The following is a 115,343-nucleotide window of genomic DNA, read 5'->3' as shown; positions in this document are numbered from 1 at the left end:
TGCTTGATAAAGTTTTTACTACAGAATTATTCGTATAACTAGCAGAGCTTAGTAAACTGCCACCATAAAGGATATCAGCAAGCTCAGCATTACTCTGGTTTACATGAACACCATTATTTAAGGTTAAGTCTTGTTCAGTGCGAACATAGCCGTTCACCGTCATATCTTTAAGTTGGATGTTTCCATTGGCAAAAATATTACCATTGATTTTTGTATTCCATGCACTTGTTCCTGACGGGAAGCGAATATCTTTATTTGCCCATAAATCCCCTTCAACAGATTGTGAAGAACTTACAACAATAGAACCTGTAGAGGCTACGCTTCCTTTAATTGTTCCTGTACCACTTAATGTTACATCTGCATTGTGAACTGTAGTTCTCACATCAGCATCATTACCAACATACGTTGCATCAGTAGAGTCATAGCTAGTTATTTTCCCCGATCCCCCCAATGACACACCGCGACAACCAATGATTGCATCTGAGTAAGGAGTCAGACTATTTCCTGGCGTAAATCCAAACCGTGCGACTAAATTACTTTGTGCATCACCACCATAACGCTCACCCAAGCTGATGATTTCTAGCTCTCCAGCAGCATTTTTACTAATACTGGCATTATAAGTTGCATCTTCGCCAATCAAACCGCGCCCTGATGCTGTGCCTGTCGCTGCGATCAAGCCATCGATATCTAAGCTTTTATCATCTGAAAAAGCTTGCTGTAATAACTTAGCTTCTTCGAAAATACCTTTTTCAGCGAGTAACCGGCTATTTATTTTCTTTTGAAAATTGCCACTCATACGCTCTTGAATAATATTTTCACGCAATGAATTAAGTACCACAATACTCGCCATACTGGTGAGGATAAGTACTGTTACAAGCGTAAAACCACTTTGTTTTTTAGCCATTACACACCACCAAAAGCATTGTTTAAAATAACATTAGAGACCGCAATATCAATGGCAATAGTGTCTCCAAATTGCGCAGGTAAATTCTCTGGGCCAACATGAATAGTGACAATGTTATTATCAATTGCAAAACTCAACTGGGCGACTCCCGTCAATAACCGCTCTGCTGGAGCTGCTCCTAATGTACACATTAAATTATTGCCTACTAGGCTATAAACTTCATTTATATCAGCTGTTGATACACTGCCATTACAGGTGATAACCCCAGCTGGCTGAGTAACAGTAATTACCGAGCCATCTGCTGCAACCAAAGGTGCGCTTGGTGTTTGTTTAATGCTACGCGTAAAAACCTTACTTGTGTAACGTATTACTTCTTGCGCATTTTCAAGCTCTTTACTAACTGAAATCGTGCCTTTAATAGCTGAGTATGAAAGGCTAACTCCAGCTAGTAGGAATGAACCAGCGGCTAGAGCCACCATCAGTTCTACAAGGGTATAACCTCGCTGACGATAAATTGCCATCATCAAATACACCCAACTGGTAGCTCAGGGTAACTAGCATTTAAGGTAATTTGATTTTCTAATTGAGCAGGATCTTGTTGCTTGATCCGCTCATCAGCCCATGAAACTGCAATTTGCATATCATGCGCATACGCCGCAGGCAAGCTCAGCTGATAATCATCGATTTGCGGGGCTAAAGAGGCACGAAAGTTAGCATCCGTGAATAAAGCCGGATTCGTCGTTTGTAACTCACACAAGCGAGGCCAAATACGCTCTAAAGTATTTTGCCCTTGCACCAGCGATGCTGTGTAATTAAAACTGTTGGTAGCATATTGTAGCGATTTGAGCTGAGCTGCTGCCAACCCAAGTAAAGCAATACCGGCGATAACAACCGACAGCATCACTTCTAATAATGAAAAGCCACTTTGTTTAATCATTATGCACATGCTACTGATTTTTCAGCTAACCAATTTTGGCCACTTTTTAAAATGCACAAGTAATAATCTACCGTTTTATCATTGTCATCTTTAATTAAAATCTCGCTCGCCGCAGAGATTTCGCCACTTGACCACACGGTACGATCAACTAAACCAACCGTTACACCATGATGTTGGATGACGAATTCTTTTAATACTGTATCAACACCATCAACAGCTGCTGTTACCTGCCATTTATCGCCACTTACCACTAGCTTAATCTCACGATCACGTTTTACCGCCTCACTGCGCGCATATTTATACACACTATTGAGCTGATTTGCGGTGGTAATAACCCGATCTTGCATGATTTGCTGGCTAAAAGAAGGAAACGCTAATACCGCCATAATCGCAACGATCCCAACCACAATCATCAACTCCACTAATGTAAAACCGGCTGTTCTAGTCATTGTTACTCCCAGCAACTATTAGCATCAGCTGATTGTGTGCCATCATGCTTAATCACTAATGCACCACAGCGATCTCCTGCTTGGGCAGAACCGATTTTTGGGGTTGCAGTTAATGTAAATGCACGACTTTTAAAATTAGCATCCGCTGCAGCACCACTAACACGGTTTAGCGCTTTATAAGTAAAAGTATAAAAATCTGTATTTGTTGCCGTATCAAAAGCGTTTGGATAACCACCATTACGTGAATAAATACGCTCTAATACTGCACCATGTTGCAACATAACTTGTTGAATATCGGCACGGCGACTACGCTCCATATGCTCAATATATGAAGGCATAGCTACACTGTATAAAATACCTAGAATAGCTACGACTATTAATAACTCGATTAATGTGAAACCAGAAAAAAGCTTCGTACTTCTCATCATCTGCTCTTTCAATTTTTACATCCTTAACACTATGCCCAGTGCACAAACAATATACAGTGACAGCGCTGTCACTGTCAACAATCTGTAATCTAATTACAATGTCGCTACATTTTAATAGGTATAAATAATTAGTTTTTATTTTAGATCAAACAATACCAGATAAAAACCTAAAAAAGGGACTTAAATCAATATTTATGTGGAAAATGATATGCTAGCTAGTGATATGGATGATAATAATAAACAAAAAAGCCGTACTTTTCAGCACGGCTTTTTTCGCTTAATTAAAAATTAAGCTTCAGCGATTACGATTACTTTGATAGTAGCCGTTACTTCTGAATGAACTGCGATTGATACGTCAAATTCGCCAGTCTCACGGATAGTACCTAGAGGTAAACGAACTTCTGACTTAGCAACTTCAACACCAACAGCTGAGATAGCGTCAGCGATGTCGCGAGTACCGATAGAACCGAATAACTTACCTTCGTCACCGGCTTTAGATACTAATGTAACTTCAGCTAATGCTTCAAGCTTATCAGCGCGTGCTTGTGCAGCAACAAGCTGGTCAGCGATTTTCGCTTCAAGCTCAGCACGACGTGCGTCAAAAGTTTCAACGTTAGCTTTAGTTGCAGGAACTGCCTTACCTTGTGGGAAAAGGAAGTTACGTGCGAAGCCAGATTTAACTACAACCTGGTCACCTAGGCCACCTAGGTTAGCGATCTTATCTAGTAGAATAACTTGCATGTTTCTACACCTTTTAAAAACGTGTTAATCCGCTGCTTACTTATGTAAGTCAGTGTATGGAAGAAGGGCTAAGTAGCGAGCACGCTTGATAGCAGTTGCTAGCTGGCGCTGGTATTTAGCGCTAGTACCTGTAATACGGCTAGGTACGATTTTGCCACTTTCTGTAACATAGTTTCTAAGAGTAGCTAGATCTTTATAATCGATTTGTTGTACGCCTTCCGCTTTAAAGCGGCAGAACTTACGACGTCTGAAATAACGTGCCATGAGATAAATTCCTCAAATAATTCTTTCTATATGCTGAGCATGCAAAACCAATTGGCTAAGGCCGTTACGACCTTCGTGACGATTTAAAAAACCGCTCACTTGCAATGCCTGCCCAACGTGCAAATGTTGAGTCTGTTGTTGCATTTGCTTACCACTAGCAACCACTTGAAGCCGAACATAACTATTACGGTTAAGGTCTGCTTCAACTTGCATTGATTTGTGTTCTACAACAAAAATACAATGCGGGATACCAGCAGGGCTTTGGCTAAACTTAGGTGTTTTACAAACAACCCCAGAAATAACCAGCTGATTCATAAAAGGACTGACCATATGGTTTACCTTAAAATTCTCGCTGATCAAGCGCCATGCTTGGACTCAAAACAATTAAGCAGCTGGTGCTTCTTTCTTCTCTTCTCTTACAAGAGGAGATGCTTCAGTTACAGCGTCTTTAGTACGCATAACTAAGTTACGAAGCACTGCATCGTTGTAGCGGAAAGTAGTTTCTAGCTCGCTGATTACTTCAGTAGGTGCTTCAACGTTCATAAGAACATAATGAGCTTTATGAAGCTTGTTGATTGGGTATGCCAGTTGACGGCGGCCCCAGTCTTCAAGACGGTGGATAACACCACCAGCTTCAGTGATAGAACCAGTATAACGTTCGATCATACCAGAAACTTGCTCACTCTGATCTGGGTGAACCATGAATACGATTTCGTAATGACGCATGGATATTCCTTACGGTTAATAGAGCCTTCTACCGTTTCAGCCGGTCGGTTTAAGGCAAGGAATTAATATTAAATAGGCCGAAATGAGCGCGCATTTTACGCTTAGTCGGAAAATTAAGCAAGTAGGTTTTTAGCTTTAAGTGGTAAGTTGAAAAATCAGCTATCAGCTCAAAAAGAAAAACCATGCTTATTAAGTCAAGCATGGTTTCAAATTTTATCTCTAAACTGACGGCTACAAGCTTAAAGCTTTTCTTTTATGGCTGTGTCGTATTTCTCTGACGCAGTACTTCAAATAAACAAATACCTGTTGCTACAGATACGTTTAAGCTTGAAACAGTGCCCGCCATTGGGATTTTAACTAACACATCACAATGTTCGCGCGTTAAGCGGCGCATACCTTCACCTTCAGCGCCCATAACAATCGCCATAGGCCCGGTCAGATTGGCATCAAATACATGCACATCGGTTTCGCCAGCAGTACCAACAACCCAAACACCGGCATCTTTAATTTCACGTAAAGTACGGGCAAGATTGGTGACTTGGATCAGCGGTACTGTCTCAGCTGCACCACAGGCAACTTTACGCGCTGTGCCATTTAGTTTTGCTGATTTATCTTTTGGCACAATAATGGCGTGAACACCGGCAGCGTCTGCACTACGTAAGCAAGCACCTAAATTATGCGGATCTGTTATGCCATCGAGAACCAGTAAAAATGGCGTTTCTTCACGCGCAATGATTGCATCCAAATCTTTTTCGTTAAAAGTCGGAGCTGCGATAACATTAGCAATAATGCCTTGATGCTGCTCACCCTTTGATTTGTTATCAAGGGCTTTGCGCTGCATAAACTGCACTGATATACCAAATTTACGCGCTTCTTCAATAATTGGAGATAAGCGTTTATCATCACGTCCTTTTAGGGCATAAATTTCAATAAAACGCTCAGGCTCACTTGCGAAAATTGCTTCAACAGAGTGAAAGCCAAAAATTAATTCATTACTCACGTATCACTTGCTCCTGAACTCTTACTTTTACGGGCATTTTTGCCGGGTCTTTTCGGCTTTTTCACGGCCTTTCTCTTTGGTTTTTTTGCAGTCGTTGTAGTGCCAGCATCCGCTGATTTTCCTGTAGGCTTCTTTTTACCTCGACTGGCACTGTTTTTTTTTGGCTTTGGTTTTCCCTGATCAGAACGACCGCTAAGTTCACCAGGCTCTTTCGCGTCAGCTTTTTTACCTGGTATTTTGCCACGTTTTAGCTGCGAACGAACACTTGCCGGCTGATGCCCTTTTGCATCACCACGACGACGCGCGTATCTGTCTTGTGCAACATCGCCACTGAGCGTTAAATTGATGCGACGCTCATCTAAGCTTACCGATGCCACCTGAACCGTGACTTTATCGCCTAAACGATGAACTTTACGAGAATGCTCACCAATCAAGCAATGTTTAGCGCCATCATATTGAAAATACTCATCGCCTAAATTAGTGACATGGATAAGGCCATCAATTTGTAAATCAGCTAAGCGAATAAACAAACCAAAGTTAGTAACCGATGAGATCACTCCTTCAAATTCGTCGCCCACATGATCTTGCATGTATTCACATTTCAGCCAATCAGCTACTTCACGGGTTGCGTCATCTGCACGACGCTCCGTATTCGAACACTGCTCGCCCAATTGCGCGACTTCTTCGTCACTATAAACATACGCACCCGACGTAACCATACCTTGGGCTTTCAAAATGCCTTTAATCGCACGATGTACGACTAAATCTGGGTAACGACGAATTGGCGAGGTGAAATGTGCATATTCACCTAATGACAAACCAAAGTGACCGATGTTTTCAGCTTGATATACTGCCTGCTTCATCGAACGCAGTAGCATAGTTTGGATAAGTTCAGCATCAGGGCGGTCGCCAAGCTTGGCTAACACATGGGTAATTTCTTTTGGTGTTGGCTCATCACTGAGTGTTGATTCAATACCCAACTCTGATAAAAACTGTCTAAAGTTAGCCAGTTTTTCTCCATCTGGTTCAGCATGAACACGATAAAGCGCGCTGGCTTCGTGTTTTTCAAGCATTTTAGCCGCAGACACATTGGCTAAAATCATACATTCTTCAATCAGCTTGTGGGCGTCATTACGCAGCACCGGCACTATAGATTCAATCTTACGCTGAGCGTTAAATACAAAACGTGTTTCAAGGGTTTCAAACTCAATCGCTCCGCGCTCTTGGCGGGCGGCTTTTAATGCCATATACATTTGCTGTAAATCAGTTAAATGTGGCACGACCGGTGCGTATTCAGTACGTAACTTCTCATCACCTTGTAAAATAGCGTTTACTTTGGTGTAGGTTAAGCGCGCATGCGAATTCATCACCGCTTCGTAAAAGCGATAGCCTGATAATTTACCTTCAGCCGATACCAGCATTTCTGCGACCATACATAAACGGTCAACTTTTGGATTTAATGAACACAAGCCATTGGACAATACTTTTGGCAGCATAGGAATAACTTGTTCAGGGAAATACACTGAGTTACCACGTTCGATTGCCTCGGCATTAAGTGGGGTATTCATTGCGACATAATGGGATACATCAGCAATCGCTACCCATAACCGCCAACCACCCGATTCAACAGGCTCACAATACACCGCATCATCAAAATCGCGAGCATCTTCACCATCAATCGTAACCAATGGTAAATCACGTAAATCAACTCGATTTTGCTTGTCACCTTCTTCGACAAACTCACCTAAGTGTTCAACCTGCTTTTCAACCGCTTCTGGCCATACATGCGGGATATCGTGATTACGCAGTGCCACTTCAATTTCCATACCAGGGGCTAAATGCTCACCCAGTACATCAATGATTTTCCCTACCGCATTCATATTACGGTTAGGGTTTTGGGTAATTTGCACTTGCACCATTTGGTTGTGACGTGCGCCGTTTTCACTGCCCGGCAAAATAATAATATCTTGGGTGATACGTGGATCTTCCGCCACCACCACTGCTATGCCGTGCTCAACAAAATAGCGACCTACAATTGGTGCTCGCTCGCCAGTCAGCACTTTAATAATACGCGCATCGCACTTGCCGCCGGAGCCTCGTTTGGTGCCTTTAGCCAGTACTATGTCGCCATGCAGCACCGAACTCATTTGATGCTTGGCAATAAACCAGTCTTTACTTTCGCCTTCGACTTCTAAAAAGCCAAACCCGTCACGGTGACCGATTACTTTGCCTTTAACAAGCCCAGCTTCATCAATTAAGGCGTAGCATTTAAATTTATTAAAGAACAGTTGACCATCACGCTCCATGGCACGTAAACGACGCTTAAAAGCAATTTGACGCTCATCATCGTTTACCGCTAACTCCTCACATAATTGATGAAAATTAGCAGGCTTGGCACGGTCTTTTATATGAGTAAGTATAAACTCACGACTTGGGACAGGGTTTTCGTACTTTTCTTGTTCTCGACTGAGATTAGGATCTTGGTTTGACATTCACTATCTTGTTAATTGGTTATGATGTTATTTTAACCCATAACCGATCAATGAGACAGGCAAAAGCTATGAAACTTTTAAGAAAGCGCTTTTACTTGCTTTAAACAGCTTATTACGGCGTTATAACCAACCTTTTTGTTTGGCTATACGCGCTGCATCTACTCGGTTTATGGCATTTAATTTAGCAATAGCGTCTGATAAGTAATTACGTACCGTGCCCTCGCTTAAGTATAACCTTGCGGCAATATCGGCTGTTTTCAACCCTTCACTTGAGAGTTGTAATGCTTTTCGTTCTTTATCTGTCAGCGGATCAGTATCATCTAATGCGTTAATAGCAAGCTCAGGATCAATAACCTTTTGCCCGTGCATTACTTTTTTAAGCGCGCTAATTAATTCATCGCTCGGGGCTTCTTTTAAAATAAAGCCCTTAACGCCAGCACTTAAAGAACGCCTAATATAACCCGCTCGCGAAAAGGTGGTCATAATAACTATTTTTATAGCAGGGTATTTTGATGCAATTTGCTCACTGAGTTCGATGCCGTTCATGCTAGGCATTTCGATATCGGTTAAAATAATATCAGGAAGAGAGTTACTGTCTAGCACGTTTATGGCTGTTAATGCATCTTGCCCATTACTTGCTTGACCAATTACCTCAATATTAAAATCTAGACTTAATAATGCTGCGATTGCGTCGCGCACAAGCCCCTGATCTTCTACTAAATACACCTTGATCATTAGAACCCCTTCGCTGTTAAAGGCAGCATTACATTTAAACTAAAGTTATCCTCACAGGTAAATGTAGCCTTACCATCTAGCTGCTCTGCTCGTTCTTTAATGCCATTTAAGCCATTTCCAGGTTTTATTGAGCTAAATGGTGCATGATCAATCACATTGATTATTAACTGCTGCTGATTTTGCGCTATGCTAACGATGCATTTCTTGGTGCTGCTATGGCGTAGTAAGTTAGTAACAGCTTCCTTAATAATAAGACTTGCGATACCTTCTACTTTTGCAGGTAACACATTTAACTTGACGTTAAAATCCGCCTCAAAACCTTGTTCGGTTAGCCTTTGTTTCAATTGGGAAATTTGACTCGCAAGATTGAGCTGTTTTAAATCACTGACAGCACTTCTCACATCACTCAATAGCTGCCTTGCAAGCTCTGCAACTTGGGCAATTTCAGTATTTGCTTGTGTGTAACGCTCACCTTGATTTAATTTATTAGCAAGCTCTGCTTTTAAAGCAATTGATGAAAGAGAATGACCTAAAATATCATGTAAATCGCGAGCAATACGCTCGCGTTCAGCAATTGCTGCTAATTGCTCTAATTGCGTGGCGTTTTCTTGCTCGCGGATTTTATATTGCTGCTCTCTTTTTGCAGCTATACCGTAGCTAAATAAGGCCGCACATAAAATTAAAGATATAGCGAGAAAGTATTCTACTTTTGCAATATCGCCAATATATGCACTTAATAGAACAGTTAAAATGACCACTAACGCTGAAAAAATTCGTTGCAGTTTACTATATGCATAACCGACAATATAGGCAACGAAACCAAATAATGTCGGTGTGCCTGAGGTATAAAAAGTAGCACTAAAACAAACTAACAACATAGCAATAACTAACTTAGTAGTATCGGTATCTTGGCAATTTATTGCTTTTACATAGAGCATAATAAAAGCAATATATAAAGCTAAGGACATAAAAATGTTGTTTGCGGTTAAATTTGCAAAGTTAATCATAATTGGCAACAAATAAAAGCCAGTAAAAATTAAATGTCCATACTTCCAAAACCCTTTATCGATTTGCTCAGCAACCGTGTCAAGTGAACTCATACTAATACCCCAAGTGTATCGTTTTATTTATAATTATGTTTTTACTAAATAACACAAAAACACATAACAGCATAAAGTAACCGGCGTAAGTAATACTAAAACTATATATTTCAAAAAAATCGCTGATATATAAACTGATTAAAATTAAAGCATTCATAATTACCTCCAGTTGAATGTGATAACTATGCCAGCCGCTAAAAAAAATAAGAGTGTAAAATGTCATCAACTTTGCTGACATTTGTCATGTTTTAAAAATTTCACCTTATTATGAGCAGTGATAAGATAGTAAAAAATAGCAGAGCGAATTTACATGCAACCCCAACAACAAAGTTTAATTTATTTACATATTGCGGTATTACTTTTTGGTGGCACAGCACTATTTGCCAAATTAATAAATCTCAACGCATTAGATATCACCGTGTACCGCGCAGCCATCGCGGGTCTGGCTATTATGATATTGCTGTTATGGCAAAAAAAAGCAATTAAACTCAGCGGTGCTAAAGATTACTTAATTGCTTTGTTGTTAGGGGCTGCTGTAGGTATACATTGGGTCACCTACTTTGCTGGTATGCAAATGGCTGGGATTGCGGTTGGCATGATTGCATTTTTTACTTACCCTGTGATCACCGTATTTATTGAACCATTCTTTAATGGTAGTAAGCCCAAAGTAAACGATTTGCTCAGCGCAAGTGTAGTAATAACAGGGATCTATTTACTGACACCAAATGCAGATATGGGTAATGATGTCACCTTAGGCGTGGTAACCGGTGTTATTTCAGCATTTTTTTTCGCGTTTAGAAATATTGTTCATAAGCGATACTTTAGCCACTACGGTGGGCCACAAACTATGTTTTATCAAACATTAGTGGCTAGCTTGTTATTATGTGCTTTTATTGAAGTACCAGTGATTAATATATCGAACCAAGATCTAGGGTTATTGCTCGTCGCTGGCGTAATTTTTACTGCAACTCCGCACTCTTTATTTGCGGCAAGTTTACAGTATTTATCAGCATCAACAGCGGGACTTATTTCTTGTTTACAGCCTTTATATGGCACATTTTTAGCTTTTTTGCTGTTGCATGAACAACCTTCACTACAGACCCTGCTTGGCGGTGCTTTAGTGATTAGTGCAGCATTTTACGAAACATGGTCAGTTACTCGGAAACACACATTATGATAAAAGTTTTTGCTCATCGGGGCGCCAGTGGCACTTATCCAGAAAATACCCAGAGTGCGATAACCGCAGCAGTCGAAATTGAAGTCGATGGTATTGAAGTCGATGTACAAAGCTGTTTGGATGATTACATGATCATCCATGATACTTGGCTAGATCGCACCACCAGCGGCCGCGGCAAAATAAATAAACTTACCCGAGAGCAAATTCAATGTTTTGATGCCGGCAATGGCGAATTTGTCCCAACCCTACAGCAAACTATTGATTGGACAGCCAATAAAGTGCTCTTAAACCTTGAGTTAAAACACACTTTCTCGTTGGATAAATTTGTTGAGCTGATTGAGTTAAATATCGTTAATAACAAACTATCTCAGGATATGCTGTTAGTCTCTTCATTTGATCATCATCAATTAATGTGGCTTAAACAGAAACTACCTTGGCTAAAAATTGGCGCGTTAACGGGCTCCATTCCTATCAACTATGCCGAATTTGCCCAGCGCTTACAGGCGTTTAGTATTCATGTTGATAAAAACTTTATTAACCATGAGTTTGTCGCGGATGCCAAACAACGCGGCTTACAAGTTTATGCATATACGGTTGATAAACAAGAAGATATTGAGTTAATGCTTAGTTTTGGTGTCGACGGAATTTTTACTAATTACCCATGCAACACGAAAATGATTTTAAACTCACTGTAGTTATCAAAAATGGCTACCGTTCATCCTATATTCTTGAATTAAAGTGAATTTGAACGATACTGAGTAAAACAATACAACAGCCGAGCGGGCAATTGATGAGTGGGTATATGCGTATTTATAACTTTATAGAACAAAGCTTCTTTTTTACTTTAACCCGAAAGATTGTTGGCAATCTTAGCTTTGTATTTATTTTCCAAGCTATTACTTTGATTTGGTTATATAAAAGTCTAACTACGCAAGACGCAGACACCAGCCTATTTTGGTTACTCACGGTGATTATTATTGCCGGCTTTGCCTTTACACTCTTTTACATGCGCTTTCTGATCGTGCGCCCAGTTACAGCAATGCGTGATACTTTAATAAAAATTAACCGCCAAGATGCAAACTTAGCAGCTAAACTCCCCCACTTTACCTATGATGAATTTCGTGAAATCAGCCAACAGTACAATACCTTTACTGATCATCTAAGCCAATTACTCGCTACCACTTACCAAAGTTCGCAGGCCAGCGCACAAAGTAATAATCAAGTGACTGAGTCAATGCAACATACGGCGCAGCTAAGCGAACAACAAATTGATTTTAGCCAAACAATAACCGCAGCCAGTAATCAAATAACTGATAGTCTGCAAAGTATCGTTACCAATACCGATGATGTTCATCAAGTAAACGCAGAGCATTTAAACTTTGTTACACACTCTGCACAAGAACTCACAAAACTAGTCACTCAAGTTAAATCGATTAGTCATGTATTGAGCAGTTTTTCAGAAACGATTTCTGGCTTAAAACAAAACAGCGAGAATATTCGTAGCATCCTGAAAATGGTTGAAGAATTTTCAGATCAAACTAATTTGTTGGCGCTCAATGCTGCAATAGAAGCCGCTCGTGCGGGTGAAGCTGGTCGTGGTTTTGCGGTTGTAGCAGATGAAGTAAGAACTTTATCGGTTAAAGTAAGTGATGCAACTCGCCAGATCAGCGATTTCATCAACCAAATGGATTCTTTAGTAAATCAAACAAATAAGGAATCTGAGCAACTTGTCAGTTATTCGCATAATGCAGAAACAACTATTAGTAATACATCCCATGGATTTACCGATCGGCTTGTTGAATTTGAACACAATCAACAACAATTACAGCAAATTGTAAGCGCTGTGCACTTACTCGAACAGACACAAAATCAAACTCATCAATCAGTTGAACAAATCGTTGCGTTAGGCAGCCAAGCAAAAGCACAAATTGATGTAGCGCTAGGTGATTGTCAATTATCACAACAACTAAGTGAGCAAACTCTGCAGCAGTTAAAGCGTTTTGTCTAAGCGCAAGCGTTTTAACTGTGCTGTAAATGTGTTAAATTGCGCCGTTATTTTTTCTTAATGATGTACCCATGTGAGTAGCTCAATATCCGATCACACGCAGTTAGCCCTTGATATAAAACAGTGGGGTAAAGAACTTGGCTTTGCTGAAGTTGGCATCACTGACATTGATCTAAGCAAACACGAAGCACAATTACAGCGCTGGCTTGATTTAGGCTATCACGGCGATATGGAATATATGGCCGCTCATGGTATGAAACGCGCTCGCCCTGCGGAGCTAGTCCCAGGTACTGTGCGGGTTATATCTGTAAAAATGAATTACCTGCCCCCCGATGCAAGCTTTGCTAAAACCCTCAAAAATACCGATAAAGCGTATATTAGTCGTTATGCGTTAGGGCGTGATTATCATAAACTGATGCGTAATCGATTAAAGAAATTAGGTCAAAAAATTGAGCTGCAAATAGGTCAATTAGGTTATCGGCCATTTGTTGATTCAGCACCAGTATTAGAACGTCAACTTGCTGAAAAAGCAGGTTTAGGCTGGCGTGGAAAACACAGCTTGCTAATCAATAAAGAAGCCGGTTCTTGGTTCTTTTTGGGTGAGTTATTTGTTGATATCCCTTTACCAATTGATAAGCCCAATGAGTTTGAGGGATGTGGAAAGTGCGTTGCCTGCATTACTTTATGCCCAACCGGCGCAATTGTAGAGCCTTACGTGGTGGATGCACGCAAGTGTATTTCTTATCTTACTATTGAGCTGCAAGGACCAATCCCTGAGCAATATCGCTCACTATTAGGTAATCGCGTTTACGGCTGTGATGATTGCCAATTAGTTTGCCCATGGAACCGCTACGGGCAAATTACCGATGAAGCCGACTTTCACCCACGAACACAACTAAAAGATAAAGATTTACTTGATTTATTTAGTTGGGATGAAGCCACCTTTTTAAAAAATACCGAAGGCAGTCCGATCCGTCGAATTGGTCATCAGCGCTGGCTACGAAATATTGCTGTAGGTTTAGGTAATGCGCAATTTAGCCAATCGATCGTTGACGCACTCAGTGCCAGCTATGATCAATCAACCGAGTTGGTAAAAGAACATATAGAGTGGGCGCTTAAGCAACAACACTCAAAACAAGATAAGTTGCTAAGAAAAACCGCCCGTTTGATACGTATCGTAGAAAAGGGCTTACCAAGAGATGCGTAGCTTCACACCCCTTGATTATTTACTGTTACTTTTTCAATAAGATAGACAGGTCTTGCTCAATTTCATGAAAAGCTGCTTTCACCCCCTGTACAGACTCTTCACGGGCAACTGATTTTTGAATTGCTTGATCTACCTTCTGATAAATAAACACTTCTTGATCTTCGTCTAGCCCCATTGATGGGATGCGCTGTTCTAACTCTTCTTGTAAACGCTTGAACACCGCTTCATTACTCTGACGGTTTTCATTTAACAGCTCAATTAAGCCATGAAACTTGCTATTAACCATAGTAATTGCATCATTTAGCTTTGTTTGCTGCGACTGTAAAGCTTCACGGGTCATGATTGCGCGTAGCTGTTGCTCCGTGACACTGACAATAAAGCACACATGATCTCGGATCCGGCCATGCTTATCAGGATCGTGATCTGGCATATTTAAAATCAATAAACTAATTAATTCATAATTAACTAAGATACGATGGGAAAATTCATGTAGCCGCCCCTTATTTTTGAGCATATCAAACAATTCAATTACAATCGGCGAACACGTTCCATTTAGGGCAAAGTGGTCAGGAGCATCAATATTAGCTCTAAACTCAACATTACTTTGTAAATCAAACGATCTTAAACAATGAACTAAGGCTTCACCCAGCGCTTTAGTATTGTTAATCATACCAATGCTCTCAATATAATTAACTATTTGCCCCATTTCACTACTGTTAGCCATGGCATTAAATGCAGTGGATGTGGCTTCTTCAACTTGCTGTTCTAACGATTCTTTTTCAATCAGTACTTGGTTAAGAATTTTCAGTTTCGATTTAAGTTCGTCCTGTCCAAATGGCTTAACAATATAATCTTCTGCACCGACTGCATACCCTTCCATCCGCTCTTCGACAGTGCCTCTGGCTGATACGAACATCACTATAATATTTGCAGTTCTGGGATTGGCCTTTAGTTTTCTACATACTTCATAACCATTCATTTGTGGCATACTCACGTCGAGTAAGATTACTTGCGGCGCAAACTCTTCCACTATGCTGAGGCACTCAGGACCACTGCTAACCATCTTTAATTCAAAATCAAGATCCAACAATATCTCTTCTATAATTTCTAAATTAAAAGGCTCGTCATCAACAGCTAATATTCTCGTTAAAGGCATAATTATCATCCATTTCATAATTCATATTAATAGTTTAGTCATAAAAAAAACTCTTACCAGTCAAGCTAAGTAATTTCTTCTTGAGTAGCAGAAATTTTTATTTCTAATGGCAGAGTTATACGAATCGTCGTGCCTCCTGAGCTGTTGTTATGAGCAGAAATAACACCTTTATGTAATGATACAAATTCACGACACAGAGCTAAGCCAAGCCCCGTTCCGCCAGCACCATTATTGGTTTTACTACTTTGTACAAATTTTGAGAACACATGTTCAAGCTCATCATCGGGGATCCCTATACCACTATCAATCACTTCAATAATTGCCTGCTCTTGCTGCTTAATTAAAACGACTTCAATACAGCTATGCGGATCACTAAACTTCAACGCATTGCCGAGGATATTGCGTAATAATTGATTTACTTGCTCTTCATCACAGTCAATTATAAGAGGCGGTTTTTGTGGTAAGTACTTCACTTCAATATCTTTTTCCATAGCAGTACCTGACACATCATCAATACTGGTTTTAATAATATTATTAAGATTGTGTGGGCGAGGATTAAAAGGGAATTTACCAACATCGAGTTTAGATAAGTCGAGTAAATTATTAAGTAATGAGAGCAGCCGCTCGCCACTACACTCAATACGAGATAAATATTTCTGTAGCTTTTCAACTGAAATATCACCTCTGCCGAGTTTATCTAAACCAAAGCGGGCAAAACTTAATATTGAATGCATTGGAGTGCGTAATTCATGGGACATGTTAGCAAGAAACTCTGATTTACTGTGATTTGCTGCCTCAGCGATATTTTTAGCGTCTTCAAGTTGTGATGTTCGGGCACGTACTTGCTCTTCAAGCATATCTTTTGCTTCGAGTAATAGCTCCTCTTTGAGCTTAAGGTGAGTAACGTTTTTAAAAATAACCGCAAGTGCAATATCACCATGATGATCTATCTCATTGAATGAACCAACTAATGGAATGGCATCTTCGCCTTCCATTGGCAGATACACGTCACAACTAAATTGACGATTTTTATTTAACGTCGCTATTTTTTCTTTGATTTGCTCAACAGACGTTGCATCCAATAAAGTAAATACTGAGCTGCTTTTCAGTGCTTTTGCCGATAATCGAAATAGTTTAGAGCAAGCATCGTTTGCTTCAATCACTTCACCATTGCGCTCAAATAACATAATCGCATCAGGTGTGTGCTTATAAATGACACGTAACAAGCTATCTTTTTCAATAAGTGCATCAACGGTATCTTGTAGGCGTTCAACTAATTCAGTGTTATGACGTTTTAATAACTCCGTTTGCCAAAGTTTATGCACCGATTGCAGTAACATATTTTCATTAATTGGTTTAACTAGTACGTCTTCCACCCCTTGGCGAATAGCTTCAATCATCGACACTTGATTTGGTTTTGAGGTAAATAGTAAACAACGACATTGCGGATATAATACTTTGAGGGCGGCAAATACTTCTAAACCAGATCCATCAGGCAAGCTAAAATCGCTCAATAGCAGATCAATTTCATGTCCTTGTGTTTGGCTAATCGCAGAGCTAATACTATTAGCTGTAATCGTTTTAATATGAGCACCTAATAGACTATTTGCTATTTTTTCAAGCCGCTGCGGAATATGGTCAACCAACAATACCGTTGGTAATACTAAAACACTATCGGAGCCAAGCTCTAACACACTCTCTAATAAGGTGCTGATCTCTTTATTCGCGAAGAAGGGATAAATCACCAGAGCATTTGGCGCCAGTCGATTAAGCTCACTAAATAAAGATAGTTGTTCGCTGTTTTCAACTTTAGGTGCAAGCAGTAAAAAGCGCTCTTGACTGACCTGTGTTACTAAAAAACTTGCGGTAGCCACTGGAACACCATGTGCAATAGTCACTAAATCATAAGAACTAAACGCAGTACATTCCTGTAGCATTGAAAAGTGGATCAATTCAACTTCACAGCCAATCAATTCAAGCAATACTTTTATCCGCATCGCTAAAATACTATTGCTATCAACGATCAATATTTTCCGCACAGCTTTGACTCCGCTTTTCATCAACTTAACATGATAAAAGCGTAGTCTAAGTTTTCTGCATTAACACCATCTAAAGGATTATTTTTAGTCGTATATCTACCCTAAATGCTTACCTAAGATAGTTAAGCTGTAGTGATTGTCGTCCATAATAGCCACATTAGGTAACTTTCCCCATTGTTGATAACCAAAGCGCTCGAACAATTTAATACTCGGTATATTATGACTAAATATAAATGCTAGTAGCACTTTAATATTTAATGGCTTAGCTTGCTCTTGGGCAAAAGTAAGTAAGCGTTTGCCAAGCCCTTGGCCTTGTGCAAATGCGGTAATATAGATACTGATTTCTACCGTTCCATCATAGGCTGGACGACCATAAAAAGATTTATAACTAAGCCAAGCTATCACCTTAGAGTCTTGCTCATAAACGTAAATAGGCCGCTGCTCGGTATGGCTATTAAACCAACTTTGCTTGTCTGCTATGCTTACTTGTTCGGTGTCGGCTGTAACCATTCTACTTGCTATTGTTTCATTATAAATTGCAACTATGGCGGCTAAATCATTACTATTTGCTAATCGTATTGTCATTTTGTTTTTAGCGGTTGTTGATCACTTCATTGCATAGTAACGTATGAGTTAAAGTCACACTACTGCAAAATAAACGGTAGACTGCCATCCAGGGTGATCAGCCACAACAAGTTAAGGAATCGGTATGTTTAAAAAATTATTATTATGCTGCGCAATACTCAGTTGTAGTGTTTATGCACAGCCAGAGCAAACAAGCCAACAGCAGGTTGAGGATACGTCATGTGATGATTTCACTAATGTTACTATGCGCAAACTTCGCTCTAAAGAGAGCATTAATTTATGTCAATTCAAGAATAAACCCTTATTAATAGTCAATACGGCAAGCAACTGCGGTTTTACGCCACAATTTGAAGGTCTAGAAGCGCTATATCAAAAATACCAAGATCAAGGTTTAGTGATACTGGGATTTCCTTCTGATGATTTTTTCCAAGAAGAAGATGACGAAAAAGACACCGCTAAAGTTTGCTTTGTAAATTACGGCGTAACTTTCCCGATGTTTGCCACCAGCGAAGTCAGAGGCAGTGATGCTAATGCTATATTTAAACATTTAAATGCCCAAACGAGTTCGCCAAATTGGAACTTTTATAAATATCTTGTATCTGCAGATCGCAAACAGGTTGAACGTTTTAATAGCAAAACCAAGCCTGATTCAGACAAGTTAGTTAAAGCAATAGAACAAGCAATTTCAGATATTTAATTTTATACTGGTACAAGTAGTTATTATTGAACTAGAATAACGTAAGATTTGATTAAAAAAACACCACCTTGAAACGGGAGATTTTATGACAGTGGCAAGTGCAAGACACATATTAGTAGACAGCGAAGCGCAGTGCTTAGATTTAAAAACCAAGATTGAACAAGGCGAAGATTTTGCTGAGTTAGCTAAGGTACATTCAAACTGCCCTTCAGGTCAGGATGGCGGTGCATTAGGTGAGTTTGGTCCTGGTATGATGGTTCCTGAATTTGATAAAGTGGTATTTTCAGCACCGATTAATCAAGTACAAGGTCCTGTGCAAACTCAGTTTGGCTACCACTTACTTGAAGTGACTAGTCGTACAGAATAACGTTGGTTTTATTACTAACCTAAAAGAAAGCCGCCTCTGCGGCTTTCTTTTTATCCTAAGGAAAGCACATGCAACTATTAGGCTCAACAACCTCGCCATTTGTACGCCGCATTCGTATTTGGGCACTGTTAAATCAATGTAGTCTTGAGTTTATCAACTTAGATATTTTTTCAGACACTGATCGTCAGCTGATGATACAAAATAATCCAGCCCGAAAAATTCCAGTGCTAATCACTAAGCAGCAAACTTTAGCTGATTCAAATAACATCATCCGCTTTTTGCTCGAACAACAAAGTCAAACTCGTCTGAATTGGCAACAAGAGCACCTACTAACAATCATTAATGCATGCAATGATTCGCTGGTTGAGCTATTACTTTGTCAGCGTTCAGGATTCGATACACAGGATGATAAATTATTTTTTAATCTACAAAATGAACGCATTGCTGAAACATTAAGCTATTTAAATAACCATTTTGCAGATGCAGAATTTAAAAGCTGTGAATACCTGTGCATCAGTTTATACTGCTTACTTGATTGGATTTGCTTCCGCGAGTTAACGGATCTAACGGCACATACCGAGTTAATGAATTTCTATTATTCATTTGCTCAGCAACAGGCAGTGCAGCAAACCGATCCACGTAATTAACATTTAAGGGTAAACACATGAGTGATATCGAAATTGAATCAGAACTAGTTAGTTTTGTTGAAAAAGTACGTCAAAGTGAACAAATCTGGGCGCTAGGTGCTGAAGATGGCGGTTTTGTGGTTTGTGACTCTAACCAATTTGAAAACACCGATGTACTACTATTGTGGGAAAGTGAAGCAACAGCAAAAGCCCAGTGTAAAGAAGAATGGGCCGATTACAGCCCACTGCAAATCACCTTGGATGAGTTTTTAGATGACTGGGTTGAAGATCTAAAAGAAGATGACGCACTGGTTGGCCTAAACTGGAATGACGACCAAGTATGTGTTGAAATCGAGCCGGTTGGATTAGCACGCGCACTAAGCGAATAAGCATTATTTAACATTGCTTTACTGCGCTGGTTTATTTGCTATAAACTAGCGCAAATCTTTACTTTCAGGGTATTACGTTGAAGTCCCATCTTGGTCGCCGCCCTTTTTCCGCTATGGAATTACATACGCTTTACCATGGCTATATATATGGTGATCAACGCTTACCTCGCGAACAGCCGAAACACTGGCATTTTTGGCTCCCTTTAATCGCTTATTACAGCGGAGCTTACAGTGATGAAATTGGCCATTTACAACTGTGCGATATTGTTGAACATCAACAGATCCTTTGTTTTCATTTCCATACCCACGGTAAAATAAAAGCCCGTATTGTGCCTATCCATCAAGCACTTTTTGATGCTGGCTTAAACGAGTATATCGCAGCAGTTAAACAACAAGGACACAATCGCCTATTGTTTGACTTACCATCTAAGTCAGGTCGCTATAGCGAGAAAGTTCGCATTTGGTTCTCTGGTGAAGGAGAGCGTGCCGGCTACTTACAAAAGTGTGATATTCCCAATATCGATCAACTTGGTATGAAAACCGCTGTCAGCAGTCTCAGGCTCAATTTTGAGCAGCAAATCCGCATTTATGCAATTCAAGCAGGCAATAAAGATGCTTTTAATTATCTGCTGGGTTTTAATGAATATGAATTGACTGAATTTAGCGATGTAATCACCCTTAATCAGATCTGCCAACAAATACGCGTGATCAACCAGCACATTGATTGGCACCGCTTTAATCAGCGCCACACCATTTGACAAACTTTGTTACCAACTAGCTCATTACTCACTGCTTAAAAACTGTTACGATAACTGAGCACAAAACTCTAACAAGAAAATATCAGGGATATCTATGTTTATTAAAAGCCTACTCACACTCAGTGTGGCCGTTGCAGTAAGTTCAGCTCATGCTAATGAGTTTGTCCTAGAAAAGCTCGCAAAACCAAGTTCTCAACACGTATCTCTAACGCTTGATCCAGCTCAAGAAACCTTTAGCGGTATGACCGAAATCGCCCTTGAAGTACTTAAGCCAACTAACTATATCGAGCTAAATGGTGTTGCTTACGCAACGCAAATGGCAAAACTGCTTGGGGCAGAAAACTGTGACTTAAGTGCTGAAATGCTAAAAACAGGTAAAGTAAAATTTAGCTGCGATGAGCAAATTCAACCAGGTAAATACACGCTTAAAGTCGACTTCACTGCCCCCTATAATCGCCAAAGTGTTGGCCTGTATAAAACCTTAGATCAGGGTGTGCCGTATTTATTTACCCAATTTGAAATGAGCGATGCCCGCCGCGCATTCCCTGTATTTGATGAACCAAGTTATAAAATTCCATTCCAATTAACGATTACAGCACCTAGCTCTCAAAAAGTGTATGCCAATACACCTGAGTTAAAAACGACCGTTAATGGCGATATGACCACTCACTTTTTTGATAAAACACCGCCAATTCCTTCATACTTAGTGGCCATGGCTGTCGGTCCATTTGAGGAGCGTGAAGTCAAAGGCATGCCAATTCCAGGTCGTGTGATCACGCCACAAGGTAAAATTCACTTAGGTGAATATGCCGAGCAAGCAATGCCAAAAGTATTGGCCGCGCTTGAAGGCTACTTTGGTATTCCTTACGTTTATAAAAAACTAGATTCAGTCGCTGTTCCAGAGTTTCCATTCGGTGCCATGGAAAACGCAGGCTTAGTTACCTACCGTGAAGATATTTTGCTGCTTGATTTGGCTACAGCGACTCGCAATAAAAAACAACGCAATGTATCTATCATCGCTCATGAACTTGCTCACCAGTGGTACGGTAACTTAGTAACCATGAAATGGTGGAATGACTTATGGCTAAATGAAGCGTTTGCAAGCTGGATGGCTGCTAAAATCACAGCCCAGCTTAACCCTGAATTTGAATCACATTTAGACCTGCCGCAAAATAACGTTATGGCGTTAGATGCTCGTTTAAGTACTAAGCCAATTCGTAAACCAATCAAAACCGAAGCCGATATTATGGATGGCCTAGGCTTAGCTTATAGCAAAGGCAGCTCGGTATTAGCTATGGTTGAAAACTGGATTGGCGAAGAGGCTTTCCAGCAGGGTATTCGCGCTTATTTAAAAGAGTTCTCGTATAAAAACGCCGAAGCAGCGGACTTATGGCAAGCACTTGGTAAAGCATCAAATAAAGATGTGGCAGCGGTTTTAAAATCGTTTATCGAACAATCTTCATTCCCACTGATCAAAGTAACTCAGCAAGGTAAAACGATTACCATTAATCAAAGCCGCTTTACTAACGCGGGCGTTGATGCTCCTGCACAGCTTTGGAATGTGCCAGTTGCAATAAAATACGGTGCTGGCGATAAAGTTAAAACTGCCAATATATTACTAACTAAAGCCAATCAAACTGTTGAACTTGAATTTGAACCTGAGTGGATTTATCCTGATCAAGGCGCTTTAGGTTATTACCGCTGGGTGATGGATGACAAACAATTTGCTGCATTGATTGATAACGCCGCACAGTCATTGACAGTACGAGAACGTTTAGCGTTATTGTCTGCCGCTGATGCATTACTAGATGCTGGTGTTATTTCTGCTGCACATTTAATGCAAACACTAGAAGTTTTTGTAAGCGACAAACACCCACGCGTTGCTAATACCGCTTTGGGTTATTTAGCCGCACAAAAGCGTACCTTTGAAGATGAAAGCAACCAAGACCTGTGGCCTGAATTTATTCGTAAAAGCATCATGCCTGCAGCTAAACAGTATGGTTTAACTGCAAAAGTAAATGAAGATGCTGCAATCTCGCAATTACGTACTCAAGTAGTTGCACGTTTAGGTTTTGATGGTGAAGATCAAAGTGTGATCAATACCGCCAAGGCACAAGCCCGTGTTTACTTAAATAACCCAGAAAAAGTTGATCCGTACCTTGCGTCAATCTACTTAAACTTAGCCGCATTCCATGGTGATAAAAACCTACTCGATGCGTATATAAATACCTTTAAAACTACCAAAGATCCGCAAGTGCGTACAAAAATGCTAGCGGCTATGAGTTACTTTGGCACGCCAGAGCTACAAACTAAGGTATTAAATTACAGCTTAACTGACGATGTCACTGCATCTGACATGCGTACGATTATGTCAGGACAGGCTTACACGAAAGCCCGTGAAGCTTTGTTTATTGAATGGATATACGCGAATTACGATAAGGTAGTTGCAAACTTGCCACCTTTCTTCGTACCTAACCTGCCTAACTTTACCACCTCAGGTTGTAGCGCCAGCAGCTTAGCAAAAACACAAAGCTTCTTTATGAGTAAAATTGCTGACGAACCAGGTTATGCCCGTACATTAAGCAAACTTGAAGAAAGCGTGAATAACTGTATTTCACTTAAAGAGCGTGAATTAGCGTCTGTAAATAGTTTCTTAAAACGTTAATTTGTACGGCAAGCCATTGGCTTGCCGTTTTTTATCAACAGCGTTATTTATCCATTGATAATTTTTACTAGCTGAGAAATAAACTCTTTTGCTCCTTCAACGCTGGTCATTTTAAAACCAATTCCATAATGGATTGGATTCGTGCTTTTAAAAATACGCGTTGGAAACCGTGTCATTTCACTACTATGAAAAAAACCGCTAATGCGGTTAACGCCTGCTATTTTATTAAAATCATCACTAAAGACTTCCAGTGCAGGACGAAGCACAAGCTTAGCTTGGCCACCTTCTATATGCAGATAAATTGCTTCTTTGGACTTAGGTAACATATATTCAGTGATATTCTTAATTCTAAAATTACTACGGCACTCTAATGCAATAAGTTGCTCGTTGATTTGCTCTGGACTAGCTGACATGGATATCCTTGATTTTCATTAAGCTCTTAGCTGTAAACTACAGCACAGCCAAGAACCTGCAAAGTTTTATATTATAGTTATTTAACGCATACAAAAGCGAGTTGATCATTTAAGTAGCTCATACGGGTAATATTGGTGTCACAGAAAGGCGTTAAATCAAGCCATAGCGAGACCTGTTCAGGGCTATTTAGCTGGCGCTGGTAAACACGATTATCGACCGCATAAATGACCGTATTAGCGTCTTTAAATGCGTAATCTTGTACCGTCTGCGGTAAACGAAAGAGGTCAGTGACGGTATTTTCTTGCGGATCATAACTTGCTAACCAGTGCTGCTGCGCTTTGCTATAACTAAATGTATAGGCAGCTAATGCATGATTAAATGTCAACGTACGGCCAATATGCTCAGCAACCACTTTTGGCTTCGCTGCAGCAACCTGAGTATATTGTAAAGTATGTGGTTCGCCTAAAATAAACATCACCATATCATTTTTGGCGCCCCAGGCATGATAACCAACTGGCTCTATCCACTCAAAAATACGACTTGGTTTAACATTATCGTCAAACGGATATTGCCATAACTTTTGCTTACCATCCGCCTCGACTACGATAGCTGACAGTGCCTTACCATTAGGTGTTAAAGTCGGCGAGTATTCACTCACAGCAGTATTTGTTAAATTAGTTACTTGCTTATTGGTAAAATCATAAAAAGCTAGATCTGTTTGACTTTGCCCTTCACTTTGCACTTCTTGGGTAAAATAAATACCACCTTTGGTAAGTAAAGGCTGATTATTATAAACATCATTATTAGTGATACGGCTTACTTGTAACCCATATTCTGTGTTAAGTTTAGCAAGTAAAATTTCGCTTTTTGGCATCGCAGCTAAAACGCTATTAGGGGTAACTGCAAGGGTGGCAACAAAACTTAGCCAAGGTAAAGTCAATTTCATATCATTCTCTAATTATTTTTATCGCCCTTATAATAGCGCTATTTTATAGTTATTCCCAAGTCTGTTATTGATATGTCACTTGACCTACCCCCTTACTACGCCTTATAACTACAGAGCTACTTAAAACGAGAAAAATTATGTCAGCTAAACATCCTATTATTGCGATCACTGGTTCATCTGGTGCGGGTACTACCACCACGACAAGTGCTATTAAGCATATATTTCGTAGTCTTAATATTGAGGCCGCATTTATAGAGGGCGACAGTTTTCATCGCTATACTCGTCCTGAGATGGATAAAAAAGTTCGCGAAGCGCAGCAAGAAGGTAAACACATTAGTTACTTTGGTCGTGAAGCTAATGACTTTGCAGCCCTAGAAGGTTTGTTCAGCACCTATGGCGATACTGGAGCAGGTAAATTACGTCGTTATTTGCATACCTTTGACGAAGCCGTGCCATACAATCAACTACCAGGTACCTTTACTCCGTGGCAAGAACTGGAAAGTAGCACCGATATTTTATTCTACGAAGGACTGCATGGCGGTGTTGTCGATGAAGATCATGATGTAGCTAAGCATGTTGATTTACTAATTGGTATGGTGCCTATCATTAACCTTGAGTGGATCCAAAAGTTAATCCGCGACACCTCTGAACGTGGTCACTCTCGCGAAGCTGTTATGGGCTCAATTGTCCGCAGTATGGATGATTACATTAATCACATTACGCCACAGTTCTCACGTACTCACATAAACTTTCAGCGCGTGCCAACCGTTGACACCTCAAACCCATTTAGCGCAAAAGATATTCCGTCCCTTGATGAAAGCTTTGTAGTTATTCGTTTTCGTGGCATAGATGACGTCGATTTTCCGTATTACCTACGTATGATAGAAGGCAGCTTTATGTCGAGGATCAACACCTTAGTGGTCCCTGGTGGAAAAATGGGACTCGCTATGGAGTTAGTATTAACCCCACTTATCAAAGATATTATCCTTAAAAAGCGTGCGCTTGCCGAATTAGCCCCCGTTGATTTGCCTATTTAAGAAATACGCTTGCTGAAATATATAGCTTATGTAAACTGCTGACTTCATCATAAAAGGAGATATCAGCATGACAGAGCCATTACGCATTCTCGTCGGTTCCAAAAATCCGGTAAAAATAAATGCTGCCCGCAGTATTTTCTCTCTCTATTACCCTAATATGACGATTGATTGTCAAGGAGTTGATGCACCTTCACAAGTACCTGATCAGCCAATAGGTGAAGATGAAACACGAATAGGCGCACAAAATCGTGTCTTGTATTGCCAACAGCATTACCAAGCTGATTTTTATGTTGCAATGGAAGGTGGTGCTGAGCAATTTAGCTACGGCCCCGCTACCTTTGCATTTGTAGTCGTTGCTGATAACCAACAACGTGCTATCGGTCGTAGTAGTAACCTTCCTTTACCCCCAAGCCTGTATAATGCGTTATTGCAAGGCAAAGAACTTGGCGATGTAATGGATAACGCATTTAATACTACCAATATCAAACAGCAAGGCGGTGCTATTGGTTTATTAACTAATCATCATGCCACCCGAGAAAGTACCTATACGCAAGCGCTGACACTCGCTATGGCGCCTTTTCTTCATCCCGCGCTTTACTCTAAGGAAGTTTAATGAAGTACACCCATGTTTTATTTGATGCCGACGAAACCTTATTTAGCTTTAATGCCTATGCAGGCTTAAAAAGAATGTTTGCAGTTTATGGCGTAGATTTTAATGACGCTGATTACAGTCATTATCAAGCAACAAATAAACCGTTGTGGCTTGAGTATCAAAACAATACTATTTCCGCTACTCACCTACAAGTCACTCGATTTAGTGAGTGGGCTAATAAGCTCAATGTTCCAGCTCAACAGCTTAATGATGATTTTTTAACTGCCATGGCTGAGATCTGCGAACCATTACCTGGTGCTATTGAACTGCTAAATAAACTAAAACCGCATGCTAAATTAGGCATTATCACTAATGGTTTTACCCAGCTACAAGCACGCCGCTTAGAGCATACCGGATTAAAAGAGATGTTTGATTGTTTAGTTATCTCTGAGCAAGTGGGAATTGCAAAACCAGCCGCAGAAATTTTTTATCACACTTTTGAACTGTTAGGTAATCCACCAAAAGAACAGATCTTAATGGTCGGTGATACCGCAAGCAGTGATATCTTAGGTGGCCAAAATGCCGGGATTGATACCTGCTGGCTACAGCACCCCAACACAGTTCTGCCAGAAGGCATTGAACCAACATACCAAGTGACTGAGCTGGTACAGTTACAACAGTTGTTAGGATTGTAAAAAGGTTTAATACCAATCGACTTAAATATTTAACCATTCTAGCGAGCTAAATAAAGCGCTAACTGCGTTATAATTTTTAAGTAGAACAACTACATGTCAAAATTTACGCCTTGTTATCACTCCATTTATCTGTCGCTATAAATGGTCAGTAACTTAACACGATTGGTATAACATTAAAAAACTAAACCGCAATATTTAAACAAAAAAAATGACGCTAGATAGCGTCATTTTTTATAACTGTTTTAAGTGTTTGCGATTAAGCTGTGGCTACTTCTAAACCTGGTGCTGGCATGTATACTGGGGTATCAAATGTTGCCCATTCCCATGCTGACTCAGTCGCCATAATTTTACGAAGTAACTTATTGTTCAGGTCATGGCCTGATTTATAAGCTGTAATTTTTCCTAAAATGTTGTGGCCTGTCATAAACATGTCACCAACACAGTCTAGAATCTTATGCTTAACAAACTCATCGCTATAACGCAGACCGTTAGGATTAAGTACTTTAAACTCATCCAATACCACGGCGTTATCCATACTGCCACCTAAAGCTAGGTTATTAGCATGCATATATTCAATGTCTTTCATAAAGCCAAAAGTACGTGCACGGCTGATTTCTTCTGTAAAGCTTTGCGTAGTAATATCTAAACCGATACGTTGGCGGCTTTCATTGATTGCCGGATGATCGAAAGCAATTTCAAAGTCGATATGAAAACCATCATATGGTTCAATCTCGGCCCATTTATCACCTTCTTCAATACGTACTTTTTCTTTAATACGAATAAAGCGCTTAGCCGCATTCTGCTCTGCAATGCCGCCTTTTTGTAACAAATAAATGAATGGTAATGCACTACCATCCATTATTGGTACTTCTGAGCTATCTAATTCAACGATCAAATTATCGATACCCATTGCCGCTACCGCAGCAATAAGGTGCTCAGTCGTAGATAAGCGAACGCCATCTTTGTTAGTTAAACAGGTACATAATTGCGTATCGCCAACGGCTTCAGGTGTTGTTTCAAAATCAACAACCGGATCAAGGTCGACACGACGAAATACTATCCCAGTATTTGCGCTCGCAGGTCGGAGAGTAATAGTGACCTTCTCACCTTTGTGAAGTCCAATTCCTATGGCTTTGACTATCTCTGCAATGGTACGCTGTTTAATCATAGCTTCGCTCACTTATAGTTACAGTTAGACCGCCGATTATATCACATATACGACCAGCTGCCAAATTCGTTCGCTTTTTAAACAAAAACAATTACCTTTTTGTTTAATCTGCTTGTTTTCTTAAAAATGCAGGGATGTCGAAATAATCGCCACCTTCTGATTTATCAGACTTTTTCCCGCTATCATTAGTTTTAGATAAACCACTATTGCTTTGCGTTGTCTTGCTCGATTCATGCTTTTCAATCGCTGGAGCAGCAGTCATTTCATCGCCACTACCTTGGCTTGCAAAGCTTGGTACATACATACTGCTAGTTTGGTTTGTTGAACTGCTAACATCAGAACCTGACGCTTTTTTAAAGCCGTTATCGACAATACCAAACTGTGGACGACGATCGCCGCCTAAACCTGTAGCGACTACAGTTACACGTAGTTCATCAGTCATTTCCGGGTCAATAACCGCACCAACCACCACAGTCGCATTTTCAGATGCTAATGCTTTAACGTGATTACCAACAATTTCAAACTCTTCAATTGCGATATCCATACCTGCAGTGATGTTAACTAGGATGCCTTTCGCGCCAGTTAAATCAACGTCTTCAAGTAGTGGGCTTGAGATTGCAGCTTCTGCAGCTTCTTGCGCACGATCAGGACCCGATGCAGACGCTGTGCCCATCATCGCAGTACCCATGGCTGACATTACTGTACGTACGTCGGCGAAATCCACGTTAATCAAACCAGAACGAGTAATTAGTTCCGCAATACCTTGCACGGCACCAAATAATACATCATTTGCTTTAGCGAATGCGTCTAACAGTGTAGTCCCTTTACCTAAAACTTTAAGCAATTTATTGTTAGGAATTGTAATAAGTGAATCTACAATTTCTGACAATTCGTTAATACCTTGTTCAGCCGCTGCTGCGCGCTTTTTACCTTCAAAGTCAAACGGACGTGTCACTACAGCAACCGTTAAAATACCTAACTCTTTAGCAATTTTGGCAACCACAGGCGCAGCCCCTGTGCCAGTACCACCGCCCATACCCGCTGCGATAAATACCATATCAGCACCTTCAAGGCTGGCACGAATAGTATCGGCGTCTTCTTCTGCTGATTTACGACCTACATCAGGGTTTGCACCCGCACCTAGCCCAGACGTGATCTGAGTACCTAGTTGCACTGTAATATCTGCTGATGAGTTACGTAATGCCTGAGCATCCGTATTAGCGGCAATAAAACGCACGCCTTCAATTTGTTGCTTAACCATGTGCTCAACAGCGTTACCGCCGCCGCCGCCCACGCCTATTACTTTTATGACAGCTTCTTCGCTGTGTTGTTCCATTATATCAAACATGTTTACTCTCCGACTTGAGTATTAAAACTCGCCTTGAAACCACTTCGTTATGCGGTTCCACCAATTATTATCGCCTTCAGGTTTCGATTTTTGTGCATTCATCGATTGCATTGTGCGGCCATATTGTAATAAGCCAACCGCCGTTGCATATGAAGGGTCATCTACATAATCTGTCAAACCAACTATCCCTATAGGTTTGCCTATTCTCACTGGCATCTGGAAAATGTCTTCAGCCACTTCCATCGCGCCAGCCATTTTAGCACTACCGCCAGTAATGACGAGTCCTGCTGCAATTTGGTCTGCTAATCCTGAACGATGTATTTCTTCCATCGCTAATTCAAATAATTCTCTAAAACGTGGCTCAACCACCTCAGATAAGGTATGACGCGACATTAACCGCGCTGGTCGCCCGCCGACACTAGGCACTTCAATAGTTTCTTCGCTGCTGGCCATTTGGCTACTTGCACAGGCATATTGTACCTTGAGTGATTCAGCATGGGATATCGGTGTACGAAATATTTTTGCAATATCGCCAGTAACTTGGTTGCCCGCTACAGGAATAACTGCAGAGTGGCGCAACGCACCATTGATATAAATAGTGATATCCATCGTACCGCCACCGATATCAAGTACCGCAACACCGAGCTCTTTTTCGTCATCGGTTAATACCGAATAACACGACGCTAATGCGGTGAAAATCAGTTGGTCAACTTCAAGACCACAACGCTCAACACATTTTTCAATATTTTTCGCCATATCGTTTGAGCAAGTTATGATGTGAGCACGGGCTTCCATTCGTACACCACTCATACCACGCGGGTTTTTAATCCCTTCTTGCATATCGATACTATATTCTTGCGGCAGTGCATGCAGCATTTTACGTTCGGCTGAAATAGGCACAGAGCGCGCAATATGAATAACATTTTCAATGTCTTCATCAGTCACTTCAGTGTTATTAATTGCCACAACACCACTTTCGTTTTGGCACTGAATATGTTTACCTGAGATCCCCAAATACACGGAGCTAATACGGCAATCAGCCATAAGTTCAGCTTCATCGATTGCACGACGAATAGACTCCGACACCAAGTTAAGGTCGTTTACGCCGCCTTTATCCATACCATGGGACACTTGGCTGCCAACCCCAACAATGCTGAGTTTGTTATCTGCGGTGATTTCACCAACCGTGGCCACCACTTTTGAGGTGCCAACGTCTAATCCAATCACTAGGTTTCTTTCTGCTGACTTAGTCATGCCTTACTCTTATTTTGTAATTGCGCTTCTTCCAGGAGCTTCCAGCTCACCGCAAGGCCGGTATCATACCGTAAATCCACTACATCTACTTGTGCATCTGCACGTTTTTCCATCCGCGGGTAAACATCTATAAACCGTTGTACCCGTTTAGCTTTTTCTTTACGCCCTAATTTAAGGCGAATACCGTTATCGAGCCATAACTGCCATGAAAATCGCTCTGACAATGCCAGGCTGGTTAACTTTAAATTATTAACCTTAAGCATTTCATCAAACTGCTTGAAAGCTCCCCATGCTTCAAATTCACTGCCCTCAGGGCCATAAAGTTGTGGCAGCTCGTCACTGAGCTTCGCACTGCTAGCTTGAAACACTTCACCGCTTTGGTTAAGTAATAAATCACTGTTCCACACTGCGACAGCCTGATGCTCTACCACATACACTTGTAATGTATCTGGCCACTGCTTACGTACCGATGCAGTAGCCACCCAAGGTAAGTCTTGCACTAGACGTTGTATGTTTTTCACGTCTAAATCAAAAAAACTCGATAAGTCGGCTTTTTTAATCGCGCTAATAATCGCTTTTTCATCTGTGTATTGAGGTTTCCCCAACACAGCTAAATGCTTTATTTGCGCATCTTTATTTTCTACCAACCACTGTCTAACGCCGCTGGTGATTTGCACCAAACTGAAAACCACGATTAAAAAAAAGCTCACACCTAAAATTAGCGACCAATTTAGTTGCTGTTTTAATTGTTGCGCTTTTTCCAAAAAGGGATGCATATTAAAGCGTTTGCTCCAAAATGCGAACAACTAATTGCTCAAAGCTTGCACCATTTGCTTTAGCAGCCATTGGCACTAACGATTTTTCAGTCATTCCTGGTACTGTGTTTACTTCTAACAAATAAAAGTTACCGTCTGCATCTTGCATTGCATCAACACGACCCCAACCACTGGCACCCACTAGATCAAATGCCGCTAAAGCCATTGCTTGTAAATGCGTGGTATCGCCAGCTGATAAGTCTGCTGGGCAATGATATTGCGTGGTATTTGACTGATACTTTGCTTGGTAATCATAAAAACCATTTGGGGTGGTCATTTCAATCACTGGCTGTACCTCATCGCCTAGTACAGTGATTGTAAATTCGCGCCCGGTTATCCACTGCTCAACCAGTACTTGGCTGTCAAACTTAAACGCTTCAGCTAAAGCAGCTTCAAGCTCTTGCGCATTATTTGCTTGCGCCATACCAATGCTAGAACCTTCGTGCGACGGTTTTACCATCACTTTTTTCAGTTCATTCATTATCGCTGTCGCATCAAAACCACGCTTGCTATCCACCACCGCATAAGGCGCAGTGCTCAAGCCCGCAGATTTAAATAAATGCTTACAACGTATTTTATCCATCGCCAATGCTGAGCCTAATACGTTACTGCCAGTGTATGGCAACCCCATAAACTCAAGTGCACCTTGAATAGTACCGTCTTCACCACCGCGACCATGCAGGGCGATAAATACTCGTTCAATGCCGAGTTCTTTTAATTGCCATAACGGTTGCTCTTTTGGATCAAAGCCAATGGCATCAACGCCCGCATTTTGTAATGCGTTCAATACCGCTTGGCCTGATTTTAGTGATACTTCGCGCTCAGCTGAGTGTCCACCAAACAACACTGCCACTTTGCCAAACTGTGTGTTTAATTGCGTCATACCTTTACCTGCTTAAGTTGCTCAATCGACAGCGATGTCGCCGCGAGTGTTTTTACTAATTGACCAATATTACCAGCACCTTGGGTTATAACTAAATCATTATCTTGTAACGTATCAGCTAATACTCCAGCTAGTTCAGAGCTACTTGCAACATGCAGTGGTTCTTTACCGCGTTGACGTAAGCTGCGACATAAACTTTTACTGTCTGCGCCAATAATTGGCTCTTCACCAGCGCCGTATACATCAAGCAATAATAACTGATCAACATCGGCTAACACTTTTACAAAGTCTTCATATAAATCACGAGTACGAGTAAAGCGATGTGGTTGATAAATCATTACTAAGCGTTTATCAGGCCAGCCTTGGCGAATTGCCGCTATAGTCGCTGCAACTTCTGAAGGGTGATGACCATAATCATCCACCAGCATTACTTTGCCACGTTCGTTTTCAAAATCGCCATAATGCTGAAAACGACGTCCGATACCTTCAAACTGTTGCAATGCTTCTAAAATCGCGTGATCAGCTATTTGTTGATCTTTTGCAACAGCAATCGCTGCAGTGGCGTTCAATGCATTATGTTTACCTGGCATATTTAAATGCACAGTTAATTCATCACCTTGCTTAGTGCGCACTTTAAACTGACTGGTATTTGCCGTTTGGCTAAAATCAGTCATGCGGTAATCGGCGTCGCTCGATTCACCATAAGTGATCACAGGACGGCCAAATCGCGGAATAAGCTCAGCTGCCACTTCTGAATCGATACACACCACAGCAAGGCCATAAAAAGGCAGGTTATGAATGAAATCCACATAAGTGTCTTTCATTTTTTCTAAGCTACCGCCGTAGGTATCCATGTGATCTTCTTCAATATTAGTGATCACCGATACCATAGGTTGCAAATGCAAGAATGACGCATCACTCTCATCAGCTTCAGCAATTAAAAAATCACTTTTACCGACTTTTGCGTTACTACCCGCACTATTAAGTAAGCCACCAATAATAAAGGTTGGATCCAGCCCAGCTTGAGCATAAATACTCGCGATCAAACTAGTGGTGGTGGTTTTACCATGAGTGCCAGCGATAGCAATACCGTGGCGAAAGCGCATTAGCTCGGCCAACATCTCGGCACGGCGCACAACCGGAATACGTGCCGCCTTAGCTGCAATAATCTCAGGGTTAGTTTCATCAATTGCACTTGAAACCACCACTACATTGGCATCTTTAACATTACTTTGATGATGGCCAATAAACACTTCAGCGCCAGCTTGGATCAAACGTTCGGTCATTGCACTGTGGGCAATATCAGAGCCTGTAATACGATATCCTTCAAATGCGAGTACTTCGGCAATACCGCCCATTCCTGCGCCACCAATACCAATAAAGTGGATAGTGCTAATTCGGCGCATTGCCGGGCGAGTGCTCTTGTGTGTTGACATTTGTTTCACTTAATTATCTCTTTTTTCTGTTACTTGCAGCGCTGACAAGGGGACACCTGCGGCATCCATACAATGCCATGCGACATTGGCAGTAGCTTCTAGTGTCGCCAATTGCTTAGCATTGCTTGCAAGTTCACTGATTAATGCTGGTTTGGCTAAATACGGGCGTAATAGTTCAACAATACTGTGTTGATTGAACTGCCCCTGTGGCATTAATAATGCCGCATTGCCATCAACTAAAAATTTTGCATTCGCAGTTTGATGATCGTCAACCGCATGCGGAAACGGCACAAACACGGCCATTTTTCCTGCAGCAGCAATCTCACTGACGGTTAACGCCCCCGCGCGGCAAATTACAATATCTGCCCAGCCATAAGCGGTATCCATATCATCAATAAACTCAGCCACCTTAGCTTGTTCAGCACTAAAACCTTGCTGCTGATATGCCTGTGTTACTGAGCCTAAATGACCTTTACCGGTTTGATGCCATGTATTGATCTGAAACTCTTCACTGAGCTGTTTAAATGCTGCTGGCAAAGTTTGGTTTAGCACCTGCGCACCTAACGAGCCACCAACGACCAACACGTTAACCGGACTTGATACTTCCCGCATTGCCACATTTGCTACGCTGGCTCGTACCGGATTACCAACTACGTCACTGTATCCAGAGGCAAATGCTTGCGGAAATGCAGCCAACACTTTATTGGCAAACTTGGCTAAGTACTTATTACTCATACCGGCAACCGCATTTTGCTCATGGATCACCAGTGGTATACCTAAGCTTTTTGCGGCAATGCCAGTCGGCCCAGTAACATAGCCGCCCATTGCTAACACAACATCAGGTTGTTGTTTTTTCAATACTTTGCGTGCTTGTAATATGGCATTAATCACCATAAAAGGGGCTTTTACTAAACGTGCAAGGCCATTGCCACGTACACCTTTAACATTAATAAAATCAATCTCAATATTATGCTTTGGTACAACCTGCGCTTCCATTCGATCAGCAGTGCCAATCCAACTCACTTGCCAACCTTGTTGCCTTAAGTGGTCAGCCACAGCTATGCCGGGAAAAATATGCCCGCCAGTACCACCAGCAACAACGACTAATTTTTTATTCATCGCTTGCCTCCACCGGATGTTGCTTGTTTAGTGGCCATTTTGGTTTCAAAATCCACGCGTAATAAAATACCTGCCGCAATAGTCATGATAAGTAAACTTGAGCCACCATAAGATACAAACGGCAAGGTTAAACCTTTGGTTGGCAAAATACCGGCACTCGCCCCCACATTAACCATGGTTTGAAATGCAAACCAAATACCTATTGCGAATGCAAAGTAACCTTCATATTCTTTGCCACATTTAAGTGCTTGCTGACCAATTAACAGTGCTCTAAACACCAAAGTACCAAACACCATTAAAATACTGACGATACCGATAAAACCTAACTCTTCGCCAATCACCGCAAAAATAAAGTCATTATGGGCTTCTGGTAAATATTGCAATTTTTGCACACTATTACCTAAACCTTGGCCAAACCAACCACCTTGGCTATATGCCATCAGCGATTGTACTAACTGGTAGCCTTTACCAAATGGGTCATCCCATGGTTCTAGAAAACCGACCACCCGTGCCATCCGATATGGCTCAACAATAATGAGCAATACGACTAAGCCAACGCCTGTTAATATCAAGGCAAAAAACTGCCATAACTTAGCCCCAGCTAAGAACAATAAGCCTACGGTAGTTACAAACATCACCACCACAGTGCCTAAATCGGGCTGTAATAAAATCAACAATGCGTAAACTGCAAACACCGCGATTGGCTTAGCAAAGCCTTTGATGTTTTCTTGAACTTCCTCGCGTTTACGCACTAAGTAACCGGCGATATAACTGAAAAAGAATAATTTAGCCGCTTCAGCAACCTGAAAGCCCACCGGACCTACTGGGATCCAACGTTTTGCGCCATTCACTTCACGTCCAACGATTAACACCACTATCAGTAGCGCCATGCCAAACAGTAATAAGTAAGGATTCGAGCGTTTCCACCAGGTCATTGGTACACAGCAGGTGATCCAAAACAGCACAAAGCCCATCGCCAAAAACATGCTGTGGCGAATAATAATATGATAGGGATTGTTAAATAAGCGATCAGCGGTCGGCATCGACGCACTCGTCACCATCACAAACCCCAAGCCAATTAGCATGATCACACAATATAACAGTGGCACATCGTATAACTGCGCCGATGGCTTAGGAGTTAAAGAGTCGCGGATATCAGCAAATGCGATCATACTGCCTCCGCTAAAACACATTGGCTAAAGTGATCGCCACGTTGCATATAATTGTTATACATATCGATACTGGCACATGCAGGTGCAAGCAACACAATATCGCCCGCAGTGGCAAGTTGCTTGGCAAGCATCACCGCTTGCTGCATATTTTCTGTTAAGTGGCCTTTGTCAGTCAACGCAACCAGTGCTTTGGCATCTTTACCAAAACAAATAAGCGCTTTAACTTGCTGTTGTAAATACGGCTTTAAGCTATCGAGATCGGCGCCTTTGGCATCGCCTCCGGCAATCACCACTAGTTGCCTGGCCTGATCGGCTAAACTTTCTATCGCCGCAATGGTGGCCCCGACATTCGTAGCTTTAGAGTCATTAAAATATTTAACCCCCGCTTGGTCGGCAACAAACTGACAACGATGCGCCAAGCCAGTAAATTGGCTAAAAGCTTGTGCAAACTGACTAGCACTGATATCAAATGGGCTCAATAATGCCATAACCGCTAACGCATTTAGCTGATTATGACGACCAACTACGGCCAAGCTACTAACAGGCAATAGAGCTTTGCCTTGATAACTAAAGTAACTGTCACCTTGATACGTCATTAAACAATAATCCGCATTTTCTAAGCCAAAGCTTAATTGCGGCATTGTTTGTGTATACGTTGCTGGGTCAGTCTTATTTACTACAGCCAGCGCGGCATTAGCATAAATCGTTTGTTTTGAATCAATATAGGCTTGGTAGCTCGGGTAACGGTCTAAATGATCTTCCGACACATTAAGTACCGTAGCGCTAACCGGCTTTAAGCTGTGCATCGTATCGAGCTGAAAACTCGATAGCTCTAATACGTAAACATCAAAATCATCAGCTAATAAATCCAGTGCGGCAGTACCAATATTTCCGCCAAGTCCGACCTTATAACCAGCCATTTTCAATACTTCATAAGCCAACGTAACGACTGTCGATTTACCGTTAGAGCCTGTTACAGCCACCACCGGCTTGTCTGTTAAACGGGCAAATAACTCAATATCACCAATCACTTCAACACCCGCTTGCATTGCTTGTGCAACTGCTGGAAGTGTTAAACTTAAACCAGGGCTGATGATGATCATATCGGCGCTTTCAAGCTGTGCAGTTGCTAAATCACCAAACTGCGTCGTTAAATTTGGCGCATGTTGTTGTAACCAATCACAACCGGGCGGTGATTGGCGACTATCAACTACATTAGGCGTTAAACCTTGAGATAATAAAAAACGCACAATGCCCAGACCGGTTACACCGAGTCCGAGCACTGTAATATGTTTGTTTTTCATCTCGTTTAAATACGTCATTTACCTAATCTTTAATGTTACTAGGCCAGCTAACACTAGCACGATAGAAATTATCCAAAAACGCACGATAACTCGTGGCTCAGGCCAGCCTTTTAATTCGTAATGATGGTGGATTGGTGCCATTCTAAAAATCCGTTGGCCACGTAATTTATAAGAGCCAACTTGTAAGATAACCGACAGTGCTTCCATCACAAATACACCGCCCATAATAATTAAAATTAACTCTTGGCGAACTAATACAGCAATAATACCCAATGCTCCACCAAGCGCTAATGAACCAACATCACCCATAAATACTTGTGCTGGGTAAGTGTTAAACCATAAAAAGCCTAATCCGGCACCAACAATGGCGGTACATACCACAACCAACTCACTGGCCAATGGTAAATGTGGAATATGCAAGTAAGCTGAGAAATTCACGTTACCTGTTAAGTAAGCAATAATAGCCAGTGCTGCTGCCACTAAAATAGTCGGCACAATGGCCAAACCATCCAAGCCATCGGTCAGATTCACAGCATTTGACGTACCCACCACGACAAAGTAAGTCATAACTATGTAAAACAAACCTAGCTGCGGTAATACATCTTTAAAAAACGGCACTACTAATGATGTTTCGTTGGCATGATTAGCAGTAAAAAATAATGCGCAGGCAACCACTAAGGCAATCACTGACTGCCAAAAATACTTCCATTTAGCAATCAACCCTTTTGGATCTTTGCGGATCACTTTACGGTAATCATCAACAAAGCCCACAATTCCCAATGAGCCGATCACAAACAAGGTAGCCCATACATATTTATTCGCTAAATCAGCCCACAGCAAAGTACTGGTAAAAATAGACGCTAAAATTAACAAGCCTCCCATGGTTGGGGTGCCTTTTTTCGATAAATGCGACTCTGGGCCATCGTTACGAACTACTTGACCAATTTGCATTCTTTGCAATGCCCGGATCAACTTAGGGCCAAAATACAATGAAATTAATAATGCCGTTAAAATACCAAATACAGCGCGAACGGTTAAATACGAGAACACATTAAATGCACTGTAATATTGTGTTAAATACTCGGCCAGCCAAACTAACATTGAGATACTCCATTGCGGCCAGTTTGCTGGCTGTTAACTAAATCTTGTACTAATAATTCCATGCGAGAACTGCGCGATCCCTTCACGACTATGGTGGTTTTTTGTGCTGAGTCAGTTAACTGTGCTTGTAATTGTTGCAACAGTTCCTCGCGGCTTGAAAAATGCCGCTGTGGTTTAGCAAATTCATCACTGGCGTATTGACTCAGTACACCTAAGCTATACAACTCATCAATACCTTGTTGTTTGGCATAGGCGCCAACTTGTTGGTGATAAAGCGCGGCTTCTTCTCCAAGTTCTCCCATATCACCTAACGCTAAAATACGCTGACCTTGGAGGTCGCGTAATAAATCAATTGCAGCCTTAACCGATTGCACATTGGCATTATAAGTGTCATCAATCACGGTTAGTGTTTCATTGACTTGAATTATGTTTACTCGGCCTTTTACTTCAGCCATGGTTGCGAGTGCCGTTGCCACCGCCTCAAGACTAACGCCAAATTCACAGGTTAATGCAGCTGCTATAAGGGCGTTTGTAACATTGTGACGACCTGGCAATGCAAGCTTAACGGGTACTCGCTGCTGCTTGGTACAAATATAAAAAGACGCCTGAGCTTGCTCATCGAGACTGACTTCTTCTGCCCAAATATCTAGTTTTTCAGTGCTTGAAAAACGTTTTACACTGCGCCCTTGTAACTTAGTAAGCCAACCATCACTAAATTCGCTGTCACAGTTAACTAGCGCAATGCCATGCTCTTTCAAACCATCGTAAATTTCACTTTTAGCCGTTGCCACACCCGCAAGAGAGCCAAAACCCTCAATATGCGCAGCTGCCACATTACAAACAACGGCAACATCTGGCTTAGTCATCGCCGTGGTATAGGCAATTTCACCAATATGGTTAGCGCCAAGCTCAATCACCGCATATTTGTGCTGCGGTTCTAGGCGTAACAAGGTTAATGGCACGCCAATGTCATTATTAAAATTACCTTTAGTCGACAGTACTTCACCGTGAGGAGCTAAAATAGCTGCGCACATTTCTTTTACTGTGGTTTTACCGACACTGCCTGTAATTGCGATAGTTTTTGGTGCCACACTGGCCATTACCGCAGCACCAATTTCGCCTAGCGCAATACGCGTATCCGTAACTAAAAACTGTGGAATATCAACGGCAACTTTTTGACTAACAATAGCGGCAATTGCGCCTTTGTCTTTCGCTTGTTGTAAAAACTGATGGCCATCAAAATTAGGGCCTTGTAGGGCTAAAAATACTTCTCCTTCGCATACGGTGCGAGTATCGGTATTAATATTTTTTACTGTTTGATTATCACCTTGATAATCAGTTGCTAGCACATTTGCTAGCCAATCAAAATCCATTGGGATCATAACTGCGATCCTCTTATTTGTTGTTCTTGTGGGTCTAGCTTTTGCTTTTGTTGTAAGTGCTGCTGGACAAATTTACGATCGCAAAAATCTATCCGTTGCGTACCAATTATTTGATAATCTTCATGGCCTTTACCTGCAATAAGCACTACGTCATTGGCATTTGCGTTATCTATTGCAAAGGCAATAGCATGAGCACGGTCAGCTTCTAAGTGCGCACGATCAGGCTGGCTTAAACCAGCAGCAACATCTTTAATGATCTGCCATGGATCTTCGCTACGCGGGTTATCACTGGTAATAATTACTTTATCAGCATTTTGCTCAGCCGCTTGGGCCATCATTGGTCGCTTGCCTTTATCACGGTCTCCGCCGCAACCAAATACACAACTTACGCCACCGGGCACATGTTGTTGCAATGCTTGCAATGCTAAAGCTAACGCATCTGGCGTGTGAGCATAATCAACAATACAGGTTGGTTGGTTTGGCGCGCTAAATGCTTGCATGCGTCCAGCAACTGGTTGCAAGCTTGCACAACCCGCTGCCAATTGATCTAATGGGTAACCTAAACCAAGTAAAGTTGCGATTGCAGCCGCTAAATTATATAAATTAAATTCGCCAAACAGCGGACTGGTAATAGCAATATCACCCCAACTTGTCGTCAACTGTGCCGATATACCGGTTTTATGGTAAGAAACATCAGTGAAGTACACAAACTTAGCACCTTTTGGCTGCAAGTTTTTATGGCCATAACACACTAAGTTATTAAAATCGTATTGTTCTAACCATTGCTCTACTTGGTTATCATCTTGATTTAGTACCACCAGCTGCGCGTCAAAATCTCGCATTAGCATTAACTTTGCATCGGCATAACTGGCCATATCACCGTGGTAATCTAAATGATCGCGCGATAAATTGGTAAACACAGCAGCTTTAAAGTGCGTTTTCGCAACACGCTGCTGTACCAAACCATGTGATGACACTTCCATCGCCACCAGTTTGTTATTGTCAGTGGCAAGTTGCGCTAATATTCTTTGTAAATCAACACAAGACGGTGTGGTATTGATTAACTCAGTTAAACTTTCTGGTTGCCCATACCCAAGCGTACCGATAATCGCTGATTGGGTGTCGCAAAACTTAGCTAAATGAGCAATCATCGCAGTGGTAGTTGATTTACCATTGGTGCCAGTAACACCCACCACATCTAATTGTTTACTTGGTTGTTGATAAAAATGACTCGCTAATGCGGGCAATTTCTTATTCAAATCGGAAATTAAATAAAGCGGTTCAAAATCACATTCAAACTCACATAAACGATCAGCAATCACTGCAACTGCACCATTTGCAATCGCTTTATCAATAAATTGTCCGCCATCTAATTGATGACCTTTAATTGCTACAAAGACATCCCCAGGGGTGACATCTCGACTATCCAAACGCAAGTGCTTTACTAGTAAGCTTGTTGCTGCTACTTCTATTTGTTGTAAAATTATTTTTAAATCACGCATCATCATCTATGCCCTTCACGTAGGCAACCGAGCCTTTGTCTGGTGCCACGTTTAAAATTCTTAACGCATTGGAGATTATTTCTGCAAACACTGGTCCTGCAGTTGCACCGCCATAATAAACATCTCCACCGGGCTCATTGATCATTACAACAACAGCTAAACGTGGATTACTCGCAGGTGCTATACCTGTAAAGTAACCAACATACTCATCACCATAACCACCTGCAGCGGCTTTTTTAGAGGTACCCGTTTTACCCGCAGCACGATAACCATCAACTTTTATGCGGCTCGCTGTACCACCTTCTTCAAAAACGCTTTCCATCATATGCACAACCGCTTCAACATCTTTTTGTTGAAAAATACGCTCGCCTTCAGGGATTGAATCTTGCTTGAGGATGGTCAATGGTCTATTGATCCCGCCGGCACCTAACATGGCATAAAAACGCGCCATTTGTGCGGTGCTTACAGCAACGTTATAGCCAAAAGAAAGTGCTGCAATTTCATGGTCAGACCAACGTCGATTCGGATAAAACAAGCCACTACTTTCACCAACCATGCCGGTGCCTGTATCAGAACCAAAGCCAACTTTTTGGAACAAGCCAACAAAGTAATCCTTCGGTACATCTTGCGTTATTTTTGTCACACCCATGTTACTGGAGTACTTTAAAATCTCACGTAAGGTCATTTCACCATGGTTACGCGAGTCTGTAACTAACGTACCACCGATGCGCATCCAGCCTGGGTAAGTATCAATTTTATCATCCGGTTGGATTGAGCCGTAGTCTAACCCAGCTAATATGGCTAGAGGCTTAACGGTTGAACCTGGTTCGAACAAATCCGTGATCGCTCGGTTACGGCGTTTATGCGGCGCTGCATCATTTAAATTATTTGGATTAAAAGACGGGCTGTTAACCATCGCTAACACTTCACCAGTTCTCACATCGACCACCATCGCAGAGCCAGACGTTGCTTTGTAGGTCAGCACGGCTGATTTAACCGCTTTATAGGCTATCGCTTGAATACGCTGATCAATACTAAGCTGGATGTTTTCGGGTTCAATCCGTTCACGTTCATCAAGCACTTCAACTTCACGCCCCTGTGCATCTTTACGAATTGTGCGACGACCTTCAACGCCAGTTAATGCGTTTTCGTAAAGCTTCTCTATGCCTTCGATACCTTTACCATCAATATTGGTAAAACCAAGCACATGTGCGGTGACTTCTCCGGCAGGGTAATAGCGTTTTGATTCATCTAATAAATGAATACCAGGCAGACGTAAATCGCCAATATAATTGGCAACGGCAGGGGTTACTTGGCGTTTTAGATAAACAAAGCGGCGACTGGCATCATCCCGCAAGCGACCATTAATTTTTTTCGGTTCAATACGCAGTACATCGGCAAGCTCACGCCAACGTAAATCATTTTTGTAGTACAGCGCAATACGTTGTTCAAGTAGCGCGGTATTTTCTGCAAGGGCATTCTCATCTTCGCCATTTTTGCGCGCCTGTTTGAGCACTTTAGCACGCAGTGATTTATGTAATGCTTTAGGATCCGCATATACACTTACAACCGGCACACTAACAGCAAGTTCTTTGCCATTACGGTCAAAAATCATCCCGCGTTGCACATGCAACTTTTCCACGCGCACGGTACGTTTATTACTTTCTGAACGGGCTTTATCAGGCTCAATAACTTGCAAATAAGCAGCACGAGACACTAAAGTCACAAAAACCAGCAGCACCACAGAGCACACCAGCATAAAACGCCATGTGATCAAACTATTTACTGGTTTTTTTCCTCTACTTCTCATGGCAGTACTATCACCTGTTCATCTTGGCTTGTGGACCGTTTCATTTGCAGTTGCTCAATAGCAATTTCTTCAATGCGCGCATGTTGCGAATAAAACTCTTCTTCAACTAATAGATAACGCCATTCTAAATCGAGTTCATCTCGCTGTTGTAACAGCTGATCTTGTTCAATCAGCTCTTGGCGAGCAAAGTGAGTGACCTGCACCACACTCAAACTAGATGCGAATATCACAACCAGTAAGGCCGAGGTTAACTTGTTTGCTCCTAGGCCTTTGATTATTTCTAAAAATAAATTGGGTTGTCGATGATTCGCTTTTGGCTTCATCCCAATCTCTGTGCCACCCTAAGTACTGAACTGCGTGAACGTGGGTTACGGTCAACTTCAGCTTGGCTTGGCTTAATAGCTTTACCCACTGCTTTTAACGTCAGATTTTGATTTATTTGTGCATCAGTTAAAGGCAGACCTCTGGGTAACGCCGCTCCCTTACTCTGTTTTTTAATAAACTGTTTAACAATACGGTCTTCTAGTGAATGAAACGAAATCACCACTAATCGGCCACCGGGCTTTAATACACCCAACGCAGCTTGTAATGCCGTTTGAATCTCTTCCAATTCACTGTTGATATAAATACGAATAGCTTGGAAAGTACGCGTCGCAGGGTGTTTGAACTTATCCTTTACTGGCACTGCTTCGTCAACTAAATCAGCAAGTTGCTTAGTTGTTGTAATCGGCGTATGAGCGCGCACTTCAAGCACTTTATGTGCAATACGACGACCAAATTTTTCTTCGCCATAAGTTTTGATCACATGAACAATGTCTTCCAGCTCGGCTTCAGCTAACCACTGCGCAGCACTGCGGCCGCTGGTAGGATCCATGCGCATATCAAGCGGGCCATCTTTCATAAAGCTAAAACCACGCTCGGCATCGTCTAGTTGTGGTGATGACACACCGATATCTAATAAAATACCATCTACTTTTCCTAATAGATCGTTTTGCTCTGCTACTTCGTATAGGTTAGAAAAGCGAGTATGGGCAATGGCAAAACGGCTATCGTCGGCAAACTTTTCGGCAGACTTGATCGCTTGTGGATCTTGATCAATGGCCTGTAATCGGCCATGTTCACCAAGGCGCGCCAAGATTTGTCCAGAATGTCCGCCACGGCCAAATGTACCATCCATATAAATACCGTCTGGCTTAATTGCTAGACCCTCGATGGTTTCGTCCATTAGTACGGAAATATGTTCAAATTGCGCTGTCATTAGCTATTGTTTGCCTTTTTATTGTGTGATCAGAGCGAAAAATTATCTAAGTCTGGGGTTGATTCAAACTCACCGAGTCGTTCAATTTCGGTATCTTGGCGCATTTGTTCATGCCAACGTTCTTCATCCCAGATCTCAAATTTATTCATCAAACCGACCAACATGATTTTTTTGCCTAAATCAGCATGAGACCGTAACGACGGTGCCAGCAATATTCGGCCATTTTTATCTAATTGGTATTCTGTTGCATTACCTAACAACATCCGTTGCATGCGTCGAGCGCGTGGATTCATATTGGAAATTTTAGCTAAGCGATCTTCTATATCCTGCCATTGCGCCAGTGGATACAACCACAAGCAAGGCTCGTTCAGTGCGACAGTACAGATCACCGTCCCCTGATCTTCAGACAACAGCGAGTCTCGGTACTTAGTCGGTACCGCAAATCGTCCTTTGTCATCCAAACTCAGTGAACTCGCACCACGGAACATAAAAAGCCTACTTTAAAAGTTTGTAATTAATCTGTTTTGATTAATTTGATCCAATTTGATCCACTAAATACCACTTTTTACCACAGTGCTCCAGTTTAGGGCTTGACAAGCTATTTTGTCAAGTCAGCAAAAACCTATAATGGTGTGTTAAAGCCAGAAAAAATAAGGCCTAGCGCGAAGCTACTGAATTACGTGGGAAAAAGTGGATAACATCAAAAAAAATATTTTATTCTGAGATAAAACAAAATAAATAGACTTAAATGATTAATGAATAATCAATGAACAGTTACAAAATATTAGTCGCGAATTGCTGCTTATATAGATCTTGTAAAATTTACGCGATCTTTTTGCAATAGTTACTTAAAGCGCTGTTATTTCAAACAACATAATTCACAAATAAAATGCAACCCATTGATTTATATTTAAATAAAAAAGATCGTAGAAGTGGTACGAAGGCTGCAACAAGTATTACACAATCTAGTTTTATATTTAAGGAACGATTACTATGACTACTTCAACATCAAGTTCAAATTCAGCTGCAAAAACCAGTAAAAAAGTTGATGATATTGCTGCTCACACTGAATCACCATTAACAGACAAAGCAACCTCAGCGGCTCATCTTGCTGTTGATTCGCTGTCTTCAAAGGCTGCAACAGCAGAACAAAGTATTCGTCATGGTGCTTCAAGTTCAGCTGAAACACTCACTGAAAAGCAAAAAATTGCGCGTGAAAAACTGTCTGAATACAGTGGTAAAACTCGTCAATTAGCCTCTGAAAACCCGCTTGCTACAGCTGGTATTGCGTTTGCTGCTGGTATGCTAGTGACAGCACTATTTCGCCGTAGCAAGTAAGCAATTATGCAACCACATACCGATCCTAAAGATAAACAGCATCAAGCCGCTGATCCTGCACCGCAAAGTGCTGATCAGTGGCAAGATCATCTTGCTAAATTATCTCAATATGGTGAGCAACTTTATCAAGACTATCGCCAACAGGCTGGTATTTGCAAAGAATTAGCGAGTGCCGAGTGGCGACTATCAACTCGCTCTTTGGCATTGACTATTATTTTGCTGGTAAGTTTTGCCGGTGGTTTAGTATTGTTGTGGGCCGGTTTGCTGATCACACTTGGCTTTGCGGTTTTTGCCTTTAGTCAATCAATATGGCTCAGTGCTGTATGTCTAATTGGCTTACAATTGCTTTGTTTAATGTGGCTGTGGAAAAACATTGGTTATATCAGCAGCAAAATTGGCTTTGATAAAACTGCGCACAGCATTAAACAATTACTCAATATAAATAGGGGTGAATAATGCTAATTGATTATTTTATTAAGAAACCAAATCATAAAGTTCGTCACTTAAGTCAAAAAATGAATAGCATCAATGCGTTAAAACAGCAACATCATCAAGCTTTCAACTACCGACTTAAACGCTTTGCAGTATCGAATGTCGGTATTGCCAGTGCCTTTACGGCAGGTGCAGGCTATCAAGCGCTAAATGGTCATGGCCAAAATTCAGCCAATAAAATAAAGCTAAGTCAATTTAGCTGGTTGTTACGTTTGCTATAAATCCTTATAGATACTGAGCTTTGCTCAGCACAATCTTACTCTTCAGAGCTATTACTTTGGTCTTTATTAGATAAACCGCAATTAACCTTATATTATATATGGTTATTTTCAACTTAATTGGCTACAATTTTGTACCAAAAGCCCAGTATGAAGAGTATTGTTATTTTTTCCTCATCGTTACAACATCGACTTTATCGGTTATTTATATTACTGAGTTTACCCGGCATTTTGGTGATCTTATTTAGCCTTTGGCATGCCAAAGAAACCGCACGCCAAGAAAGTCGGCTGCAGGCATTAACGGTTGCCGAACAGCTTGTTGAGCAGCAGACTGAGCTACTCAAAAAAATTAAGACATTTACCACTCAACTTGCTGATTTAAAAGATTTTGCCGCACCATTACAAACCGGCTGCCCTTATTACTTAGCTAAAATACAAAAACTTCAACCTGAAATTGCAAATATTGGTATCGTCAACATGCAAGGCGATGCGGTGTGTTTATCGCAAGGACGCAAAGAAAATATTAATATTGCCGATCGTGAATACTTTAAAAATGCTGTGGCAACTAAAAGCTTTGCCATTGGCTATTTTCAAAAAGATCGCAGTATCAATTCCCTCAGTTTCAATTTTGCTTATCCACTTATTGATCAGCAGCAACAAGTATATGGGGCAGTAGTAACGGTTGTCACATTAGATTGGTGGAGCCAGATACTTGCCAACTCTCACTTACCCGAAGATGCCATTGCTGTTATAACCGACAACAACGGTCGCATTATTGCAAATTACCCTAACGATCCATCGCTGTTTGGCGAAAATATTAACGCCTATGGATTTAGCTCTGAACTACCTATGCTCAATAGCACAATTGAATTGCAAGGTATTAATCACATTTTACACAGTAAAACCATGTATACCGATGAAACTAAAAATAGCCTAAATGTCTATGTTGTCATGCCATTTAATAACGCAATTCAAGCTGCCAACCAACTATTTTTTATCACATTAGCTGCATTTACATTGATGATTATTGGCCTGTCTATATTTGCTCATAGCCAATTAAAGCGCAACGTATTAACGCCCATAGCACAACTCACTCTGACGATTAAAGAGCTTGCGCAAGGGTTATTACCAAAACAGTTTTCTTTAAATAGCCCAGAGCTGAATACTCTCTATCAACATTTTAAAGCGATGGCGCAAACACGTCTGACGGCAGAAGCGAGTGTCAAACGCCAACATGACGAATTGAGTAGTTTATTAAACGCTTTGCCTGATACCTACATTCGGATCAATGTTCACGGTGATGTACTGAACTTAGGTGGGCAAATTTCACAGTTAAATTTACCTGTGTATACACGTTCAAAGTTACACCTTCGCGAGCTACTTGGTGAAGAAAAAAGTAAACAGTTACTTCAGCATTTGCCCTGCAAAAATAAAACTAGCCAATTTGAATTAACAATCAATAACAGCGCAATCGAGCAAGTATTTGAAGCGCGGATCAGTGCCAAGCATAATAGCAACGAGTACACTATTGTATTGCAAGATATCAGCCAGCGAAAGAACGCTGAAAAAGCATCTCATCTGGCCTCATTGGTCTACTCAAATAGCAGTGAAGGAATGGCAATTACCGATCCAAACGGCATTATCTTAGATGTTAACCCGGCTTTTTGTGAAGTAACTCAATACAGTAAAAATGAAATCCTGGGCAATACCACCGCTATCTTAGCTTCAGGCAAGCACAGCAAAGCGTTTTATCAAGAAATGTGGCTGCAATTACAAGAGACTGGCCGTTGGCAAGGTGAAATAATTAACCGTCGTAAAGATGGCGAGTTATTCACAGAGTGGCTTACTATCGATACTGTATACAATGAACATTCTGAAGCGCAGCGCAGAGTCGCGATTTTTACCGATATTACCGCTAAAAAAGCAGCCGAAGATCTGATATGGCATCAAACTCACTTTGATCATTTAACCAATCTACCTAATCGAATTGAGCTTAAAGAGCGCTTAAACCAGCGCCTCAACAACGCCTTAAATCCTAATGAGCCACTGGTGATCATGCTACTTGATCTTGATCATTTCAAAGACATAAATGACACCTTAGGCCATTTTTATGGTGACGAATTACTAAAGTTGATCGCAATTCGTTTGCAACAAGAAATTGTTGATATTGAGTTTATTGCACGTATTGGTGGCGACGAATTTGTCATTGTGCATGCCAAGCTAGTCACTGAAGAACACATTAAAAAAGTAGCCAACGATATCCTCAATGCCATGACAAAAGCATTTATACTCGAAGGCGAAGAACTACACATAGCAACCAGCATCGGCATCGCTATTGCACCAATCGATGGCGATAGCTCAGAGCTGTTATTAAAAGCCGCCGACCAAGCCATGTATAAGGCTAAACAAAGTGGTCGTAACTGTTTTGAGTTTTTCAATCACAACTTACGCGAGCAAGCACAAGCGCGTATGGATTTACTCAAAAATATGCGCTATGGCATTGAACAAAAACAATTTGATCTTTATTACCAAGCAATCGTTAACCTAGATTCTGGGCACATTCATAAAGCAGAAGCACTATTGCGCTGGCGCCACCCGACACGCGGCGTAATTAGTCCCGCAGAGTTTATACCTTTGGCCGAAGAGTCTAGATATATCAACCCATTAGGACAATTTGTATTTACTCGCGCATTACAAACGCTAACGGTTTTACGAGCTCAGGTTGATGCCAACTTTCAACTTAGTATTAATGTCTCGCCAGTGCAATTTAGTTGCCTTGATAGCGGTATTGATCAGTGGCCAGCCTTGCTAAAAGCCGCCAATTTACCACCGAGTGCAATTGTTAGCGAGATCACCGAAGGGTTAATGATCGCACCAGAGCAACTCACTCAACAACGCCTGAAAGCGCTGGTAAAATCCGGTATGGAACTCGCTTTAGATGACTTTGGCACCGGTTATTCATCGCTTGCCTACTTGCAACAAATGGACGCAGATTATTTAAAAATTGATAAATGTTTTGTTGATAACATTCAAGCCGACAATCAAGATCTCGCGTTATGCAAAGCAATTATCACTATGGCACATCAATTTGGTTTAAAAGTGATTGCCGAAGGCATTGAAACACCAGAGCAGCAGCAATTATTACTTGGTATAGGGTGTGATTATGGCCAAGGCTATTTGTTTGCAAAGCCATTACCCGAACAGGAATTTTTAGCGCTAGTAAGCAATCAATCCACAACAACGACCTAAATACGAAAGACTAAATACAGATCCAGCACAAACTATGCACTGAAAACTTAGCTAACTATTGTTTAATAAATAACGAACTGATAGGTTACCAAACAGATTTTATTAAATTAACTGTTAGCCGTGATTTCAAAATTGCCTCGTTGGGTAGAATATGGATCGTTTTTACTTGCGCTTGTTGCTGGGCTTGTTAATTCGATAGGGTTACTAGGGTTCAAACATCAATCAATTTCACATCTATCAGGCACTGCAACACTCCTTGGCACAAGCCTTGTTACCTCCCCCGTTACTGATGTATTACACTTAGCTCTTATCCTACTGAGTTTTTTAGTTGGTGCGGCGATCTCCGGCGCTTTTTTGCAAAGTGGTGCATTAAAACTCGGCCATAACTACAGTAGCTTGCTGTTATTTGAAGCCATGCTGTTAGCAAGCTCAGTGTATTTTTTATCGAATGACTCTGTAAACGGGCACTATTTAGCATCTGCAGCCTGCGGCTTACAAAATGCGTTAGCCACCACTTACAGCGGCGCAGTTATTCGCACCACCCATGTTACCGGTATCTTTACTGATCTAGGGCTAATGCTTGGCGCTAAATTAAGAGGCGAACCCTTTGATAAACGCAAAGCACTGTTGTTTTTACTGATCATCTCAGGATTCATTTGCGGTGGCACATTAGGTGCTTATGCATTCCAGTTTTATAAATTTAATGCCCTCTTTATCCCCGCCACCATCTGTCTAGTATTAGCCGTTAGCTACTCAGTGTTTAAAGCGATTAATAGTAACAAGACTTAGCCCTTTGCACAGTTAACACCACTTTTGCAGTACATCATTGCTACAAACCTACATCAACGTTCATCTCAAGAATCGATAGGTAATTTCACTAGGAATAATTCTTAGACATAATAAATTGATTTAGATGTATAATTCCTGAAAATGGAGGGATTTATGCGGATTGGTATCATTGAAGATCATCAGTTAGTTCGAGATAGTTTTAAAAAACTACTTGAGCTCGAGTTAAACTGGCAAGTAACAATTGAAGCTTGCTCAGTGAACGAAGCAAAGTTAGCAGTAAATATTGACCAGCCAGATGTCTTTATCGTTGATATTTCAATGCACGAAGGTGAGACTGGCCTGACTTTTCTATCATACTTAAATGAGCATTACCCAGAAATAAAAACCATTGTAGCTTCTATGCATGACCATGAACCGTACGTCAGTAATGCAATACAACTCGGGGCGCTTGGTTATGTGTCTAAGCGCTCAGCTTCAGACGCTATGATTGATGCGGTAAAAACAGTAATGCGCGGCCATCGCTACATCAGTGAAGACGTTAACTTCAACTACACCTGTGTTTCTGATAAAAAAGACCTTTTAACAAATAGAGAAATCGAGGCTCTACCACTTTTTGCCAAAGGCTTAAATGCCAAACAGGTTGCTCAACAGCTCGGCATGATGCCGAAAACCGCTCACGTACATAAAACAAATATTTGTAATAAACTAAACGCAACAACTTCATTTGAACTATTAAAAGTTGCCATTGATATCGGGGTTATTCAACTTAATGAGTTGGCCTAGGCTTACCATTGCCACACCTTCCACTACAAACATAGTACTAGGGGCAGCTAAGCAATGCGCGGTTTGCGTTGCTTATTTAATCGCGCTGTGTGCCTCTACATGGGTTAGTAACCATCTAGAAACCGTCCCACAAAGTAGTGCTATATTTCTCCCTGCAGGTATTAAACTGGCTTTTGTTATTATGTTCCCAACACGCTATTGGCCAATAATATGGTTAGCATCACGACTCTATGCAGCGTATTTAGGTTCTTTTTATACCCAGCAAGGGCATTTAAATTTATTGCATGGTGCGTGGCAAGAGGCTATCTATTTAGCCATTGTCTTCGCTTTTAAGTATAGCCGTTGGCCACCAACGATTAAAGATAGTAAAGGTGTGCTTTCGCTTATTTTACTAGCAAGCTTAGCGGCAGCATCAAAATGGTTTTTGTTTGCCAGCTCTTTTGAGTTCACAACTTGGTTAGAAGGTAAACAACTACTGCAATATCAGTTAAATATGACTTTAGGTGATTTGACTGGCAGCTTGTTTATCGCACCTTTTATTATTTTGTGTGCTAACAGTTATCGCCGAGCCTTTAGCCTAGAGGGCGGAGTTAAACTAATTATCACAGTCACTGTCTTTACCCTATTAATGCTGTCGATTTATCTGCTGCGCCCTGATATCTACTCACTATTACGCTTGGCTTCCCTACTACCAATTATTTGGTTTTCATATCACTTTGGTATTACAGGCGCTATATTTGGCGCAGCAGCAGCAAATGGCTTAATAATATTAGAAGCAAGCATCACACAAGATGCAACTAATACTTATATTAGCCAATTGTTTATTCTGACCAATGCCGCAACGAGTTTATTACTCGGTGCGGCAGCAGCAGAGCTGCGACAAAAAAATAATATGCTAACACTGACAAACATTGAACTTAGAACGCAATTAGAAAAAAACCAACAACTGGCTATCAAAATGGTGAATGTACAAGAAAGTGAGAGAAAGCATTTATCACAAGAGCTTCATGATGAATTAGGGCAAAACCTGACTGCATTTAAAACCGATCTTGCCGTTTTAACCAGTATGACGGATCAAAGCGTCAGCGCGATTGTGACTACGTTAAAACAAAATGCTAATTCAATGTATGATTCAGTCTATCACCTGATGCATTATCTGCGTCCGCGTGAGCTTGATGAATTAGGCTTAGCAAAAGCACTTTCACAAGGGAAGTTTAAAAGCTTGATGCATAAAGAAAAAGTTAGGTATATAACACATTTATGCATAAACGAAGCAATTAGAGATGAACATCAAATTGCGATCTATCGAATTTGCCAAGAAGCAATCACCAATTGCATCAAGCACAGCTGCGCATCTGAGTTGGTAATTAGTTTAGATTCCAACTCGGATCTGATCACGTTAATTATTCAGGATAATGGCAATGTCGCGACAACCGCCTCACACTCTGGTGGTTATGGCCTCGCTTTCATTGATGAACGCGTGACTGCTCTTGGCGGCCAATGCTCATTCTCAAACGAGCAAGGCTTCACCATTAATGCAACATTCCCCATATCAGCTGATGAACAAGTCCGCTAGCGAATATAAACTTGCTTGGAATAAAACTTTTTCCTTACCTGTATCGTCTCATTATCGTTAGCAGGTACTTGCACTTCAGCTTGATTACCGACTAACTGTAATAGCAATCCTTGAGCAATTTCCTTATCCCCGACTTTTGATTTTATAACCACTTTTTTGCCAATAGCGCCTTGCAGCCGAGGCTTAGGAAAAGTGACTTTATTGATTGGCTTTAAGCCTTCATAGTTAGTGAAAAGATTAACGCAGTGCTGTTTTGCCGCAAGTATCAAATCGTCTTTAGACTTCACAATATCGACATTATTCAAAAAGTGAATAAGTGCACTATTACGCCGATCAAACTCACTGGACACATCCTGTATATTAAGCGCTGATGCCCATTTACGCAGCACTAAATATTTTCCTAGTTTGAGCCGCGTCAAGCTGGTTGATGCCCCTGTCATCTTGCTATACCACTCGATGCGGTAGCATGATGAACCTAAGCTATGTAATAGCACCGTTGTATTGCCAAACTCCCTTGTACTGCCCTCGATCACGCTCATTCTAATTCCCTAAACTAGCAATAAAGCAATAGGTTAGGCGCTAATGAAAGAGGTTAATATCATCGTTTTTCTTATTACGACTAAGAAAATGGCTTATAGCATTTATGCCTAGTTTGGATTTAGAACGTATATTTCAAGCACAAAAAAGCCCGCAGCGTTAACTGCGGGCTTTTTTATTGAATGAGTGAGTCAGCCGTATAAGCCGGGTTCTGTCCTTTCCGAAGAAAGTGATAATCATTCGTCTAGGCCATAAATCGCTCTATGGCTCAAGCAACCTACCCGGTTCTCACGTGGGCCACGCGTTCATTATTTAAAATGATAGAACCCTATTTGGTCTTGCTCCGGGTGGAGTTTACCTTGCAACCAACTATTGCTAGTGGCCCGGTGCGCTCTTACCGCACCCTTTCACCCTTACCAATCCGAAGATTGGCGGTCTCCTCTCTGCTGCACTTGTCGTAGGCTCACGCCCCCCAGCCGTTAGCTGGCACCCTGCCCTGTGGAGCCCGGACTTTCCTCCCCCTGCGCATTTTCGTTGCAGGCAGCGATCATCTTGGCTGACTCGGCGCGCAGTATACCTGAGCTGGATTGTATGTGCAGTAAAGATTTAACCTTTTTCGTCAATAATTGTTTTATAAAGGGCATTTTTCTTCATGCCAAAATAATCGGCCACTATACCGCAGGCTTTTTTCATTGGCATTTCATTCTCAAGTAACGCCAACATTTTACGTGCTTCTGGCGGAATATCATCAACCTGCTTTGGATTACCAGGCAACATTAGCACTATTTCGCCGCGCTGTTTGGTAGGATCGTCGGTTAAAAACTGTTTGAGCTCACTGACGGTACCATTAAAAAATGTTTCAAAGGTTTTGGTTAGCTCTTTGGCAAACACCACTTGTTGCTCACTACCAAGCGCTATCTCCAAATCATCTAAACTTGCCATGATGCGATGAGTACTTTCGTACATAATGCTGGTTATATTGGAATTAACCGCTTCAATAAAAAAGTCTTGGCGAGCTTTGCTTTTTGCTGGGGTAAAACCAATAAACTGAAAACGATCTGTTGGTAAACCTGAACAACATACCGCAGTAATTGCGGCGCAAGCCCCCGGTATAGGCGTGACATGTGCGCCTTGCTCTCGGCATAAATTAACAACCGCATAACCAGGGTCACTAATTAGCGGCGTGCCTGCATCCGAAACTAGTGCTATATTTAAACCTTGATTAAGTTGATCAATAATTTGTTGCGCTTTTTGCTTTTCATTATGGTCGTGCAAAGCAAAGGTTTTTGCCTTAATGCCAAAGTGACTTAGCAACTTACCGGTATGGCGCGTGTCTTCAGCAGCGATTAAGTCAACTTGCGATAAAGTCGCGATTGCACGCTGACTTAAGTCGTCATAATTGCCGATTGGGGTGGCTACAATGTAAAGAGTGCCGATTTTCTGTGAATTCTCCTCATTTAACATTGAGGTCTCCTGCGTCAGTCAGTAATATAAGCAAATCGCGTTAACGTATTGGGAAATCATTGTGCGACTTAAACTTGTTAGTCTATTAATCATATTGTCAGGGTTATCGGCCTGTAGTACAACCGAAAAACCGACTAAAACCAGTGAAAACCTCAGTTCAGCTAATAGCGCATCACAAATTCAAGCGACTGACGCACAATCTATGTACCAACTAGCCTTAAATCGCCAAGGCGCTGATAAAATCCAACTTCTTTATAGTGCGCGTGATGCTGCGATCGCAGAGCAACAATGGCCACTGTTAGAGCAAATTAGTACTGAATTAGAACGTACTCCAAGCGTCGACCAAGTGCAAAATAAACTGTACATCGCTTTTGCGCAAATGCAACAAAACAAGAGTACTCAGGCTCTTGAGATGCTAGCCAGTTTAGACAATCAATTGACTCAACCGGAGCATTTTGCTTGGCATCAATATTTAACCGCCAGTGTGTATGCATCACAAAATTTGCCTAAAGAGGCGATGACCTACTTCTTTCGTGCCTCTGAAACCGCCAGTAAAAATAACTTAACGATTCCACAGCTCAACAAAGACCTGTGGCAAAATTTACAACAATTATCATCGTATGCTTTAGAGCGCTTTAATCGCGGCTCAGTGATACAACAAGGCTGGGTAAACTTAGCGCTCTATCACCAAGTATATTTAGGTGCTCCAGTTGAGCTTGATCAAGCAATTAATAATTGGCAACGCCGTTACCCTGGTCATCCAGCAATCGCCGTGTTGCCAAAAAAAGACGCTGAGTTAATTGCTGCTGAACCACTGAATATTGAGCGCTTAGTTGTTTTATTACCCCAATCAGGTGCTAATGAACGCTTAGGTGATGCCTTAAAAGCTGGCGTGTTAGCGGCACTAGATAGTACATCTATTGCTGAAACCATTTTTATTGATGAAATGCTTAGTTCTGCTGAGCTGTCTGCAAAACTGCTCGAAATTAATCCTGACTTTATAATTGGGCCGTTACTCAAAACGAGTATCGATAAGCTAGTTGCAAGCAAAGCATTACAAGATTACCCAGTTTTGCACTTAAATACCTTTGATGGTGAGCGCCAGTCTCCTCAGCATTACTTCTTTGCGCTTAACCCGGAGCACGAAGTACAGCAAGCACTTGAGCACTTTTTAACGGCTGGTTATCAAAAACCTATGCTGCTGGCGCCAAATAATAGTTCAGGCCAGCGTTTAGTTGATTTTTTCAACCGACAATGGCAACGCTATAGTGAAACCACACCAGAAGTTGGGCTTTATAACGATAAAAAAGATATGCCAACAACCATTGTTAACCTGCTCGAAGTAGATAAATCAAAAGAACGCATTGCGACCGTTAAGTCATTATTTAGACAAGAAGTAGAGAGTGAAACTCGCTCTCGTCGCGATATTGATGTTATTTATATTCTCGGTGATGCGATTGAAACTCGCTTGATTAAACCTTATTTAGATGTAAATGTGAGTACTTTTGCTGATCGCATTCCACTGTATGCCAGTTCAAAAAGTCATAGCAAGCAAATCGATAGCACAGATAAAGGCGATCTCGATGGTTTGTATTTTACCGAGTTACCATGGATGCTTAGTGGGCAAATAAAAGATCATGCCTTACGCCAGCAATATAATTCGCTGTGGCCAGAACAGGCTGATATAAGTCAGCGTTTATTTGCCATGGCCTATGATTCAGTTGCTATGCTAAGTAATATCACACAATTGAGTATGCTCCCCGGTAAGCGATTTAATGGCTTAACTGGCCAATTGAGTATTACCAGTGATGGGCAAATTAATCGCCAACTTAATTGGGCGCAATACAAAAATAGACAAATCCAAGCGGTACAGCTAGCAACATCAGCGCCGTTACCATTATTTATGCAATCAGCTACCAGCCTGTCACACAGTGAGTAGTTAAAAGCAATATAAAACAAGGATGTTGTGATGTCGTGGTTTAAACAACTGTGGCAAAATAGCCGAGAAAAAGGCCAGTATTACGAGCTTCAAGCGCAAAAATACTTAGTAACGCAAGGGTTGATCCCGTTAGAGCGTAACTATAACTGCCCCTACGGGGAGCTAGATGTAATAATGCGCGATGGCAACACGCTAGTGTTTGTGGAAGTGAAATTTCGTAGTAGCTATGTTAAAGGTGGAGCAATCCACGCTTTAGGTAAACAAAAGCAAGAACGTTTAAAACGCTCTATTTACCATTATTTAGCAACGAAAAAGCTTAGTGATCAAGCAATAAGAATCGACTTTGTCGCAATAACTGGCGACACATCGCAACAACTTAATTGGATAAAAAACGTATTTTAATATGCAAGATACTATAAAAGAGATTTTTACAGAAAGCATTCAGGTGCAAATAGCCGCCGGTGAAGTACTTCCTAGCGCCTTAGAAGCCGCTGCATTTACCATAGCGCAGAGCCTAATCAATGGTAATAAGTTGATTTGTTGTGGTACTGCCAGCTGCCACATGCTGGCCCAACATATGGCTGGCGTATTGATCAACTACTACGAAACCGAACGTCCTTGTTTACCGGCAATTGCGCTATCACAAGAACATATCAATCTTGGTCCAAGTAACCAAAGTGACGACCAAGAAACCTTTGCCCGTCAAGTACGAGCGTTTGCTCAACAAGGTGACTTACTATTGGTTTTAGCAATCAATGGCAACGAAAAAAACATCATATCGGCAGTCGAAGCCGCACTCACCAAAGACATGAAAGTTATTGTTATGGTTGGTGATGACGGCGGTGAGCTAGTAGGTTTACTCGGTGCCAATGATGTCGAAATTCGTGTTCCGTCAAAACGTCCGAGCCGCATCATAGAATCTCACTTGGTTAATCTTCATTGTTTGAGTGAACTCGTCGACTTGACCCTATTCCCACAGGAAGAAAGCTAATGTTGAAACAATCTCTAATTGTTATTAGTACAGTACTATTATTACAAGGCTGCGCTGCTGCAGTTGTTGCAGGTACCGCTGGTGCCGTTACCGCAGCCAACGATCGTCGTACTCTTGGTTCGCAAATCGATGATAGTAATATCGAAATCAAAGCTGGGGTCGCAATAAACGATGTACCTCGCCTTGCTGATCATGCCAACATCAGCGTGATTAGCGTTAACGGCATTGTATTGTTAATAGGCCAGGTTGCAACTCAAGAAATGAAAGACGAGGCTCAGCGTACGATTGAGGGCTTACCTGCTATACGCAAAATACATAACCAAATTCGTATTGGTTCTAACATTAGCATGAGCACCCAGACCCATGATTCTTGGTTAACCTCTAAAGTAAAAACACAATTACTTACCACCGACAACATCAGTAGCAACAACATCAAGGTAGTAACTGAGAATGGCGAAGTATTTTTAATGGGCTTAGTATCAGATGCAGAAGCAAACACCGCTGTAAGCGTTGCTCGTAATGTATCGGGTGTAGAACGCGTTATTAAGGTATTTGAATATTTGTAAAGGTACCAGGTTCTAGGAATTAAAAGCCTTGCAGTTGATATCGCAAGGTTTTCTATACCTGTAGGCGGGAGCTTACCTCACGCACCTTCACTAAAAAACGCGGGGTAAACCCGCTGCTACAACAATCAACCTTAACCTTCTTCTCACAACTCGTCGCTCGTAAACTTTAACTAATACCAATCGACTTAAATATTTAACCATTCTAGCGAGCTAAATAAAGCGCTAACTGCGTTATAATTTTTTCAAGTAGAACAACTACATGTCAAAATTTACGCCTTGTTATCACTGTATTTATCTGTCGCTATAAATGGTCAGTAACTTAACACGATTGGTATAAATCTGCGTGGATAAAGCCCCGCCTACAATAAATCCAAACACCCATGCCAACCCCGAAGCCCCTAGTTTACCTAGCGCCTTTTACCTTTACCTTTACCTTTATCTTTTACCTTTTACCTTCAGTCTACTTTTATACAGGCATAAAAAAACCGCTTAATCAGCGGTTTTTATCAAACAATTACATATTACTTAATAACACGTAAGTGTGAGCCTTTTTTCTTTTCAGGCTTAGAAGGAGCTGGCTCGTCAGGTAATAATTCATCTGCGATATCAACACTTTCTAACTCAGCTGCAAACTCGTCTTCATCTTCTAAAAACTCATCTGCAGTAAACACAGTGCCTTCACCGTTTTCGCGGGCATAGATCGCAAGCACGGCACCAATTGGCACGTATACTTGCATTGGCTGACCACCAAAGCGGGCACTAAAGCTTAACTGCTGATTATCCATTGAGAATTGTGTGACAGCTGATGGGCTAATATTCAACACAATTTGTCCATCTTGAACAAACTGTGTTGGTATTTGCACGGCTGGAAAATCAGCATTAACCACTAAATGCGGTGTACACTGATTATCAACAATCCAATCAAAGAAAGCACGAAGTAAATAAGGACGATTAGGCGTCATTACAAACGGATCTCGCGCTCAGTTTCAGTAAGAGAAGCTTGGAATGATTCACGCTCAAATAAACGGATCATATATTCTTTCATCTCTTTAGAACCTGCACCAGTTAGCTCAATACCAAGCTCTGGTAAACGCCATAGTAATGGTGCTAAGTAACAATCAACTAAACTAAACTCTTCACTCATAAAGTAAGGAGCTTCAGTAAAGATTGCTGAAACAGCAAGTAAAGCTTCTGTTAGTTCTTTACGCGCTTGCGCTGATTCAGCGCCATTAGCATAAATTTTAGCAGCAAGGCTGTACCAATCTGTGTCGATGCGATGCATCATTAAACGGCTGCGGCCACGCATTACCGGATAAACAGGCATTAGTGGAGGGTGAGGAAAACGTTCATCAAGGTATTCCATGATGATGTTTGCCTGATATAAACCAAGCTCACGGTCAATCAGTGTTGGCACTGTACCGTAAGGGTTAATTTCATGAAGTGCTTCTGGCAGGTTGTCCTTTTCGGCCAGATGAATATCTACACTTACGCCTTTTTCAGCAAGTACAATGCGTACTTGATGGCTATACATACAGTTAGCACCAGAAAAAAGGGTCATTACAGGGCGCTTATTGGCAGCTACGGCCATGCCTACCTCCATTAAATAACAAAAACAGCAAAAGGGGCTTAAGCCCCTATTGCAAAATTACCTTTAAATATGTTCAAAATTAATGAACATCTCTCCAGTATTCTTTCTTCAACATGAATGCCAAGATAAATAGGATAACTAAGAATCCGATAACCTTGATACCTAACGCTTCTGATTCAAGACGTGAAGGTTCACCCACGTACTCAAGGAAGTTAGTTAAGTCACGAGCCGCTTGATCGTACTCGTCTACACTCATTTCGCCAGTCCCATCTGTTTCAGTACCAATAACTTTAATCACAGTGTGACCATGTTCTTCGACTTCTTCAGTAATAGGCGTTGGTAAACCTTGCAGTTCTTGCAAAACGTGAGGCATACCTACCGATGGGAAAACAATATTGTTAACTCCAAACGGACGAGATTCATCTTTATAAAATGACTTTAAGTACGTGTAAATATAATCCGGAGATTTTACACGTGCAATTAGAGTTAGATCCGGCGGAGCCGCACCAAACCATTTTGCTGCATCATCTTTAGTAATTGCGTTAGTGATATGGCTACCAACTTTTGAACCGTCAAAAATTAACTGCTCAAGGCCAACGGCGGTTGGAATACCGATATCACGGAAAGTACGCTCATAACGCTGATACTGCATTTGGTGACAACCAAGACAGTAGTTCATGAACAACTTTGCACCACGTTGCAACGAAGGCTGATCAGTTAGGTCATTACCGGCTTCCATTAATGGAACCGATGGACCTGCCGCCATTGCCGGCAATACGTTTATTGATAAAGCAAATAAACCGATAATTAGCTTTTTCATCATTTCGTTAACCTCTCTGGCAATGGCTTAGTTTTTTCATTCTTACTGTATACAAACAACAGTACGAAGAACATAAAGTAAGTCACAGTACAGATTTGTGAAATGATCGTCTTCATATCAGTTTGTGGAGTTGCACCCACCCAACCAAGAAGCACGAAAGTAACAACAAAACCTGCGATGTTCCATTTATGGAAGCCACAACGGTAACGAACCGATTTCACTGTGCCACGGTCAAGCCAAGGTAATAACGCCAGCACTACAATCGATGCACCCATCGCAGCAACACCAATTAGTTTATCTGGGATTGCACGTAAGATTGCATAGAATGGCGTAAAGTACCAAACTGGGAAAATATGTTCAGGTGTTTTAAGTGGGTTTGCCGCTTCAAAGTTTGGTCCTTCAAGGAAGAAACCATTCATCGCAGGCATAAAGAACACCACCCAACAAAACAAGATTAAGAAACCAACCACACCCACAATATCTTTTACTGTGTAATAAGGATGGAACGGAATCGCATCAACAATATCTTTCTTGTCAGTGTAATACTCATGGAATTTAAATTTAGGCTTATCTTCTTCAGCAACAGAGCCTTTCTTACGCTTGATCTCAACACCGTCAGGGTTATTTGAACCCACTTCGTGCAGTGCCACAATGTGTAAGAATACTAAAATTACGATAACCAATGGTAAAGCAATAACATGTAATGCAAAGAAGCGGTTAAGCGTTGCACCTGATATTACATAATCACCACGGATCCAAAGTGTTAAGTCATCACCAATAACCGGAATAGCCCCGAATAGTGAAATGATTACCTGTGCACCCCAGAATGACATTTGACCCCATGGTAATAAGTAACCCATGAATGCTTCAGCCATTAACGCTAAGAAGATAAACATACCGAATAACCACAGTAATTCACGTGGTTTTTGGTAAGAACCGTAGATCATGCCACGGAACATATGCATATATACAACGATGAAAAACGCTGATGCACCTGTTGAGTGCAAATAACGTAGTAACCAGCCGTATTCTACATCACGCATGATGTATTCTACTGAAGCGAATGCGCCCTCAGAAGACGGAACAAAGTTCATCGTTAACCAAATCCCGGTAAGAATTTGGTTTACTAGTACTAACATGGCCAATGAGCCAAAGAAATACCAGAAGTTAAAGTTTTTCGGTGCTGGATACTGTGCAATATGCATGTTCCAAACACGTGTCATTGGGATACGGTCGTCTATCCAACCAATAATTTTACCGAACATTAGGCTACCCCTTTTTCTTCGCCCACTAAAATAGTGGTTTCATCAAGAAATGTGTAAGGTGGTATTTCTAAGTTTAACGGGGCAGGTACCGATTTAAACACACGGCCAGCCATATCAAATTTAGAACCGTGACATGGACAGTAGAAACCATCATCTGTTCCCTCAACCTTTTCACCAAAATTACCTTGGAAAAAGCCAGGTGAACACCCTAAATGCGTACAAATACCTACAGCGAGAAATATCTCAGGGCGTAATGAACGGTAATCATTTGTTGATGATTCTAATTGTTGTGGCTCTTGCGATTGCGGATCACGAAGTTGACCTTCATGTTCTTTCATCTGCTCAAGCATTTTAGGGGTTCGTGATACAACCCATACAGGTTTACCACGCCACTCGACACGTATTAATTGTCCCGGCTCAAGTTTGCTGATATCTACTTCTACAGGCGCACCCGCAGATTTAGCTCGCTCACTTGGATTCCAAGACGCAATAAAAGGAACAGCAGCCCCAGCCGCACCAACACCACCTACAACAGAGGTAGCTATGGTTAAAAAGCGACGTCGGCCATTGTCTACAGGCGCATTGCTCATCCACTTATCTCCACTATGATTCTCAACACTTGCTATATTGAGAACATCAGTTACAGCAGGTTAATTTTTCGAAATTTTAAAATAGAAGCGATCATAATTAAAACCCTTGATTAAAACAAGGTTATTAACAGCCTCATGCTCGAATAATCCCGACTTTATCAACTAATTGACTAAGTTAGCTCGAGCATAGAGCCGTTTTATGATATGACTTTTACAAAAACAATATACTGACCAAGATCAACCTCACTAAAAGGAAGCAGATAAACTGCACATGGTGCTGTTGAACTCACTCACATTACTTGCCAGACAATTGTAGCAAAAAAATTCATCAATTAACTGACGGATTTACACTTATTACGATAATTATTGAACTTTTTTTAAAGTTATACGCAACAAAGGCAGTAGCAGGTTAATTATTAGCCGCATATTTGATACGAGTTTGCTGGTTACTTATTAAAAGTGCGAGTTTGTTTATCTCTGCTAAAAAGTGCGAGTTTGCTTATCTCTGCTAAAAGGTGCGAGTTTGCTTATCTCTGCTAAAAAGTGCGAGTTTGCTTATGTCTGATAAAAAGTGCGAGTTTGCTTATGTCGATAAAAAGTGCAAGTTTGCTTATGTCTGATAAAAAGTGCAAGTTTGCTTATGTCTGATAAAAAGTGCAAGTTTGCTTATGTCTGATAAAAAGTGCGAGTTTGCGAGTTTGCGAGTTTGCGAGTTTGCGAGTTTGCGAGTTTGCGAGTTTGTGAGTTTGCGAGTTTGCGAGTTTGCGAGTTTGCGAGTTTTATCAGAATGAATTTTAAACGCGGTAGTCAAGTACTTAGTCTATTTACTCTCGCTAACTTTACCCTCGCTAACTTTACTCTCGCTAACTTTACTTTCGCTAACTTTACTCTCGCTAACTTTACTTTCGCTAACTTTACTTTCGCTAACTTTACTCTCACTAACTTTACCCTCACTAACTTTACCCTCACTAACTTTACCCTCGCTAACTTTACTCTCACTAACTTTACTCTCGCTAACTCTTTACTCTCGCTAACTTTACCCTCGCTAACTTTACTCTCACTAACTTTACTCTCACTAACTTTACTCTCGCTAACTTTACTCTCGCTAACTTTACTCTCGCTAACTTTTATAACCCCAAAAACAAAAAACCCAGCATAAGCTGGGTTTTTGAAATTCTTGATAACGTAAATATTAACGTTTTGAGAACTGTGGACGCTTACGCGCTTTCTTAAGACCCACTTTCTTACGCTCAACTTTACGTGCATCACGAGTAACGAAACCTGCTTTACGAAGTTGTGGACGTAGTGACTCGTCAAACTCCATAAGTGCACGAGTGATACCGTGACGGATAGCACCAGCTTGACCAGTAGTACCACCACCAGCAACGGTGATGTAAAGATCAAACTTTTCAGTCATATCAACAAGCCCTAAAGCTTGACGAACAACCATGCGTGCTGTTTCGCGACCAAAATACTCTTCTAAAGAGCGATTGTTGATTACGATGTTACCAGTGCCTGGGCGTAAGAATACGCGAGCACTTGAACTTTTACGACGACCTGTACCGTAGTATTGATTTGCCATGTTAGTGCTCCTTAAATGTCTAGAACCTGAGGCTGTTGTGCAGCATGGTTGTGCTCAGTACCTGCGTAAACTTTAAGTTTACGGTACATTGCGCGGCCTAAAGGACCACGTGGCAACATGCCCTTAACAGCCTTCTCGATGATCATTTCAGGCTTTGCAGCTTGAAGTTTATCAAAAGTAGTAGACTTAAGACCACCTGGGAAACCAGAGTGAGCATAGTACACTTTATCTTTGAACTTGTTACCAGTTACAGTAACTTTCTCCGCGTTGATAACGATGATGTAATCACCAGTATCTACGTGTGGAGTGTACTCAGCTTTGTGCTTACCGCGTAGGCGATGAGCGATTTCAGTAGCGATGCGACCTAAAGTTTTACCTTCAGCGTCAACTACGTACCAGTCACGTTTTACTGTTTCTGGTTTAGCAACAAACGTTTTCATTTATAAAAATCCAATGTTTTTCAATTAAAACCACAGGTAATTATTATTAATTACCGCTCTAAATGTTTGCTCCAACCCCTTCGAGTTTAAGACTTTTGCGCCATTCAAAAGAGGCTAATCTAATGAAGGCAATAGAACGCAACGTGGCAGACGCGGGAGTATACCAGCACTTTTACCACATTGCTACTCGACGGTTGTTTTTTCCACAAGAAAATTGTTCGATAAGCGATAAAATTAAAAACTGTACTTGTGTTAAGTTAAGTACAGTTTTGATTTGTGTCTAACTTACGACTTATAACTTACAGCTACATTAAACCAAATGCTCTCTTGCTAAGTATTCTAACGACTGCATTTCTTGCAATCGACTAATACAACGTCTGAACTCAAAGTTAAGATTGCCTTGCGTGTAGAGTTCCGTAATCGGTTTTTCAGCAGAAATAATAAGTGTGACGTGGCGTTCGTAAAACTCATCGACTAACGCAATAAAGCGTCTGGCGGCATCATCGTTATTTTGGCCAAGCTGTTTTACGTTCGATAAAATAACAGTGTTATATAAACGGCTTATTTCCATATAATCGACTTGGCTACGTGCGGTTTCACACAACTGAGAGAAATCAAACATCACAATACAATCAGCGACCTTACGGGTTTTGATCATTCGCCCTTCAATTTCGATGGGGTGATCGAGTTTCCCCGGCTCTGGAGATAACTTATCAAAATACTCAAACAGATTTTTATCGGCTTGTTCATCTAATGGGCTATGAAATATCTCTGCTTGCTCTAAAGTACGCAATCGGTAATCAATACCAGAATCCACATTCACAATCTCAGTGTTTGCATTAACAAGTGCAATTGCAGGTAAAAAGCGAGCACGCTGCAAACCATTTCGATATAACTCATCAGGTATAATGTTAGACGTTGCCACTAACACAATGCCGCGCGCAAATAAGGCTTCCATTAAACCACCAAGCAGCATGGCATCAGTAATGTCTTGCACAAAAAATTCATCAAAGCAGATAATGTCGGTTTCAGCTTTAAAAATATCAGCCACAACTTCTAAGGGATTAGCCGTTTTGTCTAATTTTTTTAGCTCTTCGTGAACACGGTGCATAAAACGATGAAAATGCACGCGCATCTTGCGTGTTCCCGGCAGCGCCTCATAGAAGGTATCTACCAAATAGGTTTTACCACGCCCTACTCCCCCCCAAAAATACAAACCTTTTATAGGCGCCGTGCTATTTTTATTAAATAGTTTAGAGAACCAGCCTTTAGCTGCGGGCTTTTGTGCTGTTAAGTCATCGAAAAGCCTTTGTAGATGACGTACTGCATTTTCTTGTGCAGCATCGTAAACAAAGTCTTCACGCTGTAAATCTTGTTGGTACTTTTGCCAAGGAGTCATAGATAGTTACAATAAAACACGGTTTAATTTACGCAATATGTTAACACGCATCGTAACTCGGGGTATATTAGCAGCAACAGGATTTATTCTTGAGTACGCAATCTAGGCGTTATTTTATTTTTATGTATTAATTCCCAAAGGGGTAGAATTATGGGTACAGTTACTTGGATCGGCATTATTGTTATTGTGGCAGTAGCTGCATTTTTCCTTGGCGCCTTCGTCACTAAAAAGCAATTTAAGCAAGATGAATTAGAGCAACAAGCAGAACAAGCTAAAAATGCATTAGAGCAATACCGTCAAGATGTTGCAGATCATTTAGCAAGCACTGGTAGACTCGTCAACAAAATGAAAGACAACTACGACCAATTGTTAAATCATGTTGATGAAACTAACAAGCTGCTATTAGCTGATAAAAAACAGCATCCTAACGAACCATTCTTTTCTAAAGAAACGACTGAGCAGCTACAGCGCTCACTAAAGGAACGCCAAAGTGACCGTTCATCGGCACATGCTCAACCTGCTGATTATGTATCAGGTGAATCAGGCTTATTCGCCGGCGAACCAAAAGTAGCCGAGCCTGACAAAGTTTAATTAAGGTTTCAGAAATTTCTAAAGCTTCTTGATGAACTTTTTTTTGACCCCATAGTCTGTTTATAAAGCAGCTTATGTTTTACATGCATTTCAAAACATTCCAAAAGAGCGAACCTACTTTAAAATGTTTTGAACTAAATTGATAAAAGGCTGCTTATGCAGCCTTTTTTGTTTGTGCTTTTTCCTGTGATGTGGAGTAAACCCTGACTATGAAAATGAAATTATCGTTAATCAGTGCAGCAATGTTATCTGCCAGTTTATTATTAACCCCTGCAGTATCAATGGCTAAGATGCCTATCGCAGTCAATGGTCAACAATTACCGACGTTAGCGCCGATGCTAGAACAAATAACACCAGGCGTTGTTAGTATCCAAGTCTCCGGTTCAAAGGAAGTCCGTCGTCGCGCTGATCCGCTTGATTTCTTTTTTGGCAATCCGCAACCGCGTAGCCAAAAGCGTGAATTTAGTGGTTTAGGCTCAGGCGTTATTATTGACGCCAAAGAAGGCTATGTCGTTACCAATAACCACGTAGTTCAAGATGCTGAAAAAATGTTGGTTACTCTTGAAGATGGTCGTGAATACGAAGCAACTAAAATCGGTAGTGATAAAGAATCAGACATCGCGTTATTAAAAATTGATGCCGAGGATTTAGTTGCCGTTAAACTGGCAAACTCAGATCAACTACGAGTGGGTGATTTTGCAGTAGCAATTGGTAACCCATTTGGTTTAAGTCATACCGTTACCTCAGGGATTGTTAGTGCAATGGGGCGCAGTGGTTTAAATATTGAAGGTTATGAAGATTTTATTCAAACCGATGCTGCTATTAACCAAGGTAACTCAGGTGGTGCGCTAGTTAACTTAAACGGTGAGCTAATTGGTATTAACACGGCCATTTTAGGTGCATCGGGTGGCAATGTTGGTATCGGCTTTGCAATCCCATCCAATATGATGAAAAATCTTGTTGACCAAATTATTGAACATGGTGAAGTACGCCGTGGCTCACTAGGTATTTCTGGGCGTCCACTGGATGCAGGCCTTGCTAAAGCACAACAGCTTGATGTAAAACAAGGCGCTTATGTTATGCAAGTAATGGATGATTCTGCCGCCAGTGAAGCCGGTATTAAAGCTGGTGACGTAATTATTAGTATTGATGGTAGTGAGATCAGCGGCTTCCATGAACTGCGCAGTAAAATTGCCACCCTCGGTGAAGGCAGAAAGGTAAAATTAGGCATTTATCGTGATGGCAAAGTGCAAACCGTTAAAGTGACCCTTGATGGGGCATCAGCACTAACCGCAGCCGGTGATGAACTACATCCAGCCTTCCAGGGTGCAACACTTGAAAACACCCAAAAGAATGGAAATAAAGGGGTTGAGGTGACAACTGTTGATCCGCGTTCACCAGCAGCTAGAGTCGGCCTTGAAGAAGGCGACGTGGTAATGCAAGTAAACCGTCAGCGTGTTGAAACAATTAGTGACATGAATAAGATCATCGAAAACACTAAAGGTAACATCGTGCTTGGAGTACAACGCGGTCGTGAATCGGTATTTGTTTTAATTCAATAAAATAAATATTAGGTAAATCGCATAAATAATAGCAGTGGTACTTGCCGCTGCTATTTTTTTTGTGCCATCATTAGAAGCTCGCTCATTAAGAATAAGAACATTGTGCTGAAATTTTTTAAGTTTGTCCTTCCCCCGCTATTTGCCGGACTCGGTATCGCATTTTTGGTAGTATTTTTTAGCCCAAATATGCGTGCAACGCTGTTACCCAATGTCCCCTTACCAAGTGCTATGAGTATTGACCATTTGAGCTTTGCCGATGCAGTACAGCGCGCAGCGCCATCTGTTGTGACAATCATTTCTGAGAGCATTTCAAAGGAACCTCGTTATAAACGGCAAAACACCGTGCAAGAACTTGGCTCCGGTGTGATCATGTCAAGTGATGGCTATATTCTTACCAACTATCATGTGATCAATAATGCTGATCAAATTATGGTGCTGCTTACTGATGGCCGCCGTTATTTTGATGTTCAGCTCATCGGCTTTGATACCATCACCGACTTAGCACTGTTGAAAATTAACGTTGAGCACTTGCCAGTTATCCCAATTAGTGAGCGTTTTACGCCTCGCGTGGGTGATGTGGTGCTGGCGATTGGTAATCCGCTGAATCTAGGGCAAACAATCACCCAAGGGATCATCAGTGCCACGGGTAAACAAAAAATTACCGATAGTCCTTATAATAGTCTGCTACAAATGGATGCGGCAATTAATGTCGGCAACTCAGGTGGCGCACTGGTTAACTCTAATGGCGACTTGGTTGGGATCACCTCAGCACAATTTAAAACCCGAGAGAATCTGGATATCCAAGGCATATTCTTCGCCGTACCGTACTCGTTAGCGAAAGAAGTAATGGATAAACTGATCCGTCATGGTCGTGTTGTGCGTGGTTACTTGGGCTTCACAGGTACTGCCGTTGATAGTACCGGTAAAGAAGTGAGCGATAAGTTCACCCCTATTGCTGGCTTGCGTATAACCAACCTAGATCCATTAGGTCCAGCATGGCAAGCTGGTATTAAAGAACAAGATATTGTGATTAAAATTGGCGGTGAAGATGTCACTAACCCACAAAAAACCTTAACCAGAATTGGTAATTCAGAGCCGGGCCATGAAATAGAATTTGAACTTTATCGAAATGGAAAAGTACTAAAAGTGATGGTGAAGGTTGCAGAGTTAGAGACTAAACTATAAAACCTAGGGCCTAGAAGCTAGGACCTAGGTTCTAGGCTATTAACTACTTCGGCGTTTGATGTTTGCACCTAACGCGCTGAGTTTATCTTCAATCCGTTGATAACCTCGATCAACGTGGTAAATACGGTCAACAACCGTTTCACCTTGTGCCACAATCCCCGTTAAAATTAGGCTCGCTGATGCACGTAGATCGGTTGCCATTACTTGTGCGCCACTCAAACTCTTAGTGTCACCACAAATTGCCGTATTCCCCTCCAAACGAATGTTAGCACCCATACGTTGTAGTTCTGGCACATGCATAAAACGGTTTTCAAAAATCGTTTCGGTAATGGTCGCGCTGCCATTAGCGACTACATTTAACGCAGTAAACTGCGCTTGCATATCGGTAGGGAAACCTGGGTGTGGCATGGTTTTAATATTAACGGCTTTGAGCTCACGGCCACGCATATCAAGATAAATACTATCTTTATGTACTTCAATCAACGCATTAGTTGCACGCAATTTTTCAATCACAGGCTCTAAACTATGAAAATCGGTAAGCTTACATAGCACTTCGCCACCCGCCATTGCTGCGGCCACTAAAAATGTGCCAGTTTCAATCCGATCTGGCAAGATGCGATGCTCACAACCATGCAGCTTTTCAACACCTTCAATTTCAATACGGCTAGTGCCTGCACCGCTAATTTTTGCGCCCATTGCTGTTAAGCAAGCAGCTAAATCTATAATCTCTGGTTCACGCGCCGCGTTTTCTAATACGGTTTTGCCGTCAGCTAAGGTTGCGGCCATTAATAAATTTTCGGTCGCGCCAACGCTGACCATTTCCATGTAGATTTCAGCACCTTTTAAACGCCCATCTACCTTTGCATTGATATAACCATTTTCAACGCTAATAACAGCGCCCATGCGCTCCAAACCTTGAATATGAATATCAACCGGGCGAGCACCAATTGCACAACCACCAGGAAGCGATACTTGTGCTTGACCAAAACGAGCAACCAATGGACCTAATGCTAATACTGACGCACGCATTTGTTTGACTAACTCGTAAGGGGCCAATGTTTTATCAACTTTGCCACCATCAATAACGAGCTGTTCGCCGTGCCAGTGTATTTCTGCGCCGAGGGTTTTTAATAATGCTTCAGTAGTGCCGATATCACGCAGGCGAGGAACATTATTAAAGGTACTTTTACCGTCAGCTAATAATGCTGCAAACAAAATAGGTAAAGCGGCATTTTTAGCGCCAGAGATAGTGACTTCACCGGCAAGTCCGGTTCCACCCTGAATTACAAATTGATCCATGAGGAAACCTTTTTTATTGAGGTAAAATGAATTTTTGTTCGCGCTTCCACTCAGTAGGTGTAAATGCACGGATCGAAACTGCGTGGATTGTGCCGTCAGAAATGGTGTTCATCAACGGACCATATACCAGCTGTTGTTTTTTCACTCGGCTTAACCCATCAAAACAATCGCCGACTGCGATAACTTCATAATGACTACCGTTGGCTTTCACATGTACTTCAGCTAATTGCAATTCGTCGCGCAATAAGGTTTCGACTTGGCTTGTTTCCATAACTCTCACTCAAATAGGTTGGTAACCTGTCCCAACTGCATCAACTTTTGCAGTTGTTCAGGAATATTTTGCAATTCAAGGTGAACACCTTGCTGCTTTAATTCTGCGAAAGAGTGAATTAACCAAGCTAAGCCCGCCGTGTCAACCCTAGACACCTCAGAAAGGTCAAAATACCAGTTTTTATGGCTAGTTTGTGAGTTTTTATTCAGAAGTCGTTCAGCGGAAATTGAATTTCGAGTCAATTCACCACTGACTCGATAGTGCTGTTCGTCAATCTGAGTAACCGTTACTTTACTCATTACCGCCGTCACCTCTAAATTGCACTGGCAACTTACTTTTCTGTTCAAGTAGGTCACTTACATGGTTAATACCTTGCTGGCGCAAAATGCCTTGAAATTCACTTTGCTTGGCATCTAATAAACTAATGCCCTCAGCAACCATGTCATAAGCACGCCATTCGCCATCGCGATCTTCACGTACTTTAAAATCAATTTTAATTTCCGGCTTACCTGGCTCGACAATTTTGGTTTTCACTAATACAAGGTCTTGTCCTGCAAACTCTTTGCTTGCACCAAACTCTACTTTTTGGTTGGTGTATTGGGTAAACACGCCAGCATAAGTGGCGATTAAGTATTCTTGAAACACATCAATAAAGTGTTTGATATCCTCAACCGCTTGCTTTTGCTCAGCAGGATCTTTAATCGCACGCACTTTTGATACATGACTTCCTAATACACGCAGTGCAGCATATTTATAATCAATGTAAGGCATCAACTCTTCTTTGACGATAACCCGTAGATGCTCTTTATCTTTTTCGATTAAAGGCTGGTCACGAGTAATACGTTGAAAAGTATTATCAGATACTTGGCGGACCATTTTATATGGGTCTGTTAAATCGACCGCATCGCTTGCTACGGTGATCGCGCTGAAAGTCAGCGCAACTAAAATTAAAAATTTCTTAAACATAATTACTTACTCGCCGCCTTGATTGAATAAAAATTGCCCGATTAACTCTTCAAGCACCAATGCTGATTTCGTGTCAGTGATATAGTCGCCATCATTTAAGGCTTTGCTTTCAACACCAAATAACTCGTCTAACCCTAAGTTTTTATCATTACTTGTTACCGCAACACCTAAACACGCTTGTTCAGCTGATTTTGGGGCAATGACAGGGTTAATCCCTAAATATTGCTCACCTAGGATGCCTGATGTCAAAATTGAAACTGAGCTGGTATCTGAAAAACGACATTTATATTGCGCATCAATCGTCATATCAACAACTGGCACAAATTCTTGTGGGTGAATTGAAATACCCTCAACTCGACCAACCACTACACCACCTACTTTAATCGGCGCACGTGTTTTTAATGAACCAATGTTTTCAAACTTGGCTTTCAATAAGTAAGTTTCGCCGTTGCCGCTGATCCCTGCATTGGCAACTTTTAACGCCAACATAGCAAAAGCTGCTATGCCTAGCGCAACAAAAAAACCAACTAAAATTTCTAATTTCCGTGAATTCATTATCTATACCTTTATTAGCTAGTAAACATTACCGCTGTCAAAATAAAATCAAACCCTAAAACAGCCAAAGATGAGTGTACAACTGTCTCTGTTGTTGCTTTACTGATCCCTTCAGAGGTCGGTATACAATCGTAGCCTTTATAAAGCGCAATCCATGTAACCACGATGGCAAATACAAAACTCTTGATCATGCCATTTAAAATATCTTGCTGAAACGATACTTGTGACTGCATGATTGACCAAAAACTCCCCGTATCAACACCCAACCAATCAACACCCACTAAATGAGCACCAATAATTGCAACTGCTGAAAATATTAACGCCAGTAATGGCATACTGATAAAGCCCGCCCAAAAGCGTGGCGCGATAATACGTTTAAGAGGGTCAATGGCCATCATTTCAAGACTTGATAACTGCTCAGTCGCTTTCATTAAACCTATTTCAGCGGTTAATGCACTACCAGCTCGCCCGGCAAACAATAATGCAGTAACAACAGGGCCTAACTCTCTGAGTAAACTCAATGCGACTAATGGACCTAAGCTGTCCTCTGCACCATAACCAACTAGTACGGTGTAGCCTTGCAACGCCAATACCATACCAATGAATAAGCCCGACACCATGATAATCAATAGTGACTGCGAGCCGACCATATATAATTGTCGTATTAAAAGCGGCGTGCCTTTTCTAAAATTAGGCAAACTCCATAACGCACCTATCAACATCTGAGTGGAGCGACCAAGTGCAGCAAATCGTCCTAACGTTTTATGACCTAGCATTTGCAAAAAATCAAACATCAGCGGCGCCCTCCCAGTAATTCTTCTTGATAAGGTTGAGCAGGAAAATGAAACGGCACTGGGCCATCAGATAATCCTTTTAAGAACTGCTGAACTAGGGCCGATTCATGATTACGCATTTCATCCGGTGTACCGCTACCAATAACGCCTTGATCGGCAATAATGATAACGTGATCGGCAATGCTCATCACTTCTGTTACATCGTGAGTTACGATTAATGATGATAATCCAAGCACTTGATTAAGCGATTTAATCAACTTAACTAATACCCCCATGGAAATTGGGTCTTGGCCTGCAAATGGCTCATCATACATAATTAATTCAGGATCAAGTGCGATTGAGCGCGCTAATGCAGCACGACGTGCCATACCACCTGACAGCTCAGAAGGCATTAGATCTTGTGCGCCACGCAAGCCAACAGCTTGTAATTTCATTAGCACCACAAGGCGAATTAAATCTTCACTTAGACGAGTGTGTTCACGCAGCGGAAAAGCGATATTGTCAAATACTGACATATCGGTAAATAATGCGCCGCTTTGGAACAACATACTCATTTTGGTTCGCGCCGCATAAAGCTCTTTGCGCGACATGGCAGGAATGTTATTACCTTCGAATAAAATAGTGCCGCTATCTGGTTTTAATTGACCACCAATTAAACGCAACATGGTGGTTTTACCAATTCCGCTTGGTCCCATTATTGCCGTAATTTTTCCTTTCGGGACACTAAAGCTCATATTTTTATATATGCAGCGATTGCCCCTAGAAAAGCTTACATCCTTGATTTCTACTATTGGTTGCGACAAGTCGCTCTCCATTACTATTTTCACTAGTTCACCTATTTTAAGCGTTTTTACAGCAAGATGGAAAAAACAAATCGTAAAATTTTGTAATATTCTATGTAATAGCGCTGCAAACCTTACAGCAGTAGGCTTAACCGTCGCTTAAATAATTATTCTCAGTCCAAATCAGTCCATAATCTAACAAGCTTCGCAGATTCTTTTATTTATACTTTCAGGTTGGCTTTTGTTACTATTTGCAGTCATCTCATTTTGAATAATTGGCGTAACGTAATGGTGACTTCTTTTGTCATTTTAATTCTCGGATTTGCAGCTCTAGTTTGGAGTGCGGATCGCTTTGTTTATGGTGCTGCGGCACTGGCAAAAAATTTCGGTGTTCCTACTCTTATTGTTGGCTTAACCGTTGTTGCGATGGGCTCGTCAGCCCCTGAAATGATGGTCTCAGCATCAGCTGCGCTTGCCGGTAAAACTGACACTGCCGTGGGTAACGCCGTTGGCTCAAATATCACTAATATTTTACTTGTTTTAGGTATTACCGCGCTATTGCGCCCACTCTCAGTATCATCAATGACATTAAAACGCGAAATGCCGCTTGTACTACTAGTGTCAATCGCTGCCTGGTATGTATTTTCTGATAACTACTTTTCATTTGCTGAGGGCGTTGCATTAATCATTGGCTTTGTGGTCTTTATTGCGGGCTTAGTTATTATTTCTATTCGCGCTAAAAACCAAGCTGACGACCCATTTGTAAGTGAAGCCTGTGAAGACGTACCAGATAACGTGCCCACCAAATCGGCTTTATTTTGGTTAATTATTGGTATGATATTACTGCCTGTCAGCTCACATTTTTTAGTTGGCTCAGCAGTTGATATAGCCAAATACTTTGGCCTAAGTGATTTAGTAATAGGGTTAACCATTATTGCTATTGGTACCAGTTTGCCTGAGCTGGCAGCCTGTATTGCTGGGGTATTAAAAAACGAAGATGATTTAGCACTGGGTAATATTGTTGGCTCAAATATCTTTAACATTTTAGCTGTGTTGCCACTGGCTGGGATTATCAACCCTTCAATTATTGATCCTTCAGCTGCAAACCGTGATGCCTTAATAATGATTGGTGCCACCATAGCCCTTATTGCTATGTCCTTGAGTTTTAGGGGCACAAGACGCATTAATAGAGTTGAAGGTGGCCTGTTATTGGTCGCGTTTTTAATCTATCAAGGTTATATTTTCAGCCAAGTTGCTTAATGCTAGCCACAAAATGGATAACACAATGACGCAGTTAAATTTTATTGAACAAGGTAAGCGGGTGCTAGAAATAGAGCGCCAAGCATTGCTTGATATAACCCAATATCTAGACGAAAACTTTAATCAAGCTTGCCAATTGATGTATCAATGTCACGGTAGGATCATAGTAGTCGGTATGGGGAAATCTGGGCATATTGGTAATAAAATTGCTGCAACACTGGCAAGCACTGGCACGCCTGCGTTTTTTGTCCATCCGGGTGAAGCAAGTCATGGTGATTTAGGGATGATCACTCGTGATGACGTGGTTATGCTTATTTCTAACTCAGGCGAAACCAGCGAAGTACTGAATATTATTCCGGTTATTAAACGTATTGGCGCAAAAATGATCGCCATGACAGGTAACCCTGAATCATCAATGGCAAATTGGGCTGATGCACATGTATGCATCAAAGTAAGTCAAGAGGCCTGCCCATTAGGACTCGCTCCGACTGCGAGCACGACTGCAACACTTGCGATGGGTGATGCAATAGCCGTTGCTCTGCTAGAAACCCGTGGCTTTACCGCCGATGACTTTGCGCTATCGCATCCTGGTGGTAGCTTAGGTAAACGTTTACTATTGTGTTTAAAAGATATTATGCACAGTGGCCCAGCAACGCCTATGATCAATGATAAGCAATGTATCAAAGATGCATTAATAGAAATGTCGGCAAAAGGCTTAGGTATGACAGCTATTGTTGATGACACAGGGCAACTTGCAGGGCTTTTTACTGATGGTGATTTACGCCGAATTTTAGAGCAACGAATAGATATTCACAGTACTTTGATAAGCACTGTCATGACCCGCTCTTGCACTACTGCAACTGCTGATATGCTTGCCGCCGAGGCACTCAATATCATGGAGAATAAGCGTATCAATGGCTTAATTGTAGTTGATGATAAACACCACCCTATTGGTGCTCTTAATATGCAAGATTTGCTCAAAGCAGGAGTTTTATAATGCAGTTTGCTGACTTATATCAGCCACTTTCAGATGATGCTCGCGAGCGAGCACAAAAAATCAAACTCCTGATCTGTGATATCGATGGGGTGTTTTCAGATGGTCGTATTTATCTTGGTAACCAAGGTGAAGAACTCAAAGCGTTTAATACTAAAGATGGCTTTGGTATCAAAGCACTGATCAATAGCGGTTTTGAAGTTGCCGTGATCACCGGTCGTCATTCACAGATAGTTCAGCAACGGATGACTAGCCTGACAGTACCGCATATTTACCAAGGCCAAGAAAACAAGTTGCAAGCTTATCAACAGCTCAAGGATAAATTGCAGTTAAGCGATGAACAAATCGCTTACATAGGCGATGACGGACCTGACTTGCCGGTAATGGAATTGGTTGGTTTTGCGGTGGCAGTAAATGATGCGCATCCACTAATCAAACGCATTTCACATTATACAACCATGCTACCTGGTGGCTTTGGGGCGGTGCGTGAACTCACTGATTTATTAATGCTCGAAAATGGTAAATCATTAACCAGCGAAGGCACGAGCTCATGAATAGTGCGCGTTTAATATTATGCGTATTATTTGTCGGCTGCATGGTATGGCTGTGGTATCCGTATTTTTATCAAAGTACCGCCATAAAACAACACCAAGAAGATATAATAGCAAAACCTGATTATACTGCGGTGGCATTAAAACAAACCGCATTTGATGAACAAGGTAAAATTAGCCACAAAGTAACAGCTGCTAAAATGGAACTCTACCAACAGTTAGGGTTCACTTACTTTGAACAACCTATTTTTACGCTCTATAATCAACAGCAAACGTGGCAAATTAATGCCGATGAAGCCACCTTATATGAAAATCATCAATTAATTTTAGAAGGTAATGTGGTTGCTAAAAACCTGACCAATAATGCCATGATTGAACATATAAACGCAGATAATATTCAGGTTGATATTGAACTACAAACCATGAGTTCAGAACAACCAGTTGAATTAATCGGACCAAATTTAAAAATCACTGGGCGCGGTCTCCATGCCGACTTAAAAGCCGAAGTGGTAGAACTAATTAACCATACGCGAACCATATATTATGACCAATAAATTTGCTCACTTGCTTGTTATACCAAGCTTATTCATTGCTTTTGCAAGCTTTGCTGAAAATACGACACCACCTGCAGATCAAGTCTCTATCAGTGCTGACACGCAGCTTGCCCAACTGAAAGATAATATCGGTATTTTTGAAAAAAATGTTGAAATCATTCATGGTAACCGCCGTATCAAAGCGGATCGACTTGAAGTCCATAAGCGCGAAGATTTAGGCGATAACAAACAACTACTTGTCGCAACTGGCAGTCCGGCTTACTTTGAAGAAAAACAAACTGATGGCACAGTAATGAGTGCCAGTGCTGATGAAGTCCGTTACGATGTCGCTAAGCGCTATTTAACCTTGGTTGGCAATGCACAAGTCACTCAGGCAGGTCAAAAAATCAATGCCAAAAGCATTACCTATGATATGGACCAGCAACTGATCAGTGCTGAAAAAGGCGCAAGCTCAAGCGATCGTGTGCACACCATTTTGGTACCAGTAGACAGTAAAGAAGACAAATCTAAAGGGCAGCCATGAGTACATTAAAAGCTGAATTTCTAGCAAAAAGCTATAAAGGTCGCCAAGTTGTAAAAAGCGTGGGCTTAGAAGTTAGCGCAGGCAGCATTGTTGGCTTATTGGGTCCTAATGGCGCTGGTAAAACCACCACCTTTTATATGATTGTGGGTTTAGTTCCAAGCGACAAAGGTAAAATCAGTATTGATGATAATGACATCACCTTACTGCCAATGCACAGTCGCGCACGGTTAGGGATTGGCTACCTGCCACAAGAATCATCCATCTTCCGTAAATTAACTGTTTATCAAAACCTGATGGCTATTTTAGAAACTCGTAAAGAGCTGAATAAACAAGCCAGAGAAGAAGCGCTCGACAGCTTACTTGATGAGTTTAGCATTCAACATATCCGCGACAGCCAAGGTATGGCATTATCTGGCGGTGAACGTCGTCGAGTTGAAATTGCACGCGCTTTAGCCGCAAACCCAAAATTTATCTTACTTGATGAGCCTTTTGCTGGCGTTGATCCTATTTCAGTGTTAGATATAAAGAAGATTATTGAACACCTTAAAAACCGTGGTATTGGCGTGCTTATTACCGACCACAATGTACGAGAAACCCTTGATGTTTGTGAAAAAGCCTACATAGTTTCTCATGGGGAGTTAATTGCATCAGGTACCCCTGAGCATGTACTCGCCGACCAAACAGTCCGCGATGTTTACCTGGGCGAGCAATTTAGGCTATAAAGCCACGCTCGGCTAAGTATCTGCTAGACTTAACGATGATAACAATAAAAGGATTGTTAGAGATACATGAGGCAATCACTCCAGCTGCGCATGGGCCAGCAACTTACAATGACACCACAGCTGCAACAAGCAATTCGCTTATTGCAACTCAGTACATTGGATCTCCAGCAAGAAATTCAAGAAGCGCTCGACAGCAATCCATTGTTAGAGCTAGAAGAACATGAATACTCAGACGACACGGCTGGTAAAAACGAACAAAAACAAGATAACGATGACTTAACCGTTAGCGCATCAGCGGACGACAAGCCCAGCGAATATGAACAAGAAAGTAGCGAAGCATTAAGTAAAGAGACCTTAAGTGACGAAATGGCTATGGACGTCACCTGGGACGAATACATGAGTGCTGCGCCAAATACGTCATCTGGGCCAATGCCTGAAGATGAGTCAATTTATCAAGGTGCCTCAACTGAAACCCTGCACGAATATCTGATGTGGCAATTACAGCTCACACCTTTTAGTCCAACCGATGAAGCTATTGCCATTGCGATTGTTGAAGCTGTTGACGATTCAGGTATTTTAACCTTGAGCTGCGAAGACATCGCAGAGAGCTTAAATCAAGGTAATAACGAAGAAGAAATCGAACTAGACGAAGTGCAAGCAGTGTTAAAACGCATTCAGTTATTTGACCCTGTTGGTATTGCTGCGCGCAGCCTACAAGAATGTTTATGTATTCAATTAAATCAATTTGATCCTGCAACTCCTTGGATTAGCGAGACTAAAATGATTTTAACTGATCATATCGATTTATTAGCTAGTCGTGACTATCGCACTTTGATGAAAAAGACTAAGCTTAAAGAAGATGAGCTGAAAGAAGTAATGACATTGATCCACAGCCTTAATCCAAAGCCTGCGGATACTATAGTACGCGAAGAATCAGAGTATGTTATTCCTGACGTTTCGGTGAAAAAAATTAAAGGTCGCTGGGTGGTTGAACTCAATCCAGACAGCATGCCAAAAATTAGAGTGAACAGCCAATATGCAGCGATGTCACGCTCTGTAAAATCAAGCACTGACAGCCAATTTATACGCTCGCATTTGCAAGAAGCTAAATGGTTTATTAAAAGCCTAGAAAGTCGTAACGAGACGTTACTCAAAGTAACCAACTGCATTGTTAAACAGCAGCAAGGATTCTTTGAGCATGGCCCTGAGGCCATGCGCCCTATGGTACTAAACGACGTTGCCGAAATGGTTGAGATGCACGAATCAACAATTTCTCGTGTAACCACCCAAAAATACATGCATACCCCTCGTGGTATATTTGAGTTAAAATATTTTTTCTCGAGCCATGTAAGTACTGAGAACGGCGGCGAATGCTCATCTACAGCCATTCGAGCATTGATCAGAAAATTGATCAGTGCAGAAAACTCAGCGAAACCATTGAGTGATAGTAAAATTGCAGATATATTGGCAGAGCAAGGTATCAAAGTAGCTAGACGGACTATTGCAAAATACCGCGAGTCACTGGCTATTCCACCGTCAAATCAACGTAAAAGTTTGATTTAAGGCGTAAAATCACAAGAGGAAAATGCTTATGCAACTAAATTTAACTGGTCGTCATGTAGAAATTACTGATTCATTAAGAGACTATGTAAACAATAAGTTTGCCAAGCTTGAAAGGCATTTTGATCATATCAATAATGTCCATGTCATTCTTGATGTAGAAAAGCTAAGCCAAAAAGCAGAAGCCACATTACATGTCAGTGGCGCTGAATTATTTGCCTCAACTGAGCACCAAGACATGTATGCAGCCATTGACGGACTAATCGACAAACTTGACCGTCAGGTAATTAAACACAAAGAGAAGCACGCTCGACACTAACACTATGAAATTAAGCTCACTTATTTGCCAGGACTGCAGTAAAGCTGCGGTCCTTTTTAATAGCAAAAAACGGATCATTGAATTTATCAGCCAATTGGCTCATGAACAACTTCCTCAGCTATCACAACAAGAAATCCTTAACGCACTACTGTCGAGAGAAAAACTAGGTAGTACGGGTATTGGTCGTGGTATTGCTATTCCTCATGGCCGTATGAGTGGTGTTGAAAACCCGCTAGCAATAATTATAGTGAGTGAATCACCGATTGATTTTGATGCGATAGATAATCGCCCAGTTGATATATTTGTAGCTCTCATCGTGCCAGATGGTGATAGCCAACTTCATTTGAAGACGTTAGCCACAATTGCTGATAAACTCAACGACAAAGATTTTTGTAAACAACTACGTAGCGCAAAAACAGACCAAGATTTGTATCACGTAATTGCTGCGCAATCGTAGCCAAATGAAGGAGAATTTACATGGAGTTAATCATCATCAGTGGGCGTTCTGGCTCAGGTAAATCTGTTGCTCTGCGTGTAGTAGAAGATCTTGGCTATTATTGTGTAGATAATATTCCGGTAAACTTATTACCTTCATTAGTGCGCAGTGTCTCTGATAATTATGACAAAATTGCCGTCAGTATTGATGTCCGTAATTTACCGAAAGAGCAGGAAGAATTTAACGATATTCTTGAATACTTGCCTGGTTTTGCAAATCCGACGCTATTTTATTTAGACAGTGATGATCAAACCCTGATCAAACGTTTTTCTGAAACTCGCCGCTTACACCCATTATCTTTGGACTCTTTGCCACTGGATTTAGCCATCAAGCAAGAAAAAGTATTACTTGATGTATTAACTACTCGCGCTGACTTTATACTTGATACCACTGATCTGAGTGTCCACCAGCTTGCAGAGTCAATCCGTGAAAAGATTTTAGGGAAAAAAGATAAAAAACTAATCATTACCTTTGAATCATTTGGTTTTAAATATGGTATCCCAAAAGAAGCTGATTATGTTTTTGATGCACGCTTTTTACCAAACCCACATTGGGAGCCTGAGCTTAAGCCACTTACAGGCCTTGATCAGCCAGTAAAAGATTATTTAGCCAGCCATAGTATCGTACAAAAATTCACTTGGCAGATCCAAACCTTTGTACAAACTTGGTTACCGCATTTGGAGCGTAATAACCGCAGTTACTTAACAATTGCTATTGGTTGCACCGGTGGTCAACATCGCTCAGTTTATCTAGCGCAAACTATAGGTGAAAGCTTCTCGATGAGCCACAGCAATGTGAAAATTCGCCATCGAGAACAAGAATAACAACTCACGTTTACAGTAAGGAATGTTGATGCGTTTAGAAGATACATTTTTAATAAAAAACAAACTCGGTTTACATGCTCGCGCAGCCAGCGTATTAGCGCAATTAGCTGTGCAGTTTGATGCCAGCATCACACTTCATCAAGATGACAAACAAGCCGCAGGCGATAGCGTACTCGGCTTAATGCTATTAGAAAGTAGCCAAGGCAAAGAAGTTAAAGTTGTATGTGAAGGCCCGGACGCTGAACCTGCTCTTGCAGCAATTGGCGAGTTGATCGCGCAACGCTTTAACGAACAAGAATAGCTCGTAGTCAGTACCACTAAATTGCGTTAAACTAAATAAAGTCGTTAATTAAACAGACCAAGCGCATTAATTATCGATAACAGTTACCCTACCTATCAAGTGTATTAATTTTTTAAGGACGCCAATGCCAGAAGCTTTTGAACAAGATTACCCACTACAACAACTAAAACAAGTGACCAAGTCACTTAACAGTGGTCAATTTGTTCAAGTAAGGCGTATGTTGGCAAAAACAGCTCCGTGTGACACTGCATTATTACTCGAGTCATCCCCGCATAAAATTCGTACCTTGCTATGGCAACTGGTTGATCCAGATGTACAAGGTGACGTACTCGAAGAACTCTCAGAAGATGTTCGTTTAGGGATCATTGCCCAAATGGAGCCGAAGCACATCGCTGCGGCAACTGAGGACATGAGCCACGATGATCTAGGGGAAGTACTACGTAGCCTACCTGATACCGTCTACAAAGACGTTGTTAGTGCCATGGACAGCCAAGATCGAGAACGTGCAACTCAAGCACTCTCTTATCAAGAGCGCTCTGCTGGCGCGCTGATGAACACCGATACAGTCACCATCCGTCCAGATGTCACTATCGACGTAGTACTGCGCTACTTACGTTTACGTGGTGAGCTACCAGAAGGTACCGATGATCTTTATGTTGTTGATAAACATAACTGCTTTATTGGTGCCATGTCGTTAACGACCTTGTTGACTAACTCGCCAGATAAAATTATTCGTGACTTAATGGATGAAGATTGTGAATCTATCCTCATTTCGATGGATGAAACCGATGTAGCACAACTGTTTGAACGTCATAACTGGATATCAGCACCAGTGGTTGATGATAATGACCATCTACTTGGCCGTATCACCATCGATGATATCGTTGACGTTATCCGTGAAGACGCCGAACATAGCTTATTAAGCCTAGCTGGTCTTGATGATGAAGAAGATACCTTTGCCCCAGTGTTAAAAAGTTCGAAAAAGCGCTCAATTTGGCTTGGCGTTAACTTATTAACCGCGCTACTTGCTGCGATTGTGGCAAGCTTCTTTGAAAACACTTTAGCAATTTTACCTATTCTAGCGGTACTCAACGGTATAGTGCCATCCATGGGTGGTGTTGCGGGCAGCCAAACATTAACCCTCGTAATACGTGGTATTGCAGTGGGTCATATCAACCAAACTAACCAACGCTTTTTACTGATCAAAGAGCTTGCAATCGGCGCAATAAACGGGATTGTTTGGTCCATTTTAATTGCCGGTGTTGTCGCTATTTGGCAATGGGACTTTAAGCTTGGCGGCGTACTCGCCTTTGCCATGTTTATGAACTTAGTAGCCGCAGGTATCGCCGGTGCCAGTATTCCGCTACTATTGAAAAAAATGAAAATTGACCCTGCATTAGCTGGCAGCGTAGTACTGACAACCGTAACCGATATTGTAGGGATCTTCGCCTTCCTAGGCACCGCCACATGGTTGTTGGTGTAGTTAAAAATTAGTTAAAGGTTAAACCCATCGTAGGCGCGAGTTTATCTCGCGCATCTCTTAGCGTTACATCAACCGCGCGGCATAAAGCACCGCCTACGATAAACCCAAAACTTTAACACCCGTAGGCGTTAAGCTTGCTGACGCACAAACACCAGAGCACATTTAAAACGCGGTGGCAAGCCACTCGCCTACAAGTGATTTAACACCGAGATAAATGTTAACACCCGTAGGCGTTAAGCTTGCTGACGCACAAACTCCGAGCCACATTTAAAACGCGGTGGCAAGCCACTCGCCTACAAGTAATTAACTAAACATCAAAGTAAATTTAACACCGAGATAAACTTTAACACCGTAGGCGTTGAGCTTGCTGACGCACAAACTCCGAGCCACATTTAAAACGCGGTGGCCAGCCACACGCCTACAAGTGATTAATTAGACATCATAGTAAATTTTAACACCGTAGGCATTAAGCTTGCTGACGCACAAACACCAGAGCACATTTCAAAACGCGGTGGCAAGCCACTCGCCTACAAGTGAATAATTAAACACTGAGATTAACGTTAACACCCGTAGGCGTTGAGCTTGCTGACGCACAAACACCGATACAATATTTAATATCGCGGTGGCAAGCCACTCGCCTACAAGTGATTAATTAGACATCAAAGTAAACCTTAACACCGTAGGCGTTGAGCTTGCTGACGCACAAACTCCGAGCCACATTTAAAACGCAGTGGCAAGTCACTCGCCTACAAGTGATTTAACACCGAGATAAACTTTAACACCCGTAGGCGTTAAGCTTGCTGACGCACAAACTCCGAGCCACATTTAAAACGCGGTGGCAAGCCACTCGCCTACAAGTGATTAATTAGACATCAAAGTAAACCTTAACACCGTAGGCGTTAAGCTTGCTGACGCACAAACTCCGAGCCACATTTAAAACGCAGTGGCAAGTCACTCGCCTACAAGTGATTTAACACCGAGATAAACTTTAACACCCGTAGGCGTTAAGCTTGCTGACGTAGAAACACCTATGACTATAATAAAATGAGAGGTTAAACATTCTTGGGGAAGGTTATAAGTGGATGTTCTTAATGAAAATAACAACATACACTTATAATTTTGGTATATAACATCCTAGCAAAATCCTTCTAATATCTACTTATTTAAAGCCCATTCCTTGCTGCTTTTACTTCGCTCCTTGATGCGCTATTCATTAGTTCCTTCCATTGCTGTGCCGTCCAAAGTGGCTTTGCGCTTTTTACGATCCCTTGTTGGTTTTTCCTTAATACGTTATCCATAATGTTACTCCTTGCCATCTATTGGCTGTTCATCCTTGTTATATTTCACACTGTGACTCTAACGACGTCCGATTATATAAATTGCATGTATCAGACCAGGAATATACCCTAGTAATGTTAACAAAATATTAATCCAAAACTGAGCACCTAAACCAACTTGTAAAAATACACCAAGTGGTGGAATAAGTACTGAAAATATAATTCGTATTAAATCCATGACTCTCACTCCCTGAAATTTATATAAGAAAGCCCAGTATAACTGGGCATTCGTGGCTTATAGATTATTCAGCTACAATAGTTAAGTTATCAACTACATCGCGAACATCTTCGGCATTCTTAGCAATTTTCACCGCTAGCTGTTTTTCAGCATCCGAACCAACAGTACCATTTAGCGTTACCACACCTTTATCGGTATCTACGTCAATATCCGTACCGCCTACTTCAGAATTAAACAAATAGCGTGTTGTAATAACGGTAGTAATTTTAGCATCCGTTAAATCACTTTCTGTGCTATCTGATTTCATCTTCTTGCTTTTTGTGTCCGTGTTTTTAACGACCGTTAGCTCGTTATCAACATCAGTTACACCATCTAGACTTAAGATAAGCTCTTCCGCTAGCTCTTTATCAAGCTCACTTTCAACTTTACCAGTTAGTACAACCTTGCCATTTTTTACATCAGTGTTAATGTCAAAGTTGTTTAAGTTAGTGTTCATTAACAGAACCGTTTCTGCCTTACCATCAATCCAAGCATCTTTACTTTCATTTTCCCAGCTGTTTGCTTGCGCACCCATAGCGGTTGTACCAAGAACTAACGCTGCAATAATAGATTTGTTAAATGTTTTCATAATCTTTCTCCTTTTGATTAAAGACAATATGATTAATGCGAACATCAAGCCAACTTTTAAAGCACTTAAAATCAATAACTTAAGCTTTATTTGATATAGCGCTAGCTTTAGTCTTGGTAATTATTTACAGACTGCTCGGTAATTTATTCTGGTCGTTGCAAAATTAACCATTTAATAGCATTATTCGTTAATCTGTCGTTAATATAACAAACGCACCTAACAAAAATAAATTTAAATTATTGATTATTAAGCTAATTAATAAATGGCCTAAGCTTTGCTTTAACTATTGCAGTACTGAGCAATCATAAAATACACCAACAGCATCACTTATAAGGAATACATCATGACTGTGAAATTAGAAGATCGCCCAATTGAGCAAGTGCGTGAACAAGTTATTGATCAATTAATATATAACTACAGTCATGCTGTTATTTCAGCTGATGCTTTTGAACGTCGATTAGATCAGGCAATGGCTGCGAAAGATAACCAAAGCTTAATTGATTTGGTAAGTGACCTAGAATTAACAACCGATAGTAATTACCAGTGGGAAAAACGTGCGCAGTTTAGCCCAAACTATAGTAATAAAAGCAGCGATGAAACATTGCACTTGCGAAGTATCTTAGGATCAAACGAGCGCAGTGGGCAATGGGTAGTACCAAAAGAAATCCACCTGACGAACTTACTTGGTTCTATTGAACTTGATTTCACTGACGCCATATTTCAGCATCAAAATATCACCATCCATGTCAATTGCTTACTAGGCAATGATGAAATTTATGTGCCAGAACACGTCAATGTTGTATCAAAACTGTTCAGTATTATTGGTAGTGTTGAAAACAAATCAGTGTCACTGAATAAACACCAAGGGCCAACCATTACTATCGAAGGAAAAGTTATTCTGGGCTCTGTGGAAATTAAAATTAAGCGCACCATTAAAGAAAAGTTTGTCTCATTCGCCAACAGCCTTAAAACCAGTTGGCAAGATATCAATAAACATTAATGGATAAAACACAGTTAAAGCTTAACACCCGTAGGCGTTAAGCTTGCTGACGCAAAAACACCGAAACAATATTAAATATCGCGGTGGCAAGCCACTCGCCTACAGTGAGTAATTAAACACTGAGATTACCGTTAACACCCGTAGGCGTTAAGCTTGCTGGCGCAAAAACACCGAAGCAATATTGAATATCGCGGTGGCAAGCCACTCGCCTACAAGTGAGTAATTAAACACTGAGATTACCGTTAACACCCGTAGGCGTTAAGCTTGCTGACGCAAAAACACCGAAACAATATTGAATATCGCGGTGGCAAGCCACTCGCCTACAAGTGAGTAATTAAACACTGAGATTACCGTTAACACCCGTAGGCGTTAAGCTTGCTGGCGCAAAAACACCGAAACAATATTGAATATCGCGGTGGCAAGCCACTCGCCTACAAGTGAGTAATTAAACACTGAGATTACCGTTAACACCCGTAGGCGTTAAGCTTGCTGACGCAAAAACACCGAAACAATATTGAATATTGCGGTGGCAAGCCACTCGCCTACAGTGAGTAATTAAACACTGAGATTAACGTTAACACCCGTAGGCGTTGAGCTTGCTGACGCGAAACTAATGTTATAAATCATTATTACGCTCACTAGGAATATCACTTAAATATTCAACAAACTCTATTTCAAACCCTGCAGGGTCAATAAAATACACATTTTTACGAAATGGATTTACCGCACCTGGCTTATCAATACTGTAACCAGCGCTTTCTAAACGCGAAATTACTGCAGCAATATTATTCGTAACATAAGCAAAGTGCGCTAAGCCAACTTGATGTCCGGTTAAGTCACGGTTGTGTTGTTCCCCATGATCACTCAATGCTAAATACTGAAAATCATCGCCAAAGTGTAACCATTTTCGTGGTTTACCGTGCCACTCCCCTTCGCCTTGGCTTCTGATAGACCAGTACGGAAAAGCCGCCTTATAAAAGTGCAGCATAGCTTCAACATCATCGACTACCAAATTTACGTGCTCTAAATACATAATTAAGTTCCTTTATTTAAGTAATTAAAGCCACAATAAAACCTCAAGTAACATTGAGGTAAAGTGTTTTTTATAAAAGATTTAATAACAAAAGATGTGTGAGGATAAGGGTTAATGAGAAAACAATATAGGTTAAAGGTGCTAGGTTTTAGGGCCTAACCCCTAGTGTCTTTCCTAGAACCTAGTTCCTTTAAAAAATTTGCGCGGCATAAAGCCGCGCCTACGCAAATTAAAACTTATAGCTTTAACCTAGCTTCCCGCAATCTGCATTTGTTCAATCAATACCGAACCAGTCTGAATTCCACCACGGCGCTCTATGTCACCGCCTATGCCGCTAATGCCTTTAAACATATCTTGCAGTTTACCAGCGATGGTAATTTCGCTTACAGGGTATTGTATTTCGCCATTCTCAACCCAAAAACCGGCAGCACCACGCGAGTAATCACCCGTTACAGTATTAACGCCTTGGCCCATTAACTCAGTGACCAATAAACCGGTGCCCATTGTTTTTAACAGCGCAGCTAAATCAGCATGAGTTTGTTCTACTAACCAGTTATGAATACCACCAGCATGACCGGTAGGTGTCATATTCATTTTTCGGGCTGCGTAGCTCGCTAATAAGTAAGTTTGCAGATCACCGCCTTGAATGATTTCACGGTCGATGGTTTTTACCCCTTCACTATCGAATGGTGAAGACGCTAAACCTTTTAAAATATGCGGACGCTCTGAAATATTAACGCACTTATTAAATACTTGCGTGCCAAGGCTATCCAACAAAAAGCTCGATTTACGATACAGCGCACCACCACCTATTGCAGACACCAAGTGACCAAACAATGAATTAGCAATATCTGCACGAAAAACAACAGGGACTTTCATGGTACCTAGTTTTTTGCTATTGAGCTTAGCAAGAGTTTCACTCGCAGCCTCTAAACCTACTGCCGCAGCATCTTTCAAACCAGCTTGGTCTCGCGCTACGGTATAAGCTGAATCCCGCTGCATTTGCTCACCATCTTTACCAATCACCATAGTACTAATGCTGTGGCGAGTACGCGGGTAACCTGTGATAAGACCATGGCTATTACCATACACACGTAAACCTTGATGCGATGAAAAACTGGCGCCATCTGAATTAACAATACGCGCATCGGCATTTAGCGCCGCTTGCTCTGCAGCATGACACAATTCAATGCCCTGCTCAGGGCTGACATCCCACGGGTGGTATAAATCCAAATCAAGCGGAGCAAATTCAAGTAGCTCTTTATCGGCTACGCCATTATGTGGATCATCTGAGGTAAACTTGGCGATATCAATGGCTTTCTCTACCACTGTACGCAGTGTTTTGGGGTTTAAATCAGCTGTTGACGCAGAGCCTTTGTGATTACCAACGTACACACTGATCCCCAGCCCACCATCTTGGTTAAATTCAATGGTCTCGACTTCACCCATGCGGGTACTAACAGACAAACCTGAGGTGCTCGACATCGCCGCTTCAGCGCCAGTAGCACCGAGTTTTTTCGCGTGTTCTAAAACCTCTGCAACGGCATCTTTTATTTGAGAAATTTGAGTATAAATAGGATCTTGCTGTTGGCTTTTCATATTTTTAGTCCTGAGCTTGGAGCGTTTTGCATGCGCAATCATAATACTTAAATGCTAACACACTCACTGCATTGCATCAGCTAATATTAATCATTAAAAGAATCACGTATATACCCAAGCCACCTCAAGATACAGAATTCAGCGTTTCACAGGGGCTTAATATCAAGGCGTTACTTTGCAAGAATGGCAGTCCCTTTTAAGAAGTAACAACGATGAGAGTAAGTGCCTGTGAAACGCCCAACGGGTTGGTTTAAAAGCGATTTATACTGCGTTATTGATTTTAACAATAGAACCACTATTACTTGCAATCAATGCCTTGCCTAAATCGCTTTTAACTCCAACTGAAACTCGCATCTTGAGGTGGTTTGGGTATAATGACTGCAGTTAACGTTATCATATGAGTACCCCATGGCGAAGAAAAAAGGCAAGCCTGCTGAAATTGAAGAAGAAATTATCTATATATCAAAAAGTGAGCTAAAGCGCGAAGCGCAAGAGTTTCATCAGTTAGGTGCTGAAATTGCCAAAATGGGGAAAAAACAGCGCGAGCGCTTACCCTTAAATGACGATTTAAAAGCGGCAATGGTTGTTGCAGACAAAATCAGTAACAAAAGTGATGCATATCGTCGTCACTTAAATTACATCGCAAAAACTTTGCGTACCGTTGAGAATATCGAAGAGATCAACGCTATTATCGACATTATGTTGAATAAAAATAATCAAGCCGAAGTGATGATTAAAAAGATTGAGCAATTACGCGATGATTTAATTGCCCAAGGTGATGATTTAGTTAATCAAACCATTGAGCAATACCCGACTATTGATCGTCAAAAGTTACGTCAATTGGTGCGTAATGCGGCAAAAGAAGTAAAAATTGAAAAGCCAGCTAAAGGCTATACAGAGCTATTTCAATATCTTAAAGAAAGTATCATGCGATAAGCTACATGTAATGTAGTAATGAATTGCCTATATTCAGTCTGGGTAAAACACCCGCTATTTATAGGCAGTTACCGTTTAGTAAGCAGTAACGCCTCCCTCGCAGCAAATTAAAACCCTGTAAGTATTAAGCTTGCTGACGCACCAACACCACGCCACATTTAAAACGCGGTGGCAAGCCACTCGCCTACAAGTAATTAATAAACATCAAAGTAAATTTAACACCGAGATAAACTTTAACACCCGTAGGCGTTGAGCTTGCTGACGCAAAAACACCAGAGCACATTTCAAAACGCGGTGGCAAGCCACTCGCCTACAAGTAAGTAATAAACATCAAAGTAAATTTAACACCGAGATAAACTTTAACACCCGTAGGCGTTAAGCTTGCTGACGCACCAACACCACGCCACATTTTAAAACGCGGTGGTAAGCCACTCGCCTACAGATAATTAATTAAACATCAAAGTAAATTTAACACCGAGATAAACTTTAGCACCGTAGGCGTTGAGCTTGCTGACGCAAAAACACCAGAGCACATTTCAAAACGCGGTGGCAAGCCACTCGCCTACAAGTAATTAATTAAGCATCAAAGTAAAATTTAACACCGTAGGCGTTGAGCTTGCTGACGCACAAATACCACGCCACATTTAAAAACGCGGTGGCAAGCCACTCGCCTACAGGTAATTAATTAAACATCAAAGTAAATTTAAAACTTTAACACCCGTAGGCGTTATGCTTGCTGACGCAAAAACACAATATGCGCGAGTTTGCCTCGCGCAGCTCTTAGCATTTAACCAGCTATTCCTAGCGGTTTGGCACTTTGCCATGCACCACGGGTAAAATCAGGAATATCAATTGACGCACTACGATTACTAACTGACTGTGCCGACAGCGGCGATATAACAGACCAAGCAGCGCCGTCGTAAACATCTTGATCAAGCGCCTCACCATTACGTAAACAATAAATCATCCGCCAGAACATTAAGAAGTCCATGCCGCCATGGCCGCCGTTACGCTCTGCCTCTTCGCCCATTTTGGTCCACAGTGGGTGGTCGTATTTTTTATACCAATCAGCCATTTCATAATCCCACTCATGGAAGCTCTTCGAACCACCATCTTCCAGCGCAATACGATTTGGAAAACCAGCAAACACACCGTTAGTGCCTTGAATTAAATTATGGCGCGAGTATGGACGTGGCGTGGTGGTATCATGTTGAACCATAATACTGCGCCCTTTTACTGTTTTGATAAGCGTGGTATTCATATCGCCAGCAATATAATTAAGCTGATTACGTTGATGATCGGCTGGAAATTCTTTCTTTGCATAGGCGCTACGGCCCAGTGCCGGTGAACTCATTGAGGTTAAAAAATCAAATCGATCGCCGCGATTAATATTCATATATTGTGATACAGGGCCTAAACCGTGCGTTGGATACAAATTACCGTTTCGTTTTGCATGCCAAGCGGTACGCCAAGAACCAGTTTTATGCTCCACTTCTTTCATTTGCCAACGTAATTCATGAATATACGCCGCCTCACCATGTAGCAGCTCACCAAACACGCCTTGGCGAACCATATTCAATACCATTAACTCATCACGACCATAGTTGACATTTTCCATCATCATACAGTTCTTTTGCGTGCGCTCAGCGGTATCAACTAGTTGCCACATTTCTTCAACCGTCAATGCTAATGGCACTTCAACAAAAGCATGCTTGCCACTATTCATGGTATCGATTGCCATCGGTGCATGCCATGACCATGGCGTAGAAATAATCACAATATCAATATCATCGCGATTAAGCATTGCTTGATAGGCATTATCGGCGCCAGTATAAAGTGCAGGCTTAGCCAACCCTTTGTCAGTGAGGTAGTTAGCTGAACGCTGTAAGACTTCGTCATGGGTATCACATATTGCTTTAATTTCTGTACCAGCAATATGACTCATACGCTTTACGTGGCCAAAACCACGCTGTCCTAAGCCTATAAACCCAACCCGTACTACATCCATTTTTGGCGCGACAAGGCCAATTACAGAGCGCCCTTGCGCTGGGGGAATAATAACGCCACTTTGAGTACCTGTGGCACATCCTGAAATCACACTAGCCGCTGCCGTAGCACTCGCGGCTTTTAAAAAATCTCGACGATTAAACTGCTTCATTATTATTATCCTAGAACTAATCTAGTTTTAACTTACCTAAAACAGCTTGGGAGGTAAAGCAGATGGGGATGGATAGCATAGGAAAAGAAGGGGTTAGAATTAACCTTAACTCTTGGTATTTAACCAATCTCAATCGACGATGTAGGAAATGGCTTTAGCCATGAATTTTATAAACCGCGCCTACGCTTTAAAACATAGGTACTAGGTTATAGGCTCTAGGCCCTAGTAACTTCCCTAGTACCTTTATCTTCCTAGCACCTTTAACCTTTAACCTTTATCACACATCTCTTAAAATAGCTTTAAGCGTGGTTTTTTTTGCGAGAATATCACGATATAAAGCAAACTGATTTTGCGCACGTTCTAAGTTGTGGTTAGCATGCTTGATTGAAAAATAATGATCACCGTCAATGTAATCAGTTAAAAAACGTAGGCCAATCATAAAGGTCATTACTTTGGTGCCTAACCAAAAGCTTTGTTTTTCTTGTTCGGTAATCAAGTCTTTCAAAGGCTCTACATAACCTTTAACTACCGCTGCAAAAATCTCTTCACGCACACATACATTAGCTAAATCCGTTGAATCTTCTTGTTCAGGAGAGCAAAAAGTACGCACCATATCACCAAAATCATACAACCAATAACCAGGCATACAGGTGTCTAAATCAATCACTGCTTTGGCATCATTTGATGTATTACAAAACAGCATATTATTAATTTTAGTATCATTATGACATGGTCGAACCGGTACAATGCCCGTCAATGCTTTAAGCTCATCAATTAAGCCAAATTGCGCGAAACAAAAATCAACGTCAGCTTGGCAGCTGGCTAAGCGCTGCTGTGGATCTTTTGCAACCACAGCTTTGAGCTTTTCAGCGCGCATCGCTAAATTATGAAAATCAGGAATAACATGATGCAGTTGCTTGGCATCAAAATCTTCTAAAGCAACAGCAAATTGACCAAATGCATTGGCTGCAGTTTGCGCTTGTGAAGTATTTAAAACTACATCTTCACTATAACTGCCGCCAATAAATTCGAGTGCGCGCCAAACACCGTTATCACAATCAACTAAATAGTTATTTTCAACTGTAGGAACATGGCGGATGATTGCTAAATCATACTCGCCTAATTGACGTTTTTTAGTTAAATGACGTTCAATTAAACGAGCATTTTTAACTAACATATCTGGTTCAGGAAAAACCTCGGTATTTAGTTTTTGAACAACTAATGATTTTTTTGGTGCAGTTAATAGCATAGTGCTATTTATGTGACCACTACCAATTGGCTTCATGCTGATTTTTTCACTACCAAGACCAAAACTCTCAGACAAGTAAACCGCAATGGAATTTGACTTCATACTTACTTCGCTATTGTTGTGCCCGGGAAAAGGCAAGATCGGGGCTAGTTCATCCGTGACGTAATTCATATAATTTACCTGTAACATCCTGTAATTCTGATTTATAAGTCACTCCATACCACGACTCTTTTGCGCTATATATGGTAACTATTTGTTGATTAGATGTGATCGCTTGTTGAACTTGATCGGGTAAATAATACTCCATTCTGACACCGTTGTCATACTTTTGCAGAAACTCGTCAAATCCTGCTTCTAGGCGGTCAAAAAATGTTGGCGTAATTGCCCAAAAACTCATTGATGCCAACGCATCCACGGCAATTCTCTCACGGAGCCCCTGCGGATTGTCACCCATTATTTGACCGTTCTCGTGCTGAATATTTAAATACTCAACAACATCAATTAATTGGTTATTTTTAACTTGGCATACGCCTCTATTCACCCCACCTTGATCTGACAAAGTATCAATAATTGGGTAACCCACCATAGCCCAACTAGTCAGGTTTTTAAAATGTTCAGCGAGTAATAAAAATGACGACGCGCCATAATAATCATCGGCTGTGATGACGATCGCGGGGTTATGAACATGATCTTTAGCGCATAATAAAGCATGCCCGGTGCCCCAAGGCTTACTTCGCTGTTGTGCTAGTAATTGGAATTGTTCTGGCACTAAATCAATGCGTTGTTCAACCAACACAACATCAATCCCCGTTGGTAAGCGCGGTAAAATCACTTGCTCAATCTCGCTGCGCACAGCCTGATTGATCACTAATACAACCTGAGTTACTCCTGCGGCAACAGCATCAGCAATACTCAACTCCATAATGGTACAACCCAACCCAGCAATCTCAGCGATTTGTTTATTGCCACCAAAACGAGAGCCCAAGCCACCCGCGAGGACGACTAAACTTAGATGATGTTTTTTCATTTTTAATCAGCTTTAACGTTTAATAAAGCTGAGTTTACCAGTTTCAACCGCCAGATCTAGCTATAGGAGCTAGGTTTTAGGGGATAGGTTCTAGCCTAGCACCTAGTCACTTCCCTAGTAGGCGTTAAGCTTGCTGACGCAAAAACACCAGAGCACATTTCAAAACGCGGTGGCAAGCCACTCGCCTACAAGTAATTAATTAAACATCAAAGTAAATTTAACACAGTAGGCGTTGAGCTTGCTGACGCACCAACACCACGCCACATTTTGAAACGCGGTGGCAAGCCACTCACCTACAAGTAAGTAATAAACATCAAAGTAAAATTTAACACCGTAGGCGTTGAGCTTGCTGACGCACCAACACCACGCCACATTTTGAAACGCGGTGGCAAGCCACTCGCCTACAAGTGATTAATTAAACATCAAAGTACAACTTAACACCCGTAGGCGTTGAGCTTGCTGACGCACAAACACCGTTCCACATTTAAAATGCGGTGGCAAGCCACTCGCCTACAAGTGATTAAACATCAAAGTAAAATTTAACACCGTAGGCGTTAAGCTTGCTGACGCAAAAACACCGAGCCACATTTAAAACGCGGCGGCAAGCCACTCGCCTACAAGTAAGTAATAAACATCATAGTAAATTTAACACCCGTAGGCGTTGAGCTTGCTGACGCACAAACACCACGCCACATTTTGAAACGCGGTGGCAAGCCACTCGCCTACAAGTGATTAATTAAACATCAAAGTACAACTTAACACCCGTAGGCGTTAAGCTTGCTGACGCACAAACTCCACACCACATTTAAAACGCGGTGGCAAGCCACTCGCCTACAAGTAATAAATTACACATCAAAGTAAAATTTAACACCCGTAGGCGTTAAGCTTGCTGACGCACCAACACCACACCACATTTTAAAACGCGGTGGCAAGCCACTCGCCTACAAGTAATTAATTAAAACATCAAAGTAAAATTTAACACCCGTAGGCGTTGAGCTTGCTGACGCACAAACACGAAGCCACATTTAAAACGCGGTGGCAAGCCACTCGCCTACCAGTAATTAAACATCAAATAAAATTTAACACCGTAGGCGTTAAGCTTGCTGACGCAAAAACACCGAGCCACATTTAAAACGCGGCGGCAAGCCACTCGCCTACAAGTAATTAATTAAACACCAGAGTAAACTTTAACACCGTAGGCGTTGAGCTTGCTGACGCACAAACACCACACCACATTTTGAAACGCGGTGGCAAGCCACTCGCCTACAAGTAATTAATTAAAACATCAAAGTAAAATTTAACACCGTAGGCGTTGAGCTTGCTGACGCACCAACACCGAGCCACATTTAAAACGCGGTGGCAAGCCACTCGCCTACAAGTGATTTAACACCGAGATAAACGTTAACACCCGTAGGCGTTAAGCTTGCTGACGCACAAACACCGTTCCACATTTAAAATGCGGTGGCAAGCCACTCGCCTACCAGTAATTAATTAAACATCAAAGTACAACTTAACTCCGTAGGCGTTAAGCTTGCTGACGTACAAACTCCGATACAAAATTGAACATCGCGGTGGCAAGCCACTCGCCTACAAGTGATTTAACACCGAGATAAACCTTAACACCGTAGGCGTTGAGCTTGCTTACGCACCAACCACACCACATTTTAAAACGTGGTGGCAAGCCACTGATTAAACATCAAAGTAAACCTTAACACCGTAGGCGTTGAGCTTGCTGACGCACAAAGAGAAGACAATGAGGGTAAATGCCATGAGCTTCGAGCAACGCGCTCCTAGTCACTTCCCTAGCACCTAGCCCCTTTATCCTTGATCTTTAACCTTTTACTCCCCCTCAAAACAAAAACGGCGGCCTAAGCCACCGTTTAATCATCAAACTAATAAAAATTAATTACCAAATTTTTACGCGATCAGCTGGTTTGATGTACATTTTGTCGCCTTCTTTAACGTCAAATGCTTGATAAAACTCAGGCATATTCGACAAGATACCGATCACGCGGTAATGGCTTGGTGAATGCGGATCTGTCATTAATCGGTTACGTAGCTCTTCGTCACGGTATTTACGACGCCAAATTTGCGACCAACCCATAAAGAAGCGCTGATCACCGGTATAACCATCAATGACTGGCGCTTTATCGCCACCTAGCGATAACTGATAAGCAGTGAAAGCAACCGTTAGGCCACCTAAATCGCCAATATTCTCACCTAAGGTCAATTGACCATTAACACTGGCATCTGCAAATGGTTGATACTCGTTATACTGTGCAACTAACTGACCAGTGCGCTCTTCAAACTGTTTAAGGTCTGACTCGCTCCACCAATCACGTAAATTACCATCACCATCATACTTAGCACCTTGGTCATCAAAACCATGGCCTAACTCGTGACCAATTACCGCACCAATTGCACCGTAGTTAACCGCATCATCAGCTTCTAAGTTAAAAAATGGTGGTTGTAAAATTGCCGCAGGAAATACAATTTCGTTATTCACCGGGTTATAGTAAGCATTGACTGTTTGTGGTGTCATATGCCATTCAGAACGATCCACTGGCTTACCTAGCTTGTCAATCATATCGGCATAAGCCCATTCACTATGGCGAATATAGTTACCAACTAAATCATCCGCATTAATGCTTAACTGTGAATAGTCTTTCCAGTTATCTGGGTAGCCAATTTTTGGGGTAAATTTGTCGAGCTTTTCTTTCGCAGCAAGCTTGGTTTCAGGGCTCATCCACTCAAGATTTTCAATCGCAACGCCATAGCCTTTGATCACGTTATCAACTAACTCTTCCATGCGCGCTTTTGCTTCTGGCGGGAAATTGTCTTTAACGTACACTTTTCCTAAAATTTCACCTAACACTTCATTTGATGCATCAACGGCTTGTTTCCAAAGCGGAGTTTGCTCTTTTACGCCGCGTAATGTGGTGCTGTAAAAGTTAAAGTTTAAATCAACCAGATCTTTATCTAATATACCTGCATAGTTACTTACTAAATGAAATTTAAGATATTGTTGCCACGTTTCAAGGTCTGTTGCTTTATAAATATCGGCAAATTTTTCAAAGTAGCTAGGCTGACTAACGATAATATCTTGTACATTTACACCAGACGCTTTGAAGTATTCAGTAAGGTCAAACTCACCTGTTAGCTTACTTGCATCACTTACGCTCATTTTGTTATAAGACTTTGTAGCATCACGACTTTCAACACGCGTCCACTGTGCATCAGCAATACTGGTTTCAAGTGCAATAATTGCTTTAGCAGCTTCATCGGCTTTTTCTACACCTGCGCGTTTTAGAACGTCAGCAATGTAAACTTGGTACGCGGCACGAATTTTAGTGAACTTTTCGTCGTCTTTTAAGTAATAATCACGATCCGGTAAGCCAAGGCCTGATTGATACGCATATAATGCATTTTCACTCGAGTTCTTAGCGTCATTATTTACATACCAACCAAATGGCACCGCGCCACCTTGAATACGTATTTGCGCCATAAGTGTAACTAAATCAGACTTATTTTTAACACCATCAATAGCAGTTAACGGACCATTTAGCGGTGTTATACCTAATTCATCACGCTTGGCTTCATTCATGTAACTCTTAAAGAACGCACCTAGCTTATATTCATCAGTTCCGGCTTTAGCAGCTGTATTAGCAGCCGCTTGTTCAAGCACTGTTTTCATTGCGGCTTGAGAGTCGTCATACAATTGTGAGAATGAACCGTAATTTGATTTATCGCCAGGGATCTCAGTCGTCGCCAACCATTGACCATTAATGTGATAATAAAAATCATCCTGTGCACGGACCGACTTATCTATATTTGCTAATTCAATACCTGAATTTAACTGCTCTACTGGTGCGCTAACCACCGTGGCCTCAGGCGCTTTTGTTGATTCTTGTTTTTCGCCACAACCGACTAATCCCAAAGCAAGTGCAATACTTGCCGCAGTTAGAGTTACTTTTTTCATGACTATCTCATTTGTTAGTTATCGTTTAAATATTCACCACTCAAATAAAGTACTTCGATAGAATATTCGCTATTTCCATATTAAACTTGTTCAGTGCAACAATAAACCGATGAACCAAAACAAGCGCTTTTAATATGTAACAAAGTTTGTAAGCGAGGGTTTATCACTCGCAATTTTAAGTTCACCACCGAGCAATGAAAGATATAGGTTAAAGGCAGAGACTAGCTCCATCTAACATCTAAATACAAAAGCGCGGCATAAAACCACACCTACAAGCAATTAATTAGACATCAAAGTAAATTTAACACCGAGACAAACTTTAACACCCATAGGCGTTGAGCTTGCTGACGCACAAATACCACACCAAATTTTGAATATCGCGATGGCAAGCCACTCACCTACAAGTAATTAATTAGACATCAAAGTAAATTTAACACCGAGACAAACTTTAACACCCGTAGGCGTTGAGCTTGCTGACGCAAAACACCACAACACATTTTAAAACGCGGTGGCAAGCCACTTGTCTACAAGTAATTAATTAAACATCAGAGTAAAATTTAACACCCGTAGGCGTTAAGCTTGCTGACGCACAAACACCACGCCACATTTTAAAACGCGGTGGCAAGCCACTCGCCTACAAGTAATTAATTAAACACCAGAGTAAAATTTAACACCGTAGGCGTTGAGCTTGCTGACGCAAAAACACCACACTACATTTTGAAACGCGGTGGCATATTACGAAAGAGTAGATTAGATGTACTGGGATTAGTTTAAATATACACAATTCCAAAATGGATAATCACCCACACTTTTAACCAAGCCAGCCCTGAGCGGGTTTGCAACTATATATCTAGCTTGGTTAAGTAAATCTTCATCAGATCTAAGCTTGTGATCATAAAAGTTAGCTTGCCAAATTTTTCCGCTAGAAAGTAAATAACGGTTCAATTTAATCGTAGTAATACTTTTAAATTGACCAATAACTTTGGATAAATCATCAGTATCTCTAAGCTGAAATAGCCAATGCAAGTGATCAGGCATTAATGAAAAACAAATTGTCTTAAGGTTTCCCGAATGCGAAAAATAATGTAACTCCCTCATAATTAAACAGCTACTATCAAAATCACAAAAAAGCTGCATTCTATTTTCAGTACAAATTGTAACTGAGTAATAATGATTAATTATCGAGCATCGCCCTTTAGTCCGCTTACTTGTATCAACCATTACTTTCCCCCAATTAACTACAAGTAAATATAGCAATTAATCGAGATCCCTCCAGTAGAGATTGAGCTTTCTTAATAAACAAACACGGAATTTTAAAACGCGGTGGCAAGCCACTCGCCTACAAGCAATTAATTAAACACCAGAATACAATTTAACACCGTAGGCGTTAAGCTTGCTGACGCACAAACACTACATTTAAAACGCGGTGGCAAGCCACTCGCCTACAAGTAATTAATTAGACACCAGAGTAAAATTTAACACCCGTAGGCGTTAAGCTTGCTGACGCAAAACACCACAACACATTTTGAAACGCGGTGGCAAGCCACTCGCCTACAAGTAATTAATTAAAACATCAAAGTAAAATTTAACACCCGTAGGCGTTGAGCTTGCTGACGCACAAACACCACGCCACATTTTGAAACGCGGTGGCAAGCCACTCGCCTACAAGTAATTAATTAAACATCAAAGTAAAATTTAACACCCGTAGGCGTTGAGCTTGCTGACGCACAAACACCACGCCACATTTTGAAACGCGGTGGCAAGCCACCCGCCTACGTAAATTTAAACATCCACTTTTATTTTTTCGATAATTTCTACGTTGGCGGCAGGAAAATTGTAATCGTCTAACTTATCAATCGCGACCCATGCACTTTGCTGACCTTCTGCGCCATGGGCTTGGCCGCTAAAATCAGTAACTAAATGCACGTCGAGTTTTACACATTTATCGCCATAATCATGCTCAATAACCATCAGCTCGCTTGAACTATTAATTGTTAAACCTACTTCTTCTTGAAGCTCGCGCTTTAGTGCTTCGAATACGGTTTCGCCAGCTTCTACTTTGCCGCCCGGAAACTCCCACAAACCACCTTGGTGTTTATCGTCAGGGCGCTTACAGATAAATAGTGTGTTATCTGCTTTGATAACCCCCACCGCTACATGCACAATTTTTTTATTCATCGTAATACCTTTATTAAAACCGCGCTAATACATAGGTTCAAGGCGCTAGGTCCTCCCCCTTTATTTGCCTCTTAAGCGCAGCGCTCTCTTAACCTCTTTGTGAATAAATCAATTAAACAATTTTTACCACTGAGGCGCTTCGCGCTACACCGAGAAAGTAAAGTTAAGCCTAGCACCTAGTCACTTCCCTAGTACCTTTTTCCTTTAACCTTTTAAAACCCGCGTCTACGCAAATCTAACCTTACAAACAAAAAAAGCGACGCAGGCGTCGCTTTTTAATTGTTAATTATAACATTTGGTTATTTTAACTTACCACAACACTGTTTGAACTTTTGACCCGATCCACATGGGCAAGGTTCGTTGCGGCCAACTTTTGGCTCTGCGCGTGATGTTACGACCGCACCTTTTGGTGCTTCGCCGCCTACGTGCTCAACCTCTTCATGTTGATATTCGCGAGGAGCATTTTCACTTTGGCGGTGTTGCTCTTCAATTTTTTCAACATCTTCTTCAGCACGTACTTGTACTTTACTTAAAATACTAACTACATCAATTTTCAGGTTCTCAAGCATTTCAGAGAACAATTCAAACGACTCACGCTTGTACTCTTGCTTAGGATTCTTTTGCGCGTAGCCACGTAAATGAATACCTTGGCGAAGGTGATCCATCGCAGCAAGGTGATCTTTCCAATGTTGATCCAAGCTTTGTAGCATGATTGCTTTTTCAAACTGACGAAGTACAGAATCGCCAACTTGTTGCTCTTTCTGTTTGTAAGCTTGCTCAACTGACTCTTCAATCCGCTCACGTAACTTTTCTTCGTAAAGTTTGTTATCGTCAGCTAACCATTGTGTAATCGGTAACTCAATTAAGAAGTCTTGTTTTAAGCGCTCTTCAAGGCCCGGAATATCCCACATTTCAGCTAAACTTTGCGGTGCAATATATTGGTCAATAGTGTTACCCAATACGTCGCCACGAATAACCGTGATCGTCTCTGAAATATCGCCTTCTTCAAGCAACTCATTACGTTGTGAGTAAACAACACGACGTTGGTCATTTGCTACATCATCGTATTCAAGCAACTGTTTACGCACATCAAAGTTACGTGCTTCAACTTTACGTTGCGCGTTTTCAATAGCACGGTTAACCCATGGATGCTCAATCGCTTCGCCACGTTGCATACCTAGTTTACGCATCATATTAGTCATACGTTCACCAGCGAAGATACGCATTAATGCGTCATCCATCGATAGGTAAAAACGGCTTGAACCGGCATCGCCTTGACGGCCAGAACGACCACGTAACTGGTTATCGATACGGCGTGATTCGTGACGTTCAGTACCAATGATATGTAAACCACCAGCAGCAATTACTGCATCATGGCGAATTTGCCATGCTTCTTTAATCGCTTTAATTTGCTCATCAGTTGGGTTTTCAAGTTTTTCAACTTCGCTATTCCAGTTACCGCCTAACACGATATCAGTACCACGACCAGCCATGTTAGTTGCGATCGTTACTGTGCCTGGTAAACCAGCATCAGCAACGATGTCTGCTTCCTGGGCATGGAATTTAGCATTAAGTACGTTGTGCTTGATTTTTTCTTTACGTAAAAATTGCGATAAATACTCAGAGCTTTCGATTGAAATCGTACCCACCAATACTGGCTGGCCGCGCTCTTGGCAATCTTTAATATCGATTAGAATGGCTTCGTATTTTTCTTCTTGCGTTAAGTAAACTAAATCAGCGCGATCTTCACGGATCATCGGCTTGTTAGTTGGCATAACAACAGTATCTAGACCATAGATTGACTGAAACTCAAATGCTTCAGTGTCGGCAGTACCGGTCATACCTGCAAGGGTATCGTAAATACGGAAGTAGTTTTGGAATGTAATTGACGCTAACGTTTGGTTTTCGTTTTGAATTTTTACATTTTCTTTTGCTTCAACAGCTTGATGCAAACCTTCAGACCAACGACGCCCTTCCATTGTACGGCCAGTGTGTTCATCAACAATGATTACTTCGTTTTCTTTTACAACGTAATCAATGTCTTTTTGATACAGCTTATGGGCACGTAATGCCGCATAAATATGGCTAAGCAGGGTAATACTCGCAGCAGAATAAAGCGAGTCGCCCTCAGCTATCAAACCACGTTCAATCAGTAATTCTTCAACTTTGATTTGACCACGTTCAGTTAAATGAACTTGCTTGGCTTTTTCATCAATAGTGAAATCACCATCGCCTTCAATACCTTCTTCATCTTCTTTCTCTTGTAACTCAAGAAGCGGAACTATGGTATTAATTTCAGCATACAGCTGCGAACTGTCTTCAGCGGGGCCGGAAATAATCAGTGGAGTACGGGCTTCATCAATTAAGATCGAGTCAACTTCATCGACTACCGCATAGTAAAGTGGACGTTGTACGCGTTCGTTAATGCTAAACGCCATATTGTCACGCAGGTAATCAAAACCAAATTCGTTATTAGTACCGTAAGTAATATCAGCGGCGTAGGCTTCTTTTTTCTGTTGCGGCATCATACCCGGTACGTTACAGCCAACAGTTAAACCTAAAAATTCAAATAATGGGCGGTTAGTTTCAGCATCGCGCTTGGCAAGGTAGTCATTCACAGTAATTACGTGAACACCTTTACCTGTAATACCACGTAAGTATGCTGGTAAACTTGCGGTAAGGGTTTTACCCTCACCAGTACGCATTTCTGCGATGCGGCCTTGGTGTAAAACCATACCACCGAGCAACTGCACGTCAAAGTGACGCATACCATTTACACGTTTTGATGCTTCACGTACCACAGCAAATGCTTCTGGTAGAATGTCATCAAGACCTTGTCCGTTATCGTAACGCTCTCTAAACTCTGCTGTTTTGGCTTTTAAATCTTCGTCTGAAAGCGCTTCAAGTTGCGTTTCAAGCGCGTTGATCAGCGCGACCGTCTTTCTTAAATTTTTAATAGTGCGGTCATTGCGACTACCAAAAATCTTGGTAAATAAATTAGATATCATGATAAAACCGTTACAATGTGTTCTTTGCTAGCCGAGTATCAGCTAACCCATTTTTATAATTACTAATTAATAGATTACTCACACGAGCACATATTAATTAGCAATTTCGAGAAACGTTGTGAAATACAGCGTTCAATACGTGCGCTACTATACCAGACTCTGCGAAACATCAAACCATCGCGTAGTTAAGATATCAGTTTTCTGCAAGAAAATTTAAAATAAGCCGTAAACATAACTTTAATTAAGACTATAAAATTATATTAACTATGGAGATATGGAGGTGGATAAAAGAAAATCAAGGGGAGTATAAGAACTTAGGTTCTAGGTTCTAGGTTCTAGGTTCTAGGTTCTAGGTTCTAGGTTCTAGGTTCTAGGTTCTAGGTTCTAGGTTCTAGGTTCTTCAATACAGTTGCAAACTAAATATACATGGTAAACTTTTCCTAGCGCCTATTTCTTCTAGCGCCAAAAACCTTTATTTTTTACCATGCCTCGCTAGTCGCTCTAGCTTTTCTTTTAGTGACGGTGGTGCGCTTTGTGCAATCGCATTAAGGTAATCAGCGGTTTGTTCACTCATAGCTAATTTATTCGCGGGAGTGGCGTTAGCTGTTTTTAACGCATTATTTGGACTTAATCGTTGGCTGGCTTGTGGGTTAGCGGTAATTTTGATTTGCCCAAGTTCTGCCATACCGGCACTACGAAAGTGTGACAGCATATCCATTTTTAAGTAGTTTAAACGCAGTGCTATAGGTGCAGATACCGCCTCAATCATCAGCGTACCATCGCGATAATTACTAACGCGACATTTTCCACCTAAATTAGCGCCCAAAAATTCACTTAACAACGTTTGTTGTTTATCTAATGCTTGGCTTTTACCTGCATACGACGACAATCGACCACTCAGGCCAGCCATAATATCGTTTAAAGGTTTTGGCGCGAACCTATCTTTAGCCATGCAAAACACCAAAAGTTACATTGAAGAGACTGAGTTTAATTGAATGCAAAGGTTAAAGCTACCTCGAGAAATGAAAGATACGGGGTAATAGGTGCTAGGTATTAGGTTAAAGGTTAAAGGTTAAAGGTTAAAGGTTAAAGGTTAAAGGTTAAAGGTTAAAGGTTAAAGGTTAAAGGTTAAAGGCAGAGATTAGCTACACCTGAAATCTAATGACTGATGGTTCAATACAAACGCGCGGCATAAAGCCGCGCCTACGCTTTAAAATATAGGGACCAGATCTTAAAGCGCAGGTCCTAGTCACTTCCCTAGTACCTTTGTCTTCCTAGCACCTTTGACCTTTTAGCGGTGGCAAGCCACTCGCCTACAAGTAACTAATTAAACACCAGAATACAATTTAACACCGTAGGCGTTCAGCTTGCTGACGCACCAACACAGAGCCACATTTAAAATGCGGTGGCAAGCCACTCGCCTACAAGTGATTTAACATCGAGGCAAACTTTAACACCGTAGGCGTTAAGCTTGCTGACGCGAAAACACCGAAACAATATTGAATATCGCGGTGGCAAGCCACTCGCCTACAAGTGATTTAACACCGAGATAAACCTTAACACCCGTAGGCGTTAAGCTTGCTGACGCGAAAACACCGAAACAATATTGAATATCGCGGTGGCAAGCCACTCGCCTACAAGTGATTTAACACCGAGATAAACCTTAACACCCGTAGGCGTTTAGCTTGCTGACGCACCAACACCGAGCCACATTTAAAACATAGGAACTAGGTTTTAGGCTATAGATCCAAGTCACTTCCCTAAAACCTAATACCTTTGTCTTCCTAGCACCTAGTCACTTCCTTAATACCTCCAACCTTTTAATTTGACATTTTTTATCCTAACCTTGTTTCTAATTTGTATAATTTAATCAACAAGGAGCAACCATGAAAATTACCCATCATGGAGCGGTGAATGGGGTTACAGGGTCATGCCATCAGTTAGATTATGATCAACACTCATCGGTGTTGATTGACTGTGGGCTTTTTCAAGGGGAAGACGCCGGGCCAAGTTTAGCTATCAACTTTGATATCTCAACTGTCACTGCGCTGATTGTTACGCATTGTCATATTGACCACGTTGGCCGCATACCTTACTTATTTGCTGCTGGTTTCTCTGGCCCTATTTTTACTTCGAAGGCATCAGCAAGTCTATTACCATTAGTGATTGAAGATGCACTTAAAGTCGGGGTAACGCGAGATCAAAAAATTATTAACGCCTGTTTAAGCTTACTTGCCAAGCGTATTGTCGCTATCGAATTTAATAGCTGGTTTGACTTACCAACCACCAGCAACAAGCCCACCGCGAAAGCTCGCTTACAACGTGCCGGGCATATTTTAGGCTCCGCCTATGTTGAAATCGATATAAAAACTAAAACTATCAAGGGAAATTCCCATCGCGTAGTATTTTCTGGTGACCTAGGAGCGCCGCATACTCCGCTACTGCCTTCCCCAAAAGCGCCTTACAAAGCCGATACTTTAGTGATCGAGTCAACCTATGGTGATAAAAACCATCAAGGCCGAAAAGAACGCACGCAAACACTGAAAAAGGTGATTGAAAAAGCCGTTGCCGATAATGGCATTGTATTAGTGCCAGCGTTTAGCATTGGCCGTACGCAAGAGTTACTGTACGAACTGGAGCAAATAATTCACAACGCAGCTAAAAATTCACCATGGCAAAATATAGAGGTTATTGTGGACTCCCCTATGGCAGCTAACTTCACCACAGAGTATCGAAAATTTAAAACCCTCTGGGACGATGAAGCAAAAAAACGCTTAGCCAAAGGTCGCCATCCATTAAACTTTGCGCAGTTGCATACTATCGACAGCCACCAAGAGCATATTGCCGTAATTAATTACCTAAGCAAACGCAAACAACCCGCAATTATTCTTGCCGCTAGTGGCATGTGCACCGGCGGGCGAATTGTGAATTACCTAGAGCGATTTTTACCTGATGAAACTACCGATGTGATTTTTGTTGGCTACCAAGGCCGTGGCACGCTCGGCCGAGATATTCAAACCTATGGACCAAGTAATGGTTATGTGCATATTAATGACCATAAAATCACCATTAACGCAGCAGTACACACAATCAGCGGCTACAGCGCGCATGCAGATCAAAACGGCTTAATAAAATTTGTAACCGGCATGCGTAAAAAGCCCAGCCATATAAAAATAGTCCACGGTGATGATGATGCAAAACAGGCATTAGCTCAAAAGTATCGAGAGGTATTAGGAGAAGGAATTAAAATTGAAATTGGGGAATAGCAAAGTTACGTTGGCGAGCTTCGAGTAACGGGCTACGAGCAGCCCAGTGTTAAATTTAGCCTAATCTTAGCTGTATTGCTCGGAGCTCGGTGCACGAGGCTAATTAATTATCCTCGTCACTTCCCTAGCTCCTAGTACCTTTACTCACCTCTGAAGCGCAGCGTCTATGACAAACCTTTCGCGGTGGCAAGCCACTCGCCTACAAGTGATTTAACACCGAGAAACTTTAACACCGTAGGCGTTAAGCTTGCTGACGCGCGTTTACTAACACCTTTATAAATAAATCTCGTAAAAAACATACTTTAAATAAAGAGAAGACAACTAATGAAGATTGAACTAACTCAAAAGGTAAAGTTACAGGGAATAACCTAGACCCTAGTTTATCCCTAGCACCTAAAACCTAAAACCTAAAACCTAAATTTTACACTGCCTTTAAATGACTTGGTTTTTTAGGGTTAACTAACTCTGCAACAAAGCTTGTAAAGTCAGCACCTAGGTTTTCATCACGCATGCTGTATTCAACAATCGCTTTTAAATAACCTAATTTATCACCACAGTCATGAGCTCGGCCACTCATATGAAATGCTTCAACCGTTTCAATTTTCATAAGCATATCAATAGCATCGGTTAGTTGTATTTCACCACCTGCGCCAACCGGAGTTTTATCAAGTAATTGCCAAATAGTTTTTGACAGTACATAACGACCAACTACAGCAAGGTTTGATGGCGCGTCACCAACACTTGGTTTTTCAACCATTGTTTTGATTTTCGCACTTTCACCCGCAGTAATTACAGCGCCATTTATATCAGCAATGCCGTATTTACATACATCTTGCTCAGGTACGGGTTCAAGCATAATTTGGCTTGCTGATGTTGCTTTAAAACGTGCAATCATTGCCGCTAAGTTTTCAGTTTTTTGATCTGCAGTATAAGCATCAAGTATTACATCAGGCAGTAAAACTACAAAATCTTCATCACCAATGATTGGCTTAGCACACAACACTGCATGACCCAAACCTTTAGCTTCACCTTGGCGCACATGTAAAATAGTTACATCAGGTGGGCAAATAGAGCGCACTTCATCAAGTAACTTACGCTTTACGCGTTTTTCAAGTGTCGCTTCAAGTTCAAAGCTAGTATCAAAATGGTTTTCAATCGCATTTTTAGAGCTATGAGTAACAAGCACAATTTCTTTAATACCCGCAGCAACACACTCATTCACTATGTATTGAATAAGTGGTTTATCAACCAGTGGGAGCATTTCTTTTGGAATAGCTTTAGTCATTGGCAACATACGTGTACCAAGACCCGCAACAGGGATAACAGCCTTCATAATAGATCCTTTATAGAGTGTTTAAATCAATTTAGGATCAAGTTAGCAGCGCAAAGCTTTATAGGGAGTGAATGAGTTCGGGCTTCGAACAGCGAGTTCCTAGCACCTTTAACCTGTTCGCGGTGGCAAGCCACTCGCCTACAAGTAATTAATTAAACACCAGAGTAAAATTTAACACCGAGACAAACTTTAACACCCGTAGGCGTTAAGCTTGCTGACGCACAAATACCACATCACATTTTGAAACGCGGTGGCAAGCCACTCGCCTACAGGTAATTAATTAAACATCAAAGTAAATTTAACACCGAGATAAACGTTAACACCCGTAGGCGTTAAGCTTGCTGACGCAAAAACACCACATCACATTTTGAAACGCGGTGGCAAGCCACTCGCCTACAGGTAATTAATTAAACATCAAAGTAAATTTAACACCGAGATAAACGTTAACACCCGTAGGCGTTAAGCTTGCTGACGCAAAAACACCACACCACATTTTGAAACGCGGTGGCAAGCCACTCGCCTACAAGTAATTAATTAAACATTAAGGTAAACTTTAACACCCGTAGGCGTTAAGCTTACTGACGCGTGTTTATTAACATCTTTATCTTCTCGCCTAAGGTAAAATGTAAAAACGTAGGAAATGGCTTTAGACATGAATTTTATAAACCGCGCGGCATAAAGCACCGCCTACGCAAATCTAAACACCAATCCCGCCCCCGTAGGCGCGAGTTTACCTCGCGTAATCTTATGTTCACCACCGAGTTCACCGAGGCGCTTCGCGCTACACTGAGAAATGAAAGGTAAAGGTTAAAGCTACCTCGATAAATGAAAGATACTGGGTAATAGGTGCTAGGTATTAGGTTAAAGGCAGAGATTAGCTACACCTGAAATCTAATGACTGATGGTTCAATACAACCGCGCGGCATTAAGCCGCGCCTACGCTTTAAAACATAGTAGCTAGGTTTTAGGCTCTAGGTCCTAGTCACTTCCCTAGCACCTAGTACCTTTGTCTTCCTAAAACCTAGTCACTTCCCTAGCACCTTTAACCTTTAACTATTACTTAATCACTACCAAATAAATCTCGCGTATAAACTTTATCTGCAATATCACTCAGCTCTTTAACCATACGGTTGGAAACAACAACATCAGCAATTTCTTTAAACTCATTAAGATCTTTAATCACACGTGAATTGAAAAATGCTTCATCTTTTAAAGCTGGCTCATATACGACAACTTCAATCCCCTTAGCTTTAATGCGCTTCATGATGCCTTGAATAGCAGATGCTCTAAAGTTATCTGAGCCGGCCTTCATAACTAAGCGGTATACACCGACAACTTTAGGATTGCGTTTAATGATTGAGTTAGCAATAAAATCCTTACGAGTTTTATTAGCATCAACAATTGCCCTAATCATATTATTCGGCACTACTTGGTAGTTAGCTAAAAGCTGCTTGGTATCTTTTGGTAAACAATAACCGCCATAACCAAATGAAGGATTATTATAATGGTTACCAATACGAGGGTCTAAGCTTACACCTTGTATAATTTGCTTCGCATTTAAGCCATGGCTCTCAGCATAGCTATCAAGCTCATTAAAATAGGCAACACGCATTGCTAGGTAAGTATTTGAGAATAACTTGATTGCTTCGGCTTCTGTAGAGTCAGTAAACAGAACCTCAATATCTTGCTTTATTGCACCTTGAGCCAATAAATTAGCAAAAATATTAGCCCGCTCACTTTGCTCACCGACAATAATGCGAGATGGATACAAATTGTCGTGCAATGCTTTACCTTCACGTAAAAATTCTGGCGAAAATATTACATTATCAGTGCCAAGCTTTTCTTTAATCGATCGAGTAAAGCCCACAGGCACAGTTGACTTAATTACCATAGTCGCCGTTGGGTTAATTCTCATTACATCTTTAATAACCGACTCAACACTATTGGTATTAAAATAGTTTGTTACAGGATCATAATCGGTAGGAGTAGCAATAATTACAAACTCAGCGCCAACCAGAGCAGACTCTTTATTTGTGGTCGCGGTAAAATTTAATTGCTTGTTTTGTAAAAAATCACTTATTTCAACGTCAACAATTGGCGATTGCTGGTCTTTTAAAAGCGCGACTTTTTTTTCGTCTATATCAACAGCAACTACTTTATTGTGTTGCGCAAGTAACATAGCATTAGACAGGCCAACATAACCCGTGCCAAAAACAGTAACTTTCATTTCACCGTCCTTAAACTTCTGATTTGAGCGTCCTAACCCTAGTACAGGCGCATAGCCTAATATCTAGAGACTTTCATCCAATTCATTAATTTACATCACAATATATGATTAAAACAGTTTAAAACCTAAAGTCTTTAATCTCTTCTCTGTGAACTCCGTGCTCTCCGTGGTGAATAAATCATTTAAACCATTTTTACCACCGATTACAGCAAGGCGCTTCGAGCTACACCGAGAAGGCAAAGTTAAGCCTAGCACCTAGTCTTTTACCTAGCCCCTAGTACCTTTAACCTTCCCCTACCCCTTCAAATTAACCACATTCGCTTGAGGAGTACTTTCGAGCTGTTTGCCTTTTTTAGCATTCCATACCAAATCACAGATACCATCCGTTGGGTTAAATCCCGTTGGGGCGTCGAGTAACAATTGGCGGATCATTTCGTGATCAAAGTTATGACAGGCAATGTCAAATGCTTCTAAAAACACTTTTAATTCAGGTAGCGGCAACATAGCTTCATTTGCCGTCATAATTCGCTCATGTGGCGTTTCGCCAACGTTATCACCGATTAATAACTCTTCGTAAAGCTTTTCACCTGGGCGCAGGCCGGTGCATAAAATTTCGATGTCTCCATGAGGGTTGGTTTTATCTTTCACTTCAAAGCCTGAAAGGCGGATCATCTTACTGGCTAAATCTTTAATTTTTACCGAATCCCCCATATCAAGTACAAATACATCACCGCCTTTACCCATAGAGCCGGCCTGGATTACCAATTGCGCAGCTTCTGGTATGGTCATAAAGAAACGGGTGATATCTTGGTGGGTAAGCGTAATAGGGCCACCTTCTTTAATTTGCCTGCGAAATAACGGTACCACAGAGCCAGACGAGCCAAGCACATTACCAAAACGAACCATGCAAAAACGCGTACGATGCTCTTTACCTTTGGTTTGCGCTAAACCTTGTAATACCAGTTCAGCCATCCGTTTGGTTGCCCCCATTACATTAGTTGGGCGCACCGCTTTATCGGTGGAGATTAATACAAAGGTTTCAACCTTTGCGTTAACGGCTGCTTTGGCTGCGTAGTAAGTACCAAATACGTTATTACGCACACCTTCAACCACATTATGCTCAACGAGCGGAACGTGCTTATAAGCAGCAGCGTGGTACACCGTTTGTACACCAAATGCCATCATTACGGTTTCAATACGGTTAATACGTTGTACAGAGCCCATTATTGGGATTAGCTCTAAATCAATATGATTATTAGCTATGTACTCATTTAGCTCTTTTTCAATTGAATATAAACCAAACTCAGAGATTTCAAATAACACCAGTTTTTTAGGTTGCTGCCTAATTATTTGCCTGCACAGCTCAGAGCCAATAGAACCACCAGCTCCAGTAACCATTACTATTTTGCCAGCAATGTTGGCAGCCATAAGTTCGGGTTTTGGGGTAACTGGGTCACGGCCTAATAAATCCTCAATTTCAACTTCTCTAAATTCAGAAAGCTGCGCTTTACCTTCAACTACATCTGCCATACCAGGGATAGATAAAACTTTAATTGTTAATGGCTCTAGCTGCGCAAGTACTTCTTTGCGCCTTGCTCGGCTTGCGCTAGGTAACGCTAAAAGCACTTTAGTAGCCTTGCCCTTATTAATCAGTTCATAAATATCTTTAAAGCTAATTACCGGAATACCTTGAATGATAGACCCTTGTTTGCTTTGATCATCATCAATAAAAGCACGAACGTAATATTCTGGCCCGGCACCGAGTGCAGTTGCAAGCTGCCTTCCCGCTGAGCCTGCACCATAAATAATAACCGATTCTTTATTAACAGTTGCCATTTTGCCGATCATCGCGCGCACTACAATGCGCGACCCACCAACAGTAAGTAAACATAGCCAAGCAAAAATAAATGGCATAGTACGCGGAATAGTAATACCCACGAAAAACGACAACAAGACTAAACAAGCCGTAGTTATAATAGTGCCCAGCACAATAGCCCATAACGCCTGTGCGTTCATGTACCTTAATACAGCGCGGTATAAACCAAGATTGATAAATGCGATTAAACCAGTAGGTATTAACATTGCTAGCAGCAGCCAATTACCCACTTCACTAAATGGTGCAAGGCTGTCTAAACGCACAATAAGTGCAAGCCAAAATGCTGCGGCAATAAAAAGTGAATCAATAAATAAGGTGATCGCACGCTTTTTAGCGCGAGAAGCATTCAAAATAGACCGGATGAAACTATCCACAACAAGTTCCCTTTTCTTGTACTCTGTTGATTCGAAAAATAAAGAGCAAAACAGTAGCTCTTTAATTGTTAAAATTTTATCAATTATAACCCTAAATGAACAAAACAGCCACAAACCAATACATAATCATTAGTTATTGATTTTAATAAAAATAGAGGAGCTAGGAGCTAGGAGCTAGGAGCTAGGAGCTAGGAGCTAGGAGCTACCAATATCATAATCAGGCTCTTGCTCTTTAACAAAGCCTTTTATGTATAACAATTACACCAGCACTAAATAATATAAACTGAGGAGATCTAGATAAAAGTAAATCTATTGGCTTCTAATCTCTACCTCTGTTCTACTCTTGGCCTCTGTGGTGAATAAATCACTAAAAATATTCTACCACCGAGGGCTCAGAGGTGCTTCGCTACACAGAGCAATTAAGATAAAAGCTATCTATTAACTCTCTCCCTCTGTTCTCCTCTTGGCCTCTGTGGTGAATAAATCACTAAAAATATTCTACCACCGAGAACACCGAGGTGCTGCCTACACTTAGTAAAGGCTAAAAAATATAAATATATCAGCTCTTTAATCTCTACCTCTGTTCTCCTCTTAGCCTCTGTGGTAAGAGCTTACTTAATTTTTTACCACCGAGAGCACAGAGTCGCTACGCTACACAGAGCAATAAGGTAAAAGCTATCTATTAACTCTCTACCTCTGTTCTACTCTTGGCCTCTGTGGTGAATAAATTACTAAAAATATTTTACCACCGAGAACACAGAGGAGCTGCGCTACACAGAGGAATGAGAAGTAAAAGTATAAACATATTAGCTCTCTAATCTCTACCTCTGTACTCTTCGTGGCTCTGTGGTGAATTAAGTTATTTAGTTTTGTACCACCGAGGCGCTGCGCGCTACACCGAAGAAGGTAAAGTTAAGCCTAGCCCCTAGCAACCTATTACTTACTCGCTAACCCAAACACTTCTTTCATAACTTGGGTTGTTTTAGCTATTTCATCTTCTGTAAGGGTCGGATGGACTAAAAACATGATTGACGTTTCACCTAGTTCAACTGCATTTGGTAGGCGTGTTTCTGGGCGCCACGGCGTGTTGTCAAAAGCTTTTTCTAAATACACTTCTGAGCAGCTCCCCTGAAAACACGGTACACCACGCTCTACAATTGCATTAACTATACGGTCGCGATCCCAACCAGAGGCCAATTGTTCAGGCTTAATAAACATATAATGCTTATATTCAGCGTGTTCAATGTATTCAGGAACCTCAACTAAACGGATACAATCAAAGCCAGTTGCGGCTTGGTCAAGTTGTGCGCCATACGTTTGGCGTTTTGCAGTCCACTCTGTCATACGAGTAAGTTGAATACGGCCAAGTACGGCTTGCATTTCGGTCATGCGCCAGTTAGTACCAAAGCTTTCGTGTAACCATCTAAACCCTGGTGGATGTTCACGGTTATAAATTGCATCAAAGCTTTTACCGTGGTCTTTATAGCTCCACATAGTTGACCATAACTCTTTAGAATTAGTGGTTACCATGCCGCCTTCGCCGCCAGTAGTCATAATTTTATCTTGGCAAAAGCTCCACGCGCCTACATGGCCAATACTACCAACAGAACGGTCTTTATATTTAGCACCATGGGCTTGGGCGCAGTCTTCAATGACATAAAAGCCATGCTCTTTACTGAGTGCCATTATTTCGTCCATTTCAGCAGGCATACCCGCTAAATGCACTACAATAACCGCTTTAGTTTTAGGTGTAAGTACCGCTTTAATGCTTGCAGCAGTAATCGCTTGGCTGTTTAGGTCAACATCAGCAAATACAGGTGCAGCGCCAGCAGTAACTATACTCGAAGCAGACGCTAAGAATGTGCGAGGTGTAGTGATAACTTCATCGCCAGTACCCACATTTAACGCTTTAAGCGCTATATCTAGCGCTAAAGTGCCATTACCAAGTGCGATTGCGTACTCGCTATCTGCCCAAGTGGCAAATTCTTTTTCAAATTCACGGCCTTCAGTACCTGTCCAGTAGTTAACTTTGTTTGACAAAACTACGCGACTTACA

At 41.4% G+C, this 115,343-nt stretch carries 111 protein-coding genes and 1 other RNA gene (2 of these 112 only partly in view); 43 read left to right on the top strand and 69 right to left on the bottom strand.

The window, feature by feature from the left end; translation table 11 throughout:
• From PSR9079_RS04900 to PSR9079_RS04840, 13 genes are all read right to left on the bottom strand, one after another.
• Positions 1 to 904, bottom strand: the 5' portion of a protein-coding gene (locus tag PSR9079_RS04900) for a pilus assembly PilX family protein (RefSeq protein ID WP_149980636.1). Its footprint begins 881 nt before the window's first position; 904 of the gene's 1,785 nt are visible here — the first part of the coding sequence; it begins with the start codon at positions 902 to 904; the stop codon falls past the left edge of the window.
• On the bottom strand, positions 904 to 1,428 hold the full coding sequence (locus tag PSR9079_RS04895; protein WP_149980635.1) for a PilW family protein: 525 nt from the start codon (positions 1,426 to 1,428) through the stop codon (positions 904 to 906). The genes PSR9079_RS04900 and PSR9079_RS04895 overlap by 1 nt, the downstream gene beginning before the upstream one ends.
• Positions 1,428 to 1,841: a type IV pilus modification PilV family protein gene (locus PSR9079_RS04890; protein ID WP_149980634.1), complete on the bottom strand. Its 414-nt coding sequence runs from the start codon at positions 1,839 to 1,841 to the stop codon at positions 1,428 to 1,430. Before PSR9079_RS04890 ends, PSR9079_RS04895 begins: the two co-directional genes overlap by 1 nt.
• Entirely contained in the window at positions 1,841 to 2,290 is a 450-nt protein-coding gene (locus PSR9079_RS04885) for a GspH/FimT family pseudopilin (protein ID WP_145236992.1), read from the bottom strand. The genes PSR9079_RS04890 and PSR9079_RS04885 overlap by 1 nt, the downstream gene beginning before the upstream one ends.
• A gap of 2 nt (positions 2,291 to 2,292) precedes the next feature.
• Positions 2,293 to 2,718, bottom strand: a complete 426-nt coding sequence (locus tag PSR9079_RS04880) for a type IV pilin protein (protein ID WP_145236988.1) — start codon at positions 2,716 to 2,718, stop codon at positions 2,293 to 2,295.
• A 288-nt stretch (positions 2,719 to 3,006) separates the two neighbouring features.
• Positions 3,007 to 3,459 carry a 50S ribosomal protein L9 gene (rplI, locus tag PSR9079_RS04875; protein ID WP_145236982.1) on the bottom strand — a complete coding sequence of 151 codons (453 nt, stop codon included), beginning with the start codon at positions 3,457 to 3,459 and terminating at the stop codon, positions 3,007 to 3,009.
• Between the two features lie 36 nt (positions 3,460 to 3,495).
• Positions 3,496 to 3,723: a 30S ribosomal protein S18 gene (rpsR, locus tag PSR9079_RS04870; RefSeq protein WP_002962753.1), complete on the bottom strand. Its 228-nt coding sequence runs from the start codon at positions 3,721 to 3,723 to the stop codon at positions 3,496 to 3,498.
• A 12-nt stretch (positions 3,724 to 3,735) separates the two neighbouring features.
• Entirely contained in the window at positions 3,736 to 4,053 is a 318-nt protein-coding gene (gene priB / locus PSR9079_RS04865; protein WP_145236977.1) for a primosomal replication protein N, read from the bottom strand.
• A gap of 54 nt (positions 4,054 to 4,107) precedes the next feature.
• On the bottom strand, positions 4,108 to 4,449 hold the full coding sequence (rpsF, locus tag PSR9079_RS04860; RefSeq protein WP_145236974.1) for a 30S ribosomal protein S6: 342 nt from the start codon (positions 4,447 to 4,449) through the stop codon (positions 4,108 to 4,110).
• Between the two features lie 253 nt (positions 4,450 to 4,702).
• Positions 4,703 to 5,449, bottom strand: a complete 747-nt coding sequence (gene rlmB, locus PSR9079_RS04855; protein ID WP_145236971.1) for a 23S rRNA (guanosine(2251)-2'-O)-methyltransferase RlmB — start codon at positions 5,447 to 5,449, stop codon at positions 4,703 to 4,705.
• Positions 5,446 to 7,941 carry a ribonuclease R gene (gene rnr / locus PSR9079_RS04850; RefSeq protein WP_149980633.1) on the bottom strand — a complete coding sequence of 832 codons (2,496 nt, stop codon included), beginning with the start codon at positions 7,939 to 7,941 and terminating at the stop codon, positions 5,446 to 5,448. The genes rlmB and rnr overlap by 4 nt, the downstream gene beginning before the upstream one ends.
• Before the next feature lie 120 nt (positions 7,942 to 8,061).
• Positions 8,062 to 8,676: a response regulator transcription factor gene (locus PSR9079_RS04845; protein WP_149980632.1), complete on the bottom strand. Its 615-nt coding sequence runs from the start codon at positions 8,674 to 8,676 to the stop codon at positions 8,062 to 8,064.
• Positions 8,676 to 9,776, bottom strand: coding sequence for a sensor histidine kinase (locus PSR9079_RS04840; protein ID WP_149980631.1), 1,101 nt, complete (start codon positions 9,774 to 9,776; stop codon positions 8,676 to 8,678). Before PSR9079_RS04840 ends, PSR9079_RS04845 begins: the two co-directional genes overlap by 1 nt.
• A 310-nt stretch (positions 9,777 to 10,086) precedes the next feature.
• Between PSR9079_RS04840 and PSR9079_RS04835 the strand changes: the two genes are divergently transcribed.
• The 4 genes from PSR9079_RS04835 to queG all read left to right on the top strand — a co-directional run bounded on the left by PSR9079_RS04835 (position 10,087) and on the right by queG (position 14,165).
• Complete coding sequence (locus tag PSR9079_RS04835; protein WP_149980630.1) at positions 10,087 to 10,953, top strand: DMT family transporter; 867 nt, start codon at positions 10,087 to 10,089, stop codon at positions 10,951 to 10,953.
• Positions 10,950 to 11,648, top strand: a complete 699-nt coding sequence (locus PSR9079_RS04830; protein ID WP_145236954.1) for a glycerophosphodiester phosphodiesterase — start codon at positions 10,950 to 10,952, stop codon at positions 11,646 to 11,648. Before PSR9079_RS04835 ends, PSR9079_RS04830 begins: the two co-directional genes overlap by 4 nt.
• 95 nt (positions 11,649 to 11,743) lie before the next feature.
• Positions 11,744 to 12,961, top strand: coding sequence for a methyl-accepting chemotaxis protein (locus PSR9079_RS04825; protein WP_149980629.1), 1,218 nt, complete (start codon positions 11,744 to 11,746; stop codon positions 12,959 to 12,961).
• Positions 12,962 to 13,031: 70 nt separating this feature from the next.
• The gene (queG, locus tag PSR9079_RS04820; protein WP_149980628.1) at positions 13,032 to 14,165 is read left to right on the top strand and encodes a tRNA epoxyqueuosine(34) reductase QueG; all 1,134 of its coding nucleotides are present in this window, start codon (positions 13,032 to 13,034) and stop codon (positions 14,163 to 14,165) included.
• 25 nt (positions 14,166 to 14,190) lie between these two features.
• On the opposite strand, the gene PSR9079_RS04815 is transcribed toward queG, so the two are convergent.
• The 3 genes from PSR9079_RS04815 to PSR9079_RS04805 all read right to left on the bottom strand — a co-directional run bounded on the left by PSR9079_RS04815 (position 14,191) and on the right by PSR9079_RS04805 (position 17,945).
• On the bottom strand, positions 14,191 to 15,321 hold the full coding sequence (locus tag PSR9079_RS04815) for a response regulator (protein WP_149980627.1): 1,131 nt from the start codon (positions 15,319 to 15,321) through the stop codon (positions 14,191 to 14,193).
• A gap of 65 nt (positions 15,322 to 15,386) precedes the next feature.
• A complete protein-coding gene (locus PSR9079_RS04810) occupies positions 15,387 to 17,381 on the bottom strand; it encodes an ATP-binding protein (protein WP_149980626.1) in 1,995 nt (664 codons plus the stop codon).
• A 75-nt stretch (positions 17,382 to 17,456) separates the two neighbouring features.
• The gene (locus PSR9079_RS04805) at positions 17,457 to 17,945 is read right to left on the bottom strand and encodes a GNAT family N-acetyltransferase (RefSeq protein ID WP_149980625.1); all 489 of its coding nucleotides are present in this window, start codon (positions 17,943 to 17,945) and stop codon (positions 17,457 to 17,459) included.
• Between the two features lie 124 nt (positions 17,946 to 18,069).
• Here PSR9079_RS04805 and PSR9079_RS04800 point away from each other — a divergent pair, with 124 nt between their 5' ends.
• The 6 genes from PSR9079_RS04800 to PSR9079_RS04775 all read left to right on the top strand — a co-directional run bounded on the left by PSR9079_RS04800 (position 18,070) and on the right by PSR9079_RS04775 (position 23,447).
• Positions 18,070 to 18,642, top strand: a complete 573-nt coding sequence (locus PSR9079_RS04800) for a glutathione peroxidase (protein ID WP_149980624.1) — start codon at positions 18,070 to 18,072, stop codon at positions 18,640 to 18,642.
• An 85-nt stretch (positions 18,643 to 18,727) separates the two neighbouring features.
• A complete protein-coding gene (locus tag PSR9079_RS04795; RefSeq protein WP_149980623.1) occupies positions 18,728 to 19,009 on the top strand; it encodes a peptidylprolyl isomerase in 282 nt (93 codons plus the stop codon).
• A gap of 68 nt (positions 19,010 to 19,077) precedes the next feature.
• Positions 19,078 to 19,656: a glutathione S-transferase family protein gene (locus PSR9079_RS04790; RefSeq protein ID WP_149980622.1), complete on the top strand. Its 579-nt coding sequence runs from the start codon at positions 19,078 to 19,080 to the stop codon at positions 19,654 to 19,656.
• A gap of 17 nt (positions 19,657 to 19,673) precedes the next feature.
• Complete coding sequence (locus PSR9079_RS04785; protein WP_145236925.1) at positions 19,674 to 20,024, top strand: DUF2750 domain-containing protein; 351 nt, start codon at positions 19,674 to 19,676, stop codon at positions 20,022 to 20,024.
• A 77-nt stretch (positions 20,025 to 20,101) separates the two neighbouring features.
• On the top strand, positions 20,102 to 20,782 hold the full coding sequence (locus PSR9079_RS04780; protein WP_149980621.1) for a site-specific integrase: 681 nt from the start codon (positions 20,102 to 20,104) through the stop codon (positions 20,780 to 20,782).
• A gap of 94 nt (positions 20,783 to 20,876) precedes the next feature.
• Complete coding sequence (locus PSR9079_RS04775; RefSeq protein WP_149980620.1) at positions 20,877 to 23,447, top strand: M1 family metallopeptidase; 2,571 nt, start codon at positions 20,877 to 20,879, stop codon at positions 23,445 to 23,447.
• Between the two features lie 47 nt (positions 23,448 to 23,494).
• On the opposite strand, the gene PSR9079_RS04770 is transcribed toward PSR9079_RS04775, so the two are convergent.
• Together PSR9079_RS04770 and PSR9079_RS04765 are read right to left on the bottom strand one after the other, a co-directional pair.
• On the bottom strand, positions 23,495 to 23,860 hold the full coding sequence (locus PSR9079_RS04770; protein ID WP_145236916.1) for a hypothetical protein: 366 nt from the start codon (positions 23,858 to 23,860) through the stop codon (positions 23,495 to 23,497).
• A 77-nt stretch (positions 23,861 to 23,937) separates the two neighbouring features.
• The gene (locus PSR9079_RS04765; protein WP_149980619.1) at positions 23,938 to 24,807 is read right to left on the bottom strand and encodes a TolB-like translocation protein; all 870 of its coding nucleotides are present in this window, start codon (positions 24,805 to 24,807) and stop codon (positions 23,938 to 23,940) included.
• 137 nt (positions 24,808 to 24,944) lie between these two features.
• On the opposite strand from PSR9079_RS04765, the gene PSR9079_RS04760 reads away from it, so the two are divergent.
• From PSR9079_RS04760 to yjjG, 3 genes are all read left to right on the top strand, one after another.
• Positions 24,945 to 25,844, top strand: coding sequence for a phosphoribulokinase (locus tag PSR9079_RS04760; RefSeq protein ID WP_145236910.1), 900 nt, complete (start codon positions 24,945 to 24,947; stop codon positions 25,842 to 25,844).
• 67 nt (positions 25,845 to 25,911) lie between these two features.
• Positions 25,912 to 26,457, top strand: coding sequence for an inosine/xanthosine triphosphatase (gene yjjX / locus PSR9079_RS04755; protein ID WP_145236907.1), 546 nt, complete (start codon positions 25,912 to 25,914; stop codon positions 26,455 to 26,457).
• Positions 26,457 to 27,131 carry a pyrimidine 5'-nucleotidase gene (gene yjjG / locus PSR9079_RS04750; RefSeq protein ID WP_145236903.1) on the top strand — a complete coding sequence of 225 codons (675 nt, stop codon included), beginning with the start codon at positions 26,457 to 26,459 and terminating at the stop codon, positions 27,129 to 27,131. Before yjjX ends, yjjG begins: the two co-directional genes overlap by 1 nt.
• A gap of 256 nt (positions 27,132 to 27,387) precedes the next feature.
• On the opposite strand, the gene lpxC is transcribed toward yjjG, so the two are convergent.
• The 16 genes from lpxC to mraZ form a co-directional block, all read right to left on the bottom strand.
• On the bottom strand, positions 27,388 to 28,299 hold the full coding sequence (gene lpxC / locus PSR9079_RS04745) for a UDP-3-O-acyl-N-acetylglucosamine deacetylase (protein WP_149980618.1): 912 nt from the start codon (positions 28,297 to 28,299) through the stop codon (positions 27,388 to 27,390).
• 103 nt (positions 28,300 to 28,402) lie between these two features.
• Entirely contained in the window at positions 28,403 to 29,647 is a 1,245-nt protein-coding gene (gene ftsZ, locus PSR9079_RS04740; RefSeq protein WP_149980617.1) for a cell division protein FtsZ, read from the bottom strand.
• 21 nt (positions 29,648 to 29,668) lie between these two features.
• On the bottom strand, positions 29,669 to 30,901 hold the full coding sequence (gene ftsA / locus PSR9079_RS04735) for a cell division protein FtsA (RefSeq protein WP_145236894.1): 1,233 nt from the start codon (positions 30,899 to 30,901) through the stop codon (positions 29,669 to 29,671).
• Positions 30,898 to 31,677, bottom strand: coding sequence for a cell division protein FtsQ/DivIB (locus PSR9079_RS04730; protein WP_145236891.1), 780 nt, complete (start codon positions 31,675 to 31,677; stop codon positions 30,898 to 30,900). Before PSR9079_RS04730 ends, ftsA begins: the two co-directional genes overlap by 4 nt.
• A gap of 1 nt (position 31,678) precedes the next feature.
• A complete protein-coding gene (locus tag PSR9079_RS04725) occupies positions 31,679 to 32,599 on the bottom strand; it encodes a D-alanine--D-alanine ligase (RefSeq protein ID WP_149980616.1) in 921 nt (306 codons plus the stop codon).
• Positions 32,596 to 34,035, bottom strand: coding sequence for a UDP-N-acetylmuramate--L-alanine ligase (gene murC, locus PSR9079_RS04720; protein WP_259397186.1), 1,440 nt, complete (start codon positions 34,033 to 34,035; stop codon positions 32,596 to 32,598). The genes PSR9079_RS04725 and murC overlap by 4 nt, the downstream gene beginning before the upstream one ends.
• 9 nt (positions 34,036 to 34,044) lie before the next feature.
• Complete coding sequence (gene murG / locus PSR9079_RS04715) at positions 34,045 to 35,154, bottom strand: undecaprenyldiphospho-muramoylpentapeptide beta-N-acetylglucosaminyltransferase (RefSeq protein WP_145236881.1); 1,110 nt, start codon at positions 35,152 to 35,154, stop codon at positions 34,045 to 34,047.
• Positions 35,151 to 36,326 (bottom strand): cell division protein FtsW, encoded by a 1,176-nt coding sequence (ftsW, locus tag PSR9079_RS04710; RefSeq protein ID WP_145236878.1) that lies wholly within the window; start codon positions 36,324 to 36,326, stop codon positions 35,151 to 35,153. Before ftsW ends, murG begins: the two co-directional genes overlap by 4 nt.
• Positions 36,323 to 37,648, bottom strand: coding sequence for a UDP-N-acetylmuramoyl-L-alanine--D-glutamate ligase (gene murD, locus PSR9079_RS04705; protein ID WP_149980615.1), 1,326 nt, complete (start codon positions 37,646 to 37,648; stop codon positions 36,323 to 36,325). The genes ftsW and murD overlap by 4 nt, the downstream gene beginning before the upstream one ends.
• Complete coding sequence (mraY, locus tag PSR9079_RS04700) at positions 37,649 to 38,731, bottom strand: phospho-N-acetylmuramoyl-pentapeptide-transferase (RefSeq protein ID WP_145236872.1); 1,083 nt, start codon at positions 38,729 to 38,731, stop codon at positions 37,649 to 37,651.
• Positions 38,725 to 40,113 carry a UDP-N-acetylmuramoyl-tripeptide--D-alanyl-D-alanine ligase gene (locus tag PSR9079_RS04695; RefSeq protein ID WP_149980614.1) on the bottom strand — a complete coding sequence of 463 codons (1,389 nt, stop codon included), beginning with the start codon at positions 40,111 to 40,113 and terminating at the stop codon, positions 38,725 to 38,727. The genes mraY and PSR9079_RS04695 overlap by 7 nt, the downstream gene beginning before the upstream one ends.
• Positions 40,110 to 41,615 (bottom strand): UDP-N-acetylmuramoyl-L-alanyl-D-glutamate--2,6-diaminopimelate ligase, encoded by a 1,506-nt coding sequence (gene murE / locus PSR9079_RS04690; protein WP_149980685.1) that lies wholly within the window; start codon positions 41,613 to 41,615, stop codon positions 40,110 to 40,112. The genes PSR9079_RS04695 and murE overlap by 4 nt, the downstream gene beginning before the upstream one ends.
• On the bottom strand, positions 41,608 to 43,425 hold the full coding sequence (locus PSR9079_RS04685) for a penicillin-binding transpeptidase domain-containing protein (RefSeq protein WP_149980613.1): 1,818 nt from the start codon (positions 43,423 to 43,425) through the stop codon (positions 41,608 to 41,610). Before PSR9079_RS04685 ends, murE begins: the two co-directional genes overlap by 8 nt.
• Complete coding sequence (gene ftsL, locus PSR9079_RS04680; RefSeq protein ID WP_145236863.1) at positions 43,422 to 43,748, bottom strand: cell division protein FtsL; 327 nt, start codon at positions 43,746 to 43,748, stop codon at positions 43,422 to 43,424. The genes PSR9079_RS04685 and ftsL overlap by 4 nt, the downstream gene beginning before the upstream one ends.
• Positions 43,745 to 44,683, bottom strand: coding sequence for a 16S rRNA (cytosine(1402)-N(4))-methyltransferase RsmH (gene rsmH, locus PSR9079_RS04675; protein WP_145236860.1), 939 nt, complete (start codon positions 44,681 to 44,683; stop codon positions 43,745 to 43,747). The genes ftsL and rsmH overlap by 4 nt, the downstream gene beginning before the upstream one ends.
• Positions 44,684 to 44,712: 29 nt before the next feature.
• Positions 44,713 to 45,171 carry a division/cell wall cluster transcriptional repressor MraZ gene (gene mraZ, locus PSR9079_RS04670; RefSeq protein WP_145236856.1) on the bottom strand — a complete coding sequence of 153 codons (459 nt, stop codon included), beginning with the start codon at positions 45,169 to 45,171 and terminating at the stop codon, positions 44,713 to 44,715.
• A 505-nt stretch (positions 45,172 to 45,676) separates the two neighbouring features.
• Here mraZ and PSR9079_RS04665 point away from each other — a divergent pair.
• The 7 genes from PSR9079_RS04665 (at position 45,677) to PSR9079_RS04635 (ending at position 53,128) form a co-directional block, all read left to right on the top strand.
• The gene (locus PSR9079_RS04665) at positions 45,677 to 46,021 is read left to right on the top strand and encodes a DUF883 domain-containing protein (protein WP_179959142.1); all 345 of its coding nucleotides are present in this window, start codon (positions 45,677 to 45,679) and stop codon (positions 46,019 to 46,021) included.
• Positions 46,022 to 46,027: 6 nt separating this feature from the next.
• Positions 46,028 to 46,477, top strand: coding sequence for a hypothetical protein (locus PSR9079_RS04660; protein ID WP_145236851.1), 450 nt, complete (start codon positions 46,028 to 46,030; stop codon positions 46,475 to 46,477).
• Positions 46,477 to 46,734, top strand: a complete 258-nt coding sequence (locus PSR9079_RS04655) for a hypothetical protein (RefSeq protein ID WP_149980612.1) — start codon at positions 46,477 to 46,479, stop codon at positions 46,732 to 46,734. Before PSR9079_RS04660 ends, PSR9079_RS04655 begins: the two co-directional genes overlap by 1 nt.
• Before the next feature lie 147 nt (positions 46,735 to 46,881).
• Positions 46,882 to 49,980 (top strand): bifunctional diguanylate cyclase/phosphodiesterase, encoded by a 3,099-nt coding sequence (locus PSR9079_RS04650; protein WP_179959141.1) that lies wholly within the window; start codon positions 46,882 to 46,884, stop codon positions 49,978 to 49,980.
• 120 nt (positions 49,981 to 50,100) lie between these two features.
• Positions 50,101 to 50,769, top strand: coding sequence for a YoaK family protein (locus PSR9079_RS04645; protein WP_149980611.1), 669 nt, complete (start codon positions 50,101 to 50,103; stop codon positions 50,767 to 50,769).
• A 153-nt stretch (positions 50,770 to 50,922) separates the two neighbouring features.
• Positions 50,923 to 51,552: a response regulator transcription factor gene (locus tag PSR9079_RS04640; protein WP_149980610.1), complete on the top strand. Its 630-nt coding sequence runs from the start codon at positions 50,923 to 50,925 to the stop codon at positions 51,550 to 51,552.
• Positions 51,539 to 53,128, top strand: coding sequence for an MASE1 domain-containing protein (locus PSR9079_RS04635; protein WP_149980609.1), 1,590 nt, complete (start codon positions 51,539 to 51,541; stop codon positions 53,126 to 53,128). The genes PSR9079_RS04640 and PSR9079_RS04635 overlap by 14 nt, the downstream gene beginning before the upstream one ends.
• On the opposite strand, the gene PSR9079_RS04630 is transcribed toward PSR9079_RS04635, so the two are convergent.
• The 3 genes from PSR9079_RS04630 to rsmI all read right to left on the bottom strand — a co-directional run bounded on the left by PSR9079_RS04630 (position 53,125) and on the right by rsmI (position 55,129).
• Positions 53,125 to 53,667 (bottom strand): hypothetical protein, encoded by a 543-nt coding sequence (locus PSR9079_RS04630; protein ID WP_179959140.1) that lies wholly within the window; start codon positions 53,665 to 53,667, stop codon positions 53,125 to 53,127. The genes PSR9079_RS04635 and PSR9079_RS04630 overlap by 4 nt on opposite strands.
• A gap of 182 nt (positions 53,668 to 53,849) precedes the next feature.
• Positions 53,850 to 54,228, bottom strand: an RNA gene (rnpB, locus tag PSR9079_RS04625) — RNase P RNA component class A.
• Positions 54,229 to 54,271: 43 nt separating this feature from the next.
• A complete protein-coding gene (gene rsmI, locus PSR9079_RS04620) occupies positions 54,272 to 55,129 on the bottom strand; it encodes a 16S rRNA (cytidine(1402)-2'-O)-methyltransferase (RefSeq protein WP_149980608.1) in 858 nt (285 codons plus the stop codon).
• Between the two features lie 61 nt (positions 55,130 to 55,190).
• Here rsmI and PSR9079_RS04615 point away from each other — a divergent pair, with 61 nt between their 5' ends.
• Genes PSR9079_RS04615 through dolP form a run of 4 tightly spaced genes read left to right on the top strand, consistent with a single transcriptional unit; the run spans position 55,191 to position 58,625 of the window.
• Positions 55,191 to 57,068: a penicillin-binding protein activator gene (locus tag PSR9079_RS04615; RefSeq protein ID WP_149980607.1), complete on the top strand. Its 1,878-nt coding sequence runs from the start codon at positions 55,191 to 55,193 to the stop codon at positions 57,066 to 57,068.
• 30 nt (positions 57,069 to 57,098) lie between these two features.
• Complete coding sequence (locus PSR9079_RS04610; RefSeq protein ID WP_149980606.1) at positions 57,099 to 57,470, top strand: YraN family protein; 372 nt, start codon at positions 57,099 to 57,101, stop codon at positions 57,468 to 57,470.
• 1 nt (position 57,471) lies between these two features.
• On the top strand, positions 57,472 to 58,059 hold the full coding sequence (locus PSR9079_RS04605) for an SIS domain-containing protein (RefSeq protein ID WP_149980605.1): 588 nt from the start codon (positions 57,472 to 57,474) through the stop codon (positions 58,057 to 58,059).
• A complete protein-coding gene (gene dolP, locus PSR9079_RS04600; protein WP_145236822.1) occupies positions 58,059 to 58,625 on the top strand; it encodes a division/outer membrane stress-associated lipid-binding lipoprotein in 567 nt (188 codons plus the stop codon). Before PSR9079_RS04605 ends, dolP begins: the two co-directional genes overlap by 1 nt.
• A gap of 521 nt (positions 58,626 to 59,146) precedes the next feature.
• Here dolP and PSR9079_RS04595 read toward each other — a convergent pair.
• The 5 genes from PSR9079_RS04595 to petA form a co-directional block, all read right to left on the bottom strand.
• A complete protein-coding gene (locus PSR9079_RS04595) occupies positions 59,147 to 59,587 on the bottom strand; it encodes a ClpXP protease specificity-enhancing factor (RefSeq protein ID WP_145236812.1) in 441 nt (146 codons plus the stop codon).
• Positions 59,587 to 60,213 (bottom strand): stringent starvation protein SspA, encoded by a 627-nt coding sequence (sspA, locus tag PSR9079_RS04590; protein ID WP_064667929.1) that lies wholly within the window; start codon positions 60,211 to 60,213, stop codon positions 59,587 to 59,589. The genes PSR9079_RS04595 and sspA overlap by 1 nt, the downstream gene beginning before the upstream one ends.
• A gap of 79 nt (positions 60,214 to 60,292) precedes the next feature.
• The gene (locus tag PSR9079_RS04585) at positions 60,293 to 61,036 is read right to left on the bottom strand and encodes a cytochrome c1 (RefSeq protein WP_149980604.1); all 744 of its coding nucleotides are present in this window, start codon (positions 61,034 to 61,036) and stop codon (positions 60,293 to 60,295) included.
• The gene (locus PSR9079_RS04580) at positions 61,033 to 62,298 is read right to left on the bottom strand and encodes a cytochrome b (RefSeq protein WP_149980603.1); all 1,266 of its coding nucleotides are present in this window, start codon (positions 62,296 to 62,298) and stop codon (positions 61,033 to 61,035) included. Before PSR9079_RS04580 ends, PSR9079_RS04585 begins: the two co-directional genes overlap by 4 nt.
• The gene (gene petA, locus PSR9079_RS04575) at positions 62,298 to 62,888 is read right to left on the bottom strand and encodes a ubiquinol-cytochrome c reductase iron-sulfur subunit (RefSeq protein ID WP_145236799.1); all 591 of its coding nucleotides are present in this window, start codon (positions 62,886 to 62,888) and stop codon (positions 62,298 to 62,300) included. Before petA ends, PSR9079_RS04580 begins: the two co-directional genes overlap by 1 nt.
• Before the next feature lie 787 nt (positions 62,889 to 63,675).
• Here petA and PSR9079_RS24235 point away from each other — a divergent pair.
• The gene (locus PSR9079_RS24235; protein WP_149980602.1) at positions 63,676 to 64,047 is read left to right on the top strand and encodes a pentapeptide repeat-containing protein; all 372 of its coding nucleotides are present in this window, start codon (positions 63,676 to 63,678) and stop codon (positions 64,045 to 64,047) included.
• A 33-nt stretch (positions 64,048 to 64,080) separates the two neighbouring features.
• Here PSR9079_RS24235 and rpsI read toward each other — a convergent pair whose 3' ends face one another.
• The 3 genes from rpsI to zapE all read right to left on the bottom strand — a co-directional run bounded on the left by rpsI (position 64,081) and on the right by zapE (position 66,309).
• Complete coding sequence (rpsI, locus tag PSR9079_RS04565) at positions 64,081 to 64,470, bottom strand: 30S ribosomal protein S9 (RefSeq protein WP_016710054.1); 390 nt, start codon at positions 64,468 to 64,470, stop codon at positions 64,081 to 64,083.
• A gap of 11 nt (positions 64,471 to 64,481) precedes the next feature.
• Positions 64,482 to 64,910 (bottom strand): 50S ribosomal protein L13, encoded by a 429-nt coding sequence (gene rplM / locus PSR9079_RS04560; protein WP_002957960.1) that lies wholly within the window; start codon positions 64,908 to 64,910, stop codon positions 64,482 to 64,484.
• A gap of 310 nt (positions 64,911 to 65,220) precedes the next feature.
• A complete protein-coding gene (gene zapE / locus PSR9079_RS04555) occupies positions 65,221 to 66,309 on the bottom strand; it encodes a cell division protein ZapE (RefSeq protein WP_149980601.1) in 1,089 nt (362 codons plus the stop codon).
• A gap of 150 nt (positions 66,310 to 66,459) precedes the next feature.
• On the opposite strand from zapE, the gene PSR9079_RS04550 reads away from it, so the two are divergent.
• The 3 genes from PSR9079_RS04550 to PSR9079_RS04540 all read left to right on the top strand — a co-directional run bounded on the left by PSR9079_RS04550 (position 66,460) and on the right by PSR9079_RS04540 (position 69,647).
• Positions 66,460 to 66,900, top strand: coding sequence for a Z-ring associated ZapG family protein (locus tag PSR9079_RS04550; protein ID WP_145236792.1), 441 nt, complete (start codon positions 66,460 to 66,462; stop codon positions 66,898 to 66,900).
• 209 nt (positions 66,901 to 67,109) lie between these two features.
• A complete protein-coding gene (locus PSR9079_RS04545; protein ID WP_149980600.1) occupies positions 67,110 to 68,462 on the top strand; it encodes a Do family serine endopeptidase in 1,353 nt (450 codons plus the stop codon).
• 102 nt (positions 68,463 to 68,564) lie between these two features.
• Entirely contained in the window at positions 68,565 to 69,647 is a 1,083-nt protein-coding gene (locus tag PSR9079_RS04540; RefSeq protein WP_149980599.1) for a trypsin-like peptidase domain-containing protein, read from the top strand.
• Between the two features lie 39 nt (positions 69,648 to 69,686).
• Here PSR9079_RS04540 and murA read toward each other — a convergent pair whose 3' ends face one another.
• From murA to mlaF, 7 genes are read right to left on the bottom strand one after another with little or no spacing between them, the layout of a single operon-like run.
• Complete coding sequence (murA, locus tag PSR9079_RS04535) at positions 69,687 to 70,946, bottom strand: UDP-N-acetylglucosamine 1-carboxyvinyltransferase (RefSeq protein ID WP_145236783.1); 1,260 nt, start codon at positions 70,944 to 70,946, stop codon at positions 69,687 to 69,689.
• Between the two features lie 13 nt (positions 70,947 to 70,959).
• A complete protein-coding gene (locus PSR9079_RS04530; RefSeq protein ID WP_149980598.1) occupies positions 70,960 to 71,217 on the bottom strand; it encodes a BolA family protein in 258 nt (85 codons plus the stop codon).
• Positions 71,218 to 71,222: 5 nt separating this feature from the next.
• Entirely contained in the window at positions 71,223 to 71,516 is a 294-nt protein-coding gene (locus PSR9079_RS04525; RefSeq protein WP_149980597.1) for an STAS domain-containing protein, read from the bottom strand.
• Complete coding sequence (locus tag PSR9079_RS04520; RefSeq protein ID WP_149980596.1) at positions 71,509 to 72,183, bottom strand: MlaC/ttg2D family ABC transporter substrate-binding protein; 675 nt, start codon at positions 72,181 to 72,183, stop codon at positions 71,509 to 71,511. Before PSR9079_RS04520 ends, PSR9079_RS04525 begins: the two co-directional genes overlap by 8 nt.
• Before the next feature lie 6 nt (positions 72,184 to 72,189).
• On the bottom strand, positions 72,190 to 72,738 hold the full coding sequence (mlaD, locus tag PSR9079_RS04515; RefSeq protein ID WP_149980595.1) for an outer membrane lipid asymmetry maintenance protein MlaD: 549 nt from the start codon (positions 72,736 to 72,738) through the stop codon (positions 72,190 to 72,192).
• A gap of 14 nt (positions 72,739 to 72,752) precedes the next feature.
• Positions 72,753 to 73,532, bottom strand: a complete 780-nt coding sequence (gene mlaE, locus PSR9079_RS04510; protein ID WP_145236765.1) for a lipid asymmetry maintenance ABC transporter permease subunit MlaE — start codon at positions 73,530 to 73,532, stop codon at positions 72,753 to 72,755.
• Positions 73,532 to 74,347 (bottom strand): phospholipid ABC transporter ATP-binding protein MlaF, encoded by an 816-nt coding sequence (gene mlaF, locus PSR9079_RS04505; protein WP_145237133.1) that lies wholly within the window; start codon positions 74,345 to 74,347, stop codon positions 73,532 to 73,534. The genes mlaE and mlaF overlap by 1 nt, the downstream gene beginning before the upstream one ends.
• 255 nt (positions 74,348 to 74,602) lie before the next feature.
• Between mlaF and PSR9079_RS04500 the strand changes: the two genes are divergently transcribed.
• The 12 genes from PSR9079_RS04500 to mgtE all read left to right on the top strand — a co-directional run bounded on the left by PSR9079_RS04500 (position 74,603) and on the right by mgtE (position 83,901).
• On the top strand, positions 74,603 to 75,574 hold the full coding sequence (locus PSR9079_RS04500; RefSeq protein WP_149980594.1) for a calcium/sodium antiporter: 972 nt from the start codon (positions 74,603 to 74,605) through the stop codon (positions 75,572 to 75,574).
• Positions 75,575 to 75,599: 25 nt separating this feature from the next.
• Entirely contained in the window at positions 75,600 to 76,571 is a 972-nt protein-coding gene (locus PSR9079_RS04495) for a KpsF/GutQ family sugar-phosphate isomerase (RefSeq protein ID WP_145236758.1), read from the top strand.
• Positions 76,571 to 77,122: a 3-deoxy-manno-octulosonate-8-phosphatase KdsC gene (gene kdsC, locus PSR9079_RS04490; protein ID WP_149980593.1), complete on the top strand. Its 552-nt coding sequence runs from the start codon at positions 76,571 to 76,573 to the stop codon at positions 77,120 to 77,122. Before PSR9079_RS04495 ends, kdsC begins: the two co-directional genes overlap by 1 nt.
• The gene (gene lptC, locus PSR9079_RS04485; RefSeq protein WP_149980592.1) at positions 77,119 to 77,673 is read left to right on the top strand and encodes an LPS export ABC transporter periplasmic protein LptC; all 555 of its coding nucleotides are present in this window, start codon (positions 77,119 to 77,121) and stop codon (positions 77,671 to 77,673) included. The genes kdsC and lptC overlap by 4 nt, the downstream gene beginning before the upstream one ends.
• Complete coding sequence (gene lptA / locus PSR9079_RS04480; RefSeq protein WP_149980591.1) at positions 77,663 to 78,196, top strand: lipopolysaccharide transport periplasmic protein LptA; 534 nt, start codon at positions 77,663 to 77,665, stop codon at positions 78,194 to 78,196. Before lptC ends, lptA begins: the two co-directional genes overlap by 11 nt.
• Positions 78,193 to 78,918 (top strand): LPS export ABC transporter ATP-binding protein, encoded by a 726-nt coding sequence (gene lptB, locus PSR9079_RS04475; protein WP_149980590.1) that lies wholly within the window; start codon positions 78,193 to 78,195, stop codon positions 78,916 to 78,918. The genes lptA and lptB overlap by 4 nt, the downstream gene beginning before the upstream one ends.
• Positions 78,919 to 78,984: 66 nt before the next feature.
• The gene (locus PSR9079_RS04470; protein WP_145236743.1) at positions 78,985 to 80,481 is read left to right on the top strand and encodes an RNA polymerase factor sigma-54; all 1,497 of its coding nucleotides are present in this window, start codon (positions 78,985 to 78,987) and stop codon (positions 80,479 to 80,481) included.
• 28 nt (positions 80,482 to 80,509) lie between these two features.
• Positions 80,510 to 80,797 carry a ribosome hibernation promoting factor gene (hpf, locus tag PSR9079_RS04465; protein WP_145236739.1) on the top strand — a complete coding sequence of 96 codons (288 nt, stop codon included), beginning with the start codon at positions 80,510 to 80,512 and terminating at the stop codon, positions 80,795 to 80,797.
• Between the two features lie 4 nt (positions 80,798 to 80,801).
• Positions 80,802 to 81,254 (top strand): PTS IIA-like nitrogen regulatory protein PtsN, encoded by a 453-nt coding sequence (gene ptsN / locus PSR9079_RS04460; protein ID WP_149980589.1) that lies wholly within the window; start codon positions 80,802 to 80,804, stop codon positions 81,252 to 81,254.
• A gap of 20 nt (positions 81,255 to 81,274) precedes the next feature.
• Positions 81,275 to 82,117, top strand: coding sequence for an RNase adapter RapZ (gene rapZ / locus PSR9079_RS04455; protein WP_149980588.1), 843 nt, complete (start codon positions 81,275 to 81,277; stop codon positions 82,115 to 82,117).
• Positions 82,118 to 82,145: 28 nt separating this feature from the next.
• Positions 82,146 to 82,418: an HPr family phosphocarrier protein gene (locus tag PSR9079_RS04450; protein ID WP_064667815.1), complete on the top strand. Its 273-nt coding sequence runs from the start codon at positions 82,146 to 82,148 to the stop codon at positions 82,416 to 82,418.
• A gap of 124 nt (positions 82,419 to 82,542) precedes the next feature.
• On the top strand, positions 82,543 to 83,901 hold the full coding sequence (gene mgtE / locus PSR9079_RS04445; protein ID WP_145236729.1) for a magnesium transporter: 1,359 nt from the start codon (positions 82,543 to 82,545) through the stop codon (positions 83,899 to 83,901).
• A gap of 1,163 nt (positions 83,902 to 85,064) precedes the next feature.
• Here the strand turns inward: mgtE and PSR9079_RS24135 are convergent.
• The 3 genes from PSR9079_RS24135 to PSR9079_RS04435 all read right to left on the bottom strand — a co-directional run bounded on the left by PSR9079_RS24135 (position 85,065) and on the right by PSR9079_RS04435 (position 86,044).
• Positions 85,065 to 85,199, bottom strand: a complete 135-nt coding sequence (locus tag PSR9079_RS24135) for a hypothetical protein (RefSeq protein ID WP_259397404.1) — start codon at positions 85,197 to 85,199, stop codon at positions 85,065 to 85,067.
• A 58-nt stretch (positions 85,200 to 85,257) separates the two neighbouring features.
• Positions 85,258 to 85,416: a YqaE/Pmp3 family membrane protein gene (locus tag PSR9079_RS04440; RefSeq protein ID WP_149980587.1), complete on the bottom strand. Its 159-nt coding sequence runs from the start codon at positions 85,414 to 85,416 to the stop codon at positions 85,258 to 85,260.
• A 64-nt stretch (positions 85,417 to 85,480) separates the two neighbouring features.
• Positions 85,481 to 86,044 (bottom strand): BON domain-containing protein, encoded by a 564-nt coding sequence (locus tag PSR9079_RS04435; protein WP_145236725.1) that lies wholly within the window; start codon positions 86,042 to 86,044, stop codon positions 85,481 to 85,483.
• A gap of 343 nt (positions 86,045 to 86,387) precedes the next feature.
• On the opposite strand from PSR9079_RS04435, the gene PSR9079_RS04430 reads away from it, so the two are divergent.
• A complete protein-coding gene (locus PSR9079_RS04430) occupies positions 86,388 to 87,044 on the top strand; it encodes a LiaF domain-containing protein (RefSeq protein ID WP_145236722.1) in 657 nt (218 codons plus the stop codon).
• Between the two features lie 616 nt (positions 87,045 to 87,660).
• On the opposite strand, the gene PSR9079_RS04425 is transcribed toward PSR9079_RS04430, so the two are convergent.
• Together PSR9079_RS04425 and pmbA are read right to left on the bottom strand one after the other, a co-directional pair.
• Positions 87,661 to 88,077: a VOC family protein gene (locus tag PSR9079_RS04425; RefSeq protein ID WP_149980586.1), complete on the bottom strand. Its 417-nt coding sequence runs from the start codon at positions 88,075 to 88,077 to the stop codon at positions 87,661 to 87,663.
• 249 nt (positions 88,078 to 88,326) lie between these two features.
• On the bottom strand, positions 88,327 to 89,676 hold the full coding sequence (gene pmbA, locus PSR9079_RS04420; RefSeq protein ID WP_149980585.1) for a metalloprotease PmbA: 1,350 nt from the start codon (positions 89,674 to 89,676) through the stop codon (positions 88,327 to 88,329).
• A gap of 408 nt (positions 89,677 to 90,084) precedes the next feature.
• On the opposite strand from pmbA, the gene yjgA reads away from it, so the two are divergent.
• The gene (yjgA, locus tag PSR9079_RS04415; protein ID WP_149980584.1) at positions 90,085 to 90,612 is read left to right on the top strand and encodes a ribosome biogenesis factor YjgA; all 528 of its coding nucleotides are present in this window, start codon (positions 90,085 to 90,087) and stop codon (positions 90,610 to 90,612) included.
• Positions 90,613 to 91,399: 787 nt separating this feature from the next.
• Here yjgA and PSR9079_RS04410 read toward each other — a convergent pair.
• The 8 genes from PSR9079_RS04410 to PSR9079_RS04375 form a co-directional block, all read right to left on the bottom strand.
• The gene (locus PSR9079_RS04410; RefSeq protein WP_149980583.1) at positions 91,400 to 92,770 is read right to left on the bottom strand and encodes a Gfo/Idh/MocA family protein; all 1,371 of its coding nucleotides are present in this window, start codon (positions 92,768 to 92,770) and stop codon (positions 91,400 to 91,402) included.
• A gap of 277 nt (positions 92,771 to 93,047) precedes the next feature.
• Positions 93,048 to 94,121, bottom strand: coding sequence for a phosphotransferase enzyme family protein (locus PSR9079_RS04405; RefSeq protein WP_149980682.1), 1,074 nt, complete (start codon positions 94,119 to 94,121; stop codon positions 93,048 to 93,050).
• Positions 94,122 to 94,170: 49 nt separating this feature from the next.
• A complete protein-coding gene (locus PSR9079_RS04400; RefSeq protein ID WP_149980582.1) occupies positions 94,171 to 95,046 on the bottom strand; it encodes an NTP transferase domain-containing protein in 876 nt (291 codons plus the stop codon).
• A gap of 1,906 nt (positions 95,047 to 96,952) precedes the next feature.
• Positions 96,953 to 99,025, bottom strand: a complete 2,073-nt coding sequence (locus tag PSR9079_RS04395; RefSeq protein WP_149980581.1) for a M13 family metallopeptidase — start codon at positions 99,023 to 99,025, stop codon at positions 96,953 to 96,955.
• A gap of 765 nt (positions 99,026 to 99,790) precedes the next feature.
• The gene (locus PSR9079_RS04390; RefSeq protein ID WP_149980580.1) at positions 99,791 to 100,246 is read right to left on the bottom strand and encodes an REP-associated tyrosine transposase; all 456 of its coding nucleotides are present in this window, start codon (positions 100,244 to 100,246) and stop codon (positions 99,791 to 99,793) included.
• 561 nt (positions 100,247 to 100,807) lie between these two features.
• On the bottom strand, positions 100,808 to 101,203 hold the full coding sequence (gene mutT, locus PSR9079_RS04385; RefSeq protein ID WP_149980579.1) for an 8-oxo-dGTP diphosphatase MutT: 396 nt from the start codon (positions 101,201 to 101,203) through the stop codon (positions 100,808 to 100,810).
• Positions 101,204 to 101,502: 299 nt separating this feature from the next.
• Complete coding sequence (gene secA / locus PSR9079_RS04380) at positions 101,503 to 104,211, bottom strand: preprotein translocase subunit SecA (protein ID WP_149980578.1); 2,709 nt, start codon at positions 104,209 to 104,211, stop codon at positions 101,503 to 101,505.
• Positions 104,212 to 104,683: 472 nt separating this feature from the next.
• On the bottom strand, positions 104,684 to 105,163 hold the full coding sequence (locus PSR9079_RS04375) for a DUF721 domain-containing protein (protein WP_145236680.1): 480 nt from the start codon (positions 105,161 to 105,163) through the stop codon (positions 104,684 to 104,686).
• 934 nt (positions 105,164 to 106,097) lie between these two features.
• Between PSR9079_RS04375 and PSR9079_RS04370 the strand changes: the two genes are divergently transcribed.
• Complete coding sequence (locus tag PSR9079_RS04370) at positions 106,098 to 107,477, top strand: MBL fold metallo-hydrolase RNA specificity domain-containing protein (protein WP_149980577.1); 1,380 nt, start codon at positions 106,098 to 106,100, stop codon at positions 107,475 to 107,477.
• Positions 107,478 to 107,898: 421 nt separating this feature from the next.
• Here the strand turns inward: PSR9079_RS04370 and galU are convergent, their stop codons facing one another.
• From galU to PSR9079_RS04350, 4 genes are all read right to left on the bottom strand, one after another.
• Positions 107,899 to 108,810, bottom strand: coding sequence for a UTP--glucose-1-phosphate uridylyltransferase GalU (gene galU / locus PSR9079_RS04365; protein WP_149980576.1), 912 nt, complete (start codon positions 108,808 to 108,810; stop codon positions 107,899 to 107,901).
• Positions 108,811 to 109,870: 1,060 nt separating this feature from the next.
• Positions 109,871 to 111,037: a nucleotide sugar dehydrogenase gene (locus PSR9079_RS04360; RefSeq protein WP_149980575.1), complete on the bottom strand. Its 1,167-nt coding sequence runs from the start codon at positions 111,035 to 111,037 to the stop codon at positions 109,871 to 109,873.
• Positions 111,038 to 111,331: 294 nt separating this feature from the next.
• Positions 111,332 to 113,287: a polysaccharide biosynthesis protein gene (locus PSR9079_RS04355; RefSeq protein ID WP_149980574.1), complete on the bottom strand. Its 1,956-nt coding sequence runs from the start codon at positions 113,285 to 113,287 to the stop codon at positions 111,332 to 111,334.
• Between the two features lie 936 nt (positions 113,288 to 114,223).
• Positions 114,224 to 115,343: the 3' portion of a DegT/DnrJ/EryC1/StrS family aminotransferase gene (locus PSR9079_RS04350; protein WP_149980573.1), read on the bottom strand. The gene runs 56 nt beyond the window's last position; the window shows 1,120 of its 1,176 coding nt (coding positions 57-1,176); its start codon lies beyond the right edge, outside the window; its stop codon occupies positions 114,224 to 114,226.

Source organism: Pseudoalteromonas rhizosphaerae (genome assembly GCF_902498845.1).
Classification (GTDB): Bacteria; Pseudomonadota; Gammaproteobacteria; order Enterobacterales; family Alteromonadaceae; genus Pseudoalteromonas; species Pseudoalteromonas rhizosphaerae.
The sequence above is the reverse complement of the archived record's forward strand: the minus strand, read 5'-3'. Positions and strand labels throughout refer to the sequence as shown.

Bases quoted from the DNA above. Each gene is read 5' to 3' on its own strand.
- PSR9079_RS04775 (WP_149980620.1), top strand. From the start codon at position 20,877: ATGTTTATTAAAAGCCTACTCACACTCAGTGTGGCCGTTGCAGTAAGT.
- PSR9079_RS04430 (WP_145236722.1), top strand. From the start codon at position 86,388: ATGACTGTGAAATTAGAAGATCGCCCAATTGAGCAAGTGCGTGAACAA.
- lptA (WP_149980591.1), top strand. From the start codon at position 77,663: ATGACCAATAAATTTGCTCACTTGCTTGTTATACCAAGCTTATTCATT.
- murA (WP_145236783.1), bottom strand. From the start codon at position 70,946: ATGGATCAATTTGTAATTCAGGGTGGAACCGGACTTGCCGGTGAAGTC.
- PSR9079_RS04785 (WP_145236925.1), top strand. From the start codon at position 19,674: ATGAGTGATATCGAAATTGAATCAGAACTAGTTAGTTTTGTTGAAAAA.
- PSR9079_RS04525 (WP_149980597.1), bottom strand. From the start codon at position 71,516: ATGAGTAAAGTAACGGTTACTCAGATTGACGAACAGCACTATCGAGTC.
- rpsF (WP_145236974.1), bottom strand. From the start codon at position 4,449: ATGCGTCATTACGAAATCGTATTCATGGTTCACCCAGATCAGAGTGAG.
- PSR9079_RS04440 (WP_149980587.1), bottom strand. From the start codon at position 85,416: ATGGATTTAATACGAATTATATTTTCAGTACTTATTCCACCACTTGGT.
- PSR9079_RS04885 (WP_145236992.1), bottom strand. From the start codon at position 2,290: ATGACTAGAACAGCCGGTTTTACATTAGTGGAGTTGATGATTGTGGTT.
- murG (WP_145236881.1), bottom strand. From the start codon at position 35,154: ATGAATAAAAAATTAGTCGTTGTTGCTGGTGGTACTGGCGGGCATATT.
- lpxC (WP_149980618.1), bottom strand. From the start codon at position 28,299: ATGATTAAACAGCGTACCATTGCAGAGATAGTCAAAGCCATAGGAATT.
- PSR9079_RS04895 (WP_149980635.1), bottom strand. From the start codon at position 1,428: ATGATGGCAATTTATCGTCAGCGAGGTTATACCCTTGTAGAACTGATG.
- lptB (WP_149980590.1), top strand. From the start codon at position 78,193: ATGAGTACATTAAAAGCTGAATTTCTAGCAAAAAGCTATAAAGGTCGC.
- yjgA (WP_149980584.1), top strand. From the start codon at position 90,085: ATGGCGAAGAAAAAAGGCAAGCCTGCTGAAATTGAAGAAGAAATTATC.
- PSR9079_RS04545 (WP_149980600.1), top strand. From the start codon at position 67,110: ATGAAAATGAAATTATCGTTAATCAGTGCAGCAATGTTATCTGCCAGT.
- PSR9079_RS04435 (WP_145236725.1), bottom strand. From the start codon at position 86,044: ATGAAAACATTTAACAAATCTATTATTGCAGCGTTAGTTCTTGGTACA.
- priB (WP_145236977.1), bottom strand. From the start codon at position 4,053: ATGGTCAGTCCTTTTATGAATCAGCTGGTTATTTCTGGGGTTGTTTGT.
- rsmH (WP_145236860.1), bottom strand. From the start codon at position 44,683: ATGACAGCGCAATTTGAACATATTTCCGTACTAATGGACGAAACCATC.
- sspA (WP_064667929.1), bottom strand. From the start codon at position 60,213: ATGGCCGTAGCTGCCAATAAGCGCCCTGTAATGACCCTTTTTTCTGGT.
- PSR9079_RS04790 (WP_149980622.1), top strand. From the start codon at position 19,078: ATGCAACTATTAGGCTCAACAACCTCGCCATTTGTACGCCGCATTCGT.
- PSR9079_RS04360 (WP_149980575.1), bottom strand. From the start codon at position 111,037: ATGAAAGTTACTGTTTTTGGCACGGGTTATGTTGGCCTGTCTAATGCT.
- PSR9079_RS04770 (WP_145236916.1), bottom strand. From the start codon at position 23,860: ATGTCAGCTAGTCCAGAGCAAATCAACGAGCAACTTATTGCATTAGAG.
- PSR9079_RS04840 (WP_149980631.1), bottom strand. From the start codon at position 9,776: ATGAGTTCACTTGACACGGTTGCTGAGCAAATCGATAAAGGGTTTTGG.
- mraY (WP_145236872.1), bottom strand. From the start codon at position 38,731: ATGTTAGTTTGGCTGGCCGAGTATTTAACACAATATTACAGTGCATTT.
- rnr (WP_149980633.1), bottom strand. From the start codon at position 7,941: ATGTCAAACCAAGATCCTAATCTCAGTCGAGAACAAGAAAAGTACGAA.
- ptsN (WP_149980589.1), top strand. From the start codon at position 80,802: ATGAAATTAAGCTCACTTATTTGCCAGGACTGCAGTAAAGCTGCGGTC.
- PSR9079_RS04725 (WP_149980616.1), bottom strand. From the start codon at position 32,599: ATGACGCAATTAAACACACAGTTTGGCAAAGTGGCAGTGTTGTTTGGT.
- PSR9079_RS04390 (WP_149980580.1), bottom strand. From the start codon at position 100,246: ATGGTTGATACAAGTAAGCGGACTAAAGGGCGATGCTCGATAATTAAT.
- secA (WP_149980578.1), bottom strand. From the start codon at position 104,211: ATGATATCTAATTTATTTACCAAGATTTTTGGTAGTCGCAATGACCGC.
- ftsW (WP_145236878.1), bottom strand. From the start codon at position 36,326: ATGATCGCATTTGCTGATATCCGCGACTCTTTAACTCCTAAGCCATCG.
- PSR9079_RS04760 (WP_145236910.1), top strand. From the start codon at position 24,945: ATGTCAGCTAAACATCCTATTATTGCGATCACTGGTTCATCTGGTGCG.
- rsmI (WP_149980608.1), bottom strand. From the start codon at position 55,129: ATGTTAAATGAGGAGAATTCACAGAAAATCGGCACTCTTTACATTGTA.
- lptC (WP_149980592.1), top strand. From the start codon at position 77,119: ATGAATAGTGCGCGTTTAATATTATGCGTATTATTTGTCGGCTGCATG.
- PSR9079_RS04400 (WP_149980582.1), bottom strand. From the start codon at position 95,046: ATGAAAAAACATCATCTAAGTTTAGTCGTCCTCGCGGGTGGCTTGGGC.
- PSR9079_RS04395 (WP_149980581.1), bottom strand. From the start codon at position 99,025: ATGAAAAAAGTAACTCTAACTGCGGCAAGTATTGCACTTGCTTTGGGA.
- PSR9079_RS04890 (WP_149980634.1), bottom strand. From the start codon at position 1,841: ATGATTAAACAAAGTGGCTTTTCATTATTAGAAGTGATGCTGTCGGTT.
- PSR9079_RS04470 (WP_145236743.1), top strand. From the start codon at position 78,985: ATGAGGCAATCACTCCAGCTGCGCATGGGCCAGCAACTTACAATGACA.
- rapZ (WP_149980588.1), top strand. From the start codon at position 81,275: ATGGAGTTAATCATCATCAGTGGGCGTTCTGGCTCAGGTAAATCTGTT.
- PSR9079_RS04695 (WP_149980614.1), bottom strand. From the start codon at position 40,113: ATGATCCCAATGGATTTTGATTGGCTAGCAAATGTGCTAGCAACTGAT.
- PSR9079_RS04585 (WP_149980604.1), bottom strand. From the start codon at position 61,036: ATGATGAAAAAGCTAATTATCGGTTTATTTGCTTTATCAATAAACGTA.
- murE (WP_149980685.1), bottom strand. From the start codon at position 41,615: ATGCGTGATTTAAAAATAATTTTACAACAAATAGAAGTAGCAGCAACA.
- PSR9079_RS04580 (WP_149980603.1), bottom strand. From the start codon at position 62,298: ATGTTCGGTAAAATTATTGGTTGGATAGACGACCGTATCCCAATGACA.
- ftsZ (WP_149980617.1), bottom strand. From the start codon at position 29,647: ATGTTTGATATAATGGAACAACACAGCGAAGAAGCTGTCATAAAAGTA.
- rplI (WP_145236982.1), bottom strand. From the start codon at position 3,459: ATGCAAGTTATTCTACTAGATAAGATCGCTAACCTAGGTGGCCTAGGT.
- PSR9079_RS04795 (WP_149980623.1), top strand. From the start codon at position 18,728: ATGACAGTGGCAAGTGCAAGACACATATTAGTAGACAGCGAAGCGCAG.
- PSR9079_RS04825 (WP_149980629.1), top strand. From the start codon at position 11,744: ATGAGTGGGTATATGCGTATTTATAACTTTATAGAACAAAGCTTCTTT.
- rpsI (WP_016710054.1), bottom strand. From the start codon at position 64,470: ATGGCAAATCAATACTACGGTACAGGTCGTCGTAAAAGTTCAAGTGCT.
- mlaF (WP_145237133.1), bottom strand. From the start codon at position 74,347: ATGGAGAGCGACTTGTCGCAACCAATAGTAGAAATCAAGGATGTAAGC.
- mraZ (WP_145236856.1), bottom strand. From the start codon at position 45,171: ATGTTCCGTGGTGCGAGTTCACTGAGTTTGGATGACAAAGGACGATTT.
- PSR9079_RS24135 (WP_259397404.1), bottom strand. From the start codon at position 85,199: ATGGATAACGTATTAAGGAAAAACCAACAAGGGATCGTAAAAAGCGCA.
- PSR9079_RS04630 (WP_179959140.1), bottom strand. From the start codon at position 53,667: ATGAGCGTGATCGAGGGCAGTACAAGGGAGTTTGGCAATACAACGGTG.
- PSR9079_RS04730 (WP_145236891.1), bottom strand. From the start codon at position 31,677: ATGCATCCCTTTTTGGAAAAAGCGCAACAATTAAAACAGCAACTAAAT.
- PSR9079_RS04520 (WP_149980596.1), bottom strand. From the start codon at position 72,183: ATGTTTAAGAAATTTTTAATTTTAGTTGCGCTGACTTTCAGCGCGATC.
- kdsC (WP_149980593.1), top strand. From the start codon at position 76,571: ATGCAGTTTGCTGACTTATATCAGCCACTTTCAGATGATGCTCGCGAG.
- PSR9079_RS04610 (WP_149980606.1), top strand. From the start codon at position 57,099: ATGTCGTGGTTTAAACAACTGTGGCAAAATAGCCGAGAAAAAGGCCAG.
- ftsL (WP_145236863.1), bottom strand. From the start codon at position 43,748: ATGAAGCCAAAAGCGAATCATCGACAACCCAATTTATTTTTAGAAATA.
- PSR9079_RS24235 (WP_149980602.1), top strand. From the start codon at position 63,676: ATGAATTTTAAACGCGGTAGTCAAGTACTTAGTCTATTTACTCTCGCT.
- PSR9079_RS04375 (WP_145236680.1), bottom strand. From the start codon at position 105,163: ATGGCTAAAGATAGGTTCGCGCCAAAACCTTTAAACGATATTATGGCT.
- PSR9079_RS04810 (WP_149980626.1), bottom strand. From the start codon at position 17,381: ATGAAAAGCGGAGTCAAAGCTGTGCGGAAAATATTGATCGTTGATAGC.
- yjjG (WP_145236903.1), top strand. From the start codon at position 26,457: ATGAAGTACACCCATGTTTTATTTGATGCCGACGAAACCTTATTTAGC.
- PSR9079_RS04880 (WP_145236988.1), bottom strand. From the start codon at position 2,718: ATGATGAGAAGTACGAAGCTTTTTTCTGGTTTCACATTAATCGAGTTA.
- PSR9079_RS04835 (WP_149980630.1), top strand. From the start codon at position 10,087: ATGCAACCCCAACAACAAAGTTTAATTTATTTACATATTGCGGTATTA.
- PSR9079_RS04450 (WP_064667815.1), top strand. From the start codon at position 82,146: ATGCGTTTAGAAGATACATTTTTAATAAAAAACAAACTCGGTTTACAT.
- PSR9079_RS04495 (WP_145236758.1), top strand. From the start codon at position 75,600: ATGACGCAGTTAAATTTTATTGAACAAGGTAAGCGGGTGCTAGAAATA.
- yjjX (WP_145236907.1), top strand. From the start codon at position 25,912: ATGACAGAGCCATTACGCATTCTCGTCGGTTCCAAAAATCCGGTAAAA.
- PSR9079_RS04655 (WP_149980612.1), top strand. From the start codon at position 46,477: ATGCTAATTGATTATTTTATTAAGAAACCAAATCATAAAGTTCGTCAC.
- PSR9079_RS04410 (WP_149980583.1), bottom strand. From the start codon at position 92,770: ATGAAGCAGTTTAATCGTCGAGATTTTTTAAAAGCCGCGAGTGCTACG.
- PSR9079_RS04595 (WP_145236812.1), bottom strand. From the start codon at position 59,587: ATGACGCCTAATCGTCCTTATTTACTTCGTGCTTTCTTTGATTGGATT.
- mlaD (WP_149980595.1), bottom strand. From the start codon at position 72,738: ATGAATTCACGGAAATTAGAAATTTTAGTTGGTTTTTTTGTTGCGCTA.
- PSR9079_RS04815 (WP_149980627.1), bottom strand. From the start codon at position 15,321: ATGCCTTTAACGAGAATATTAGCTGTTGATGACGAGCCTTTTAATTTA.
- PSR9079_RS04685 (WP_149980613.1), bottom strand. From the start codon at position 43,425: ATGAGAAGTAGAGGAAAAAAACCAGTAAATAGTTTGATCACATGGCGT.
- PSR9079_RS04765 (WP_149980619.1), bottom strand. From the start codon at position 24,807: ATGAAATTGACTTTACCTTGGCTAAGTTTTGTTGCCACCCTTGCAGTT.
- dolP (WP_145236822.1), top strand. From the start codon at position 58,059: ATGTTGAAACAATCTCTAATTGTTATTAGTACAGTACTATTATTACAA.
- PSR9079_RS04500 (WP_149980594.1), top strand. From the start codon at position 74,603: ATGGTGACTTCTTTTGTCATTTTAATTCTCGGATTTGCAGCTCTAGTT.
- PSR9079_RS04800 (WP_149980624.1), top strand. From the start codon at position 18,070: ATGTTTAAAAAATTATTATTATGCTGCGCAATACTCAGTTGTAGTGTT.
- PSR9079_RS04845 (WP_149980632.1), bottom strand. From the start codon at position 8,676: ATGATCAAGGTGTATTTAGTAGAAGATCAGGGGCTTGTGCGCGACGCA.
- mlaE (WP_145236765.1), bottom strand. From the start codon at position 73,532: ATGTTTGATTTTTTGCAAATGCTAGGTCATAAAACGTTAGGACGATTT.
- PSR9079_RS04425 (WP_149980586.1), bottom strand. From the start codon at position 88,077: ATGTATTTAGAGCACGTAAATTTGGTAGTCGATGATGTTGAAGCTATG.
- pmbA (WP_149980585.1), bottom strand. From the start codon at position 89,676: ATGAAAAGCCAACAGCAAGATCCTATTTATACTCAAATTTCTCAAATA.
- PSR9079_RS04805 (WP_149980625.1), bottom strand. From the start codon at position 17,945: ATGACAATACGATTAGCAAATAGTAATGATTTAGCCGCCATAGTTGCA.
- hpf (WP_145236739.1), top strand. From the start codon at position 80,510: ATGCAACTAAATTTAACTGGTCGTCATGTAGAAATTACTGATTCATTA.
- PSR9079_RS04370 (WP_149980577.1), top strand. From the start codon at position 106,098: ATGAAAATTACCCATCATGGAGCGGTGAATGGGGTTACAGGGTCATGC.
- rplM (WP_002957960.1), bottom strand. From the start codon at position 64,910: ATGAAAACGTTTGTTGCTAAACCAGAAACAGTAAAACGTGACTGGTAC.
- PSR9079_RS04550 (WP_145236792.1), top strand. From the start codon at position 66,460: ATGGGTACAGTTACTTGGATCGGCATTATTGTTATTGTGGCAGTAGCT.
- petA (WP_145236799.1), bottom strand. From the start codon at position 62,888: ATGAGCAATGCGCCTGTAGACAATGGCCGACGTCGCTTTTTAACCATA.
- galU (WP_149980576.1), bottom strand. From the start codon at position 108,810: ATGAAGGCTGTTATCCCTGTTGCGGGTCTTGGTACACGTATGTTGCCA.
- PSR9079_RS04650 (WP_179959141.1), top strand. From the start codon at position 46,882: ATGAAGAGTATTGTTATTTTTTCCTCATCGTTACAACATCGACTTTAT.
- PSR9079_RS04530 (WP_149980598.1), bottom strand. From the start codon at position 71,217: ATGGAAACAAGCCAAGTCGAAACCTTATTGCGCGACGAATTGCAATTA.
- PSR9079_RS04660 (WP_145236851.1), top strand. From the start codon at position 46,028: ATGCAACCACATACCGATCCTAAAGATAAACAGCATCAAGCCGCTGAT.
- ftsA (WP_145236894.1), bottom strand. From the start codon at position 30,901: ATGACTAAGTCAGCAGAAAGAAACCTAGTGATTGGATTAGACGTTGGC.
- PSR9079_RS04405 (WP_149980682.1), bottom strand. From the start codon at position 94,121: ATGAAGTCAAATTCCATTGCGGTTTACTTGTCTGAGAGTTTTGGTCTT.
- mutT (WP_149980579.1), bottom strand. From the start codon at position 101,203: ATGAATAAAAAAATTGTGCATGTAGCGGTGGGGGTTATCAAAGCAGAT.
- zapE (WP_149980601.1), bottom strand. From the start codon at position 66,309: ATGACTCCTTGGCAAAAGTACCAACAAGATTTACAGCGTGAAGACTTT.
- PSR9079_RS04665 (WP_179959142.1), top strand. From the start codon at position 45,677: ATGACTACTTCAACATCAAGTTCAAATTCAGCTGCAAAAACCAGTAAA.
- rpsR (WP_002962753.1), bottom strand. From the start codon at position 3,723: ATGGCACGTTATTTCAGACGTCGTAAGTTCTGCCGCTTTAAAGCGGAA.
- PSR9079_RS04605 (WP_149980605.1), top strand. From the start codon at position 57,472: ATGCAAGATACTATAAAAGAGATTTTTACAGAAAGCATTCAGGTGCAA.
- murC (WP_259397186.1), bottom strand. From the start codon at position 34,035: ATGTCAACACACAAGAGCACTCGCCCGGCAATGCGCCGAATTAGCACT.
- mgtE (WP_145236729.1), top strand. From the start codon at position 82,543: ATGCCAGAAGCTTTTGAACAAGATTACCCACTACAACAACTAAAACAA.
- murD (WP_149980615.1), bottom strand. From the start codon at position 37,648: ATGACGTATTTAAACGAGATGAAAAACAAACATATTACAGTGCTCGGA.
- PSR9079_RS04640 (WP_149980610.1), top strand. From the start codon at position 50,923: ATGCGGATTGGTATCATTGAAGATCATCAGTTAGTTCGAGATAGTTTT.
- PSR9079_RS04830 (WP_145236954.1), top strand. From the start codon at position 10,950: ATGATAAAAGTTTTTGCTCATCGGGGCGCCAGTGGCACTTATCCAGAA.
- PSR9079_RS04635 (WP_149980609.1), top strand. From the start codon at position 51,539: ATGAGTTGGCCTAGGCTTACCATTGCCACACCTTCCACTACAAACATA.